84 protein-coding genes (2 of these 84 cut by a window edge) are annotated in these 115,343 nt (G+C 33.4%); 60 read left to right on the forward strand and 24 right to left on the reverse strand.

Annotated features, from left to right (window positions below; genetic code table 11):
* The 5 genes from ACNFIH_RS11420 to ACNFIH_RS11440 all read left to right on the forward strand — a co-directional run.
* Positions 1-268 carry the 3' end of a hypothetical protein gene (locus ACNFIH_RS11420; protein WP_426483245.1) on the forward strand. Its footprint begins 722 nt before the window's first position, so only the last 268 of its 990 coding nucleotides appear in the window; its start codon lies beyond the left edge, outside the window; the stop codon is at positions 266-268.
* Between the two features lie 111 nt (positions 269-379).
* Positions 380-2,332: a PKD domain-containing protein gene (locus ACNFIH_RS11425; protein WP_426483246.1), complete on the forward strand. Its 1,953-nt coding sequence runs from the start codon at positions 380-382 to the stop codon at positions 2,330-2,332.
* A gap of 32 nt (positions 2,333-2,364) precedes the next feature.
* Positions 2,365-5,028 carry a CHAT domain-containing protein gene (locus ACNFIH_RS11430; protein WP_426483247.1) on the forward strand — a complete coding sequence of 888 codons (2,664 nt, stop codon included), beginning with the start codon at positions 2,365-2,367 and terminating at the stop codon, positions 5,026-5,028.
* Positions 4,980-5,417, forward strand: coding sequence for a retropepsin-like aspartic protease (locus tag ACNFIH_RS11435; RefSeq protein WP_426483248.1), 438 nt, complete (start codon positions 4,980-4,982; stop codon positions 5,415-5,417). Before ACNFIH_RS11430 ends, ACNFIH_RS11435 begins: the two co-directional genes overlap by 49 nt.
* Before the next feature lie 105 nt (positions 5,418-5,522).
* The gene (locus ACNFIH_RS11440) at positions 5,523-12,341 is read left to right on the forward strand and encodes a T9SS type A sorting domain-containing protein (RefSeq protein ID WP_426483249.1); all 6,819 of its coding nucleotides are present in this window, start codon (positions 5,523-5,525) and stop codon (positions 12,339-12,341) included.
* 54 nt (positions 12,342-12,395) lie between these two features.
* On the opposite strand, the gene ACNFIH_RS11445 is transcribed toward ACNFIH_RS11440, so the two are convergent.
* The 6 genes from ACNFIH_RS11445 to ACNFIH_RS11470 form a co-directional block, all read right to left on the reverse strand.
* Positions 12,396-13,646 carry a TCR/Tet family MFS transporter gene (locus ACNFIH_RS11445; RefSeq protein ID WP_426483250.1) on the reverse strand — a complete coding sequence of 417 codons (1,251 nt, stop codon included), beginning with the start codon at positions 13,644-13,646 and terminating at the stop codon, positions 12,396-12,398.
* Between the two features lie 108 nt (positions 13,647-13,754).
* Positions 13,755-16,931, reverse strand: coding sequence for an efflux RND transporter permease subunit (locus ACNFIH_RS11450; protein WP_426483251.1), 3,177 nt, complete (start codon positions 16,929-16,931; stop codon positions 13,755-13,757).
* A gap of 93 nt (positions 16,932-17,024) precedes the next feature.
* Positions 17,025-18,092 (reverse strand): efflux RND transporter periplasmic adaptor subunit, encoded by a 1,068-nt coding sequence (locus ACNFIH_RS11455; protein WP_426483252.1) that lies wholly within the window; start codon positions 18,090-18,092, stop codon positions 17,025-17,027.
* A gap of 9 nt (positions 18,093-18,101) precedes the next feature.
* Positions 18,102-19,433 (reverse strand): TolC family protein, encoded by a 1,332-nt coding sequence (locus ACNFIH_RS11460; protein ID WP_426483253.1) that lies wholly within the window; start codon positions 19,431-19,433, stop codon positions 18,102-18,104.
* A 19-nt stretch (positions 19,434-19,452) separates the two neighbouring features.
* Positions 19,453-20,052, reverse strand: a complete 600-nt coding sequence (locus tag ACNFIH_RS11465; RefSeq protein ID WP_035646174.1) for a TetR/AcrR family transcriptional regulator — start codon at positions 20,050-20,052, stop codon at positions 19,453-19,455.
* A 107-nt stretch (positions 20,053-20,159) separates the two neighbouring features.
* Positions 20,160-20,681 (reverse strand): YceI family protein, encoded by a 522-nt coding sequence (locus tag ACNFIH_RS11470; RefSeq protein WP_035646176.1) that lies wholly within the window; start codon positions 20,679-20,681, stop codon positions 20,160-20,162.
* A 265-nt stretch (positions 20,682-20,946) separates the two neighbouring features.
* On the opposite strand from ACNFIH_RS11470, the gene ACNFIH_RS11475 reads away from it, so the two are divergent.
* From ACNFIH_RS11475 to ACNFIH_RS11485, 3 genes are read left to right on the forward strand one after another with little or no spacing between them, the layout of a single operon-like run.
* Positions 20,947-21,921 carry a polyprenyl synthetase family protein gene (locus tag ACNFIH_RS11475; protein ID WP_426483254.1) on the forward strand — a complete coding sequence of 325 codons (975 nt, stop codon included), beginning with the start codon at positions 20,947-20,949 and terminating at the stop codon, positions 21,919-21,921.
* 15 nt (positions 21,922-21,936) lie between these two features.
* Entirely contained in the window at positions 21,937-22,707 is a 771-nt protein-coding gene (locus tag ACNFIH_RS11480) for a hypothetical protein (protein ID WP_426483255.1), read from the forward strand.
* A gap of 11 nt (positions 22,708-22,718) precedes the next feature.
* On the forward strand, positions 22,719-23,072 hold the full coding sequence (locus tag ACNFIH_RS11485; protein WP_035646182.1) for a hypothetical protein: 354 nt from the start codon (positions 22,719-22,721) through the stop codon (positions 23,070-23,072).
* 38 nt (positions 23,073-23,110) lie between these two features.
* Here the strand turns inward: ACNFIH_RS11485 and ACNFIH_RS11490 are convergent, their stop codons facing one another.
* Together ACNFIH_RS11490 and ACNFIH_RS11495 are read right to left on the reverse strand one after the other, a co-directional pair.
* Positions 23,111-23,620, reverse strand: coding sequence for a hypothetical protein (locus tag ACNFIH_RS11490; RefSeq protein ID WP_426483256.1), 510 nt, complete (start codon positions 23,618-23,620; stop codon positions 23,111-23,113).
* Between the two features lie 41 nt (positions 23,621-23,661).
* Positions 23,662-24,213, reverse strand: a complete 552-nt coding sequence (locus ACNFIH_RS11495; RefSeq protein WP_426483257.1) for a hypothetical protein — start codon at positions 24,211-24,213, stop codon at positions 23,662-23,664.
* 116 nt (positions 24,214-24,329) lie between these two features.
* On the opposite strand from ACNFIH_RS11495, the gene ACNFIH_RS11500 reads away from it, so the two are divergent.
* From ACNFIH_RS11500 to ACNFIH_RS11530, 7 genes are all read left to right on the forward strand, one after another.
* Positions 24,330-27,104 (forward strand): 2-oxoglutarate dehydrogenase E1 component, encoded by a 2,775-nt coding sequence (locus ACNFIH_RS11500; protein ID WP_426483258.1) that lies wholly within the window; start codon positions 24,330-24,332, stop codon positions 27,102-27,104.
* A gap of 80 nt (positions 27,105-27,184) precedes the next feature.
* Entirely contained in the window at positions 27,185-28,426 is a 1,242-nt protein-coding gene (gene odhB, locus ACNFIH_RS11505; RefSeq protein WP_155101571.1) for a 2-oxoglutarate dehydrogenase complex dihydrolipoyllysine-residue succinyltransferase, read from the forward strand.
* A gap of 217 nt (positions 28,427-28,643) precedes the next feature.
* The gene (locus tag ACNFIH_RS11510; RefSeq protein WP_426483259.1) at positions 28,644-31,124 is read left to right on the forward strand and encodes a TonB-dependent siderophore receptor; all 2,481 of its coding nucleotides are present in this window, start codon (positions 28,644-28,646) and stop codon (positions 31,122-31,124) included.
* Between the two features lie 55 nt (positions 31,125-31,179).
* Entirely contained in the window at positions 31,180-31,512 is a 333-nt protein-coding gene (locus ACNFIH_RS11515; protein ID WP_426483260.1) for a hypothetical protein, read from the forward strand.
* Positions 31,513-31,523: 11 nt separating this feature from the next.
* Positions 31,524-31,826: a hypothetical protein gene (locus ACNFIH_RS11520; RefSeq protein WP_426483261.1), complete on the forward strand. Its 303-nt coding sequence runs from the start codon at positions 31,524-31,526 to the stop codon at positions 31,824-31,826.
* A gap of 3 nt (positions 31,827-31,829) precedes the next feature.
* Positions 31,830-33,380, forward strand: a complete 1,551-nt coding sequence (locus ACNFIH_RS11525) for a PepSY-associated TM helix domain-containing protein (RefSeq protein WP_426483262.1) — start codon at positions 31,830-31,832, stop codon at positions 33,378-33,380.
* Between the two features lie 64 nt (positions 33,381-33,444).
* The gene (locus ACNFIH_RS11530; RefSeq protein ID WP_426483263.1) at positions 33,445-34,554 is read left to right on the forward strand and encodes a PepSY-associated TM helix domain-containing protein; all 1,110 of its coding nucleotides are present in this window, start codon (positions 33,445-33,447) and stop codon (positions 34,552-34,554) included.
* 53 nt (positions 34,555-34,607) lie between these two features.
* Here the strand turns inward: ACNFIH_RS11530 and ACNFIH_RS11535 are convergent, their stop codons facing one another.
* Positions 34,608-34,955 (reverse strand): toxin-antitoxin system YwqK family antitoxin, encoded by a 348-nt coding sequence (locus ACNFIH_RS11535; RefSeq protein ID WP_035646207.1) that lies wholly within the window; start codon positions 34,953-34,955, stop codon positions 34,608-34,610.
* A gap of 211 nt (positions 34,956-35,166) precedes the next feature.
* The gene (locus ACNFIH_RS11540; protein ID WP_426483264.1) at positions 35,167-36,165 is read right to left on the reverse strand and encodes a TlpA family protein disulfide reductase; all 999 of its coding nucleotides are present in this window, start codon (positions 36,163-36,165) and stop codon (positions 35,167-35,169) included.
* Between the two features lie 159 nt (positions 36,166-36,324).
* On the opposite strand from ACNFIH_RS11540, the gene aspS reads away from it, so the two are divergent.
* The gene (aspS, locus tag ACNFIH_RS11545) at positions 36,325-38,076 is read left to right on the forward strand and encodes an aspartate--tRNA ligase (RefSeq protein ID WP_426483265.1); all 1,752 of its coding nucleotides are present in this window, start codon (positions 36,325-36,327) and stop codon (positions 38,074-38,076) included.
* A gap of 41 nt (positions 38,077-38,117) precedes the next feature.
* Here aspS and ACNFIH_RS11550 read toward each other — a convergent pair whose 3' ends face one another.
* Positions 38,118-38,444, reverse strand: a complete 327-nt coding sequence (locus tag ACNFIH_RS11550; RefSeq protein ID WP_426483266.1) for a helix-turn-helix domain-containing protein — start codon at positions 38,442-38,444, stop codon at positions 38,118-38,120.
* Positions 38,445-38,670: 226 nt separating this feature from the next.
* Here ACNFIH_RS11550 and ACNFIH_RS11555 point away from each other — a divergent pair, with 226 nt between their 5' ends.
* From ACNFIH_RS11555 to ACNFIH_RS11660, 22 genes are all read left to right on the forward strand, one after another.
* Positions 38,671-38,856 (forward strand): hypothetical protein, encoded by a 186-nt coding sequence (locus tag ACNFIH_RS11555; protein WP_426483267.1) that lies wholly within the window; start codon positions 38,671-38,673, stop codon positions 38,854-38,856.
* Between the two features lie 16 nt (positions 38,857-38,872).
* A complete protein-coding gene (locus ACNFIH_RS11560) occupies positions 38,873-39,385 on the forward strand; it encodes a hypothetical protein (RefSeq protein WP_426483268.1) in 513 nt (170 codons plus the stop codon).
* Positions 39,386-39,498: 113 nt separating this feature from the next.
* Entirely contained in the window at positions 39,499-40,302 is an 804-nt protein-coding gene (locus tag ACNFIH_RS11565) for an alpha/beta hydrolase family protein (RefSeq protein ID WP_426483269.1), read from the forward strand.
* 144 nt (positions 40,303-40,446) lie between these two features.
* Positions 40,447-42,639 carry a peptidase domain-containing ABC transporter gene (locus ACNFIH_RS11570; RefSeq protein ID WP_426483270.1) on the forward strand — a complete coding sequence of 731 codons (2,193 nt, stop codon included), beginning with the start codon at positions 40,447-40,449 and terminating at the stop codon, positions 42,637-42,639.
* A 1-nt stretch (position 42,640) separates the two neighbouring features.
* On the forward strand, positions 42,641-43,930 hold the full coding sequence (locus ACNFIH_RS11575; protein ID WP_426483271.1) for an HlyD family secretion protein: 1,290 nt from the start codon (positions 42,641-42,643) through the stop codon (positions 43,928-43,930).
* 232 nt (positions 43,931-44,162) lie between these two features.
* A complete protein-coding gene (locus tag ACNFIH_RS11580; RefSeq protein ID WP_007137066.1) occupies positions 44,163-44,357 on the forward strand; it encodes a cold-shock protein in 195 nt (64 codons plus the stop codon).
* Between the two features lie 243 nt (positions 44,358-44,600).
* The gene (locus ACNFIH_RS11585) at positions 44,601-44,966 is read left to right on the forward strand and encodes an NADH-quinone oxidoreductase subunit A (RefSeq protein WP_035646215.1); all 366 of its coding nucleotides are present in this window, start codon (positions 44,601-44,603) and stop codon (positions 44,964-44,966) included.
* Between the two features lie 148 nt (positions 44,967-45,114).
* Positions 45,115-45,663, forward strand: coding sequence for an NADH-quinone oxidoreductase subunit B (locus ACNFIH_RS11590; RefSeq protein WP_035646217.1), 549 nt, complete (start codon positions 45,115-45,117; stop codon positions 45,661-45,663).
* 1 nt (position 45,664) lies between these two features.
* On the forward strand, positions 45,665-46,186 hold the full coding sequence (locus ACNFIH_RS11595; protein ID WP_035646220.1) for an NADH-quinone oxidoreductase subunit C: 522 nt from the start codon (positions 45,665-45,667) through the stop codon (positions 46,184-46,186).
* Positions 46,187-46,211: 25 nt separating this feature from the next.
* Positions 46,212-47,450: an NADH-quinone oxidoreductase subunit D gene (locus ACNFIH_RS11600; RefSeq protein WP_035646222.1), complete on the forward strand. Its 1,239-nt coding sequence runs from the start codon at positions 46,212-46,214 to the stop codon at positions 47,448-47,450.
* A gap of 42 nt (positions 47,451-47,492) precedes the next feature.
* Entirely contained in the window at positions 47,493-48,023 is a 531-nt protein-coding gene (locus ACNFIH_RS11605; protein ID WP_426483272.1) for a complex I 24 kDa subunit family protein, read from the forward strand.
* A gap of 1 nt (position 48,024) precedes the next feature.
* The gene (gene nuoF / locus ACNFIH_RS11610; protein WP_035646227.1) at positions 48,025-49,395 is read left to right on the forward strand and encodes an NADH-quinone oxidoreductase subunit NuoF; all 1,371 of its coding nucleotides are present in this window, start codon (positions 48,025-48,027) and stop codon (positions 49,393-49,395) included.
* Positions 49,396-49,488: 93 nt separating this feature from the next.
* Positions 49,489-50,520 (forward strand): 2Fe-2S iron-sulfur cluster-binding protein, encoded by a 1,032-nt coding sequence (locus ACNFIH_RS11615; protein WP_035646230.1) that lies wholly within the window; start codon positions 49,489-49,491, stop codon positions 50,518-50,520.
* Complete coding sequence (gene nuoH / locus ACNFIH_RS11620; protein ID WP_193745210.1) at positions 50,520-51,578, forward strand: NADH-quinone oxidoreductase subunit NuoH; 1,059 nt, start codon at positions 50,520-50,522, stop codon at positions 51,576-51,578. The genes ACNFIH_RS11615 and nuoH overlap by 1 nt, the downstream gene beginning before the upstream one ends.
* A gap of 83 nt (positions 51,579-51,661) precedes the next feature.
* Positions 51,662-52,207: a NuoI/complex I 23 kDa subunit family protein gene (locus tag ACNFIH_RS11625; protein WP_035646235.1), complete on the forward strand. Its 546-nt coding sequence runs from the start codon at positions 51,662-51,664 to the stop codon at positions 52,205-52,207.
* On the forward strand, positions 52,207-52,746 hold the full coding sequence (locus ACNFIH_RS11630; protein ID WP_035646238.1) for an NADH-quinone oxidoreductase subunit J family protein: 540 nt from the start codon (positions 52,207-52,209) through the stop codon (positions 52,744-52,746). Before ACNFIH_RS11625 ends, ACNFIH_RS11630 begins: the two co-directional genes overlap by 1 nt.
* The gene (nuoK, locus tag ACNFIH_RS11635) at positions 52,746-53,066 is read left to right on the forward strand and encodes an NADH-quinone oxidoreductase subunit NuoK (protein WP_012023318.1); all 321 of its coding nucleotides are present in this window, start codon (positions 52,746-52,748) and stop codon (positions 53,064-53,066) included. The genes ACNFIH_RS11630 and nuoK overlap by 1 nt, the downstream gene beginning before the upstream one ends.
* Positions 53,067-53,072: 6 nt before the next feature.
* Positions 53,073-54,956, forward strand: coding sequence for an NADH-quinone oxidoreductase subunit L (gene nuoL, locus ACNFIH_RS11640; protein ID WP_426483273.1), 1,884 nt, complete (start codon positions 53,073-53,075; stop codon positions 54,954-54,956).
* A gap of 10 nt (positions 54,957-54,966) precedes the next feature.
* Positions 54,967-56,406 carry a complex I subunit 4 family protein gene (locus ACNFIH_RS11645; protein ID WP_426483274.1) on the forward strand — a complete coding sequence of 480 codons (1,440 nt, stop codon included), beginning with the start codon at positions 54,967-54,969 and terminating at the stop codon, positions 56,404-56,406.
* A 57-nt stretch (positions 56,407-56,463) separates the two neighbouring features.
* A complete protein-coding gene (locus tag ACNFIH_RS11650) occupies positions 56,464-57,855 on the forward strand; it encodes an NADH-quinone oxidoreductase subunit N (protein ID WP_426483275.1) in 1,392 nt (463 codons plus the stop codon).
* A 162-nt stretch (positions 57,856-58,017) separates the two neighbouring features.
* On the forward strand, positions 58,018-58,788 hold the full coding sequence (locus tag ACNFIH_RS11655) for a Bax inhibitor-1/YccA family protein (RefSeq protein WP_035646250.1): 771 nt from the start codon (positions 58,018-58,020) through the stop codon (positions 58,786-58,788).
* A 569-nt stretch (positions 58,789-59,357) separates the two neighbouring features.
* On the forward strand, positions 59,358-62,204 hold the full coding sequence (locus ACNFIH_RS11660) for a T9SS type A sorting domain-containing protein (protein ID WP_426483276.1): 2,847 nt from the start codon (positions 59,358-59,360) through the stop codon (positions 62,202-62,204).
* A 100-nt stretch (positions 62,205-62,304) separates the two neighbouring features.
* Here the strand turns inward: ACNFIH_RS11660 and ACNFIH_RS11665 are convergent, their stop codons facing one another.
* Complete coding sequence (locus ACNFIH_RS11665) at positions 62,305-63,048, reverse strand: hypothetical protein (protein WP_426483277.1); 744 nt, start codon at positions 63,046-63,048, stop codon at positions 62,305-62,307.
* A 112-nt stretch (positions 63,049-63,160) separates the two neighbouring features.
* Entirely contained in the window at positions 63,161-64,714 is a 1,554-nt protein-coding gene (amaB, locus tag ACNFIH_RS11670) for an L-piperidine-6-carboxylate dehydrogenase (RefSeq protein ID WP_426483278.1), read from the reverse strand.
* 182 nt (positions 64,715-64,896) lie between these two features.
* Between amaB and ACNFIH_RS11675 the strand changes: the two genes are divergently transcribed.
* Both ACNFIH_RS11675 and ACNFIH_RS11680 read left to right on the forward strand, forming a co-directional pair.
* On the forward strand, positions 64,897-65,853 hold the full coding sequence (locus ACNFIH_RS11675; RefSeq protein ID WP_426483279.1) for an MBL fold metallo-hydrolase: 957 nt from the start codon (positions 64,897-64,899) through the stop codon (positions 65,851-65,853).
* Between the two features lie 55 nt (positions 65,854-65,908).
* Positions 65,909-66,196, forward strand: coding sequence for a type II toxin-antitoxin system RelE/ParE family toxin (locus ACNFIH_RS11680; protein ID WP_426483280.1), 288 nt, complete (start codon positions 65,909-65,911; stop codon positions 66,194-66,196).
* Here the strand turns inward: ACNFIH_RS11680 and ACNFIH_RS11685 are convergent.
* The 3 genes from ACNFIH_RS11685 to ACNFIH_RS11695 form a co-directional block, all read right to left on the reverse strand.
* Entirely contained in the window at positions 66,189-66,500 is a 312-nt protein-coding gene (locus tag ACNFIH_RS11685; protein WP_426483281.1) for a hypothetical protein, read from the reverse strand. The two genes, ACNFIH_RS11680 and ACNFIH_RS11685, sit on opposite strands and share 8 nt — an antisense overlap.
* A gap of 124 nt (positions 66,501-66,624) precedes the next feature.
* Positions 66,625-67,164, reverse strand: coding sequence for a 3-hydroxyanthranilate 3,4-dioxygenase (locus ACNFIH_RS11690; RefSeq protein ID WP_035646266.1), 540 nt, complete (start codon positions 67,162-67,164; stop codon positions 66,625-66,627).
* A gap of 111 nt (positions 67,165-67,275) precedes the next feature.
* Positions 67,276-68,367, reverse strand: a complete 1,092-nt coding sequence (locus tag ACNFIH_RS11695) for an endonuclease/exonuclease/phosphatase family protein (protein WP_426483282.1) — start codon at positions 68,365-68,367, stop codon at positions 67,276-67,278.
* Between the two features lie 138 nt (positions 68,368-68,505).
* On the opposite strand from ACNFIH_RS11695, the gene ACNFIH_RS11700 reads away from it, so the two are divergent.
* The 12 genes from ACNFIH_RS11700 to ACNFIH_RS11755 all read left to right on the forward strand — a co-directional run bounded on the left by ACNFIH_RS11700 (position 68,506) and on the right by ACNFIH_RS11755 (position 87,668).
* A complete protein-coding gene (locus tag ACNFIH_RS11700; RefSeq protein ID WP_426483283.1) occupies positions 68,506-69,582 on the forward strand; it encodes a serine hydrolase domain-containing protein in 1,077 nt (358 codons plus the stop codon).
* A gap of 138 nt (positions 69,583-69,720) precedes the next feature.
* Positions 69,721-70,620: a S66 peptidase family protein gene (locus tag ACNFIH_RS11705; RefSeq protein WP_426483284.1), complete on the forward strand. Its 900-nt coding sequence runs from the start codon at positions 69,721-69,723 to the stop codon at positions 70,618-70,620.
* Between the two features lie 178 nt (positions 70,621-70,798).
* Entirely contained in the window at positions 70,799-71,170 is a 372-nt protein-coding gene (locus tag ACNFIH_RS11710) for a YraN family protein (protein WP_035646274.1), read from the forward strand.
* 119 nt (positions 71,171-71,289) lie between these two features.
* Positions 71,290-71,946 carry a hypothetical protein gene (locus tag ACNFIH_RS11715; RefSeq protein ID WP_008466087.1) on the forward strand — a complete coding sequence of 219 codons (657 nt, stop codon included), beginning with the start codon at positions 71,290-71,292 and terminating at the stop codon, positions 71,944-71,946.
* 386 nt (positions 71,947-72,332) lie between these two features.
* Entirely contained in the window at positions 72,333-72,896 is a 564-nt protein-coding gene (locus ACNFIH_RS11720; protein WP_426483285.1) for an RNA polymerase sigma factor, read from the forward strand.
* 235 nt (positions 72,897-73,131) lie between these two features.
* Positions 73,132-74,319, forward strand: coding sequence for a FecR family protein (locus tag ACNFIH_RS11725; RefSeq protein WP_426483286.1), 1,188 nt, complete (start codon positions 73,132-73,134; stop codon positions 74,317-74,319).
* Positions 74,320-74,511: 192 nt separating this feature from the next.
* Positions 74,512-77,727 (forward strand): TonB-dependent receptor, encoded by a 3,216-nt coding sequence (locus tag ACNFIH_RS11730; protein WP_426483287.1) that lies wholly within the window; start codon positions 74,512-74,514, stop codon positions 77,725-77,727.
* 8 nt (positions 77,728-77,735) lie between these two features.
* Complete coding sequence (locus ACNFIH_RS11735; RefSeq protein ID WP_426483288.1) at positions 77,736-79,229, forward strand: RagB/SusD family nutrient uptake outer membrane protein; 1,494 nt, start codon at positions 77,736-77,738, stop codon at positions 79,227-79,229.
* Positions 79,230-79,244: 15 nt separating this feature from the next.
* Entirely contained in the window at positions 79,245-80,321 is a 1,077-nt protein-coding gene (locus ACNFIH_RS11740; RefSeq protein WP_426483289.1) for a SusE domain-containing protein, read from the forward strand.
* A 122-nt stretch (positions 80,322-80,443) separates the two neighbouring features.
* Positions 80,444-81,838, forward strand: a complete 1,395-nt coding sequence (locus ACNFIH_RS11745; RefSeq protein WP_426483290.1) for an alpha-amylase family glycosyl hydrolase — start codon at positions 80,444-80,446, stop codon at positions 81,836-81,838.
* 43 nt (positions 81,839-81,881) lie between these two features.
* Positions 81,882-84,062: a glycoside hydrolase family 97 protein gene (locus ACNFIH_RS11750; RefSeq protein WP_426483291.1), complete on the forward strand. Its 2,181-nt coding sequence runs from the start codon at positions 81,882-81,884 to the stop codon at positions 84,060-84,062.
* Positions 84,063-84,296: 234 nt separating this feature from the next.
* The gene (locus ACNFIH_RS11755) at positions 84,297-87,668 is read left to right on the forward strand and encodes an Ig-like domain-containing protein (protein WP_426483292.1); all 3,372 of its coding nucleotides are present in this window, start codon (positions 84,297-84,299) and stop codon (positions 87,666-87,668) included.
* A 121-nt stretch (positions 87,669-87,789) separates the two neighbouring features.
* On the opposite strand, the gene mfd is transcribed toward ACNFIH_RS11755, so the two are convergent.
* Positions 87,790-91,155 (reverse strand): transcription-repair coupling factor, encoded by a 3,366-nt coding sequence (mfd, locus tag ACNFIH_RS11760; protein WP_426483293.1) that lies wholly within the window; start codon positions 91,153-91,155, stop codon positions 87,790-87,792.
* Positions 91,152-91,751, reverse strand: coding sequence for a hypothetical protein (locus ACNFIH_RS11765; protein ID WP_426483294.1), 600 nt, complete (start codon positions 91,749-91,751; stop codon positions 91,152-91,154). Before ACNFIH_RS11765 ends, mfd begins: the two co-directional genes overlap by 4 nt.
* 321 nt (positions 91,752-92,072) lie before the next feature.
* Between ACNFIH_RS11765 and ACNFIH_RS11770 the strand changes: the two genes are divergently transcribed.
* Complete coding sequence (locus tag ACNFIH_RS11770; RefSeq protein ID WP_426483295.1) at positions 92,073-93,011, forward strand: L-threonine 3-dehydrogenase; 939 nt, start codon at positions 92,073-92,075, stop codon at positions 93,009-93,011.
* 75 nt (positions 93,012-93,086) lie between these two features.
* On the opposite strand, the gene ACNFIH_RS11775 is transcribed toward ACNFIH_RS11770, so the two are convergent.
* Together ACNFIH_RS11775 and ACNFIH_RS11780 are read right to left on the reverse strand one after the other, a co-directional pair.
* On the reverse strand, positions 93,087-94,967 hold the full coding sequence (locus ACNFIH_RS11775) for a M1 family metallopeptidase (protein WP_426483296.1): 1,881 nt from the start codon (positions 94,965-94,967) through the stop codon (positions 93,087-93,089).
* Positions 94,968-95,029: 62 nt separating this feature from the next.
* Positions 95,030-96,664, reverse strand: a complete 1,635-nt coding sequence (locus tag ACNFIH_RS11780) for a S8 family peptidase (protein WP_426483297.1) — start codon at positions 96,662-96,664, stop codon at positions 95,030-95,032.
* A gap of 290 nt (positions 96,665-96,954) precedes the next feature.
* On the opposite strand from ACNFIH_RS11780, the gene ACNFIH_RS11785 reads away from it, so the two are divergent.
* The 4 genes from ACNFIH_RS11785 (at position 96,955) to ACNFIH_RS11800 (ending at position 107,888) form a co-directional block, all read left to right on the forward strand.
* A complete protein-coding gene (locus tag ACNFIH_RS11785; protein ID WP_426483298.1) occupies positions 96,955-102,621 on the forward strand; it encodes a leucine-rich repeat domain-containing protein in 5,667 nt (1,888 codons plus the stop codon).
* 164 nt (positions 102,622-102,785) lie between these two features.
* Positions 102,786-106,025, forward strand: coding sequence for a T9SS type A sorting domain-containing protein (locus ACNFIH_RS11790; protein ID WP_426483299.1), 3,240 nt, complete (start codon positions 102,786-102,788; stop codon positions 106,023-106,025).
* Positions 106,026-106,027: 2 nt separating this feature from the next.
* On the forward strand, positions 106,028-106,723 hold the full coding sequence (locus ACNFIH_RS11795) for a hypothetical protein (RefSeq protein WP_426483300.1): 696 nt from the start codon (positions 106,028-106,030) through the stop codon (positions 106,721-106,723).
* Positions 106,724-106,868: 145 nt separating this feature from the next.
* The gene (locus ACNFIH_RS11800; protein WP_426483301.1) at positions 106,869-107,888 is read left to right on the forward strand and encodes a DUF481 domain-containing protein; all 1,020 of its coding nucleotides are present in this window, start codon (positions 106,869-106,871) and stop codon (positions 107,886-107,888) included.
* Positions 107,889-107,958: 70 nt separating this feature from the next.
* On the opposite strand, the gene ACNFIH_RS11805 is transcribed toward ACNFIH_RS11800, so the two are convergent.
* From ACNFIH_RS11805 to ACNFIH_RS11820, 4 genes are all read right to left on the reverse strand, one after another.
* Positions 107,959-109,602, reverse strand: a complete 1,644-nt coding sequence (locus ACNFIH_RS11805; RefSeq protein WP_426483302.1) for a hypothetical protein — start codon at positions 109,600-109,602, stop codon at positions 107,959-107,961.
* A gap of 6 nt (positions 109,603-109,608) precedes the next feature.
* On the reverse strand, positions 109,609-110,763 hold the full coding sequence (locus ACNFIH_RS11810) for a hypothetical protein (protein ID WP_426483303.1): 1,155 nt from the start codon (positions 110,761-110,763) through the stop codon (positions 109,609-109,611).
* Positions 110,764-111,050: 287 nt separating this feature from the next.
* A complete protein-coding gene (locus tag ACNFIH_RS11815) occupies positions 111,051-111,908 on the reverse strand; it encodes an MBL fold metallo-hydrolase (RefSeq protein ID WP_426483304.1) in 858 nt (285 codons plus the stop codon).
* An 82-nt stretch (positions 111,909-111,990) separates the two neighbouring features.
* Complete coding sequence (locus tag ACNFIH_RS11820) at positions 111,991-112,911, reverse strand: hypothetical protein (RefSeq protein WP_426483305.1); 921 nt, start codon at positions 112,909-112,911, stop codon at positions 111,991-111,993.
* 363 nt (positions 112,912-113,274) lie between these two features.
* Here ACNFIH_RS11820 and ACNFIH_RS11825 point away from each other — a divergent pair, with 363 nt between their 5' ends.
* The 3 genes from ACNFIH_RS11825 to ACNFIH_RS11835 all read left to right on the forward strand — a co-directional run.
* The gene (locus ACNFIH_RS11825) at positions 113,275-113,604 is read left to right on the forward strand and encodes a HesB/IscA family protein (protein ID WP_026727150.1); all 330 of its coding nucleotides are present in this window, start codon (positions 113,275-113,277) and stop codon (positions 113,602-113,604) included.
* Between the two features lie 84 nt (positions 113,605-113,688).
* Positions 113,689-115,137 carry a Fe-S cluster assembly protein SufB gene (gene sufB / locus ACNFIH_RS11830; protein WP_426483306.1) on the forward strand — a complete coding sequence of 483 codons (1,449 nt, stop codon included), beginning with the start codon at positions 113,689-113,691 and terminating at the stop codon, positions 115,135-115,137.
* A 7-nt stretch (positions 115,138-115,144) separates the two neighbouring features.
* Positions 115,145-115,343, forward strand: the start of a protein-coding gene (locus ACNFIH_RS11835) for a flavodoxin family protein (RefSeq protein ID WP_426483307.1). 290 nt of this gene lie beyond the right edge of the window; only the first 199 of its 489 coding nucleotides appear in the window; it begins with the start codon at positions 115,145-115,147; its stop codon lies beyond the right edge, outside the window.

Genomic DNA, 115,343 nt, shown 5'->3' on the forward strand with positions numbered 1-115,343 from the left:
AATTTATTTGTCATACGATGGCGAAGGAAACAATGCACTTGCAAAATTAGATACTTATACCGCTGCAGGATTATTCAGCGAACATTATGGCCAAATCCCGATTGGTCTAAAATGCCACGTGATTTTTGTTACCGAAGACAATGGTCAATGGCGATATGCGATCAAAGCTGTAACTGTTGCTGCCAACGATATTTACACCTTTACTCTTGCCGAAACAATAGTCGGTACAGAAGCGCAATTGGTAGCTGCAATTAATGCCATCCAATAACTTAGAAATGCTTTTTTAAGAAAAAGTGGTGATTTGCTCATCACTTTTTTTTACATTTAATCCTGTTTTAAAATTGATTCTGAAGATTTTAAGACCCAAAACTATCTAGTTATGAAACCACAACTGTCTATTTTCTTTATTCTATTCTCTATTCTCTCAATAGGTCAAACCAAAGTAAAAGACACCATAACCCGACGAGCCAATATTGGTTTTATCCAGAACGGAAATGCTGTAAATTTCAAGCCTGAAACACCGCCTTTAATTCCGATTGCCGGCGCTCCAAAACCCAGTTATTCTTATTTATGGGAACTCGGCGACGGCCATTACAGTAAAGAAGCAGAACCCAAACATGTTTATAAAAACAAAGGAACTTACACCACGCGCCTTGCCGTAACCAATAATTACGACAACGGAAAACCTCCGGCAACACGTCCGAAAAAAGTGGCTGTAAATGATATTACCGACACCAATTATAAAGACATCGCATTAATTGCTGATCAAAACGGTTTTGCAATAATTAAGAATTGTGATCCTATTCCAGATCAGGAAATGATAGTTGTAGTAAGTTATCAAAATCTGGAGAATTATGTTGCAAACGGAAAACTGTATTTGTTTTATAATGAGAAACAATTCAAAAACAATAATTTCGAATTAACAGATTTTAGAACTTATGCAAACGAACGTGAAGTGAAAGAAAATCTCGTAGCTTCAGTTGACGATCTTGATGATTCTAAAAATTATTTGGCTTCCGCCGAAAATACAATCAAACGTAAAAAATACCGAGATACAACTGCTGAAGAAGATTTGGACGCATCTTTATTAGACGCCAATAAAACGTATCATAATGTTTCGATTTTAGAATTTGATGATGCTAATCCGGGAGAAACACGCAATGTTTTTTATACATTTAAAACTACTCCGGAAATGATTAAAGATACCAGCGCGACGGTTACGATGCGTGGAATTTTTGTTCCGAATCGAAGTTACAAAAACCATAAAATCAAAAACCTTGAAATGGAAATTGTAACTTCTCACGATCCGAATAAAATGGGATCGAACGGAAGTTTTATGAATTACAGATTAGTGCGTTTTAAACGCGTAAATTTTAAAACCCGTTTTCAGAATAATGGCGAAGGTCCGGCGCGAAAAATTCGTTTAGAAACTGATGTTCCGGATATGTTCGACAAAAGGACTTTTCAGATTGAAAGCATGTATCCTGAATGTCCGATTTGCCCAAAAGGCGAAGAACCAACTGTGAGCTGTCTGGATACCATCATCAAACAAAAACAGATTATTTTTACTTTTAAGAATATCTATTTACCAGGAAGCGAACAGAAAAATGTTCAAGAAAAAGATTCTACAAAAGGTTTTGTAAAATATTCGATGAAGTTTGCCGAAGACTTTCATAAAGTAAAAACCAAAAGCCGAACTGCGATTATTTTTGATAAAAACGAACCCATAATTACCAATTACGCCACTACCCGATTCTTGCCGGGGATTTCGATTGGCGCAAAAGCAGGTTACAATATTTATCCTGATTTGGACAAATCAACAAGTTATTTTGTGGGAGCTACAATTTCTCCGTTTAAATCGTATCGTTTTTACTGGCAGGCTGAATGGTTGAACGCTTTGAATCAGTACAATAGTGAAGTTAAAGTCGAAGAAGAATTTTTGACAAACCCCAACGGAGTACGACAATTACAGCGCACAACAACGTCAACAGAAAACAAAAATATTAATTGGGAAATTCCTGTTTTGATTCGGTATAATATTAATAATTACATTGGAATTGGAGCCGGAGTTCAATTCAATGTAAATGTTTCTTCGGAACAAAATCAGAATATACAAGTGGATCTTTACGAAGGCGACAAAGGAAATTTTTTAATTGATTCTAAAACAACATCAAATACCGTTAAAAACTCTTTTACCGATTTTAAAACCGGATTATTGTTTGATTTAACAGCTGGTTTTGCCAGAATTGGTCCGAGTTTGGGTGCGCGTTATGTGATTAATTTTGAACAGAATTTCAATTATATTCAGCTTTACGGAATTTGGAAGTTTTAAGATTACACTGCAGAGATACAAAGCGCTTTAATATGAACTTACATCGCTTATATAGCTTCATTTTCTTTTTCCTGAGCCTAACTATTTTTGGGCAAAATCAGGAAGATAAAATATATAATGCTGTTGATGTTTTTGTTGCTCATCCTTCCGCGAAAGCGTTGCAAAATATAGAAAATATAGAAAATGATTTTTGGAGAAATCCGAAACCAAAAACCAAAGACGAATTATTGGCAATTGTAGTTTTAAATTGCAATAAAGCCTACTATGAAAACCAATTTGGACAAACACAAAAAGCCATTTCGAGTTATGAAAAAGCCTGGCAGATTTATCAGAAAAACAAATTTTCGAATTACGATATAATTGAATTCTGTTTAAAACCGCTTGGTAATTTATATACGGTTTTGGGCGATTATGACAATGCCGAAAACACCATAAAACAGTATTTTTTTATTGTAAATACTTCTAAAAATTATCCCGATGCGCAAAGGCAAAAGTTTGCAGCAATTTTAAATTTATCAAATGTTTATCAAAATACCGGTAGAGTAATTGAAGCCATTGAACTTCTGGAAAACACTTTAAAAACAGAGAAATTATCAAATTCGGAGAAAGGGATTTTGCTGAATAATTTAGGCAATAATTATCTCTTAGGTTTTAAAGGAGATTTAATGACACAGGAGCTTTATAAAAAAGCTGAAAATACATTTAAGTTAGCCGTTACATATTTGGAAAACGACAAAAATCATATCGAGAACTTGTCAAATTCTTATCGAAATCTTGCAAATGTATGTCGGCAAACACATCGTTTTAAAATCGCCGATTCTTATTTAGAAAAAGCAACCGAGCTCTTTTTGGAAATCCCAAATCAGCAACAGAGAAAAATTGCAAAACTGTATTACGAAAAGGCATTATTGCTTTTTGATGAAAAAAAATATGCTGAAAGTACCAAGCAAACTGCTAAGGCTTTTAAAATTTTAATTCCGAATTATGTAGCAAAAAACATTCTTCCCGCTGAAAATGAATTATATGCCGAAACCGTTTTAATGGATATTTTGGACTTGCAAGCGGCAATCTTTGCAAATCAAAATCAACTTAAAAAAGCACTTGAAGGTTATAAACTTTCTTTTCATATTGAAAACTTATTGATGAGCGGATTAGTCTATGAAAACTCTAAAATCATTTCACAAATCCGTGCCAGAAATCGAACTGAAAAATGTCTGTTGATTTATGATCAATTGTTTAAAAAAGAAAATAAAATTGAATATTTAGAAGAAGCGTTTCAATTGGCAGAAAAAACAAAATCGGGAATTTTGAAGAGCCATCTTTCAAATATTAAAATGGCTTCTGCAGAAGAAAAACAGCTTTTAAAGGAATTTCAAAATGCTAATAATTCCATTTTAAAAGAACAGCAAAAAGGTAATTCGGCTAATATTTCGGCAATAAATTCGGCAATAAAAAAGCAAAATAAATTGATGCTTTCGCTAAAGAAAATTCAATCTGAAAATCCAAATTCGATTCCGGAGAATTTAGATTTAAAGGCATTATTTTCGAAATTAGAAAAAGACAACGCAACAATGGTTTATTATTTTATGGGTGCTGAACATCTATATTATTTTACAGTGCAAAATAACCAAATTAGCTTAAATCATTTTGACGTTACTGATAATGCAATTCCAAGAATTTTAAAATTTATCGATTATTTCAGAACTGCAGATGCCATTACAAATGACATTGCCGGATATAATTATTATGGAAAAAGTGCGTACGATTTATTAAAATTACCTTCAAAAGTAAACTATAAAAACCTCATCATTGTTCCAGATGGGATTTTGAATTTTATGCCTTTTGAAGCTTTGATTACACAAATATCCAACACAACAAATTTTTCCAAAATGCATTATTTGCTGAATGATTTTAAGATTGCCTACAATACTTCGGCGAATATTTATCTGAATTCAAAACTCGTTTCAAAATCAGAAAAAACAGTCTTAGGCATTTTTCCTGTTTTCGAAAAAACTGCTTTTGAGTTGAGTTATTCTAAGAAAGAATTAGAAGCAATCAGAAGTAATTTCAAAGGAAAATATTTAGAAAATTCGGATGCAACATTTTCTAATTTCAAAAATAATGCGCCAAATTATTCTATTTTACATTTGAGTACACACGCTTCTTCTGGCGATATTGAAACTCCGGCAAACATTAAATTTTATGATCAGGAAATTTTGTATTCTGAATTGTATAATCTGCACATTAATCCGGATTTAGTGGTTTTAAGCGCCTGCGAAACCGGAATTGGAAAACTGTATAAAGCAGAAGGCGCAATGAGTGTGGCGCGAGGTTTTCAGTTTGCCGGCGCGCAAAATTTGTTGTTTTCTTTATGGAAAGTAAATGATTTTACGACTTCGGTTTTTATGACTGATTTTTATAAAAACATTAAAAATGATGTTTCTTATTTTGAAGCCAATTCAAATGCAAAACTGGAATATTTAAAAGACAAATCAATTCCGAATGCCAAGAAATCGCCTTATTATTGGAGTTCTTTTGTGTATTATGGTTCGCTTTCGGCAGAAGAAAAATCTGAAAATTATATCTATTATATTGTTAGTTTATTGGCCGTAATTGGTTTATTTTTGATATTCAATCGGACTAAAAAATGGAAAATCTTCACGAATACCTCAAAAAAGAGAATTACAAGAAAATAAAATTCAAACTTACCAAAACCCAGCATCTTGGCATAAAAGCCAAAATCAACGGCATTTCGGGAAATTTTATTTTAGACACCGGAGCTTCAAATTCCTGCGTTGGTTTTGAAAGTATAGAACGTTTTGAATTAACGGCAAAAAAATCAAAAACCAAGGCTTCGGGCGCGGGCGGAACGGGAATGAAAACTCAAATTTCATCTGAAAATAAATTGCAATTGGGAAGTTGGAAAAGTAAAGATTTTAGTATCGTAATTTTTGATCTTTCGCATGTAAATGAAGCGTTAGAATCACACAAAGCAAGACCGGTTCATGGCATTATTGGCGCTGATGTTTTATTGGAAGGAAAAGCAATAATTGATTATTTTAACCATTATTTGTATTTAAAATAAAAGTTTCACTTTAGGTTCAAATTTTTTACGCCTTTACGGGAAACCGCAATTTTAACAATATTTATTGTATTATATTTGGTGAGCCATTTTAACAAATCTAATACTATGAAAAAAACTCTACTCTGTTTTCTTTTATTATTTTCCAACTTTTTCTATGCCCAAGTAACTTCAATTACGATTTGTCCAAGCGAGTCTTTTGATTTAAATACACTAAAAGCAGATTTTATAGGCAATCTGGATCCAGCCGAAACCACTGTAACTTATTTTTTAAGTGAGGCTGATGCATTAAATAATACAAATGCAATTGCTAATCCAGCAACTTATCATGGACCTGCAGGAACAATAAAAATTTATGGAAGAATTGATAATAATGGTACTATTACTTCCAATTATTTTAATCTGACTACGTTTCCATCTACAAATGTTAGCGCTTCGAATAAACCAATTTTATGTAAAGGTGACACTGGAACACTATCAATAAATGCTTCTGGCGGGAGTAGTTCGTATTCCTATTCAATAAATGGCGGTCCGTTTACAAGTCAGGACTATTATCCTATTATGCCTGCTGGCTCTTATAGTATAAGTGTTCTAGACAACGTATATGGCTGTAAAACTTCAATTAATTATGCGATTACTGAGCCTTCAACTTTAGTGGCAACAGCTATGGTTGATCGTCAAAATGTTATTGTTACTGCCACTGGCGGTACTGCACCATATCAATATTCTTTGGATGGAATCAGTTTTCAATCCGCTAGTTTTTTCGCAAATGTATCTCCTGGATCTTATAATATTAGAGTAAGAGATGCTAATGGCTGCATAGCGTTAGTAAGCACAACTGTAAACTATGCATTAACTTCAAATTTGACAATTGTAAAAATGATAGATTGCATGAGTAATGGTATTCTAACCGCTTTTGCCATTGGAGGTCAGCCACCTTATGTCTATTCTATAAATGGAGGTGCTTATTCTCCAACAAATGTTTATAATGATGTAACTCCTGGAACTTACGTTGTAACAGTAAAAGATGTAACAAATACGATTTCATATTCAAACACAGTAACACTTGTTGCACCTGTTCCTGTTGATTTTGTAGCCACTAATACACCTGTATTATGTTATGGAGGAACAGCTTCTTTAACAATTAATGTGTTAGCAGGACAAGCTCCTTATCAATATGCTATAAATGGAGGAGCAAACACAAATAGCAATGTATTTACAGGTCTTGCGTCTGGAAATTACACTATTAAAGTTACTGACGCTGCAGGTTGCGTAAAAATACTTCCGTACACAATTACAGAACCAATTGCCTTAACCGCTACTTCAAGTACGTTTGGCCAAAATATAGTAATGACTACTAATGGTGGTATGGCACCTTATCTATATTCTTTAGATGGAATTAATTTTCAGGAAAGTAATGTTTTCTTGGATGTTGTTGATGGCACATATCCAGTAGTAATAAAAGACGCTCAAGGATGCAGTTTTACACTTTCGGTGAAACTTGTAGCTGAAGAACAACCTTTAAGTTCGGGAGCAATGATTGTTAAACAAGTAGATTGTAGAGGTAATGGTGCACTTCGTGTTATTGGTTACGGAGGACAACCTCCATACTTATATTCAGTTGATGGAGCGCAGACGTTTCAAACAAGTGATACTTTTAATGATTTAATTGCCGGAACTTATCCTGTAGCTGTAAAAGATGCTCAGAACACTATTGTTAATAATCTTTCAATGGGATTGAAAGCATTTGTTCCGGTAACTGGCAGTGCTATAGTAACAAATTCTGCAAGTTGTCTAAACAATGGTACGATAGAAGTTTCTGGAAATGGAGGCCAAATACCACTTTACTATTCTATTGATGGAGGAGTAACCTATAGCGTAAACCATACTTTTACTAATTTACCTGCCGGTAACTATACTATTCTTGTAAAAGATAGTGGGGATTGTATTTCTCCTGTTATATCGGCAACAATACAACAATCTGCTCAGGTTACTGTGACAGCTACAAGTACTTCAATACTTTGTTATGGTGGTACGTCAAACTTAACAATCAGTGCGACTGGAGGACAAGCACCTTATCAATATTCTATAAACAATGGTACTTTTTCTGCTAGTAATACCTTCTATGGTTTAAGTGTTGGAACTTACAATATTAAAGTAAAAGATGCACTTGGCTGTCAATCAGAACTTGCATATGATATTACACAACCAACACCATTAATTGCCAATATTAATGTCGACAAACAAAACATAACTATTGTCGGACAAGGAGGAATTGCTCCCTATCTATATTCTTTAGATATGGCTGTTTTTCAGTCTTCAAATATTTTTTCAAATTTAACTCCAGGTCTTCATACTATATTGCTAAGAGATGCAAATGGATGCGAATCAAACCCATTTAATGTCAATATTGAAAATCCAAATCCATTAAATGCTGTAGCAACAATTACTAAGGAACTTGATTGCATGAGCAATGCAGTAATAGTTGCTAGTGCGACCGGAGGAACAGCTCCATATACTTATTCTATAAATGGAGTAAGTTTTCAGTCGGCTAATGTTTTCAGTAATTTAACTGAAGGAACTTATTCTATTACTGTAAAAGATGCCAATGGTGCTCTATCGACCACAAACAGTATAACTATCGCACCTATAAGTTTTCCAATACTAGCTTTTACTCAAACTAACGTAAGCTGTTCTCATGGCACTGACGGAACTATAATTGTAAGTGCAGCCGGTGGAAAAGCACCTTTTCTTTACGCATTAGACAATTCTCCTTTTTTTCCAACAAATGTTTTCACAAATTTAGTTGCTGGTTATTATAATGTAACTGTAAAAGATGCGAATGGCTGTTTGAGTTCTTCTTATGTAGTTATAACTGAGCCTACTCCTATAACACCAACTGTAAACGTTAAAAATTCATCCACTGTTGGTGTTAATGATGGTCAAATAACTGTTATTGCAAATGGTGGATTTGCCCCTTACACATACGCATTGACAATCGACGGAACACCTTCTAGCATTTTCCAGCCTTCAAACATTTTTGATGGCTTACAAGCAGGATCATATAGTGTTCAGGTTAAAGACGCCAATGGATGTATCGTAATGCAAGCGGTTTCAATTATTGATGGACCACCTGCACTTATAGCTACCGCTGCAGCAACACAAATTACATGCACTAATCCTAACGGAATAATATCTGTTACGGCAACAGGCGGAACACCTCCTTATACCTATTCTTTTGATAACGGAGTTACTTATAGTGCTTCGAATACGTATAACGGATTCCCAGGAACTTATTTGATTAAAGTTAAGGATGCTGAAAATTCTCAAGCATCTACAACAATTTCTTTAATTGCTCCAACTCCAGTATTTGCAACAGCAATACTTGCAAAAGCAGTAGATTGTCTTAGTAATGGTATTATAACCGTTTCTGCAACGGGAGGACAAGGTCCGTATTTGTATTCTTTTGATAATGGAAATACTTACTCCAGCAATAATACTTTTTCTAATGCTGTAGCAGGAGTTTATTCAATAATTGTAAAAGACAATTATGGATGTATTTCTAATCTGCAAAATATAACTGTTGATCCTCTTGTACCACTTGTTGCAACAGCTACTATTACCAAAGAAGTGGATTGCATCAATGGATCTTTCAGAGTCGATGTTACAGGGGGGAAAAGTCCATATCTATATTCAATTAACAATGAACCTTATACCGCAAGCGTACCTCTTTTCTATAAACAAGCAGGCACTTATACAATAAATGTTAAAGATAACCTCAATTGTATTGCCTCTACAGTAATAACCTTAAAACCATATACTCCGGTTAGTGCTACTACAATAGTTACAAATGCAACTTGTTTCGGGACTGCAAATGGTAAAGTAACAGTTCTTGCACATGGAGGTGTTCCACCATATACGTACTCATTAGATGGTACTAATTATCAAACCAGCAATATTTTTAATAATGTTCTCGCCAAAACTTATACAATCAGAATCAAAGATGATAAAAGATGCATCTCAAACGTTACAGCAATTGTTACACAACCAACTAGTGTAGTTGTTTCTTCAACAATCAAAAGTGTTACTTGTAAAGATTTTAATAATGGATCGGTTACTTTAAGTGTTACTGGAGGCAAGTCTCCATACAGCTATTCAAAAGATGGAGCAACATATTCATCTAACCCTAATTTTACTTCTCTAACAGCAGGAACTTATACTTTTTCTGTCAGAGATGCTAATGGCTGTATTGTAACTAAAAACACTACAATAACTGAACCGAATGCTTTAGAATTAATCACAGATATTAAAACTCTAAATAATGATGGAGCAGTTGGAGCATTAATACAATTGGATGCCACAGGTGGGACTGCACCCTATTTATATTCTGTAAAAAATCAAATTACAGGAGTTGAGTATGGCAAAAACGTACCTTACAAAAGATATAGTGGTATGCTTGCCGGTTTGTACACAATTAGTGTTGTTGATGCAAATGGATGTCAAGTAACAAAAAGTAATATAAACATTACACTTGATAATCCAATACTATTAAGTGCTGTTAAAACGCCAATATCTTGTATCGGAAATGCTTCATTATCTGTAACCGCTTCAGGAGGTGTCGCTCCATATCTTTATTCTTATGATGGTGGCAATACTTATACAAGCAACAATCCGGGACGAACTAATTTGACAACTGGTACTTATTCTATATTATTAAAAGATGCTATTGGAAACGAAGCACAAACACATTACATTGTAAAAGCATATACTCCTGTAAAAACAACTGCTACCGTTACATACGAAACGTCTAATGGTCACCTTGACGGAGTAATAACTATGAGTTCAAGTAATGGTGTTGCTCCTTATACTTATAAAGTTAAAAATGCTACTACAAATCAACTAATATTTGATTATTCTGCTTCAGTAGGTTATGTAGGATTACCTGAAGGAACTTATTCTATAACTGCTAAAGATGCTAACGGTTGCGAGTCTGCTAGCGTAGATGCTACAATTGTGCTTCCTGCACCTATTTTAATAACTATAAGCAATGTTACTCCTATTACTTGTGAAAATCCTGGAGAGAGTTTATACATTAACGCATCTGGAGGAGTAGCACCTTATCTTTATTCGTTTAATTTAGGCCAGACTTATACAACAATCAATGGCGTTGCAAATTTGAAATCGGGTCTTAATTATGTTTTTTATGTAAAAGATGCTATTGGCAATACAAGTTGGATTTCTTATAAGGTAAAAACATATGTTCCACTAGCAATCAATTTGACTAAAACAAACATTTTTTGCAACGGATCTCAAGATGGTACAATAACCGCAACTGCAAGCGGCGGAACTGCACCTTATACTTATTCTTTAGGAACCGTATTTACTTCATCTAATGTTTTTAATAATTTATCCCCAGGACAATATAATGTAACTGCTAAAGATGCTGCAGGATGTACTACTGTTTCTAGCATAACAATATTACAACCTGCTCGTTTATCAGCATCAATCAGCATTGTAAATCCTTCATCTTTAAATTATAGCGACGGAAGAATTGCTGTTAATGCTTCTGGTGGAGTTCAGCCTTATACTTATTCTCTTAGAAAGAGTAATGGAATAGTATTAGTTCCGTCACAAACTGCTAACATTTTTGCAAATTTAGCATCAGGATCTTATGTTGTGGAAGTAAGAGATGCCTTAGGGTGTACATTTTTACAACAAGGAATTAGTATTATAGCACCACCAGCACTTGTTGCTACTGCTATTGTAAATCCATTGACATGTAACACTAATGGAGTTATAACCGTAACTGCAACGGGAGGAACTGCACCTTATTCTTATTCATTTAATAATGGTACAACTTATATGGCTTCGAATGTGTTTACTACCGCTATCCCTGGAAGTTATAATATAATAGTACGTGATGCTCAAAATAATATTACTTCGCTTTTTGCTACAATAGACCCTGTAACCCCTGTTCAATTAATAGCAACTATTACATCACCTTTAACTTGTTCACAAAACGGTACAATAACAGCAAATACTAGTGGAGGTCGTGCCCCTTTTGTTTATTCATTAAATGGAGGTCCGTTTCAAAGTAGTAACTCATTTGTCGTAAATGCAGGCACTCATATTATAACTGTCAGAGATAGTAATGATTGTACAGCAGTTGTGGCTGTACAATTAGAACAGCCTCAACCTATAATTGCAGATTTAAATGTTGAGGATCAAACTGCAACAATTACGGCTTCTGGTGGTACAGGTAATTTTCAATATGCAATTTCTCCTAATTTGAATGTATTTTCATCTAATAATACATTTACAAATTTAGAAGCTGGAGAATATGCAGCGATTGTTCAGGATGCAAATGGATGCTATGTAATGCTAAATTTTGTTATTAATCCGCCGGCTCCTTTAGCTGAAGGCAAACAAGAAGCCCTAGTTGTTGATGTCAAACCAGGATCGACTTTGGCAGATCTTGTTGTTGAAGGTCAAAACATTAAATGGTATAGCACTCCTGGAAGTTCTTCAAGTGGAAAAACAAGCAAATCAACAGCTGAAACTCCTTTGCCTCTAACAACTGTTTTGGTCGACGGAACTACTTATTATGCTTCGCAAACCATAAACGGAGTTGAGAGTAAAGAACGTCTTGCTGTAACGGCTAAAGTAAATGGTTCACTTTCGGCACCTGATTTTAATTTGACTTCGTTTCAATTTTATCCTAATCCGGTAATTGATATTTTAAATATTGAAAACAATTCAGTTATTGATGATGTAGAAATTATTGATGTCTCTGGAAAATCTGTTGTCTTTAAGAAAATCAATGATCTTCATTCGGAAATTGATTTATCAAACCTTTCTAGCGGAGTTTATATCTTAAAAGTAAAATCTGAAAATAAGCAGAAGACCGTAAAATTCATTAAAAAATAATTTTTCAAAGCAATAAAAAAGCCTTCATTCTAAACGATGAAGGCTTTTTTATTTTTATTCTATTTCCTGAGGATGAATTTCTGCTTTTGGAACGGAATGTTTTTTCAATGAAAAATAAGCGACAAGAGTACTCAATAACATTAAAAAACCACCTAAAATAAACGGCGCTCCTGCAAATTTAAAAGGAGCATCACTATGAGTAAAAAAGTAAAATGTATTAGCCATCATTGGCGGACCAATGATAGAAGATGCACTCATCAAACTCGTCAAAGTTCCTTGAATTTCTCCTTGTTCACTTGGCGATACTTTACTTGCTACTACAGATTGCAAAGCAGGTCCGGCAATTCCGCCAAGACAATATGGAATTAAAAATACAAACATCATCCAGCTTTCTGTTGCAAAAGCAAACAGTAACATTCCAATTGTGTATAAGGCTAATCCAACATAAATACTTTTTTCGTTCCCTAATTTTGGATTAATAAAGCGAATTAATCCGCCTTGTACAACTCCAACTAAGAGACCTATTATTCCTAAAGAAATTCCGATCATTCTTTCATCCCAATTGAATTGATAAATAGTGAAAAAACTCCAATTGCTCTGAACGGCATGCGAACCTACATACAAAAGAAATATAGCTGAAATCAATCCAATTAATTCCGGATGCTTTTTTAGACCTAAAATTGCTCCAACAGGATTCGCACGTTTCCAGTCGAAAGGTCTGCGGTTTTCTTTTTTCAGAGATTCAGGTAAAATGAAAAATCCGTAAAGGAAATTCACCATACACAAAACGGCTGCAGCATAAAAAGGAACTCTCGATCCGTATTGACCTAACAAACCGCCAATAACAGGTCCGATGATAAATCCTAATCCGAAAGCCGCTCCAATTAAACCAAAGTTTTTAGCTCTGTTTTCGGCTGTACTTACATCGGCAATATAAGCAGAAGCTGTTGTAATACTTGCTCCAGTTACTCCGGCAATTATTCTTCCAATAAAAAGCCATAGAATTGTTGGAGAAAAAGCCAATAAAATATAATCCAATGAAAATCCGAAAAGGGAAATCAGGATAATGGGTCTTCTTCCGAATTTATCACTCAAATTTCCAATAACTGGTGCAAACACAAATTGCGTTATCGCATAGGCAAAAGTCAGCCAACCGCCAATTTTAGCAGCTTCACTGATGTCTCCGTGAATCAATTCTTCAATTAATTTTGGAATCACAGGAATAATAATTCCCCATCCGGTAATGTCAATTAACATGGTTATGAAAATGAAACCAATCGCCGCAGATTTATCTTTTTGTAGCATAATAATTTTAGTAAGGTCATGCAAATAAACATATTTTTCAATTAACAATAAAAAAATCCCAAATTCCAATTAAGGAACCTGGGATTTACAAATCAAAAATTAAATCTATTAATGCGTATGTTTCGGATTAAAACCGTCTTCGCTTAATTCAGTTGGCGTATAATCAGCCACCATTTCAGCTTCGTAATCGATTTTTTCTCCTTTAGAGAATTTCTGAATTAATTTCTCCATGATATTATAAATTACAGGAACTACAATCAAGGTTAGGAATAAAGAAGAAATCAAACCTCCAATAATTACCCAAGCCAAACCGTTTTTCCACTCAGCTCCTGCTCCTTTTGCCAATGCAATTGGGAACATACCAAATACCATCGCAATTGTTGTCATCAAGATCGGACGCAAACGTGCGTGGTTTGCCTGAATTAACGCATTTCTGATAGACTCTCCTGCTGCTCTTCTTTGGTTCGTATAATCGACAAGCATAATCGCATTCTTACACACAAGACCAATCAACATGATGATACCTAAAATCGTAAAGATATTTAATGAGTTGTTTGTTAATGCCAGCGCTAACATCGCTCCAATAAATGAAAGCGGAATTGCAAACAATACTACGAATGGATGCGCGAAACTGTCATACAAACTCACCATTACAAGGTAAACTAAAATAATAGCGGCTAATAAAGCGATTCCTAAAGTCCCAAATCCTTCAGATTGGTTCTCCTGGTCACCACCCCAGATGTAGTTTACTCCAGCTGGTTTTTTCAATTTATCCAATTTAACCTGCCATTGCTGAACGATTGTTCCAGAAGGCACACCAACGTTTTGTCCTTTTACAGTTACAGACGCCGATTTATCTCTACGCTCTAACTGGCTAGGTCCAGAACCTTCAGTAATATCTGCAAATTGAGACAATTTAATTTGCTGACCTGCATTGTTGATGAAAATCAAATTACTAACGTCAGTGATGCTTTTTCTGTCAAAAGCATTATATCTGATATTGATATCGTACTCGTATTCTCCAGCTCTGTATTTACCGTCTGTATTTCCACTGAAAGCTGTTTGCATTGTTAAACCAACTGTTTGTAATGTCAAACCTAAAGCAGCCATTTTATCACGATCTACTTTTACGTTGATTTCAGGGTTTCCGTCTTCAACCGTTAACTTAATCTCTGTTGTTCCAGGAATTGTACGTAATTCTGCTTCAGCTTGTTTAGCAAATGCCATAGCCGCTTCTGTTGAAGGCCCCGTTACAATTAATCCTAAAGTTGCATCTTCAGCAGTACCCAAGATACCAACCGGAACTGTTTTTACTTTTGCTCCAACTAATACTTTTTCAAGTTTACGTTTGATTTTTGCAGCATAAACATTCGCATCGTCTGTACGATCTTTTTGCTCGATCATTTTTACGTCGATCTCTGCTTTGTATGCTGTCGCTTGAGATGCTCCAAAACCTTCAGAAGTTTGTCCAACAGTTGTAATTTGGCTGTGAACATATTCTTGTGCTTTTAAGAAAGCTTCTGCTTTTTGTGTCATGAAGTTCGTTTGTTCTAACGAAGCATCTTTTGGCATTTCGATTTGTACCAAGAACTCTCCACTATCAGAAGAAGCAAAGAACTCTCCTCCAATGAAACCTCCGCCCATTAATCCAATGGTTGAAGCGAAAAACAATACAATTACAACAACAAAAGTCTTAATATAATGATCCAAACACCAAGTCAATAAATGAGAAACCCAGTCAGTGAAACGTGTTAAATAGCTTTCGAAACCAAGAATAATTCTTCCAAATAAATTCTTTCCTTCAATATGCTCTAATTTTCCGAAACGAGAAGACAACCATGGAATAATAGTAAATGAAGCCAACAATGATAGCATCGTTGAGATAATTACCGTAACACAGAACTGCGTAATGATATTAGAAACCAATCCAGAACTCATCGCAATTGGCAAGAATACCACGACAATTACCAATGTAATCGAAGTTACGGTTCCACCAATTTCAGCTGTTCCGTCATAAGACGCTCGGATTCGGCTTTTACCCATTTCCATGTGCCTGTAAATATTCTCCAAAACCACAATCGCGTCATCCACAAGAATACCAACAACAAGAGATAATCCAAGTAAACTCATCAAGTTCAAAGTATATCCCATTAAATAAATTCCGATGAAAGTTGCAATTAACGATGCAGGAATCGAAACCATTACAATTAATGAGTTTCTAATACTGTGCAAGAAGAATAACATTACAAATGCTACCAGAATTACAGCAATCAATAAATCGTGAACAACAGAATCTGCTGCTTCAAGAGTAAAGATTGTACTGTCTTTTGCAACTTCTAATTTAAGTTGATTTACTTTATAATCTTTTTCAAGTGTTGCGATTGTTTTTAATAATTGCTCACTTACCGCAACCGCATTTGCATCAGATTGTTTGATAATTTGCAGTACGATTGCACTTTTTTGATCTACACGAGAGATTTTTTCAGCAATTTTCTGCGTATCCTGAACATCGGCAATATCACTTAAACGAATCTGGATTCCGTTTTGAGAAGAAACCACTAAGTTTCTTAATTCTTCAACACTTTTATATTTACCCGCTAAACGAATTAATATTTTTTGATTACGAGTCTGGATATTTCCAGTTGGGAAATCCAAGTTCGAAGTCAAAATGTTTTGCTGTACCTGAGGAATCGAAAGTCCGTAACCCTGCATTTTTACAGCGTCAAGATTCACCTGAATTTCACGCTCAGAACCACCAATAATGTTTACCTGCGCCACACCTTGTACACGAGATAAAATAGGCGCCACTTTTTTGTCAATTAAGTCATAAAAGGCAGCTTCGTCCATTTTTCCGTTGGCACCAAGCGTCATGATTGGTAAATCACTCAGCGAGAATTTGGTCAATGCCGGCGTTTTAACGTCATCAGGCAAATCGCTGATGATCGCGTTAATTTTTCGCTGTGCATCATTCAAAGAAAAATCGACTTTAGCATTTGATGTTAATGTAATCGAAACGATAGATAAACTTTCGTACGATTTAGAGTCAATCTTTTTTACGTTCTCTAAAGACGCAATCGCATCTTCTATTTTTTTGGTTACAGTATTTTCTACCTCACTTGGAGAAGCTCCAGGATAAATAGTAGAAATTGTAATAACATTTTGTTCAAATTTTGGGATCAGCTCGTAGCCTAATTGGCTGTAACTGAACAATCCACCAAGAGTCAGAATTGTAAACAATACAATTACCAGCGACGGACGTTTTATGGATATTTCGGCTAATTTCATATGTTTTGTTTTAGGCTGTAGGCTATACGCTGTAGGCTTTAGGCTTTTTATTAAAGGCTTAAAGCTTATTGCTTACGGCTTAAAGCGGTAAAATTATTTAATAATTTCTACTGTATTTCCGTCTTGTAAGTTGATTTGACCTGTAGTAATAACCTTTTCTCCATCAGATAATCCGCTTAAAATTTCTACTTGATCTCCTAAAATTCTTCCAGCAACAACTTTTTTCAATTTTGCAACACCATTTTCAGCTACAAAAATTTCGTTACTGCTTACACTTCCAACAAATGCATTTCTAGGAACAACTGTTAAGCTTTGTTTTTGCTGTTTAGATGCAAAATTTGCTGTTCCGTACATACCTGCTTTTAAGTCGTTGTTAATATTGTTTGCAATTTCAATTTCAACTGGAAAGTTCAAACTTGCATCAGCTTTTGCAGCGATAAAAGTGATTTTTCCTGGGAAAGTTTTATCAGGATAAACACTTGCTGTTACATTGATATTATCATGTAATTTCAAGCTTGCTACTTGATTTTCGTTTACAGTAACTGTCAATTTTAATTTTGCAGTATTTACAATATCAAATAATGCAGTTGCAGGCATTCCTGTTAAGATAGAACCTGGTTCAATATATTTTTTATTGATAAATCCGTTGATTGGTGCTTTTACTTTTGTATCACCAACATTAATATTTGCCTGAGTTAAGTTTGACTGAGCATTTGTCAAAGCCAATTTTGCCTGATCTAATTGTTGTTTTGTAACACCACCCGTTTTAAAAGCATTCTCGTATCTTGCATAATCAGATTTTGCATTATTATAAACTGCTTGTGCTTGTTGCGCATTTACATTAATGATATCACCTCTCATTGTCAATAAAGTCTGACCTACTCTTACGTAATCTCCTTCTTTAGCCAAAACACTAATTACTTTTCCAGATTTTTCAGCAGAGAAAGTCAATTCCTGAGTTGGAGCAAAGTTTCCGTTAGCAACGAAATCTAATGAAACAACTTCCGTTTTAACTGGAGTAACCTTAACTGAAACTGCAGCATTTTTCTCCGCAACGATATCTGTTTTCGCCTTATTTTCTTTCTTATTGTTATTTAAAACATATCCAATCACACCCAAAGCTGCGATTATGATTACGATTGTTATAATAGTTTTCTTCATTGTAATTAGTTATTTAATAAGAGTTTTTAGTTCGCCTTTTGATTTGATTAATGCCACTTCGGCAATTTTATAATTTAAAACAGCTCTTGTGTAATTATTTTGAGCTTCCTGATGTGCATTTTCAGCATCCAATAAATCGGTTAAAGATGCTAAACCTTGCAGATAATTATTTTTTGTATTGCTCAAAATTTCACGAGCCAAACGCATATTTTCTTGTTGGTTTTGGATGGTTACCATGTTATTATCGATTTGCGCCATTGCATTTCTATAATCCAAGTCAAGAGAAAGTTTAGTGTCTTTGATATCTTCCTGAAGTGATCTGATTTCAACATCGGCTTGTCTTACTTTAGCACGAGTTCCAAATCCTGTAAAAATTGGTACGTGTAAATTTAATCCAATAGCAGCATAATCTGACCAATACACACCATCTGAAGGTTTTGCAAACCAAGGCAATTGTGGTCCCTGACCAATATAATTGTAACCAGCAGTTAAAGAAAGTGTTGGATAATATCCAGCTTCGACAGCTTTTTTATTGAATACTAAAAGCTCTTCTTGTTTTTTCAAAAGCAGATATTCTGTTCTGTTTTCTACATTTGGAACTTCAGTTAAAGATGCCGGAACAGCTTCAAATTCTTCTTTTGGGATAATAATTTGAGTTTCAATTGGCATACCCATATAAAACTTCAAAGCATTTTCTTGTAATTCAATTTGATTTTTAACTTGCTGACGATCTGTATCAATGTTTGATAATTTTACGATAATACGGTCTAAATCAATTTTCTTAGCTAAACCATTATCAAATTGTCCTTTTACAACATCATGAACTTTTGTAGTATTAAAATAAGTACTGTCTAGCAATTTTAATCTTTCACGTTGTACATATACAGAATAGTAGTTATTTGCTACTCTTTCAATAACTTGCTCTTCTGTCAATTGATCGTTGATTTGATAAAATTCACGAGTAGATTTTGCTGCTCTTAAACCTGTAAAAACAGATTGATCGAATATCGCCTGAGTTAATGAAAGTCCTGCGTTTGAAGTCCATTTTTGACCAAATGCTGCCTGAATCGTAGTTCCTGGCTGACCAAAACCAGCTCCATCAATAACGGTTGTCTGAATTATCGGATTATGAGTTAAGTTTCCGTTTGCAGAAATCTGAGGTAACGCTCTAGAACGTATTTCCTGAATTTTGTACTCACTATTCTCAACCTCTAATTTTGCCTTTTTAGCATCGGCTTTATTTTGAAGCGCATAAACAAGCGCGTCTTTCAAGGTTAAAGTGACTTGTGCATTGGCAGACAAACCAAGAGTGCACAGCAGTATTACAATTATTTTTTTCATAAATTATATATATTGACGATTAAGCAGTGATTTTTTTAAGTTGTTTTTCCAATTCCTGTATTCCTTTTTCTGTTGCCATAGCTCTGGTATGATATTCCAAAGCTTCCAACTCTATTTTTTGAGCTTCTCTTTCTGAAACTGTCGTTTCATTAATATGAAAGATCAAAGTGTAGTAAAATTTCACATAAATATCGATATTCAGGTCTGCACGATATAATCCTTCACGAATTCCTTTATCGATATTATCTCTAAAACACTGAGTGCACTGATCTATTTCAATAGAAAGAATATTTTGGTAAATCTCTGGATAATGCTTTTTAAGCTGATAAATTGGCGAAGTATCAATACTATTTTTAAACATGTCACGAAACATTTCTCTAATCTCAAAATTTTCATGAATAGCATTATAATTCTTAGCAATGATGGTATCCATGATTTCGTGTACCTGCTTATGAACCATTGAAGTGCTTTCTTCAATTAAAACTTCTTTATTGCAGAAATATTTGTAAATCGTTTTTTTTGAAATACACATTTCTCCGGCAATATCATCCATGGTCACGCTTTTAAAACCGAGTTTCAAAAACAGTTCACTAGCTTTTGATATAATTTTCTCTTTCATTTTAACTTTCAAGTTGCATTACAAATATACTTAGGAAACTAAAATCAGAAAAATAGTTTCCATTATATTTGTAATAATTTTACATTAATTTATTCATTATGTAAGATTTATATGCTGAATTCTAAATTGGCAATAAGTTTAATATCTCTTCCAAGCGCTAATCCTCCGTTATGATTAAATGAATTGTAATCCAATCCAAAATCCTGACGCTTGATATCTCCTTTAATTTCAAAAGCAACTTTTTTCTCGCCGTTGTAATTATTAACACCAATAAATTCCGCATCAAGTTCTACAACTTTTGTCACATCTTTTATCGTTAAATCACCTTTAAAAAAATTAATATTATTATTTACTTTCTGAAAAGAAGTCGACTTAAAACTGATAATCGGATGCTCATCTACATCAAAAAAATCCTGAAGCTGCAAGTTGGTGTCAATTTGCTGAAAGCTTTCATTTTTGTTATTAATATCAAATGAAAATTCTACTGATGCATCTTCAATCTCATTATCTTCAATATTCACATAACCGCCAAATTTATTTGTAGTTCCTCCTAAATAAGCAATTATAGAATGTCTCATTTTAATTAAAACATCTGATTGTGTAGAATCTAAAGTCCATGTTGTTTTCATAATTATCTGATTTAATTGAGTTTATAACTTACTCAAAATATTCAGGAAACTTTTTTAGTATTCTTAGTTTCCAAATTCGGATGCAAATATAGACAGGAAACTCAGAATACCAAAAAAGTTTCCAAGTTTTTTTATAATTATTTTAAGGAAACATTTTATACTCTTTAAAAGCAATCATTAAATGTTTCTTAGCATTTCGCATTTACAAAGCAATAATTCATAATTGAATTGTATCTTTGAGCCTCGTAAATCAGAATTTCATTTTATGCACGATATAAGTCAGTACCAAGATTTTTTTATTAGTTATCTAAAAAAACAAAGCATACAAAAAGAACCTAAAAATCTTTATGAGCCTATCGAATACATTTTAGGACTTGGCGGAAAAAGAATGCGTCCGGTGCTTACCTTAATGGCTGCAGAAGTTTTTGATGCCGATTATACAACAGCGCTTCCGGCTGCAATGGCGGTTGAAGTTTTTCATAATTTTTCACTTGTTCATGACGATATTATGGATGACGCTCCACTGCGAAGAGGAGAAGAAACCGTTCATGAAAAATGGAATATCAATACCGGAATTTTATCTGGAGATGCGATGCTGATTCTGGCTTATCAATATTTTGAACAATACGAACCAGCGGTTTTTAGAGACTTGGCAAAATTATTCAGCAAAACAGCGCTTGAAGTTTGCGAAGGCCAGCAATGGGATGTTGATTTTGAAGAAAGAACAGATGTTACTATTCCGGAATATCTAAAAATGATTGAATATAAAACAGCCGTTTTAGTTGCTGCAGCAATGAAAATGGGCGCAATTGTAGCTAAAACTTCAGAAAAAGAAGGCGATTTGATTTATGATTTCGGATTGAATTTAGGATTAGCTTTTCAATTGCAGGATGATTATTTAGACGCTTTTGGAGATCCAGAAACTTTTGGAAAACAAGTTGGCGGCGACATCATTGAGAACAAAAAGACTTACTTATATTTAAAAGCCTTAGAATTTTCAACTCCTGAAAAAGCAACCGAATTAGAAAAATTATTCCGTTTGCAATTAGATGAAAATTCAGAAAAAATCGAAACTGCAAAAGCCATTTTTAACGAATCTGGCGCTTCAAAAGCAACGCAAGACGCGATAGAAATGTACACTTTTAAGGCTTTTGAGACTTTAGAAAAAATGGATATTAATGCTGAAAAGAAAAATATCCTGAGGACATTTGGCGAAAACTTAATGGGACGTAAAGTTTAAAACATATAAGACTTTATGAATCAATTAATAAATGTTCTTTTCTTTAATGATAAAAATTATAATGCAAAAATGCAGCTGTTTTTTGCAGTCTGTTTTCCTTTTTTTACCATTTTAGCTTTAGGAATTGACAGTGTTTCTTTTACCGAACATTACTTTGATGGACGTCTGATTACAAACATCTTGTCCATACTTTATTTTTGCTTTTTCTTCTGGTCTTCAGATACTTATTTGAGAAAACTAATGTTTGTAATGGTATTTTTATCCTATCTGGGTGAATTTATTTTCTGCACTTTGCTCGAAATGTACGATTACCGAACCGCATTTATTCCAATATATGTTCCTTTTGGACACGCTATAGTTTTTGCTTCAGGTTATGTTTTTGCTCACACACAATTAGCTGTTAAAAATGATGATTTATTTAGAAAATGCTTTACAGCAGCTTTTACTATATTGTTTTTAGCTGTCGGATTCTTTCTAAAAGATATTTTTTCGCTTATTTTTGGGATATTTTTCTTTTTGCTTTTAAAAAGAAAAAAATGGCAAAATTTATATTATTTCATAGCCCTTTGTGTTATATTTATTGAATTGGCCGGAACCTACTTTAAATGCTGGAAATGGGCACCCAAAACCTTCGGATTAATTCCGACATCCAACCCGCCAATGGGAGCTGTTTTTTTCTATGCTGGCGGCGATATTTTGCTGACTAAAATTGTTGATTATTGGAAATCAAAAACAACAAATAAACGCATTGAAATTATTATTGACTCAGAAAATTGCCATTTCTAATTTTTAAAATTATGTATGTTTCGCCATTAAATACAGAATTATTATTTGAAGAAGCCCAAAAGGAATCTTTGTACTTAAAATTAATCGAGCAGATTAATAAAGATTTTAATTTGGCCAATGAAGGAATCGATTTCCCTTTGAGTATTTCGCCGGAAGAATTAAAAATTCAGCTTCACGAAAAAATCTACCGAATGATTCAGTATAAATTTGCTGAATATTTAAATCTCTTATACATTATTGACGTTCCAGAAAACGAAATCAAACAACTCGATGGCTCTGATTTAGTAATTCTGGCTGAACAAGTTTCTTTTTTGATTTTAAAAAGAGAATGGCAGAAGGTTTGGTTTCGGAATTATTACAAGTAAAGGTTCTAAGGTTCTGAGATGCTAAGATTCTAAGTTTTTCACTTTGCAACTTCTACTTTTAATATTTCATTACCTAATTTCGAATAAGTTATTTTAACTGATAAATCATTTTTAAAAACTCCATTATGTGTATTACCAAAATGATTAAATCTACCTAATAGTACATCATTGTATTTAAACTGAACAGAATCAACCGCAAAGCTTTCCCAAGTAATAGTTCCCATTTTCTTAACTTCTTCTTTCCTTTCAAAACCAGTAATTATACCTTCGACTACTAACACGTTTGGAGAGTTAAAAACGTTTTGAATTCTTTTTTCTGTAGTATCTGTTGTGTAAAATTGCAAATAGAAAAACATAGTTATTGATAGACTAAAAACGGCGCCAATTGTCCACAATAATATCAATTTTTCATAATCATCATTTTTCCTTTTGAATTTTTTAATCAAAATCCAAAGAATAAGCGAGACAATTGCAATCCAAAAAAAGACTGCAAAAGATCTTGTATTAGAAGGTAATTCCGATATAGACCAATAAGTATAATACTTCATAAAAAAGCTTAGAATCTTAGCATCTCAGAACCTTAGCAACTTTAAAAATAAACCCTCACAAAAGGCATAAATCCAGATCCGTAAAGACTTTTATTCGGATTATATAAAACATCATAACGTCCACCAATTGTCACATTTCCGGTTCTGTAACCTGCTCCAAGATATAAAGCGGTATTCCAATAAGAATCAGAATAACTCGGCTGATTATAATATTGTTCATATTGAGTATCTACTCTAACCTGTTCTAGTTCTGCAGATAATTGAACTTGCGGAATCGGGTTTACGAGTACAATCGCGCTTCCACCCCAAACAAAAGATTCGTAATAGTTTTTTTGATATAAATAACCGAACTGCAGTCCTGCACCTACTGAAACTATTGGATTGATATTGTAAATAGCACTCGGCATAACCGAAATATTGGTGTAACCTGATCCAAAACCCAATCCAAGTCCACCACCAAACTGAACCTTATCCCAAAAATGATTGCTATTGTCAATGACATAATTTTGTTGTGCATTTCCAACGTTGAAAAATAATACAGCCAAAATCACAAAAAAAGAATTGAAAACGATTGAATTTTGATTTTTACTCATAGTTAACGTTTATTTTAACAAATTTTTACGTAAAAGTACGTAAAAAAAAGATTTAAATAAATGTGATTGTTGTACTTTTGCGTTTCTATTTAACAAAAAGTATATTCACTAATATTATGGATAGGTTTTCATTTTTAAATGCAGCGCATACCGAGTTTTTTGCACAATTATACGATCAATATTTAGTTAACCCAGACAGCGTTGAGCCTAGCTGGAGAAGTTTTTTTCAAGGTTTTGACTTTGGAATGACAACTTATAACGACGAAAATCCAGTGCAAACGATCGTTGAGTACGTGACTAGCGATAACACAGATTACAGTCAGATTTCTGAAAAACTAAAGAAAGAATTTAATGTTCTTAAATTAATTGACGGATACCGTACACGTGGACATTTGTTCACTAAAACAAACCCTGTTCGTGACCGCAGACAATCTTCTCCAACTTTAGACATCGAGAACTTCGGATTATCAGCAGCTGACCTTTCAACTGTTTTTGATGCTGCGCAAACAATCGGAATGGTACCTTCATCTTTGCAAGATATCGTAAATCGCCTAAAAACTATTTACTGTCAGCACATTGGTATTGAGTATATGTACATCAGGAATCCTGGCGTTGTAAAATGGATTCAGGACAAATTAGCTGTAAATACGAATCAGCCTAATTTCTCTACAGAAGAAAAGAAAACAATCTTAAATAAATTAAACGAAGCTGTATCTTTTGAAAACTTCCTTCATACTAAATATGTTGGACAAAAACGTTTCTCATTAGAAGGTGGAGAATCTATCATCCCGGCTTTAGATGCTTTAATCGAGCAAGCTGCTGAAAAAGGTGTTGAACAATTCGTAATGGGAATGGCTCACCGTGGTCGTTTGAACGTTTTGGCAAACATCTTCGGAAAATCAACTCAGGATATTTTTGGTGAGTTTGACGGAAAAGATTACGATCAGGAATATTTTGACGGTGACGTAAAATACCACTTAGGTCTTACTGCCGACAAAAAAACAAGATCAGGAAAAAGCATCAACATCAATTTAGCACCAAACCCTTCTCACTTAGAAACGGTTGGAGCTGTAATTGAAGGAATCACAAGAGCAAAACAAGATAAATATTATGCTGACGATTTCTCTAAAGTATTACCTATCGCCGTTCACGGTGATGCTGCAATCGCAGGTCAGGGTATTCTTTACGAAATCATTCAAATGGCTCAACTTGACGGTTACAAAACTGGAGGAACAATCCACATTGTAATCAATAACCAAGTTGGATTTACAACTAACTATTTAGACGCTCGTTCTTCTACTTATTGTACAGACGTTGCTAAAGTAACTTTATCTCCAGTATTACACGTAAATGCTGATGATGCTGAAGCTGTTGTACACGCTGTATCTTTTGCATTAGATTACAGAATGCAATTTGGACGTGACGTATTTATCGATTTATTAGGATACAGAAAATACGGTCATAACGAAGGTGACGAACCTCGTTTCACGCAACCAGTTTTATACAAAATCATCGCTAAACATAAAAACCCAAGAGACATCTACGCAGAGAAATTACTTTCTGACGGCGTAATCGATGCATCTTATGTTAATGCTTTAGAAAAAGAATACAAATCTGCTTTAGAGGAGAATTTAGAAGCTTCTCGTAAAAAAGATTTAACAATCATTACTCCATTCATGAAAAACGAATGGGAAGGATTTGTTCAGGTAACTGATACACAAATGCTTCAGAAAGTAGATACTACTTTTGACAAAAAAGGATTAGATTCTATCATCAATACAATTTCAACTTTACCAGCTGATAAAAAATTCATCAGTAAAATAACTAAAATTGTTACGGATAGAAAAACAGGTTATGACAACAATACGCTTGATTGGGGAACTGCAGAAGCACTTGCTTACGGTTCGCTTTTAACAGAAGGATTTGATGTTCGTATTTCTGGACAGGATGTTGAAAGAGGAACTTTCTCTCACCGTCACGCGGTAGTTAAAGTAGAAGATTCTGAAGAAGAAGTAATTCTTTTGAACGGAATTGAAAACAAAAAAGGAAAATTCGGCGTATTCAACTCTTTATTATCTGAATATGGAGTTCTAGGTTTTGATTATGGATATGCATTAGCAAATCCAAAAGCCTTAACAATTTGGGAAGCACAATTTGGAGATTTCTCTAACGGAGCTCAAATTATGATTGACCAATATATTTCATGTGGTGAAGACAAATGGAACAACCAAAATGGTATTGTTTTATTATTGCCTCACGGATACGAAGGTCAAGGTGCGGAACACTCTTCTGCAAGAATGGAACGTTACTTACAACTTTGTGCAAGACAAAATATGTATGTTGCTGACTGTACAACGCCAGCCAACTTCTTCCACTTGTTGAGAAGACAAATGAAAACGAATTTCCGTAAACCTTTAGTAGTTTTCTCTCCAAAAAGTTTATTACGTGATCCAAGATGCGTTTCAACTGTTGATGAATTAGCAACCGGGGGTTTCCAGGAAACAATTGACGATAATACAGTAGATAAAAAGAAAGTAAAAACTTTGGTTTTTGTTACTGGTAAATTCTATTATGACATCGTTGCTGAAAGAGAAAACAACGGAAGAAATGATGTTGCAGTTGTTCGTATTGAGCAATTATTCCCTTTTCCAGTTGAGCAAATCAAAGAAATCATTGCAAAATATCCAAATGCTGATGATTATGTTTGGGCTCAGGAAGAACCTAAAAACATGGGAGCTTATAGCTTTATGTTAATGAACTTTGATCTTGTAAAATGGAGATTGGCTTCATTAAAAGCTTATGCTGCGCCTGCATCTGGAAGTTACACACGTGCAAAACGCCGTCATGCAGATGCAATTAGAATGGTATTCGATAAAAATTTATTCAGATAAAAAAAATGTTTCAAGTTTAAAGTTTCAGGTTTATCATTGACATGAAACTTTAAACGCTACAACCTTAAACAAAAACAAAGATGATTTTAGAAATGAAAGTCCCATCACCAGGGGAATCAATAAAAGAAGTTGAAATTGCAACTTGGTTAGTAAAAGACGGAGATTATGTAGAGAAAGATCAGGCTATTGCTGAAGTTGATTCAGACAAAGCTACTCTTGAGTTACCTGCTGAAATGAGTGGTGTAATTACACTAAAAGCTGAAGAAGGTGATACAGTAGCAGTTGGTGCTGTAGTTTGTTTAATTGATACAGATGCTGCAAAACCAGCAGGAAGCGCTCCAGCTGCACCAGCAGCAGAAGCTCCAAAAGCTGAGGCACCGAAAGCAGAAGTAAAAGCTGAGGCTCCAAAAGCAGCTCCGGCTCCGGCAGCAGCTCCAAGTTATGCAGCTGGAACTCCATCTCCTGCAGCAAGAAAAATATTAGATGAAAAAAATATTGCTCCAGCAACAGTTTCAGGAACTGGAAAAGGAGGAAGAATCACTAAAGATGATGCTGTAAACGCAGTACCTTCTATGGGAACTCCAACTGGTGGTAGCCGTGGAACTGAGCGTACAAAATTATCTATGTTACGTCGTAAAGTAGCAGAAAGACTAGTTTCGGCTAAAAACGAGACAGCTATGCTTACTACTTTCAACGAAGTAAACATGACGCCAATTAACCAAATTCGTAACGAATACAAAGATGCTTTCAAAGCTAAACATGGTGGTTTAGGTTTAGGTTTCATGTCATTCTTTACAAAAGCAGTTACAAGAGCTTTACAATTATATCCAGATGTTAACTCAATGATGGATGGTGATTACAAAATCGCTTACGATTTTGCTGATATCTCAATCGCCGTTTCTGGACCAAAAGGATTAATGGTTCCTGTTGTTCGCAATGCTGAATTATTAACTTTCCGTGGAATTGAAGCAGAAATCAAAAGATTAGCTTTAAGAGCTCGTGATGGTCAAATTACAGTTGACGATATGACTGGAGGAACTTTCACAATCACTAACGGTGGAGTTTTTGGAAGTATGTTATCTACTCCAATCATCAACCCTCCTCAATCAGGAATTTTAGGAATGCACAACATCATCGAGCGTCCAATTGCTGTAAATGGAAAAGTGGAAATTCACCCAATGATGTACGTTGCACTTTCTTACGATCACAGAATTATCGACGGACGTGAGTCAGTTGGTTTCTTGGTTGCTGTTAAAGAAGCTTTAGAAAACCCATTAGAATTATTGATGAATGGCGACGCTAAACGTGCTTTAGAGTTGTAATTTTAAATAATTTTCAATCATAATAAAAAGCCTGTTCATTAATTTGAACAGGCTTTTTCGCTTAAGATTAACTTAATTTTAGCTTAAGATGTTAATTTTTTGAAGAAATGTAAATTTTACCCTTTAAAAAAAATTTAATTTAGAATAAATAAAAATAGCTTGTATAGTTGACTTTCAACAATTAAATTTGCACTATTAAAATCAATTCTAAATAAAAATGAAATATAAATTTACAATTTCACTTTTGGCTTTGTGTTTTGTTTTGCTTTCAGGCACATCAACTTGGGCGCAACAAAAAGCAACTATTAAAGGTCAAATCAGCTTAGCAAATAATCAAGCGGCAGATAATGTTTCGATCGTATTAAAAGGTACAAAAATTGGAACCAACACAGACAGCAATGGTAACTACGAAATCAAAAACGTTAAACCAGGAAATTATGTTCTTCGCGTTTCTGCTGTAGGTTTCACCTCTAAAGAAAAAAGCATTACACTTAATAGTGGAGATGAAATTATAGAGAATTTCACGATTACTTCAAATTCAGAGCAATTAGACGAAATTGTAATTAACGGAGGAAACAAAAAAAATCCTTTAGCTCGTAAAGAAACACAACAAGTATCAAGATTACCACTTAAAAATCTTGAAAACCCACAAGTTTACACTACAATTACAAGCGAACTTTTAAAAGAGCAAGTTGTTACAAATATTGACGATGCACTTAAAAATGCACCAGGATTAACACCGCTTTGGGCTTCAACTGGACGTGGTGGTGATGGTGCAGGATATTTCTCTTTAAGAGGATTTGCTGTTCAACCAACAATGATCAACGGATTGCCAGGATTAACAAACGGAAGTTTAGATCCAGCAAACATTGACAAAATTGAAGTTATTAAAGGACCATCAGGAACTTTATTTGGAAGTAGTTTAATCTCTTACGGAGGTTTAATCAACATGACTACTAAAAAACCTTATGATCACTTTGGTGGCGAAGTAAACTATACTGCTGGAAGCTATGGATTAAACAGAGTTACTGTAGATGTCAACACGCCATTAGATGAAGAACACAAAATAAACTTCCGCTTAAACACAGCTTACCATACTGAGAACAGTTTTCAAGATGCCGGATTCAGAAAATCATTTTTCTTTGCTCCATCTTTATCGTACCAAGTAAGCGACAAACTTTCGTTTTTCATTAATACAGAATTCATGAGCAATGAAGCAACTAACCCAACTATGCTGTTTTTAGACAGAGGTGCTCCTCTTAGAGTTCATAATATTGACGAATTAGGTTACGACAACAAACGTTCTTATACTAGCAACGAATTATCTATCAAAACTCCGTCATATAACCTTCAAGGGCAAATGATGTATAAATTCAATGATCAATGGACTTCACAAACTGTTGTGTCTAGAGGTTCATCAAAATCAGACGGTTATTATTCATACTTATATGAAGGAACTCAATACTATCCAGGAATTACAGAAGGAATTGTTTTAGGTCGTTATATGAACTACCAAAACTCTACTACGCTTACAACTGATATTCAACAAAACTTCATTGGTGATTTCGTAATCGGAAGTATGAGAAACAGAATTGTTGCTGGTCTTGACTACTTCAACAGAGGCGGTATCGATAATGGTTCAAGTTATGTTTCAAATGGAGGTATTTACATTGGAAACCTTGACACAAAAACAATAAACGAAGAATTTTTCGGAATTACTGATCCTGCTAAATACGTTACAAACGGTGATAGCGGAAAATTAACAAAAGCTGGATCTGATGCGCTTTTAGCTGATGCTACTATGACAAATGCTAAAACAAAACAGGAAGTTTACAGTGCTTATTTTTCTGACGTGATCAACTTTACTCCTGCTTTATCTGCGATGGCAAGTTTACGTGTTGACCGTTTTATGACTGCTGGTGATCTTTCAACAAAAGATGATGATTTTAACCAAACTGCATTTTCTCCTAAATTCGGATTAGTTTACCAACCAATTATCGACAAAGTATCGATTTTTGCCAATTATATGGATGGTTTTGCAAACTCTGCTCCTGTAACAGAAATTTTATCTGATGGAAGCAGACGTCCAAGAACTTTTAAACCAGAACACGCTAATCAATTTGAAGTTGGAACTAAATTAAACATCTTTAAAGACAAACTTTACGCTACATTCAGCTACTATGATATTCAGGTAAAAGATCAGGTTTATATCGTTTACACTGCAACAACTCAAACAGCGTTTCAAGATGGAGCACAAAGAAACAAAGGTTTCGAAGCTGAATTCATTGCAAATCCTATTGATGGCTTAAACATTGTTGCAGGATACAGCTATGTTGATGCTGTATTAAATGCTGGAGATCCTTCTTTTGTAGGACATAGACCTGAAAGCTCTGGACCAAGAAACTTAGTAAACTTTTGGGCTAGCTATAAATTTCCAGAAGGAGACTTAAACGGTTTTGGTTTAGGTTTTGGAGGAAATTATGCTGACAAAAACTTAATTATGAACAGAAATGTTGTTGGTCAATTTACAATTCCATCTTACACTGTTTTAAATTCATCTATTTTCTACGGAACAGAAAAATATGTTTTGACTCTTAAACTTGACAATATCGCTAACGTTGATACTTATGACGGATGGTCTACAATCCACCCAAGTAACATGAGAAGCGTAGCAGCAAGTTTCTCTTATAGATTCTAATAAACAAAAAACACCTTTCTGCTAAACCAGAAAGGTGTTTTAAATTCTCTAAATCATGATAACATTAGCCAGCCTTATCGTTTTTTTAGCTTTTTACACACTTTATTACACTTCAAAAAGAGCTGTTTTATCGTATGATTTTGGATTTGAAAAATGGATGCAACAAAATCCAAAACAAACTAAAATCACTGGTTTATTTTTATTGGCAACAGCATACGCAATGTGGCTTTTTACAAAGTCATTGTGCTGTGGCACTTTGATGTTTTTTATTCAGTTGATGACTGTTGGAAGCTTAATCATTATTCTGACTCCATTAAAAAAAGTAAACAGTAAAGCGCTTTTAGCAATCTTGCTCTTTGTTGCGATTTTGGAATTTTACTACAACTAAACCTTAATTACATGCCAGCAAATCCAAAATATTTAACTCCGGCTTTTTTGCCTCGTTTTCTCAAAATTACAGCGGCGATTTTAGGAGGTTACTTTGTATCTGTCACTTTTCATTTGGCTTTAGCTGCCTGGTTCAATCGCGCAGATGTATTGATTACAATGGCTTTCAGCGGATTCATTCTTTGGGTAGCATTAATGGTAATTGCTTTTTTAGCCAAAAGTGGCTGGAAAATCTGGCTCATTTATATTCTTTTAAGTCTTCTTTTTTGTCTTTTTATCTACTTGGGTCAAACCTATAATCAAACGGCGCATTAATCTATGAACAACCGTCATTATAATATCTATTTTCATACACATACTGTCAGCGGAATTGTAATCAGCGTAGTGCTATTTGTGATTTTCTTCGCTGGATCTTTTTCTTTTTTTAGAGATGAAATTGTCAACTGGGAAAGAAGTGAATCTACAGCACAAACAAAAGAAATTCAGTTAGACTACAACAACGCCCTGCAGCATCTTGACAAAAAATATGTTTTGCACGCAAGAAATATTACTATTTCTAAACCTTCATTAGAAAATCGAGTTGCTGTTTCACTTGAAGGAACAAAAGACTCATTGGCTCCAAAAAAACAACGTCTTGGAGATTTCTTTTATCTGGACAACAAAAGCTATAAATCCTATACTTACGAAGAAGCTTATTCTTTGGGAGAATTATTGTATCGTCTGCATTTTCTGGCTCAAATCCCTTATCCGGCCGGATATTATCTTTCTGGATTTACGGCTTTATTTTTCCTGTTTGCCATTATAACGGGAGTTTTATTGCATTGGAAAAAAATTGTATCGAACTTTTATATTTTCCGTCCAAAAGAAAAATTAAAAACACTGTGGACAGATGCGCATACAGCTTTAGGAATGATTGGTCTGCCTTTTCAGTTTGTTTATGCTGTAACGGGAGCATTTTTCATGATTAAACTCTTAATTGTTGCGCCAGCTGTAAAGGTTCTATATAATGGCGATCAAAATAAATTATATAAAGAACTGGAATATACAGATGCTGATTATAAGTTTGAAAAAAAGAAATTAGCAAATCCATTTAACATAAATCAGCTGGTAGCAAAAGCAAAAAGCAATTGGCCCGATTTTGAAGTTACACGCGTATATATCCAAAATTATGGCGATGTTAATATGCATGTTTTGGTTGAAGGTGAAATGCTGAATCACAAAAAATTTACAGGAATAGGAAAAATTGATTATCGTGTTTCTGACGGAAAAATAATTGCCAAAAAAGATCCTATAGCACAAACAAGCTATCTTGACATAGTGAAAAATGTTTTGTACCGAATTCACTTTGGCGATTATGGCGGTTATGCATTAAAAATTATCAGCTTTATTTTAGGAATTATAACTTGCTTCGTAATTATTTCGGGAGTGATGATTTGGTTGGTTGCAAGACAAAAAAATAATCTTCCAGAAAAGAAAAGACGTTTCAATGCAGCAGTTGTCCGAATTTATCTGGCAATTTGTTTGAGTATGTATCCAATTACCGCTTTGGCTTTTATTGGAAGCAAAATCTTTTATCCATTAAGCCAATTTGATTTATTTACACTTTATTTTGGCGGATGGCTTGTCTTGACAATTTTCTTTATCATCAAAAAGAACGATTCTTTTACCAATAAATTCTGCCTGATTTCAGGAAGCATTTTAGGATTCTTAATTCCAATTACGAACGGAATTGTTTCTGGAGATTGGTTTTGGACTTCATTCATGCGTAACAAAGTTCAGATTTTCTTTATCGATGTTTTCTGGATTTTCCTGGCTTCAATTTCACTATATGTAGCCTATCATTTAAAGCCTAAAAAAGTCGTTTCATAAAAATTAGCTTAAATAATTTGTCCTCTATTGATTTTGGGTATAATTTTACGCTTTTAATCAAAAAATGGGATTTAAAACGAAAATACGTTTTCTACATAAATGGCTCGGATTAATTTCCGGGCTTATTGTTTTTATAGTTTGCATCACGGGTTGTATTTTCTGTTTTCATGATGAAATAAAAGATATTACTCGCAAAGAATGGCGTTTGGTTGAACCTCAAAAAAAACCTTTCCTTCCACCTTCTGTTTTAAAAGAAAAAGCAAACGAAATTGTTCCTAAGAATAAAACAAGCATGATTGCCTATTACGGAAAAAACCGTTCGGCTATTGTTTATACCTATTCAGATACAGAGAACTTATATCTTTATTTTAATCCCTACACTGGCCAATATTTAAAAACCGAAAATCCTAAAACTGATTTTTTCATTATTGTCGAATATATTCACTTGTATTTGCTTTTGCCCGATTATATAGGAAAACATATTATTGGAGGAGCAACCATTATTTTTATTCTATTATTAATTTCAGGAATAATTCAATGGTGGCCAAAACGAAAAAGCGACATCAAAAGAAGTTTCACCATTAAATGGAATGCAAGATGGCGCCGCGTAAATTACGACTGGCACAATACTTCAGGGTTTTATATTGCTCTAATTGCTTTGATCCTTGCCATTACCGGATTAACTTTTACCTACGAATGGGTTGGCGACGGAATTTACAAAACATTCAATTTTGGCGGAGACAAGGCAGTTGAAACAAAATTACCTGTAATTGATACCACAAAATTCAAAACCGCTTCAGTTACTGCAATTGATAAAGCTTTTATTGAAACAATGAAATTGCAACCAAAAGCTGAAATGTTTTTTGTTATGGTTCCACAACAAAAGGGTGATATTGTGAGTACAGGCGCATACCCGCATACGTTGCGATACGATCAGCAAAGCAATTATTATTTTCATCCTTCTGACGGAAAATTAATTCAAAGTCAAACTTTTGATAAAAAAACACTCGGATTGCAGGTTGTCGAAATGAATTATGGTATTCACACTGGCCAAATTTTAGATCTTCCGGGAAAAATAATAGCTTTTACAGTCAGTTTGCTTGCGTCAGCACTTCCTGTTACTGGCTTTATAATTTGGTTTGGACGCCGCAAAAAATCTAAAAAAAGAGCATAAAAAAACCGTCTCGTTTTTAACAAGACGGTTTTTTTATAATTTGTCGAAATCAATTAATTTCTGTTTGCTAAAGCATTTTTCTGTAAATTTTTCACTGAGCTAACTTTACTGTCAACATAAGCTACTTCTTTTAGACTGTCTTCATTAAAGAAAATCCATTTTCCAGTTTTTACTCCGTTTGTGTATTCTCCAACGGCTTTTTTATTTCCTTTTTCGTCATAAGATACCCAAACACCATCCAACTTACCATCCTTAAAAAAACCTTCTTGTTGTACTTTACCATTTTCATAGTAATAAGTAGCTTTTACTGTATTTCCAACGGCTTCTAATTCAGGTTTAGTTTCCTGCGCAATTAACATTCCAGAGAACAACAACGCAGCTAAAATTACACTCTTTTTCATATCTGTAGGTATTTAATGTTAAGAAATCTTTATCAAATATAATCAAATGTTTACATTAAAAAAACTTTTGCTTAACAATTTGGTAACATTGAGTAAAAACTTAACATTGGGAATTTCTATAAAACAATAAAACCAGCGCTTAGGCACTGGTTTTATTGGTATTTCATGAAAATCAGAATGTTACGATAACGTTATCGATTTCGTAAATAAATTAGTTCAATAATGAATCTAACTGCGTTTGAAGCGTTTGATCAGATGGTCTTGTAGCATTTGAATTGACAACTTTACCTTGTGGATCGATTAAAATAAATCGTGGAATTGAAATCACATTATAACTTTTTGCAAAATCGGATTTCCACTCATTATCAGCCAAAAGCTGAATTCCTCCAAGTTGTTTGTCAGTCACAAATTTCTGCCATTTATCATGATCTTTTGGCGCATCTATTGAAATACTAACAAACTCAATATTTTTGCCATGATATTTTTCTTCTACTTTTTGAAGAAAAGGAATTTCAGCTCGGCAAGGACCACACCAAGTTGCCCACATATCGATATAAACATATTTACCTTTTAAATCTGAAAGCTTTGTTTTTCCTCCTTTATGATTTTCAAATTCGAAATCTGGCGATGCTGTATTATTCAATTTAGCCATTTCCAACACATGGTCACGATGTTCTGTAATTTCAGCAATTGCTTGCTGTCCATTTTCAGTTTCAATTTTTACAAAATCAGGATCTAATTTCTTATTACTTAATCGAGCTGCATCGGCTGCTTTTTTGGCATCAATTAATTTATTAAAAGCGGCATCATCTAAATTTACAACACTATTATCATAAAGTTTTTCATCAGCCAGAATACGTTGTGCCAAAATATTGTTTTCTAAACTTCCTTTACCTTTATAAACAATCGTTTCATCAAATTGTTTTGCATCCATTTTAAGCTTAATATCATAACCGTTTTTCAAAAACAATTCAGTCGATTCAACACCGTCATACATTTGGCCTCTTCCTCCATTCAGCACTAAAGTATCTTTAAAAATGCCTTTTGCATTGACATTAATCTTTTTGATAATCTTTCCGTCATTAATAATGGTAATAACATCGCTATTTCTATTGGCAATATTTGCTTCAAAAGTGACATATTTTTTAGATTGTCCAACGGCATTGAAGATGCTCAAAAGGACTATTCCAGCAATAAAAAGTTGTTTCATAGTTTATTAAGGTTTGTTTTTAGTATCTCAAATCTAAAGAAATAAGTACTTCAAAATTTCAGAATTAACAAAAAATTTAAAAATTAATACACATCAGCTTATCACTTTGCTATTTTAATTTGAATTTTGTGTTTACTTTTGCAGTCTAAAATTGAGATCATGTATAGAAGTCATAATTGCGGCGAATTAAACGCTTCAAATATCAATACCGAAGTTACCCTTGCGGGCTGGGTTCAAAAATCACGCGATAAAGGATTTATGAATTGGGTCGATCTACGCGACCGTTATGGAATTACACAACTTATTTTCGACGAAAGTCGTACCAATAAAACCGTTTTTGAATTGGCCAAAACTCTTGGACGTGAATTTGTAATTCAGGTAAAAGGAACTGTTATTGAGCGTGAAGCCAAAAACAAAAATATTCCAACTGGTGAAATCGAAATTTTAGTTTCTGAATTGACTATTCTGAATTCAGCATTAACTCCTCCATTTACAATTGAAGATGAAACAGACGGTGGTGAGGATATCAGAATGAAATATCGTTATTTAGATATCAGAAGAAATCCGGTAAAAAACAGTTTGTTATTCCGTCATAAAGTAGCGATGGAAGTTCGTAAATATCTATCTGATTTAGATTTCTGCGAAGTTGAAACACCATACTTAATCAAATCGACTCCGGAAGGAGCGAGAGATTTCGTTGTACCAAGCCGTATGAACGAAGGACAGTTTTATGCATTGCCACAATCTCCACAAACTTTCAAACAACTTTTGATGGTGGGTGGAATGGATAAATATTTCCAAATCGTGAAATGTTTCCGTGACGAAGATTTACGTGCTGACCGTCAGCCAGAGTTTACTCAGATTGACTGCGAAATGGCATTTGTTGAACAAGAAGACATTTTGAATGTTTTTGAAGGTTTGACAAGACATTTATTGAAAGAAATTAAAGGCGTTGAAGTAGAAAAATTCCCAAGAATTACCTACGATTATGCTATGAAAACATACGGAAATGACAAACCAGACATTCGCTTCGGGATGAAATTTGGTGAGTTAAACGAATTTGCACAGCACAAAGAATTCCCAGTTTTCAATTCGGCTGAATTAGTTGTGGGAATTGCAGTTCCGGGAGCAGGAAATTACACTCGTAAAGAAATTGACGGGTTAATTGACTGGGTAAAACGTCCTCAAGTTGGAGCGTCTGGAATGGTTTATGTAAAATGCAACGAAGATGGAACATACAAATCATCTGTAGATAAATTCTACGATAATGATGATTTAGCAAACTGGGCAAAAGCAACAGAAGCAAATCCTGGAGATATGATTTTTGTACTTTCTGGTCCGGCTAACAAAACTCGCGCTCAACTTTCAGCACTTCGTATGGAATTAGCAACTCGTTTAGGATTACGTAATCCGGAAGAATTTGCTCCATTATGGGTTGTAGATTTCCCATTATTAGAACTTGACGAAGAAAGTGGTCGTTATCACGCAATGCACCATCCATTTACATCTCCAAAACCAGAAGATATGGCTTTGTTGGAAACAGAACCAGGAAAAGTTCGTGCAAATGCTTACGATATGGTTTTAAACGGAAATGAAATTGGTGGTGGATCAATTCGTATTCACGATAAAGCTACGCAGCAATTAATGTTCAAATATTTAGGATTTACCGAAGAAGAAGCAAAAGCGCAATTCGGATTCTTAATGGATGCCTTCCAGTTTGGAGCACCGCCACACGGAGGTTTAGCTTTTGGATTGGATAGATTGGTTGCAATTTTAGGAGGTCAGGAAACTATTAGAGATTTCATTGCTTTCCCAAAAAACAATTCTGGACGTGATGTAATGATCGATGCTCCAGCAGCAATTGATGATGCGCAATTAAAAGAATTGCACATTAAAATTGATGCTATTTAAGCTTTGATAAACTAAATTATAATTAAAGGCGGCTGAAATTTTCAGCCGCTTTTTTTGTTTTTAAGTATTTGTATTTCTTCTTTCAGTAACAAATTTTGCTCTTTTAGTAGTGCTATTTTATCTTCTAAAGTATTTATTAAGGCATCAAATTCACTGTATTGTGATTTCTTCTTCTCAAAGCTGAGCAATTGTACAACATCAACATCAAGTACTAAAGCAATCTTTCCCAAAATATCAATATCAATTTTACACCTATTATTTTCGATTTTCGAATAGGTTGATTGACTAACTCCTATTTGCTCAAAAACCTGTTCTGCTTTAAGATCTTTCTCTCTTCTAAACCTTCTAATATTTTCTCCGATATTCATAATTTCAACGTTAAATAATTATAAATATACAAGAATATTCCTATAATTTGTAAAATGTTTAAAATTGGAATTTTTTATTCCAAAAACAACAACTGAATTTTAAAACTTCATTGGTAGTTTTGAATTATAGGATTAATCTTTCTTTTTTTTGTTTTGATCACTGCAGGAATCAACAAATAATTTAAGAGGTAATTCCTACTTGCATTATTAATATAAAATATAAAAAATGGAATTAAAGGAAAAGTTAATCAATGAATTGGTTGAACAAAGAAAGGAAGAACTTTCTAAGATTGTTGGAGGAATTGGATGTACTGCTGGCTGTTCAGGAAAATGGATTGGATGTGGTCCAGGATATTGTGCTGGACCCTGTCCTGCAAATTGTCTAAGCCACTGCATGGCAATGCCCGAATAAAAAACCAAAAAGCTGTTTGAAAAATCAAACAGCTTTAAAAAAAATAATCATGAGAAAACATTGTACATTAGAAAATGCTCTTAATTATAAAAATGAAGATGTCATTTTTAGATTCTTAAAAATCTATAATATAACTGAAAAAGAATCTCTTTTACTTTTTGAAGAAACTAAAAAATGGCTATGGTTATGCTATAAAGCTACGGAGCCTGGAACAAAAATTCCAGTTTTAATAGATGATTCGATGTTGATAATTGATGAAATGTGGCACAATTTTATTTTATTCACTAATGATTATAAGAATTATTGCATAGATAAATTTGGATTTTATATTCATCATCAACCCACTACTAAAAAAGAATCTTTATTATGGAAAAATGATCCTGAAAAAAACACTAATCTTTATTTAAAAACAATAGAAACCCAATATTCAATTATTTTTGACTTGTTAGGCGAGGAAACGCTTTTATTATGGTATAAAGATCTTGCTAAAAATTACTCAAAAGAAAAAATAAAAGAGCTTACAATATGAGATATCCTACATATCTCTTAACTTTATTATTTGTCATATTTGCAAATGCACAGTCTGAAAAACAAAATCAATATGAAATCGCATACAAATATTCCTTTGACAATTTTGAAAAAATGAAGACAATTCATAAACATCTAAATAATATAAATATTTATGATTTAAAATATAATTCTTTTGACAACACTAAAGTAAAAGGATTTCTTATTGTACCAAATAACCCTCAAAAAAAATGTCCTGTCCTTATTTTTAATAGAGGCGGAAATGGAAGTTATGGAATGGTAAGCGAACCATTTATAATAAAGTTTTTGTCAAGATTTGCTAACAAAGGGTTTATAGTTATTGGATCACAACTACGTGGCTCTGAAGGAAGCGAAGGAATTGACGACTTCGGAGGAAAGAGCAGTGATGACGTATTAGCATTGTTCAAGATTATTAATGATCTAAAAATCGCAGATACAACCAAAATTGCCCAAATGGGTTGGAGTCGTGGTGGAATAACAAATTTTCAACTTTTAAAAAAAACAAACAAAATCAAAACCACAATAAATATTGCGGGACCAAGTGATATTTTAAAAACTGACAGAAAAGAAATGTTCACAGTCTATCGAAATAGAATCAAAAACTATACTATTGACTCAGTATTTTATTCTAAAAGAGTTTCTCCAATATTTCAAATTGATTCAATTAAAAATAAAACCGAAAGTTTCTTATTCCTTCATGGCAAAAAAGATGATAAAGTAAATGTATCTAATAGTTATGAGCTTTTTGAAAAAACAAAAAAAGAAAAGTACAAATCTAAACTTGTTATTATAGAAGACTCTGATCATAGTTTATTTGATCAAATAGAAAAAGTTATTCAAGAAATAAAAAACTGGCTAAATAGTGAATTATCAATCACAAATCAAAATACTGAATAAGGTTTTATCAAGACTAAAATTCAGTTACAAAAACATTGTTTAAAAAAATAAGGATTTGATGATAGATTGGCAATACTATAATTGATGAAGATTCTATGAATTGTATTCAATATTAAAAAACGGCAACAGTAATTAAGAATTTACGTGATAAAAAATAAATTTCTTCATTTCAGACAATTAGACCTTAAAGACTGTGGCCCAACCTGCTTAAGAATGATAGCCAAATATTATGGTAAAACATTTTCGAGAGAATTTTTAAGAGACAAAGCAAATATTACAAAACTTGGCGTAACGATGGCCGGAATTGCTGAAGCAGCCGAAGCTATTGAAATGCGTACGCTTGGTATGAGAATATCTTTTGAAAGCCTGCTTAACGAAGCTCCTGTTCCATTCATAATTCCTTGGCGTCAAAAACATTTTGTTGTTGTTTATAAAACTTCAAAGACAAAAATCTATATTGCCGATCCTGCACAAGGTCTGCTAACATATACTTATAATGATTTTAAAACCGCATGGACAAATACAGCTGATGAAACGGGTTTTGTTTTGATTCTGGAACCAAATGCAAAATTTCATGAGCAAACAGAAGACAAGGAACAAAATAAGGGCTTCTCATTTTTATATCCGTATTTTAAACCCTACAGAAAACTAATCAATCAAATATTCATTGGTTTGCTTGTAGCAACTATTATTCAATTTATACTGCCTTTTTTAATGCAGTCTGTTGTAGATGTAGGTGTTAACAATCAAGACATTCCATTTATTTATCTAATACTGATTTCTCAATTTGTTTTAATACTCTCGCAAACCCTTGTCAGTGTTTTTAGGGAATGGATTTTGATTCACATAACAAGTCGGTTTAATATTAAAATGATTTCTGATTTCTTATACAAAATGCTCAAATTGCCAGTCAATTATTTTGAAACCAGAAATACTGGCGAGCATTTACAAAGAATTACCGACCACACCCGAATTCAAAATTTCATTTCTTCTTCAAGCTTAAATATGGTATTCTCAATGATTACATTTATCATATTTAACGGCATTTTAGCCTATTATAATTTGACGATATTTATAGTTTTCATAGTCGCCGCCATATTATATGTATGCTGGACTTTCTTTTTCTTGAAAAAAAGAGCCGAATTAGATTTCAAAAGATTTGACCAGCAATCGCAGAGTCAGACATCACTTATTCAAATAATAAATGGAGTTAAGGAAATTAAAGTAAATAATTCGCAACGGAAAAACAGATGGAAATGGGAATTTAATCAAATTAGCCTTTTTAAAACTTCATTAAGCACATTAAAACTAGCGCAATACCAAACTATTGGAGCTAATTTTATAAATGAATTCAAAAATATTGTCATCACTTTTCTTTCTGCCAAAGCCGTGGTTGATGGCAATTTAACATTAGGAATGATGACTTCTATACAATTTATAGTGGGTCAGCTCAATGTGCCTTTGGGCAACTTTGTATTGTTTATACAATCCTGGCAAGATGCAAAAATAAGTTTAGAAAGATTATCTCAGGTACACATGCGGGATGATGAAGATAATGTTTCATTAAATAAAAGCAAAGAACTTCCAAAAGAGAAATCCATAATTATAAAAAATTTATCGTATCGCTATGGTGGCAAATCTTCGCCTATTATTTTAAAAAACATCAATTGCACAATTCCAGAAGGAAAAACAACAGCTATTGTTGGAGCAAGTGGCAGCGGGAAAACAACATTGCTAAAATTACTCTTAAAATTTTATGAGCCAACAAAAGGGAACATAAATATAGGTGCAATAAATCTAAATGATATTAATACTGATTTTTGGCGCTTAAACTGCGGTGCAGTAATGCAAGACACCTTTATATTTAATGATACAATTGCCGGCAATATCTCAGAATCTGAGCAAAATGAAATAATAGATCGAGGAAAATTAAACAACGCAGCTTTTATTGCTAACATTGAAGATTTTATTGAAAAACTTCCCAACAAATATAATACTGAATTAGGAACTTCAGGCATTCGACTTAGTGGGGGACAAGAACAGAGAATAATGATTTCAAGAGCTATTTATAAAAACCCTAATTATTTATTATTTGATGAGGCTACAAGTGCACTCGACGCAAATAATGAAATGGTAATTATGCAAAACTTAAATAAATTTATTTATGGAAAAACAGCTATCATTATTGCTCATAGGTTAAGTACTGTAAAAAATGCAGACAATATTATAGTTTTAGAAAATGGAGAAATTGTTGAACAAGGCAATCATTATGACTTAACAAATCTGAAGGGAAAATACTTTGAACTAGTTAAGAATCAATTAGAATTAGGCAATTAATATGGACGAGTTAAAAGATGGCTTAAAAATTTATAGCGAAGAGGTAAGAGATGTTCTTTCCGATCCGCCCAAAAGTATTCAAAAATGGGGCAATACAATTTTACTTACATTTATCATTGTATTACTTCTAATTTCATGGTTCATTAAATATCCTGATATTATATCTTCTCAAATTATAGTAACAACAAGCATCCCTCCTCAAAAAGTATTAGCAAAAACAACCGGAAAAATCGAAGCTATCTTAGCAAGTGATAAATCAAAGATTGAGTCGGGTACTCCAATTGCAATTCTAGAAAATTCAGCTAATTATAAAGACATTTTTAAATTAAGAAAAATATTAGATACTATAAATATAGGTAGAACAGAGTTTCCGTTTGAAAAATTAAGATATACCCAATTAGGAGATGTTGAAATTCCTTTTGCAAATTTTCAAAAAGAAAGTATTGCTGAGAAGCTTAATAATGAACTCCATCCTTATAAAATAGAAACAGATGCACAAAATTATGAAGCAATTCAACTAAAGGAACGTTTAAGTATATTAGAATCTCAAAAAAAGATAAATCAAAATGAGCTTATTTTACAAAAAAACGATCTTGATCGATATGAAATTTTATTCAAAAAAGGTATTTATGCATCACAAGAAGTAGAGAAGCAACGATTGCTCTATTTACAAGCGCAAAAAGGATATAAAACTTCACTGAGCAACATCTCACAATTAAAATCTTCATTGAATGAATTAAAAAGAAACAACAAAACGACACACAATAACGAGCGTAAAGAAAATATTAATATAGAGAGAAATAAAACTCAAGCCTTCTATCAGTTAAAAAATGCTATAAAAGAGTGGGAGCTAAAATATGTTTTATCCTCCTCTACAAATGGAGTTATTAGTTTTTTACAAATATGGTCAAAAAACCAAACAATTGAAGCCGGAGAGGCCATATGCGCTGTGGTCCCTAATAACAAAAATATCTTTATTGGTAAAATAAAAGCCCGGCCTTTAAACTCTGGCAAGATAAAAATTGGCCAAAAAGTAAATATCAAATTAATTAACTATCCAGATAGAGAATTTGGCGTTATAAAAGGAATTGTAACAAAAATATCATTAACCCCTGATAGAGAAGGCAATTCACTTATTGATATAGCCTTCCCAAATGGATTGAATACATCTTATAAAAAAAACATAAAATTTCAGCAGGAAATGCAAGGAAATGCAGATATAATTACCGATGATTTAAGACTGATAGAGCGTTTACTATATCAATTCAGAGATCTCTTTACGAGAAATTAGATTTAATTGCAAATTTCACACTTCTAAATATAAAAATTCCTACAATTCCGTTTTTCGTATATTCTTACAATAAACGATTCTCAAATTATGGTATTTCATATAAAAATAGATGCAATAAACCACGTAAAAACACTGTAAATCAATAATTTTTACAAAAAATTAACACGTACATGTCTTTTGTATTAGTTAATATGTTACATTTGCTTTATTATAAATTATTATTACAATTACAATGCGTACAGGTACAGTAAAATTTTTCAATGAATCTAAAGGTTATGGATTCATTACAGACGAAGAAACAGGAAAGGACATCTTCGTTCACGCTTCAGGAATTAACGCGGAAGAATTACGCGAAGGTGACCGTGTAAGCTATGAAGAAGAAGAAGGAAGAAAAGGGAAAGTTGCTGCTAAAGTAGCAGTAATCTAAGAAAAATATAGCAATTTATTTTTTTTGCCTCTGAATGGTTTTAAAAACGTTTCGATTAATTTCGAAACGTTTTTTTTTGTCCATTTCTTAAAAAAATATTAAAAAAAGACCTTCTTATTTATAATCAATAAAAATTAGATACAAACCTCGTTTCACAACATACTTATATCCCTCTTTAGTTTGTGATTTACATAGTTGAAAGTTATCTTTGTGGCTTATTCTTTAAGTAAAAACCCTAAGTTTATGCAATCTGATCAATACAGTTACATTCCAATTTTAATGCAGTTCATTCTGGCTGTTGGTTTTGTAGTAGGAACAATTATTATTTCTGGAAAATTAGGTCCAAAAAGAACCTCTGAAGTTAAAGACAAAAACTTTGAGTGTGGGATTGAATCTGTTGGAAATGCACGTATTCCTTTTTCGGTAAAATACTTTCTTGTTGCTATTTTATTTGTTTTGTTTGACGTAGAAGTAATCTTCCTTTATCCTTGGGCAGTAAACTTTAAAGATTTAGGCATCGAAGGAATGCTTAAAATGATTGTTTTCATGGCTTTGCTTTTAGTTGGTTTCTTTTACATCATCAAAAAGAAAGCTTTAGAGTGGGAATAAATTAGAGATTTTAGATTTAGACTTCTAATCTTTAAAATGAATTAGAATTTAAAATCTAATCCTCGAATAAAAAATTGATTTAAAAAATTGATTTTACTTTTCAAGATTTCAAAAATCTAAAATTTAAAATCAGAAATCTAAAATAAAAATGAGCGATTCAAAAGTAAATATGGTTGCACCGCCAGAGGGAGTTGTAGGAGAAGGTTTCTTCGCTACAAAACTTAACGATGTTGTTGGTTTAGCAAGAGCTAACTCATTATGGCCGCTTCCTTTCGCGACTTCATGCTGTGGTATCGAATTCATGGCAACAATGGCTTCACATTACGATTTGGCACGATTTGGTTCTGAACGTGTGAGTTTCTCTCCTCGTCAGGCAGATATGTTATTAGTAATGGGAACTATTTCAAAGAAAATGGCTCCAATTTTAAGACAAGTTTACGAACAAATGTCTGAACCACGCTGGGTAATTGCTGTTGGAGCTTGTGCTTCTTCAGGAGGTATTTTCGACACTTACTCGGTTTTACAAGGAATTGATAAAGTAATCCCGGTTGATGTTTACGTTCCAGGATGTCCACCAAGACCAGAACAAATCGTAGACGGTGTAATGAGATTACAAGAATTGGTAAAAAGCGAATCTGTTAGACGCAGAAGCTCTCCAGAATACCAAGAATTATTAGCTTCCTATAACATTTCATAAGATGGCTTTAGAAAATACCCTGATTCAAGATAAACTTATTGAAACATTTGATACGAATGTTTTCAACTTTCAACAAGAAAGAGATATTTTTTCAATAGAAACAACTGCTGACAAAATCACAGCGTTAATTCTGTTTTTAAAAAATGATGCTGATCTGCAATTTAACTTTTTAACAGATTTATGCGGAGTTCACTATCCAGATAACGAACTAGATCGTCAATTTGCAGTAGTGTACCACATGCACAACTGGATCGAAAACAAACGCATCAGAATTAAAGTTTATTTAGACGGCGAAAAGCCAGAAATTAAAACTGTTTCAAATATTTTCTTGAGTTCAAACTGGATGGAAAGAGAAACATACGATTTCTTCGGAATCAATTTTATTGGTCACCCGCAATTGAAACGTATTTTAAATATGGATGAAATGGTGTCTTTCCCAATGAGAAAAGAATTCCCAATGGAAGACAGCGGAAGAACTGATAAAGACGACAGATTCTTTGGAAGAACAACAACAAATTGCTAAAAAATAAATAATTCAACATTATAAAATGTCAGAACTATTATTACCACCAGAGCATCGTTATGCTAAAATAATTAAGGAGAAACTAAACGAAGACGGAAGCGAACTTTCGGTACTGAATTTAGGTCCAACTCACCCTGCGACTCACGGTATTTTTCAAAATATCCTATTAATGGATGGTGAAAGAATTCTAGAAGCTGAACCAACTATTGGTTACATCCACAGAGCTTTCGAAAAAATCGCCGAAAATCGTCCTTTCTATCAAATCACGCCTCTTACAGATCGTATGAACTATTGCTCCTCTCCTATTAATAATATGGGATGGTGGATGACATTGGAGAAATTACTAGGTGTTGAAGTTCCAAAAAGAGCACAATATTTAAGAGTTATTGTAATGGAGCTGGCTCGTATTACAGATCACTTAATCTGTAACTCGATTCTTGGTGTTGATACTGGTGCGTATACAGGTTTCTTATACGTTTTTCAATTCAGAGAAAAAGTTTACGAGATTTATGAAGAAATTTGTGGAGCTCGTTTAACAACCAATATGGGAAGAATTGGTGGTTTCGAAAGAGACTGGTCACCAGAAGCTTTCAAAAAACTAGATACTTTCCTTGAAGAATTTCCTGTTGCTTGGCAAGAGTTCGTAAACTTATTCGAAAGAAACAGAATTTTCCTTGACAGAACTGTAAACGTAGGTGCAATCACAGCTGAACAAGCAATGGCTTACGGATTTACAGGTCCTAACTTACGTGCTGCAGGAGTTGATTATGATGTACGTGTAGCACAGCCTTACTCTTCTTACGAAGATTTTGATTTTAATATTCCTGTTGGAAAGTCAGGTGATACTTACGATCGTTTCTGTGTTCGTAATGCTGAAGTTTGGGAAAGTTTAAGCATTATTCGTCAGGCTTTAGAAAAAATGCCAGCCGGAAACGAATATCACGCTGAAGTTCCTGATTATTACCTTCCTCCAAAAGAAGATGTTTATAATAATATGGAATCTCTAATTTATCATTTTAAAATCGTAATGGGAGAAGTTCCTGTACCAGTTGCAGAAATTTATCACCCTGTTGAAGGTGGAAATGGAGAGTTAGGTTTCTATTTAGTTACTGACGGAAGCAGAACTCCATATAGATTACATTTCAGAAGACCTTGCTTTATTTATTATCAAGCATATCCGGATATGATTAAAGGATCGTTGCTTTCTGATGCAATTGTTATTTTATCAAGTTTAAATGTAATTGCAGGAGAATTAGACGCCTAAAAAATTTGTGCCTTTGCGCCTTTGTGGCAAAACAAGAATAAAATGGAAAAAAAACATTACAAACAAGAAATAAATATGACTGAGGCATTGATCGCTCGTATCAATGAATTGATTAGTCATTATCCTGAAGGCAAACAAAAATCGGCTTTATTGCCTGTTTTGCATGAAGTTCAGGATGCTCACAACAACTGGCTTAGTATTGAACTACAAGATAAAGTTGCTGAAATCCTTCAGATCAAACCAATTGAAGTTTATGAAGTGGTTACTTTTTATACCATGTTCAACCAAAAGCCAATTGGAAAATACATGTTTGAATTTTGCCAGACTTCTTGTTGTTGTTTAAGCGGTGCCGAAAATTTAATGGATTATACTTCTGAAAAATTAGGCATTAAAATGGGCGAAACAACTCCAGACGGAATGTTTACCATTGCTGGTGTAGAATGTTTAGGTGCCTGCGGATACGCTCCAATGATGCAGTTAGGCGATTTCTACAAAGAAAAATTGACAGAAGAAAAAATCGATCAGTTAATCGCTGATTGTAAAGATGATAAAATAATATTACACGATAAATAAGATGTCACAAAAAATATTATTAGATAAAATCAATATTCCTGGAATTAAAACCTACGAAGTTTATCGTCAAAATGGCGGTTATGCTTCTGTAGAAAAAGCCTTAAAAACACTTACTCCGGATGAAGTTACTGAAGAAGTAAAAAAATCAGGTCTTCGTGGTCGTGGTGGTGCGGGTTTCCCTGCCGGAATGAAATGGAGCTTTATTGACAAAAAATCAGGAAAACCAAGACACTTAGTTTGTAACGCCGACGAATCTGAACCGGGAACTTTCAAAGATCGTTATTTGATGGAATTTATTCCTCACTTGTTGATTGAGGGAATGATCACTTCTAGTTACGCTTTAGGAGCTAACCTTTCGTATATCTACATTCGTGGAGAATATATGTGGGTTTTCAAAATTTTAGAAAGAGCAATCGCCGAGGCTAAAGCTGCAGGCTGGTTAGGAAAAAATATATTAGGTTCAGGTTACGATCTTGAACTTCACGTTCACTGTGGAGCTGGAGCTTATATCTGTGGAGAAGAAACTGCACTTATTGAGTCTTTGGAAGGTAAAAGAGGAAACCCTCGTATTAAACCACCTTTCCCAGCGGTTTCAGGACTTTGGGCAAATCCAACAGTGGTAAACAACGTTGAAACTATCGCAACGGTGCCATGGATTGTAAACAATTCTGGAGACGATTATGCTAAAATTGGAATTGGTCGTTCTACTGGAACTAAATTAATTTCTGCTTCTGGACACATCAAAAATCCTGGTGTTTACGAAATTGAATTAGGTTTAAGTGTAGACGAATTCATGAATTCTGATGAATATTTAGGAGGAATGTCTTCAAGCCGACCATTAAAAGCTTTTGTACCAGGAGGTTCATCTGTGCCGATTTTACCAGCTGAATTGATTTTCAAAACAGCAAATGGAGAAGATCGTTTAATGACTTACGAATCTTTAAGTGATGGTGGTTTTGCTACCGGATCTATGTTAGGTTCTGGAGGATTTATTGTTTACAATGACACTGCTTGTGTTGTTAGAAACACTTGGAACTTTGCTCGTTTCTACCATCACGAATCTTGCGGACAATGTACGCCTTGTCGTGAAGGAACAGGATGGTTGGAAAAAATCTTATGGAGAATCGAAAACGGTCAAGGCCGTGAAGAAGATATCGAATTATTGTGGAGCATTCAGAGTAAAATCGAAGGAAACACAATTTGTCCACTTGGTGACGCCGCTTCTTGGCCAGTAGCAGCTGCGATTCGTCACTTTAGAGATGAATTTGAATATCACGTTCGTTTCCCGGAAAAAATTAAAAATAGAGATCACTTTGTAGCTGAACCGTTTTCACAAGTAAAACATTTAGTAGGCGGTAAGGTAATCGTATAAAAATAAAAAGCAGAAAGTTATAAAGTTCATGATGTTAAAAAGGACAGCAATTCTTTTCAATATTCCGACTTTCAACATTCAAATCATAAAGAGATGAAAGTAACCATAGACGGTCAAAGTATAGACGTAGAGCCAGGAACAACGATCCTGCAGGCTGCACGTATGATTGGTGGAGATTTGGTTCCGCCAGCCATGTGCTATTACTCAAAATTAAAAGGTAGCGGCGGAAAATGTCGTTGTTGTTTAGTTGAAGTTTCTAAAGGTAGTGAGGCTGATCCAAGACCAATGCCAAAATTAATGGCATCTTGTGTAACAGGATGTATGGACGGAATGGAAGTAAATAGTAAATCTTCTGCCAGAGTAACGGAAGCCCGTAAATCTGTAACAGAATTTTTATTGATCAACCACCCATTAGACTGCCCAATTTGTGATCAGGCTGGTGAATGTGATCTTCAAAATTTAAGTTTTGAGCACGGAAATCCGAAGTCACGTTTTATTGAAGAAAAAAGAACATTTGAACCAGAAGATATTGGTCCAAATATTCAACTGCATATGAACCGTTGTATTTTATGCCAAAGATGTGTACAAGTTGCAGATCAATTGACAGACAACAGAGTTCACGGAGTATTAGATCGTGGTGATCATGCTAATATTTCAACTGGAATTTCTAAAGCAATCGACAATGAGTTTTCTGGAAACATGATTGACGTTTGTCCGGTTGGAGCTTTAACAGACAAAACTTTCCGTTTTAAATCAAGAGTTTGGTTTAACAAACCTTATAACGCACACAGAGAATGTACGACTCCAGGATGTTGTGGTAAAACAACTGTTTGGATGTTTGGTGGAGAAATTCAACGTGTAACGGGTCGTAAAGATGAATATCATGAAGTTGAAGAGTTCATTTGTAACTCTTGTCGTTTTGATCACAAAGATGTGAATGACTGGGTTATTGAAGGACCAAGAGAATTTGAAAAAGATTCTGTTATCAACCAAAATAACTACACTCAAAAATTAGAGAAAGTACAAATCGATACTGAAAAGAATATTCTTATGGGTAGAGATATTGACCGTAAAAAAATTAGTATGGCTGAAATTCCATTAAACACTAACAACAAAATTTCTTAATGATGGTAGATGGTGCGTTTATTATAGAAAAAAGTGTTGTAATTGTTGTAGTTTTTGCTGTAACAATGATTATGGCGATGTATTCTACATGGGCTGAACGTAAAGTTGCAGCTTTCCTTCAGGATCGTGTTGGACCAAACCGCGCTGGATGGGGAGGTTTATTACAACCTCTTGCTGATGGTATGAAATTATTTTCTAAAGAAGAATTTTTTCCAAATACTCCTAATAGATTTTTATTTGTTGTAGGTCCGGCGATTGCTATGAGTACTGCTTTAATGACAAGTGCTGTAATTCCGTGGGGAGATCATTTAGTGATCTTTGGAAGAGAAGTTATTCTTCAGGCAACCGATGTAAATATTGCTTTATTATACATTTTTGGAGTTCTTTCTGTTGGAGTTTACGGTATCATGATTGGTGGATGGGCTTCTAACAATAAATTCTCATTAATGGGAGCTGTTCGTGCTGCTTCTCAAATGGTTTCTTATGAGGTTGCAATGGGATTATCAATGATTGCATTATTGATGATGACCGGAACAATGAGTTTAAAAGAAATGTCATTACAGCAACAAGGGATGAACTGGAATGTTTTCTATCAGCCATTATCATTTTTAATTTTCCTGATTTGTTCATTTGCTGAAACGAACAGAACGCCTTTTGACTTAGCAGAATGCGAAAGCGAATTAATTGGAGGTTATCATACAGAGTATTCTTCTATGAAAATGGGATTCTATTTATTTGCTGAATATGCAAGTATGTTTACTTCTGCTACTATTATTTCTGTATTATTCTTTGGTGGTTACAACTACCCTGGAATGCAATGGATGGTAGAAAATGTTGGTGTAAATACGGCTAACTTATTAGGAATTGCTGTATTATTTGTAAAAATATGTTTCTTCATATTCTTTTACATGTGGGTACGTTGGACAATTCCAAGATTTAGATATGACCAATTAATGAACTTAGGCTGGAGAATTTTGATTCCGCTTTCGATTATTAATATTATGATTACGGGTGCTGTTATTTTAAGACACGATATTGCAGCAGCTTTAGGGTTCTAAAAACCATAATTAGCTTCAAATAAAAACAAAATAGATTTGAGTTTGAATGATCAAATTTTGAATCATAAATTATAATAGTAAAAATGTCAATAGAAACTATATCATTATCGGGTAGAAAAAAAGTGGTGTCAAATAAGGACATGACTTTTTTGGAACGATTGTATCTTGTGGCGATTGTAAAAGGTTTGGCGATTACGCTTAAACACCTTTTTAGAAAAAAAGTTACGATTCATTATCCTGAACAGGTACGTACAATGAGTCCTGTTTATCGTGGTCAACATATGTTGAAACGCGATGAGCAAGGCCGTGAGAACTGTACTGCTTGTGGATTATGTGCATTATCTTGTCCTGCTGAAGCCATTACAATGAAAGCTGCAGAACGTAAAGCGGATGAAAAACATTTATACAGAGAAGAAAAATATGCTGAGATCTATGAAATCAACATGCTTCGTTGTATTTTCTGCGGTTTATGTGAAGAAGCTTGTCCGAAAGATGCAATTTACTTGACAGAATCTAAAGTATTAGTTCCTGCCAGTTATGAAAGAGAAGATTTCATTTTTGGTAAAGACAAATTAGTGATGCCTTTAGAAATGGCTATCAAAAATTCACAACTTAACAACGCTAACTAATGATACACATTCCTGATCTTGCAAACGCAACTCCTGTGGGAGTGATATTTTGTATCTTAGCGTTTATTACAGTAATCACTGCTTTCTTGACTATTTTTAGCAGAAACCCAATTCACTCAGCTATTTACTTAGTGATTTGTTTCTTCTCTATCGCTGGTCATTATTTATTATTAAACTCTCAATTCTTAGCAATTGTTCACATAATAGTTTACGCTGGAGCCATTATGATTTTGTTCCTGTTTACGATTATGTTAATGAACTTAAACGAACAAAAAGATGTACACCGACCAAGAATTACACGCTTGGGTGCCATTGTTTCTTTTTGTTTGATTGTTATTGTTTTAATTACAATTTTCATCAACTCTAAGCCAATTGTGGGTGAATACGATTCAACTGGTGAAGATTTCCAATCGATTAAAGTTTTGGGTAAAATATTATTGAACGAATATATGGTACCATTTGAATTTGCTTCAATTTTACTTTTGGTTGCGATGATTGGAACTGTATTATTGTCTAAAAAAGAAAAATTAAATAAATAATGGGTAATATATTAAATCAAATAGGTATTGAAAATTACATCTTTTTAAGTGTTGTACTTTTTTGTATTGGTGTTTTTGGTGTGTTATACAGACGAAATTCTATTATCGTTTTTATGTCGATCGAAATCATGCTGAATGCTGTAAACCTTTTATTTGTGGCTTTTTCAACATATCATCAGGATGCGCAGGGCCAAGTATTTGTTTTCTTTTCGATGGCCGTTGCTGCCGCGGAAGTCGCAGTTGGGTTAGCTATTCTGGTTTCTATTTTCAGAAACATTGGCTCAATTAGTATCGATAACTTAAAAAATTTAAAAGGATAAAAAGAAATGGATATTAATTTAGCTTTACTTTTAGTATTAACTCCTTTTTTAGGATTTCTAATCAATGTTTTCTTCGGAAAAAGCTTAGGAAAAACAGTCTCTGGAGCAATCGGAACTGTTGCAGTTGCAATTTCTTTCATCGTTACTCTTGTACTTTTTAATCAAATTACTTCAACTGGAAAAGCAATTGAAGTTACTTTATTTGATTGGATTCAAATTAGCAACTTAAAAATCAATCTTGGATTTTTATTAGATCAATTATCTGTTCTTTGGCTGCTTTTCGTAACCGGAATTGGATCTTTGATTCATTTATACTCTATCAGTTATATGCATGATGATGAGAATATGCATAAGTTTTTTGCGTATTTGAATCTGTTCGTATTCTTTATGATTACGCTTGTAATTGGAAGCAACTTATTAGTTCTTTTCATCGGATGGGAAGGAGTTGGACTTTGTTCTTACCTATTAATTGGATTCTGGCATAAAAACCAGGATTACAATGATGCTGCGAAAAAAGCTTTCATCATGAACAGAATTGGAGATTTAGGTCTTTTGATTGGAATGTTCATCATTAGTTCAATGTTCTCAACATTAGATTATGCAACTTTAAAAACTGCAATTGCTGGAGCTTCAAACTTAGATTCATCAATGCTTTCGTTAGCTGCTTTATGTTTATTTATCGGAGCTTGTGGTAAATCTGCTCAAATTCCGTTGTACACTTGGTTACCTGATGCAATGGCTGGACCAACTCCAGTTTCTGCATTAATCCACGCAGCTACGATGGTTACGGCTGGTATCTTTATGGTTACAAGATTAAACTTTGTTTTTGATTTAGCTGTTGATGTACAAACTGTCATTGCAATTATTGGAGCAATAACTTCATTAGTTGCTGCTACGATTGGATTAGTACAAAACGATATTAAAAAAGTATTGGCTTACTCTACAGTTTCACAATTAGGTTTAATGTTTTTAGCTTTAGGATTTGGAGCTTATGAAGTAGCTGTTTTCCACGTAATCACACACGCTTTCTTTAAAGCTTGTTTATTCTTAGGATCTGGATCTGTTATTCACGGTTTACACGGAGAACAAGATATGCGTAAAATGGGTGGGTTACGTAAAGCGATGCCAATCACTTTCTGGACAATGTTAATTTCTTCATTAGCTATCTCAGGAGTTCCTTTTTTCTCAGGTTTCTTCTCTAAAGATGAAATTTTAATGACCGCTTTCCACCATAGTATTCCATTATATGTTGTTGGTTCTATTGCTTCAATCATGACAGCTTTCTATATGTTTAGATTAATGTTCCTGACTTTCTTTAAAGAATTTAGAGGAACTGAAGAGCAAAAACATCATTTACATGAAAGTGGTGCTTTAATTACTATTCCACTTATCATCTTGGCTATTTTAGCAACTTTTGGTGGATTGATTAGTTTACCTGGAAACAGCTGGTTAAACGAATATCTTGCTCCTCTTTTCACAAAAACAGCTGGCGAAGAACATCATTTAGGAACAACAGAATATACTTTAATGGGTGTTGCTGTTTTAGGTGGTTTATTAGGAATTTTAATTGCTTACATCAAATATTTCAAACAAGACAGTGTTCCTGAAAGCGATGAAAACATTACAGGTGTAGCAAAAGTTTTATATAACAAATATTATGTTGACGAAGCTTATGATGCAATATTTGTACGTTCTGTAAACGGATTGTCGAAATTCTTTAGAGACTATATCGAAACAGGAATATCTTCATTTGTTTTTGGATTAGGCAAAGCTGCAAATGAATTATCATTTCAAGGAAAAAAATTACAAACAGGAAGTATCGGATTATATCTATTTGCTTTCGTGTTAGGTCTTTGTGCCATTGTATCTTATATATTTTTAGCTCAATAATTTTATAACTATGAACGTTTCTCTTATATTAATTATTCTTTTAGTTGGTGCATTTGTCACTTATTTTGTTGGTGACAAACTCGCTTCAAAAGTAGCTTTGTTCTTTAGTTTGGCGGCTTTGGGCTGTTCGGTTGTATTGTTGAATCATTTTTCTGCTGGTGAAAATATCAGTTTGATTAATGCCTGGATTACACAACCTAAAATTTCATTTGCTTTAAATGCTGATGGATTAGCACTTGCAATGCTTTTATTGACTACAGCTTTGACTCCAATTATTATATTCTCTTCTTTTGGAAACGAATATAAAAATGCTAAAGCTTTTTACGCACTAATCTTATTTATGGCATTTGCAATGACAGGAACATTCCTTGCTGCAGATGGTCTTTTATATTATATTTTCTGGGAATTAGCACTTATTCCAATCTACTTTATTGCTTTGATCTGGGGTAACGGAGATGCTGAAGAAAGAAGAAAAGCAGTTGTTAAATTCTTTATTTATACACTTGCAGGCTCTTTATTCATGTTAACTGCTTTTATCTATTTATACACAAAAGCACACAGTTTCTTAATCGAAGATTTATACAAATTAAATCTGTCTGCTGATGAACAGCTTTGGATATTCCTGGCTTTCTTCTTGGCTTATGCAATTAAAATTCCAATTATTCCTTTTCATACATGGCAGGCTAATGTTTACCAAAAAGCACCAACTGTTGGAACAATGCTTTTATCTGGTATCATGTTAAAAATGGGATTGTACAGTGTTATTCGTTGGCAATTGCCAATTGCACCTCTTGCTGCAAAAGAATACATGAACATTTTTATAGCTTTAGGAATTGCTGGTGTAATTTATGGCTCAATTGTAGCATTAAGACAAAAAGATTTAAAGAAATTATTAGCTTATTCTTCCCTTGCTCACGTTGGATTAATTGCTGCAGGAACTTATACTTTAACCGTTGACGGTTTCCGTGGAGCAGTTTTACAAATGATCGCTCACGGTTTTGTTGTAGTTGGATTATTTTATGCTGCAGAAATTATCTACAGAAGATTTGAAACAAGAAATATTGCAGAATTGGGCGGAATTCGTACACAATCTCCAAAATTCACTTCAATGTTTTTAATTTTGGTTTTAGCTTCTGTTGCTTTACCAACTACGTTTAATTTTGTTGGAGAATTTACAGTTTTGTATAGCCTTTCTCAAATTAATATCGGGTTCGCTCTTTTAGGCGGAACAACAATTATTTTAGGAGCTTATTATATGTTAAAAATGTTTCAAAATGTAATGTTAGGCGAAACAAATTCTAAAACTTTTGCAGATGTTTCTGTAAATGAAGGGATTTCTATGGTAGCAATTATTGCTGTATTGATTTTCTTCGGATTTTATCCAAAACCAATTACAGATTTGATCACACCAAGTTTAGAAACTATTTTAAACGTTATCAATAAAAATTAATATTTTAAATAAAAATAAATTAGGGCGTTTTAGATTTCCTAAATCAAAAAAACAAAAATGAATACATTAATAGCTATAACAGGATTGGGTATTTTTTGCCTATTGTTTGAAATTCTAAATTTTAGAAAAGCCATTGTTCCATTTACCATTGTTGGTTTATTAGGAGTTTTGGCACTTAACTATTATGAGTTTGGATCAACAGCAAGTTATTACAATAACATGATTGTAGTGAGTAAATTCTCGACTGCATTTTCATCATTGTTTATTATTTTGACTATTTTCCTTGTAGCATTAAGCCATAATTTCTACGAAAACCATCAGACAAAAATCTCCGATTTTATTGCAATAAAAATATTTTTATTAGCTGGTGCAGTTGCTATGGTATCTTTTGGAAATTTAGCAATGTTTTTTCTTGGAATCGAAATCTTGTCAATTGCACTATATGTACTTGCAGCGAGTGATCGTTTGAACATAAAAAGTAATGAAGCTGGTATGAAATATTTCCTGATGGGATCTTTTGCATCTGGAATTATTTTATTTGGTATTTGTTTAATTTACGGAGCAATGGGAACTTTTGATGTTACTGAAATTTTCGAAAGCTCTTTATCTGCTGAATTGCCTATCTGGTTTCCAATCGGAATGATTTTAATGACTATTGGAATGTTTTTCAAAATTGCTGCAGTTCCATTCCATTTCTGGGCTCCGGATGTTTACGAAGGTTCTCCTGCATTGACAACAGCATTAATGAGTACTTTAGCTAAAGTTGTAGCAGTTGCAACACTTTATAAATTAGTAGCTGGATTAAACTTAATTCCATCATTAGAAAATCAAGATCTTTTAGGAACATTTGAAAACATTGTCGTTATCATTTCTATTGCTTCAATGACAGTGGGTAATATTATGGCTCTTCGTCAGACAAATGTAAAACGTATGCTGGCATTTTCAGGAATCTCGCATGCAGGTTTTATGTTAATGACATTTTTAACTATTGCAACTTCTGCGGGCGTTTTATTATATTATGCTGCGGCTTATGCATTGGCGGGAATTGCTGCATTTAGTGTTATTTTATATGTATGCAAAAATCAGGATAATGAAGATGTTACAAATTTTCATGGCTTAGGAAAAACGAATCCTTTATTGGCTGCAATCTTAACAGGTTCATTGTTATCAATGGCCGGAATTCCAATTTTTTCTGGTTTTTTTGCTAAATTATTCTTGTTCAGCCAAACTATCCAATCTGGTTATATTGCTTTAGTTATTGTTGCTGTTATCAACTCTATTATTAGTGTTGGCTATTATTTCAAATTAATTTTGGCAATGTATTCAAAAGAACCTAACGAAGAGCGTACTGGGAAACCATTCCTTATCTATGCAGTTGCAATTGTTTCAATTAGTTTGAACATTATTTTAGGTTTATTCCCTTCTTTGGTTTTAGATTTATTGAGCTAAAAAGCTTATCCAAAATATGTAAAGCCCATCAAATATTCTTTTGATGGGCTTTTTATTTACAGTCTATTTTATCAAGAAAAATTCATGTTAAAAATTTAACTCTAATCAATAGACTTAAAAAAAACTTCCTATATTTGATTTCACCTAAATGTATTTTAAACTATGGCTTTCAATTCAAAAAATCCATTTTTAAACAGCAAACGTTTTTCATCAAATGCTGTTTCTAGAGCTGAAGAAGTGCACGAAGCGCAAATTATTGATTATGATCAGGAAATGACCGTTTCAGGTACAATTAATAAAACAGCTATTTTATTTTTAATTCTATGTGGAGCTGCCATGGTAACCTGGTGGATGGCTTTTAATGGAATAAACATCATGCTTCCTGCAATGGGAGGAGCAATCGTTGGATTAATTTTAGTATTAATTTCTGCGTTTAAACCACAATATTCACCTTATCTGGCACCTGGTTATGCCTTATTTGAAGGTTTGTTTATTGGAGGAATATCTGCAATTTTTGAAGCAATGTACCCTGGAATTGTAATTAATGCTGTTGCTGCTACGTTAGTAACATTTTTAGTTTGTCTGGGTTTATATAAATTTGGAATCGTAAAAGTTACTGAAACATTCAAATCAGTAGTAGTTGCTGCTACATTAGCGATTGCAACTTATTATTTATTTTCTTGGTTAGCCTCTCTGATATTCAATTTCACTCCTGTTCATTACGGAAACGGAATGATGAGTATTGGAATTAGTGTTTTTGTAATTATTATTGCAGCTTTGAACTTATTCTTAGATTTCGATCAAATTGAAAAAGGTGCGCAGCAAAGGATGCCAAAATATATGGAATGGTTTGGCGCTATGGGATTAGTAATCACATTAGTTTGGTTATATATTGAATTCCTAAGATTGTTATCTAAATTATCGAAAAAATAATTTTTTTCTACTTAATAATGAAAAGCCTTTTTGAAATTCAAAAAGGCTTTTTTTTATGCTTATTACCTAGCTTTAAAAATCTCTCCTTCCTCTTTTCTTTCTCTTCCAAAAACTTCATTAAAAAATAGTTCTGTTGATTTTAATTCCTCTTTTTATACTTCTAAAATAAAAAAATCACATCCAAAACTATTTATTCAAAGCAGAATTTTAAATTAAGAAACAACAAAAAGTAATCTATTTCTTATTTTATTAGAATTGGCCTTAATTTTAATAAATCTGCAAAAATTTAGCGCATATTGAATTACTCTTCAATCTCTAAAAATAAAAAACATAGTAAAAATAGGACTTCACGAAAAGCCTATTGATTATGTAATAAATTACAATTAATGCAATTTATTACATATTAACTAAATTATATTTTAATTTTTTAAGTAATATGTTTTTTATAAATGAAATAATTACGAATATCAAAAATTTATATATTTTTGTGTAATCGATTACAATTAACCAATGTAAAAGATAATCAAAACCACAAATAACTATTACTAACTTTATTAACCTAAACAATTATGAAAAAAAACCTACTTTTTATTTTCGTTTTACTTGCGAGCGCACAAATATGGGCGCAACAAGTTTCAATTACAGAAGCATCAGGCTGGCTTGAATCTGCTTTTGTAAAATGGCAGCCTGTAAGTGGCGCACAAACTTACAATGTCTATTATTCTGGAAATGGAATAACAGACCAAAAAATTGATGACCAACTTATCAGAAGCTACGGAAGTTATTTTCGTGCTGACATTCCCGGATTAAAAGCTGGATCTTATACGATCAAAGTAAAACCAGTTATTTCTGGAACTGAAGGATCTGGATCTACAACAAGCGCATTAACAGTTGTAGCACAAGACCGAAACGGATTTGCTTTTGAAAGCGGGAGAGTTCCCGGCGGTTATAAAGCAGATGGAACCCCAAAAGACAATGCCGTAATTCTTTACATTACGCAGAATACAAAAAACACGATTTCAATGAATATAACTGGAGCAAGTGCAAACCCGTGCGTTGGTCTTCAGAATATTTTATACGCCATTAAAAAAGGAAAAGATACTCGCCCTTTTATCATTAGATTAATTGGAAATATTACTGATATGACTGTAATGGAAGGTGGAGATGTTGTAATCGAAAACGCAAATAATGCGGCAAGTTATGTAACGATAGAAGGAATTGGAAACGATGCTGTTGCAAATGGTTGGGGCGTTCGTCTTAAATCAGCTTCAAATATTGAAGTAAGCAATCTTGGATTTATGAACTGCAACAGTACAGCAGGCGATAATGTTGGAATGCAACAAGACAACGATCACATCTGGGTTCACAATTGCGATTTATTTTACGGAAATGCCGGAAGTGATGCGGATCAAATTAAAGGAGATGGCGCTTTGGACAACAAATCTTCAACTTATATCACTTTGTCTTACAATCACTTTTGGGACAATGGAAAAGCAAGTCTTTTAGGACTAAGCGAAGGAACTACAACGGGTTTATATATTACTTATCATCATAATTGGTTTGATCATTCCGATTCTCGCCATCCACGTGTTCGTTATTATTCTGCACATATTTATAATAATTATTACGATGGAAATGCCAAATATGGCGCTGGTTCAACTATGGGATCATCTCTTTTTGTAGAAGGCAATTATTTCCGCAATGCGAAACATCCAATGTTAACTTCATTGCAAGGAACTGATATTTGGGATGAAACCAATCAAGTTAATAATGCTGGAACTATGGGAACATTTTCTGGTGAAGCTGGCGGATTTATTAAAGCTTTTAATAATACTTTTGATGCTTCAAACGGAACAAACAATATGCGTTTTGTGGCTTATAATGATCCAAATCCATTATATAATATTTCAGGAAAAATAAGTTCTGCAACAGATTTTGACGCTTATGTAGCAACAACGAGAGGAGAAACTGTAAGCAGTTCTATTAAATCGAAGTCAGGCGCAAATTCATATAATAACTTTGATACTGATGCGTCATTATATGTAAAAAATCTTGTAATTGATCAGCCTGCAACAGCAAAAACTAAAGTAACTCAATATGCAGGACGTATTTCTGGAGGAGATTTGAAATGGACATTTGACAATAGCGTCGACGATACATCTTCGCTTGTTATTTCGGCACTTAAATCGACTTTGACAAACTACACTGGAACATTAGTTGCTGTACAAGGAGAAGGAAATCCTCCGGCGAGTTCGCAAACATTGACTTCGACAGGTAATCAAAATCAAACCGTTTCAAGCGGAACTGCAATTGCATCAATTGTATTTACTTGGGGGGGAGATGCTACTGATGCAACCGTAACTGGTTTGCCAGCATCAGGCCTTAGTTTTGTAAAAAATACAACTGCAAAAACAATCACGATTACAGGAACTCCAACCGCAACAGTTTCTTATTCTATCGCTACAAGTGGAACAGGAACTCCTGCAACTGCTTCAGGAACAATAACAGTTACAGCAGCCGGAGCTCAAACTTTGACTTCTCCAACAAACAACAATCAAACTGTTGCCAGCGGGACAGCGATAACTTCAATTGTCTTCACTTGGGGAGGAACAGCTACAGATGCGACAGTAACAGGTTTGCCATCTTCTGGAATTAGTTTTGTAAAAAATACAACTGCAAAAACAATTACAATTACTGGAACACCAACAGCAACTGTATCGTATTCAATTGCAACTACAGGAACAGGAACACCGGCAACAGGTTCTGGAACAATTACGATTACTACCGGAACACCAAGTGGAGATGAAATTCATAATTTTACTACTTCTGGAAAAACAAGTTCTTTCTATACAATTACAGGAAATATGAACTCTACAGATGGTTCTGTGACATACAATGGACTAACCTTAACTAAACGTTTAAAAATTGAAACGAGTACGACTATAACTTATACAACAACGAGCGCTTCAACATTAACTTTAGTTTTTGATTCTAATTTTACCGGAACTATTAAAGTTGATAATGTTTCCTATACAGCATCTGCTGGAATTGTAACGGCTTCAATTGCCTCAGGTTCTCATACAATTACTAAAGGATCAGTTGCAAATCTTTTCTATATCAACACAGTTTATACGAGCGGAAGTACTTTACGAATGACGAAAACTGCTGAAGTCACTGCAGAACCAGAAACATCAAAAGTTGTTTTATATCCAAATCCAGTTTCTGATATATTATATATTTCTAAATCAACTCAAACTATAGAGCAAGTTTTGATTTATAATATGTCTGGAACATTAGTAAAAAGTGCAGGAAAAGATACTGAAAGCATAGATTTGAGTGCCTTGATTTCTGGAACTTATTTAGTAAAAGTTAATACTAACGATGGCTCATTCAATCAGACAATTTTAAAAAAATAAAACTACAGCCTTAACTTAACTAACTTAATTTTAAAGTAAAAGGCTTCCAAATTAGGAAGCCTTTTTATCTTTTAAAGTCTCAAATATATACTTTAAGAGTTTACCAATTAGCATGCGGAAGTGTTTCTACAATTGTATCCGGATTATCATTTGCAAATAACATTTGTCGTTTCAATTTAAATTCTCCTATTTGATGTTCGCTAGGCAAACTATCGTGCAATGTATTTGTCACTTCATGATCATATTTACCAGAAATTAGATCATATTCACTTGATAGCCAAGAACCCGCACCAGTATGAAAAGTCCCTATATTAATAAGAACGAATTTATCATTTATAAATTTATATGTAGCTTCTCTATTCCCAACAGGTCCTGATCCCTCAAGCAAAATATGCAATTTCCTTTCAGTATCTATAGAAATCTCACTGAGTATATAGTTGTCCGGATACTCCGGACCTACTGCTTCCCATGAAAGTTCCTGCAATTTATATCCCCCTCCTTCTTGCTGGAAAAGAATTAAAGTTGCTCGTGAATCTTCCCTATTATCTCTATTCTGCAAAACAATTACAATGTCTTTAAGGTTGTCATCATTTAAAAATCCTTCTGCTTTCATTTTTATTTCGCAAGGATCTAAAACAAAAGCCTCAACATTTTTTCCTGTTTTTGGAAATTGAAGTTCTTTTAAACTCACCCCAAATCCCTCTCCTTCAGATTCTTCATATTCTTCCTGAAAAGCGTTTTTATTCAACGTATCTTTAACTGATACTGTCGCTTTTACATCTGATTTTTTATTACAACTCAGTATAGAAATTGTAATAAGTAACAAAAATATTTTTCGATTCATCTGATACAGGTTTTTCAATCAAAAATAAGTAAACTACTATAAATTCAACATAAAAAAACCGCCTATTTCAAATAAATGAAATAGGCGGTTTTCAATAAAATTATTTTAAATATTACAAATCAAATTTAATTCCTTGAGCCAAAGGAAGATTTGTAGTATAATTGATTGTATTTGTTTGACGCCTCATATAAATTTTCCATGCATCAGATCCAGATTCACGTCCGCCTCCGGTTTCTTTTTCACCACCAAAAGCACCTCCAATTTCAGCTCCAGACGTTCCGATATTTACGTTTGCAATTCCACAATCAGAACCTGTAACCGATAAAAATCTTTCAGCTTCACGTAAATTATTCGTCATAATTGCAGAAGATAATCCTTGAGCAACTCCATTTTGAATTTCGATAGCATTATCAACATCACCAGAATATTTTATCAAATACAAAACAGGAGCAAAAGTTTCGTGCTGAACAATCGCAAATGAATTTTCAGCTTCAGCAATTGCCGGTTTTACATAACAGCCACTTTCATAACCTTCACCTGAAAGTACTCCACCTTCAACCAAAATTTTTCCACCTTCAGCAACAACTTTATTCAAAGCTACAGCATATTGTTCAACAGCATGTGTGTCAATAAGCGGACCAACGTGATTGTTTTCGTCAAGCGGATTTCCAATTCGTAATTGCTTGTATGCTGCAACCAGCGCATCTTTTACTTTATCATAAATACTTTCGTGAATAATCAATCTTCTAGTTGAAGTACATCTTTGTCCTGCCGTTCCAACTGCGCCAAAAACAGCTCCAATAACCGTCATTTTAATATCTGCATCCGGAGTAACAATAATGGCATTATTCCCTCCTAGTTCTAATAAAGATTTACCCAATCTTCCTGCAACTGTCTGAGCAACAATTTTCCCCATTCTTGTAGAACCTGTCGCAGAAATTAATGGAATACGAGTATCTTTTGTCAACAATTCTCCTATTTGATAATCTCCATTTATTAAACAAGAAATTCCTTCTGGTAAATTATTTTCCTTAATCACCTGAGCAATTATATTTTGACAAGCGATACCACAAAGAGGTGTTTTTTCAGATGGTTTCCAAACGCATACATCACCCGAAATCCAAGCTAAAGCAGTATTCCAAGACCAAACCGCAACTGGGAAATTAAAAGCTGAAATAATGCCGACAACTCCCAACGGATGGTATTGTTCATACATACGATGTCCTGGTCTTTCAGAATGCATCGTCAATCCATGCAATTGACGCGATAATCCAACGGCAAAATCACAGATATCGATCATTTCCTGAACTTCTCCATAACCTTCCTGAAGTGATTTTCCCATTTCATAAGAAACTAATTTACCCAAAGCTTCTTTGTTTTGACGCAATTTTTCTCCAAACTGACGCACAATTTCTCCACGTTGTGGCGCAGGAATTAATCTAAAAGTTTTGAAAGCCTCAGTCGCCGAACGCATTACTTTTTCATAATCTTCAAGACTTGAAGTTTTTACTGATGCAATTAATTTTCCATCTACAGGTGAAAAACTATCTAAAATTTCTCCCGACGAAAAGTTCTCTACCCCTGTTGAAGTTCCTTCATTGACTAGTTTGATTCCTAATTTTTCCAGCGCTTCATTCATGCCAAATTGTGATGCTATTGTTGTCATTGTAACTTTTTTAGTTAAAATTGTTATATTTTTAATGTAAAGATATTCTTTTAGAATTAATTTCAAATTGAAGTGTCTTTATAAATAAAAGTAAATTTAAGATTATTTAATAGTATTAACAGAAATGAAGCCTTATTTATTGGATTTATTTAGTGAAATTTGCATTACTCAAAACAACAATTATGACCATTTTCAGTAGGCTTTTACTTTGTTTGCTTTTAATTTCAACGAATGTTTTTTCTCAAAAAGAAAAATCTTCTTTTCAAGTGGTTCCTTTAGGAATAAAAGGCGGAATTGATGAAAAAAATCTTTCAGCCTATTTAATAGCGCCTTCAAATACAAAAGATTTTATTTGTCTGGATGCCGGAACTGTAAATGCCGGAATTGAGAAAGCAATTGAAAATAAAGTTTTTAAAGTTTCAACTAGTGAAGTTTTACGCAAATACATCAAAGGATATTTAATTTCACATGCGCACTTAGATCACGTTTCTGGTTTAATTATCAACTCTCCTGCCGATTCTTCAAAAACCGTTTATGCTACTGAAAAATGTATGGAAATGATGGAAAACCATTATTTTAATGACCAGACTTGGGCAAACTTTGGAGATAAAGGCGTGGGATTTCCACTAAAAAAATATCATTTTCAAACCTTGAATCTAGGTGAAGAAACTCCTATTTCAAATACAAAAATGACAGTAAAAGCTTTTCCTTTAAGTCATGTTAATCCGTTTGAAAGTACTGCATTTTTAATTAAATCCGATGATTCTTATGCTTTATATTTAGGTGATACTGGCCCAGATTCTGTTGAAAAAAGTGATAAGCTAAAAAACCTATGGACTGCTGTTGCGCCTTTAATTCAAAACAAAAAATTAAAAGGGATTTTTATTGAAGTTTCCTTCCCGAATGAACAGCCTGACCAATTTTTATTCGGACACTTAACTCCAAATCACTTAATGACTGAGCTTCATGTCTTGGAAGATTTAGCTGGAAAAGGTTCTTTGAATAATTTCAAAATTATTATTACACATTTAAAGCCACCAACTAAAAATATTGCAAAACTTAAAGAACAAATTAAGAATCAAAATGACTTAGGTTTGAAGATTATTTATCCTGAACAAGGGAAAAAATTTGAGTTGTAAGAATTTAATTACTTGTAAGTTTATTTTTATAAATTTGTAAATATTCAAATTTACAATGAAGATTATTTGGTCTAAAAAAGCAGAGTATAACCTTGATACTATTGAGAATTATCTTAAACATTTTTGGTCACCGCTCATAGCTCAAAAATTTATCAAGGACGTTTTACATATTATAACTTTGTTGGAAAATAATCCTTCGCTTGGAAAATATAATCCAAAATTAAAATGTCGAAGTATTGTCATTTCGAGAAACGTTACATTATATTATGAAACGACACAAGATTATATTGAATTAATTGCTTTTTATAACAATCGACAAAAACCAATGGATATTTTTATATAAGATTTCTTTCCTTTAATTTAGTTAACATCTCTTCATGTGTTATAAAATCTCCATTTTTTATATCCAACTTTCCTTGCTCAATATCTGCCTTCAATTCTAACATATAATTTTCTTCTGGGGAAAGAATTTTTGCAATTGAAAGCATTTCATCAGGAGTAAAAGTCTGAGTCTTTAATTTTCGATAAAATGTAGGACTCGGAATACCAATTTGTTCAATGATATAATTTTTTTTAAAAGGAGATTTAGTCATTAATTCCTCAATATCATTAACAATATTTTTATAAGCAATAATTTCCTGTATCATGATTGATGTATTTTTATATCATTTATAATACAAATATACATTAAAAACAATATAAATATATATTTTTGAATGAAAATACACTAAAAAAACCCGATAGTTTTTCAAAAATCTACGGGGGTTGTATTTATTTCTTAGCTGTAAATCTCGGATCTGTTTCCATCACAGTTCCACATTTATCACAAGTTCTTAATTCTTCTGAATTGTAAAAATGCTCAAAATGAGGAAGGAAATCTTTTTCGATATTATGAAGTTCAAAATACACTTCATAAAGTTTATGATTGCAATTATCACAATGCCAAAGCAATCCATCTGTATAGCCAAGTCCAGCTCGTTTTCTTTCAATCACCAAACCTATCGAACCTTCAGAACGAACTGGAGAATGCGGTACTTTAGCAGGATGAAGATACATATCTCCTGCGTTTAATTCCATTTCCTTACGTTCGCCATCTTCCTGAATTACCACTTTTATACTTCCTTCTAATTGGTAAAAAAGTTCTTCCGTTTCATTGTAATGATAATCTTTTCGGGCATTTGGTCCGGCAACAATCATCACAATATAATCACCTGAATCAACATAAAGATTTTTATTTCCAACTGGCGGTTTCAGTAATTGTCGGTTTTCTTCAATCCATTTAGTGAGGTTGAAAGGTTTTGCTATAGCCATTTTTTTGAGTGCTTTATTTATGAAATGCTAAGTTAGCGAATTTGTAGAGATGCACCGCAGTGCAGCTTATAGGTTTTGATTATAGAAATGTAGACACACTGCAGTGTGCCTCTACAATTTCTCTCGTATCAAATAAATATAAACCGGAAAATGATCACTAAAACCTACCTCGTTCAAGGAATTTCTTAACGGATATCCTTTATATTTTCCAGAAGTCTGAATTAAATAAGGCCGATTAAAAATTCCGGCTTTCCAAAATTTAAAACTTGAAAAATCTGGCTGTATTATTGTTTGAGTCATTATAATTTGGTCAAAAATATCCCAGGAATCCCTAAAAGCTAAAGTTCCCATTCCTTTTTCGGCCATTTCTTCAAATGGATTAAAAGTGCCAAATTCTAAAGTTTCTGATTTTTTAGACTTTGCTCCCAAAGCCATTTTTAAACTTTTATTAAATGGTCCGTCATTTAAATCGCCCATTGTAATCACTTTGGCTAGCGGGTTTATTTGTTGTAATGAATCGATAATTTTTCTGTTTAATTTTCCTGCAGCTTCACGATACGGACTGCTTGTTTTTTCTCCACCCGATCGCGAAGGCCAATGGTTAACGATTATATAAATCTCTTCATTATCAAGAAATCCCGTTACCAAAAGCTGATCTCTTGTAAATATCCGATTTTTATCAACTTTGATTTCAACATCCCCTAAATCTTCATTTCCATTTTCCTGAACAGCAGTTTTATTTTTATAAATTAGTAAAGGAATATTTGAAAAAGAAGTGGGTCTGAAATATTTTTTCTGATACAAAAGCGCCACATCAATTCCGCGTTGATCTGGTGAATCAAAATGAATAATTCCATAATCGAAATCGATAATTTTTTCTTGTTTAATCAAATCTTCGAGAACACCTCTATTTTCAACTTCAGAGCAGCCTAGTAAAGTTGGTGCATTTAAATTTTCGGGAGTTCCAATTTCAGAAATTACTCTTGAAAGATTTTTTAATTTTTGCTCGTATTTTTCTTTTGTCCAATTCTGTGCACCTGTAGGCGTCCATTCATCATCATTTGTACTTGGATCATTAATGGTATCAAAAAGATTTTCAAAATTGTAAAAAGCTACCGTATGAATATTGTACTTTTTGGATTGAGCAAATAAGGAAGAAATCGAAAAAAATAATAAAAAGTAAAACTTGATAAACCGGCACATAAATTTCAATTAAATATTTAAAATCAAATTTAAAACAATTATTATTTTGTAAGAAATTTACTTGTTTTATTTTTGATTTATATCTTTGTTTCTCAATAAATCTCTTGTACCTTGCTACAGAAATTAACATTCTCACAAATGAAAAAGAAACTTGTTTTTTTGATTTACTTCAGCATACTGACTACTTTTTACGGACAAAAAAACAGCGCTTTAGCAGAGAATATCAGAATAAACTATAAAATTCCAGCACTAGCATATGCTGTGATTTCTTCAGATTCAATATTTGAAATTCAAACTTTAGGATATCAACGTATTAATACTTCTTATAAAGCAAAAATTGATGACAGATTTCGATTAGGATCTTTAACTAAAACTATCACAAGTTACATTGCAATGATTTTGGTAAAAGAAGGAAAAATAAAATTAGAGACGAAATTCTTTGATTTATATCCAGAGTTAAAAGCAAACAGCAATCCAGTTCTTTACAATGTTACATTGAAAGATTTTTTGACATTTAGGGCTCCGATTCCTACTTGGTCATATGGAAATGAAACTCCTACTCAAAAAGAAATAAAAGGCAATGATCAAAAACAGCGTTATGAATTTATTTCTTGGTTTTTTAAGCAAAATCAAATTGTTTCTGAGAAACAGGAAGTATATTGGTCAAATCCAAGTTATGTTGCTGCTGGCCTGATGCTTGAAAAAGCAAGTGGGAAAAGTTATGAAACATTAGTAAACGAATTAGGCAAAAATCTAAGTATCAATTTTGGTTTTGGACAGCCAAATCTAATTAACGAAAATGAGCCTTGGGGACATGACGAAAATTTAAATCCTGAAAAACCAGCATTAAATTATAAGTTAAACTGGCTTTCATCTGCAGGAAATATAAATTGTAGTTTACCAGATTATTGTAAATTTACACAAATGCAACTGCAGGGTTTATTAGGAAAATCAAAAATAGTATCTGCTGAAGAATTTGATATGATACATAATGGTTTACCTGAGTTTTCGTTTGGGTGGTCATCTGAAATAAATGAAAAATCTGGTTTAAAATATTCTTTTCATAATGGAAATCCAGGAACATTTTTAACTAAAGTTTATATTTGTCCAGCGATTAATAAAGCTTTTATAATCTTTGCAAATGTTCAGTCTGAAGAAGCAGATAAAGGATTAATGCTTCTGCTAGATGAATTACAAAAACAATATAAGGGCTGATTTTTAAGCCAAACTTTAAAATTTTAAGCAAAAGAAACCATGAACAACCCTTTTAATATCAAGAAACGTTTTTCCTTTTGTAAAATAGCATTTCTTACTTTTGCTTTACATACATTCACTTGTCAATCTCAACAAATCATGATAACACCGCCTTATTTACAAAAAGGAGATACTGTAGCTCTTTTGGCAACAGCCAGAAAAAATATCGACGACAATTTAAAACCAACTATTGATTTATTGCACAGCTGGGGATTAGAAGCTGTTGTGGGAAGCACCATTGGTCTGGATTATAATCAATTGGCTGGTACAGACGAACAACGTGCTGCCGATTTTCAAAAGCAATTAGACAACCCAAATATTAAAGCAATTTGGTGCGTTAAAGGCGGATACGGAACTGTTAGAATGTTAGATTTATTGGATTTTACCAAATTTAAACAGCACCCAAAATGGATTATTGGTTTTAGTGATGTTACCGTTTTGCATAATCATTTAAACACAATGGGCTATAAATCAATTCATGGTGTAATGCCGATAACAATTCCGCGCGCAACTCCAGAGGCGATAAGTTCTTTAAAAGCAGGTTTATTTGGCGAATCATTATCTTATACAGTTGCTCCATCTCCCATGAATCGTTTTGGAAAAGCTACAGGGGAATTAGTTGGTGGAAATTTATCTATTTTATATAGTTTATTAGGTTCACCATCAGCAATTGACTGCAAGGACAAAATTTTATTTATTGAAGATTTAGACGAATACCTTTATCATATTGATCGTATGATGATGAATTTGAGACGAAACGGCTGTATCGAAAATCTTAAAGGAATCGTCATTGGAGGAATGACCAAAATGAAAGACAATGAAGTTCCTTGGGGCAAAAACGCTCTTGAAATTATTGATGATGTAACCAAAAAATATAATATTCCTGTAATTTTCAACTTTCCCGCAGGTCACATTAGAGACAATAGAACTCTGATTATGGGAAATACAGTTACAATTGATGTAAATGCTTCTGGAAGCACTTTAAGTTTCCAAAAATAATATCGAATTAATTCCTTTTAGGAAAACTCAAAATACCACATAAAATCTCGCAATCCTGATAACTATCGGGATCAAAGTCGCAAAGTGTTTCTAACCTTTGCGACTTTGTGTTTTTATATGCAAAAAAACTTCAAACTTGAAACCTCAAACTTGAAACTTTAAACTTTAAACAAAAACTATGGCAGAACACAATGAACTAGGAAAACTCGGAGAAGATCTTGCTGTCTCTTATCTCGAAGAAAATGGTTATGAAATTTTAGAAAGAAACTTTATTATTCAAAAAGCCGAAATAGATATTATTGCACAAAAAGATTCTATTTTGGCCATCGTAGAAGTCAAGACAAGATCGAGTTTGGATTTTGGTTCTCCACAAGATTTTGTCAAGCAAAAAAAAATTCAGCTGCTCATAAAAGCAGTAAATGCCTACATAAACGATAGGGAAATGGATTTTAATGATGATTTAAATATTCGTTTTGACATAATTGCAGTCCACAAAACCGAGGAAACATTTGCAATTGAGCATCTTACTGACGCTTTTTATCATTTTTAACATATTTTTTTATTGTTATAATTGTAACAATTTGTTTTTTTATTTATCTTTGTCAAGATTTATAACATCAAATTAACTAAACCAACACAATTAAGTTACAAAAAAAAAGAAAAAAAATTATGAAAACCGTTTCATCAATCGTCGAAAATTACATCAAAACAAAACCTTTTTTATTGAATGCATTATCGCTCGGAATTATCAATTTGACTTCCCTTTCTCGAAACATTATGACGGAGCTGGAAAGTGAATTTGGAAAAGAGGTAAAACAAGGTGCTGTTGTAATGTCTCTTAAAAGACTGACTGAAGAATTAGATTTTAAATTAAACCACAAAATCAATAAAGTAATTAAGAATATTGGAGAAATTACAGTTCGTTCTGAATTGACAGATTACACTTTTGCTGCATCTGAAACTGTTTTGAACAAACAAGCCGATTTAATTTCTGATATTAATGCTTTATCTGACATTTTTTATACCTCATCTCGGGGTGTAAATGAAACTAATATTGTTGTGAGTAGCAGTGTTAATCACTTAGTTGAAAAACACTTTATGAGAGAAAAACTAATTCAGAAATTAGACAATTTAGCTTCAATTACAGTAAAACTTCCAAAAGAAAATATCGTCGTTCCTGGAATTTACTATTTCATTTTCCAACGTTTAGCTTGGGAAGGAATTATTATCAACGAGGTAATTTCGACTTCAAATGAATTTACAATTTTAGTCGGCGAAGATCAGGTTGACGTTGCTTTCAAAGTAATAAAAGACCTGAAAAACTAAGTTTAATTTTAGAATTATTAATATTTCAATTTCTACAATCCTTTTGTCTTTTTTAATTAAAAGATGAAAGGATTTTTTTATTTATTTCAATTGAAAAATTAGCCCTTTATCTTTCCTGCAATAAGAATATTCTCAAAAATAAAAATCCAGAATAGTTAATTTTTAATATTTCAGCCAAAAAGTTATCAACTTGATAAAAAGCATTTTAACCACGTATTTACTGAGATTTAAACAATCATGAAGTTAGAAAAATACAAATAAGTGTAATTTTTGACTTTTTAATGCGAATTATATTTTTATATATTTGCTAACCACTCAACACATTAGAGTATCGATTTTGATAGTATCGTAATATAATTAGATTTAAATACAAACTAATTAATTTAATGTTGGAAGCCAAAGATCATAACGACAAATTATTGGTAAGCGAACTAAAAAATGACAACGAAAAAGCATTTCGTTCCCTTTTTGATTTGTATTACCAAGATATTTATGGCTACAGCATAAGTCTTTTGAAATCAAAAGAGGCTGCCGAAGAAAATGTTCAGGATGTTTTTTTGAAGGTATGGCAGCATCGGGAAAACCTAAATTTGGAGCAGTCTTTTAAAGCTTATATTTTTACAATTGCCAGAAATCAGGCTTTTAACACGCTGAACAAAGCTGCAAATGACAAGGTTTTAAAAGAAGCTGTTTTTTATGAAAGTCAAAAATCTCATGAATACGGCGATTATTCGATTCGCGAAGAAGATTGCAAAAAACTTCGCAAACAAGCTATAAAACAATTACCACCGAAGCGAAAGCAAATTTTTAAAATGTCCCGAAAGAAAGGCATGAGTTACGAAGAAATAAGTCAGGAACTCGGCATCTCTATAAATACTGTCAGGAACCAAATGAGCAAAGCACTGGAATCCATGCGAGTCTTTTTTCAGGTTCATGATGAAATTATCTAACCAAACCACATGTTAACCAATTAAATCACTTCTTCCGAAGTGATTTTTTTTTGCTTTCTTTTGGAAAAAATATTTTCTAAAAAAAAAAACCTAGTAAAATCAATGCTTCACGTCGTTTTTGAACAAATTTAAAATTGCTTTAAATGTTAAAATTGAAAAAATTATAACGTTTGAGTAGTACTCAACTTTAGTTCAGCTGTATTATATCAGAACCCCGACCTAAAAACAATTCGTAATGAATTCAAATTCTGAAATAAAAAGTCTTTTACAAAAGTTTGTTTTGAACCAATGTACGCTCGAAGAAACAAACGAGGTAATTGCTTATTACAAAAAAAATCAGCTTACAGACGATTTTCCTACCGTAGAAGACATTCAAAATCTATTATCGGAAATGCCGAAAATGGATAAACAAACTGCGGACGATATTTTCATGAACATTTTATCTGCTTCAAAAGAGGAAGAAAAAGAGGGAACTGTAATTGAAATGCCGGCAAGAAAATCGAATTACAGAAAATACATTTCAATTGCAGCTTCAGTAGTTATTTTATTGGGAATTGGATTTTTCTACAAACAAAATCTTTCAAATAAATCTGCCGAAAAAGAATTCGATTTCAAAAGTACTGATATCGTTCTCCAATTAGAAAACGGCGATATTCAGATAATTTCTGAAAACAATTCTTCTCAGGTAAAAGATGCAAACGGAAATATTGTTGGAAATCAAACTGGCGATAAATTAGTTTATGAAAACAGTTCAGATCCTGAAAAATTGGTTTACAACACCATCAAAATTCCATACGGCAAAAAATTCCGTCTTCAGTTATCTGATGGAACATTTGTTCATTTAAACTCGGGAACAACTTTAAAATATCCGATAAAATTTATCAATGGAGAAAACCGACAAGTGTTTCTTGACGGAGAAGCTTTTTTTGATGTTGCCAAAGACAAAGAACATCCGTTTATCGTAAATGCCGACAACTTAAATGTTCGTGTTTTAGGAACGCATTTCAACGTTTCAAATTATCCTGAAGATGCTTTAACCGATGTTGTTTTAGTAGAAGGTTCTGTTGGAATGTACAACTCAAATGAAGAATTTGATGCATCAAAAAATACTATTCTGAAACCTGGTTTTAAAGGAAGTTTCAATAGAGAAAATGCTAGAATTTCGACTAAACCTGTTCTTACAGATATTTATACTTCATGGATAAATGGCGGTTTAACTTTCCGAAATATGACTTTCAAAAACATTATCACAAAACTGGAAAGACGCTATAATGTTACAATTGTAAACAAAAATGAAAAATTAGCCAACGAAAAATTCAATGCCAGCTTTAAGGAAGAATCTATTGAAAATGTTATGAGCTATTTCAATGATATTCATGGTATTAATTACACCATAAAAGACAATCAAATACTAATTAAATAACCACTTAAAACCAATTACAAATTATGAGGAACTAATATTACAGGAATAAAAAAATCGGAAAGAGCTGCGAACAATTTCCGATTAACTAAGTGATTGAATATAACGAATTAACTACAATCAATTAACAAAATTATGAAAAAAAAATCAAAGAATACTGGGTTTCTATACCGAGTGTTCCAAAATGACCTAAAATTGAAACTAACTACACTACTTATTTTGGTCGCCATGTTTAATATTAGAGCGAATTCTTATGCCCAAAAGACAAAAGTAACGCTGGAATTAAACAATTCAACCATCGAAAAGGTTATTGAGACCATAGAACAAAAAACCGATTTCAGGTTTATTTATAAACTGAATGATATTGATTTAGATCGAACAGTTTCAATTTCTGTAAAAGACCAATCAATCTATGTGGTTTTAGATAAGCTTTTTAAAGGAACTCCAACCGAATTTAAAATTAGAGATACACAAATTATCTTAAAAAAGCCGGAGCTTAAAACACAAGTTATTGAGTTTGAAAAACAAACCGTTTCAGGAGTTGTTACCGATGAAAATGGGAGTCCGCTTCCGGGCGCATCAGTAAATGAAGAAGGAACAAAAAACGGTGTTGCGACTGATTTTGATGGAAAATTTACTATTACTGTTGCAAGTAATCAATCTGTAATTGTGGTGTCATTTGTTGGTTACAAAGACAAAAAAGTAACGGCAAACCAAAAAACAATCAACATTAAGCTTGAACCAGACGCAACAAACTTACAGGAAGTAGTTTTGGTTGGTTATGGGTCTGTTACTAAAAAAGATGTAACGGGTGCAGTTTCAACTATTACTGCAAAAGAGATGAATCAAGGTGCAATTGTAAATCCGCTGCAATTAATTTCTGGAAAAGCGGCAGGTGTAAATATTAACCAAATTGGTAGCGAACCGGGTGGTGCGCCAAGTGTGCGTATTCGCGGAGTAAGTTCTTTAATTGGAGGAAGCGATCCTTTAGTTGTTGTAGATGGAATTCAGGGAAATTTAGATTTATTAAATTCGATTCCTCCAACAGAAATAACATCTATCGATATTCTAAAAGATGCTTCTGCTACAGCCGTTTATGGATCTAGAGGAGCTGCCGGAGTTATCATTGTAACCACTAAAACCAATAAATCAGGAAAAACAACTTTTGAATATGTAGGTTCTTCTGCTATCGATTTTATTCCAAAAAAATTGGATTTTCTAAATGCTGATCAATGGTGGACTGCAGCTCAAAGTGTTGGAGTTCCTGCTTCTGCAAATCATGGTGCAAACACAGATTGGTACGGAATTTTAACACAAACAGGATTTACGCAAACACATACACTTTCGTTTGGTGGAGGCAGTGAAAAATTTAGTTACCACGGTTCTTTGAGTGCTATTTTACAAGATGGTGTTGTAATTAACTCTAATAATAAAAAATATATTGCCAGATTACAAGCGACTCAAAAAGCATTGGATGACAAATTAACTTTGACTTATAGTTTAACTAACGGAATTAGTAATACTTCAACTAGCACACAAAGTATTGGTAGAGTAAATCAGGTGTCAAACTTAATTTCTCAAGCTTATCAAATGCGTCCTACTGATCCTGTTTTTCAGGCAGACGGAACAACGTATTACACAGATCCTAATTTATTTCAATATTTGAATCCTTATGCGGCTCAACAAGAAATTGTACAAGAAGGAAAATATGATAATTTATTTGGAAGCCTTAAAGCTGATTTGGATATAGTTAATGGTTTGCAGGCAGGTTGGTTTGGAAGCTGGAGAAAAGCAAATAATTCAGTAGGTTTTTATAATCCAGCATCCTCTACAGATGCAAATGCAATTAACCAAAAAGGTTTTGGAAACATCACTAATGATCGTACAGAAGAGAAATTGATGGATATTAGTTTGACTTACAAAAAAACATTTGGTGTTCACTCGATTAATGCTTTGGCATTGTACGAATGGCAAAATCAAACTTATCAAGGTAACTACTCTCAAACAAGAGGCTTTATTAATGATTTAGCAACTTACAACGGTTTACAATTAGGTGATATAACGAAAGCTTTACCAGGAGACATTAAATCTTATAAAAATGATAGAACCCTAGCTTCTTTTTTAGCAAGAGTAAATTACGCTTTATTAGATCGTTATTTGGTTACAGCAAGTATCAGACGTGATGGATCTTCTGTATTTGGAGAAAACAACAAATGGGGGAATTTCCCATCTGCTTCGGTAGCTTGGCAAATTGCAAAAGAATCATTTATGGCTAATCAATCTGTAGTTAATGATTTGAAACTGCGTGTAGGTTATGGAGTTACTGGAAACCAGCAAGGTTTATTGCCTCAAAGTTCTCTTTCTTTGGTTGGTGCTGCAGGGACTACTTATTTTGGAGGTTCACAAATTCCAAATTACAACATCATTCAAAATGCCAATCCTGATTTGAAATGGGAAACAAAAAAACAAACCAATATTGGTCTTGATTTTGGTTTATTCGACAGCCGTTTGAGAGGTGCTGTTGATGTATATTCTGCAACTACAGATAATTTATTATTTGATTATACAGTTCCACAGCCTCCATATCCGTATGATAAAATCAAAGCCAATGTTGGTAGTATTAAAAATGAAGGATTAGAGGTTGCTTTAGCATATGATGTAATCCGTAATGAAAATACGACTTTTACTTTAGCAGGAAACGTTTCTTTCATGCGTAATGAAGTTCTTAACTTAAGCGGAAGCATTAATGGCGTAGCATTAAATACAGACTATGTGGGTTGGGGTGCACCAAATTCTTACTTGATAAAAGGACAACCAATAGGCACATTTAATATTTTGCAACACCAAGGTAAAGATGCTGCAAATGCTGAAACAGTAGTAGATCAAAATGGTGATGGTGTTATTGACCAAGGTAGTATGAGTCCGGATCGTGTAATGCAGGGTTCTGCTTTGCCAACTTATTCTTTCGCTTTCAATCCAAGTGTGAGATATAAAAAGTTTGATGCTTCTTTATTATTAAGAGGATCTGGAGGAAACAAAATTTACAACACAGTAAATCAACGTTCAAGCTATATGGAAAACATTGGAAAAAGCAATGTTTTACAAAGTGCTGTTGACTTAGGCATTTACACCTCACAATATTCTTCAAATTTATGGTTAGAAGATGGTTCTTTTGTTCGTTTAGAAAACGTTACTGCCGGATATAATTTTAGTTTTAAAGATCGATTCATAGATTCTATTAGACTTTCTCTTACTGGAAACAACCTATTCCTTATCACAAATTATTCAGGTATTGATCCTGAAATCAACTTAAGTGGAAGTGGAGATCCAAATGTTTATTTTGGAGGAGATAAAGGAATTTATCCTCGTACCAGAAGCATCTCGTTTGGTGTAAATGTTAAATTTAAATAGTAAAAGAAATGAAAATCAAAAATATATTTATAGCAGGAAGCATTTGTTTCTTGGCTTTGACAGGTTGTACCAATGTTGACGAAAATGTGTATGACAAATACCCTGCAGAAGATTTTTATGGATCGCCTCAAGGAGCTGATATAGCTTTAGCAAGTGTGTATGCACAAATCGCTGGTAACTGGGGTGGCGTTGGTTATGCTGGTGCTGACATGGGTTGGTATGACTTAAACTCCATGTGTGCTGATGACCAAGTTATACCACATAGAAACACTGGTGACTGGTCAACTGGATTTGCAATTTTGTACAAACACCAATGGCTGCCAACAGACGAAATCGTTGGGAATACATGGAACTGGCTTTATAAATCAATTTTCAATGCTAACCTTGCAATACAGCAATTGGAAGACTCTAAAGCGGATGCATCAAAAATTGCTGAAGCAAAAGTTTTAAGAGCCTTTTTCTATTATTTATTGATTGATGATTTTGGAAGTGTTCCATTTTATACAGATAACAATATTACTGTCGACAAAATTCCACAAGCAAGTCGTCAGGTAGTATTCGATTTTGTAGTATCAGAATTAAAGGCAAATGTTGATTTACTACCAGGTACTAAAGGTGGCGAATTTTATGGCAGATTCAACAAATGGGCTGGATATACTTTGCTAGCTAAAGTATACTTGAATGCAGGTGTTTTAACCGGAACTCCAAAATGGGCCGAATGTTTAGCAGCTTGTAATGTTGTAAATGGCGGAGGATTTTCATTACATCCTGCGCTTTCAGATGCTTCAAGTCCGTTAGGAAATAAATACTACGAATTGTTTGGCGATACAAGCCCTCAAGATGAGACAATTTTATCTATTTACACTACTGTTGATGTTGTAGGTCGTAATATTTTTACGGTACGAAGCTTGATCGGGCCACATGCTAATGCCTTATTTGGTTACAGCGGTTGGAACGGATCTATTGTTCCTAAAGATTTTTATGCAAAATATGATGATAAAGATATTCGTAAAAAACAATTTTTAATAGGACCACAACCAGGCAACGTAAATTATACGTTAGATGTAGCTTCATTAGATAATCCAGGAGCGGGTGCCCAAGAAGGTGTTCGAAATGTTAAATTTTATCCTGCAGGTTCAATGAACGGCGGTGGAGCTTCAAATGATTTCCCAATTTATAGATATGCTGATGTTATGTTGATGACAGCTGAATGTAATGTTCGTTTGGGTAATGCTGCTGCCGCTAAACCTTTAGTTGATGCTATTAGAACTCGTGCTGGTCTTACCGCTTTAGCTTCAAACCCTACTCTTGATGATATTTTTGATGAAAGAGGACGCGAATTAAATTGGGAAGGACATCGTAGAGAAGACATGATTCGTTTTGATAAATTCTTGTTGCCAAATGAATTCAGAGGTGCTTCACAAGAATTTAGAAAAATATTCCCTATTCCAACTTCAGCTTTAAATGCAAATCCGGGACTTAAACAAAATCCAGGTTACTAAAAACAGCTAAATACTATGAAAAAATATATAAATAAATTAGTAGCATTACTTGCATTAGTAATCGTGGCTACTTCTTGTGACTCTGATGCGGAATTAACCGTTTTAAAATCGGTTAATTTTCCTGCTGCAATTACCTCTTCTGCAAGTAAAATTGTGCTTAAAGAAGACGCAGCCGACGCTAATGCAACAACTATTTCTTGGCAAGCTGTTGTTTTCCCTATTGAAGCTCCCGTTTTATATACGGTTCAATTTGATCTTCCAGCAAATACTTCTGGTGCTAAGGCATGGTTAAATGCTAAAACATTCGAAGCAGGAAATGATGTTTTGACTAAATCTTTTACTGTTCGTGATTTGAATAAAATTGCAACTGATTTAGGATTACAACCAAATGCAGAAGGAAAATTAGCTGTAAGAGTCGTTGCTGCAATGGATAGAAATATTTATTCTGATCCAATTGAGATAACAGTAACACCTTATGAAAAAGCAATTGTTTTTGGTGAAATTTATATGCCTGGAGATTATCAAGGTTGGGCAGTTGAAACTGCTGCAGCTTTAACAGCAATCGAAAAAGGAGTTTATCAAGGATACATGACTGCCGAAGGTACTGCATTAGCATTCAAATTAAATACCGCTAGAACATGGGCTGAATTTTATGGTGCAGGTGCAACTAATGAAGATTTAGTTAGAATGGATGATGATAATTTATTTCTTCCAAATGCAGGTTCATACCAAATAAAAGCAAACTTAAATACTTTAAAATGGTCTGCAACTCCTTATGCATGGGGAATTGTTGGTACGGCTCAATCTGGAGGTTGGGACAATAGTACTCCAATGAAATACGACCATAAAACAAAAACTTGGAAAGTTACTGCTGATTTAGTTGCGGGAGCATTAAAATTCAGATTAAACAACAAATGGGACGTTAATTACGGACCAAAAGATGCATCAACAAATACAATCAATCGTGACGATCAAGGCGCTTATACAATCACCGAAGCGGGAACTTATGACGTTACGTTCACTATAGACGAAACTGATCCGGCAACAAAAGGTTATCCGGCAACAGCAACTTGCACTATAGTTAAAAAATAATCTAACATATTTGATATAAGCTAGATTAGTTTGAGTGATACCTGCCTTTTTTGAGCGAAAGGCAGGTTATCTAAAAAAACAAAATTGCAATTCTAGTCTTGTATAATTTAATTTCTAAAATCATGAAGTCTAAAACCAACATCGTTTTTATTTTGCTGTTTGCGTTGGCATTTATTTCCTGCAGTTCATCAGACGATAGTCCTAAAACAGATCCGAAACCAGATCCAGGAACGGGATATCAACAATATGGAACTGCTTTTGACAAAGTACCTGCAAATGAAGATGCGGTAATTTATCAAGTAAATATTCGTTCTTTTAGTCCAGAAGGGAATCTGAAAGGAGTCCAAAAACGTCTTGATTCTATTCAAAAACTAGGTGCAAACGTGGTTTATTTAATGCCTATTTATCCTGTTGGTGTAGTAAAAGCTGCCGGAAAATATGGTTCGCCTTATTGCATAAAAGACTACAAGGCAATTAATTCTGATTTTGGAAATCTTGAAGATCTTCGTTCATTAGTTACTGAAGCACATAGTAAAAACATTGCTGTTATTTTAGACTGGGTTGCAAATCATACTTCATGGGACAATCAATGGATTACAGCTCATTCTGATTGGTACCAAAAAGATGCAAACGGAAATATTATAATTCCGCCAGGAACCAACTGGCAAGATGTAGCGCAATTAAACTACATCAATAATGATATGAAAAATGCCATGATTGACGCTATGTCCTACTGGGTTTATAATGCCAATATTGACGGTTTTAGATGCGATGCTGCCGATTTTGTTCCACAGGCATTTTGGACGCAAGCTATCACTGCAATCCGTAAAATCAAAAATCAAAAAATGATCATGATGGCAGAGGGAACGAGAGCTAATCATTATGATGCAGGTTTCGATTATACTTTTGGATTTGCTTACTTTGATGCGTTAAAAAAAGTGTTTTCTGAAACACAGCCAGCTTCTTATTTACAAACAGAAAGCTCTAAAGAATATGGTCAATTGGACAGTTCAAAACGAATTGTTCGCTACATAACAAATCATGATGTAAATCTTTCTGACGGAACTCCGTTAGAACTTTTTGGAGGTAAAAAAGGATCTTTAACTGCTTTTGTAATTGCTTCAAGCATGAAATCTGTACCAATGATTTATGGCGGACAAGAAATTGGTTATGCAAAACGAATCGATTATTTTGATAAGATTGCCATTGATTGGTCAACTACTGATTTTGATATGCTGAAAGAATACAAAAAAATAATCGCTTTCAGAAATACAAGTGAAGCACTTAGAAAAGGAAAATTTACAGGATACAGCAGCAATGAGGCAAGCGTTTTTACAATGGAAACTACAGCTCAAAAAGTTTTAATTGTAGCAAACGTTAAAAATAAAGCTGTTAAATATACCACTTCGACCGCACTAGCAAATACCACTTGGACGGATGCCTTGACAGGAAATCAAGTCACAATTGGTGCCGAAATAAATTTAGCGGCCTATCAATATTTAATACTTAAAAAATAATAAAAGCCTCTAATAGAATTAGATTTGCAAAAAACTAAATAACATGAATTTTCAATCCCAAAAAATGCTGTTCCAAATTCGTTTGGGCAGAAAGACTGCGCTTTTATTTTTTGTATTTGTCGGTACATTATTCGTTCAGGCACAAGAAATAACCTCGCCAGACAAAAATCTTTCTTTAAAATTTGAATTGAAAGAAGGCGGAATTCCGTCTTACCAATTGTCATATAAACAAAAAGCAGTTATAAAGCCAAGTTCTTTGGGATTAGAACTGCAAAATTTGCTTTCGTTTTTGGATGGTTTTACCATTACAAAAACAGCACAATCTTCTGTTGATGAAAATTGGAATCCGGTTTTAGGTGAAGAAAAAACGATTCGTAATCATTATAACGAATTGGTTGTCACTTTAGCGCAAGCGAAACAAAACAACAGATACATTAGAATTCGTTTCCGTTTATTTAACGACGGATTAGGTTTTAGATATGAATTTCCAAAGCAAAATGACCTGAGTTATTTTGTAATTAAAGAAGAGCGTTCTGAATTTAATCTGGCTGGAAATCATAAAATTTTCTGGATTCCGGGAGATTATGATACCAACGAATATGCTTACACGACTTCGAAAATTTCTGAAATCCCTTCGTTGATGAAAAAAGCAACGATCGATATCAATTCGCAATGGCCAATAAAAGAACTTGCTGTTCAAACGCCATCAATGATGAAATCTGATGACGGTTTATACATTAATATTCATGAAGCGGGATTAATTAATTATCCGGCAATGTACCTTGAAGTTGATGCTGTAAACAACAAAATGATCAGTCATTTAGCACCAGATGCTGTTGGCGCAAAAGGTTATATGCAAACTGATGCACAATCGCCTTGGAGAACAATTGTGGTAAGTGATAAAGCAACAGATATTTTGGCTTCAAAATTAATTCTGAACCTAAATGAACCAACAAGTTACAAAGATGTTTCCTGGATCAAACCGGTAAAATTTATCGGAATTTGGTGGGAATATTTCGTAGCCGGAAGAAGTACGTGGGCTTTTGGAAAAGAGAACAATGTGAAATTAACTGATGATTTTACCAAGCTTACGCCGAATGGAAAACACGGAGCTACAACTGAAAGAGCAAAAGAATATATTGATTTTGCTTCTAAAAATGGTTTCGATGCAATCCTAATCGAAGGCTGGAACATTGGCTGGGAAGACTGGATCAACAACTGGAAAGAGGAAGTTTTTGATTACGTAACCGCTTACCCTGATTTTGATGTAAAAGCAGTTCATGAATATGCAGCTTCAAAAGGAGTTAAAATTATCATGCACCACGAAACTTCAGGATCTGCAACCAATTATGAGCGTCGTTTAGATCGTGCTTTTCAATTTATGAACGACAACGGTTATGACGCTGTAAAAACTGGTTATGTAGGGAAAATTATTCCGCGTGGCGAACACCATGACGGACAATGGATGGTGAATCATTACATTAATGTAGCCAAACGTGCAGCCGATTATAAAATTATGATTGACAGTCACGAAGCCGTTCGACCAACAGGTTTAAACAGAACTTTCCCAAACTGGATTGCACAAGAATCTGCACGCGGAACGGAGTTTGAATCAATGGGAGGATTAGCGCCGGATCACACTACCATTTTGCCTTTTACCAGATTAATGGGAGGACCAATGGATTACACGCCGGGAATTTTCCAAACCGATCTTTCATATTACGGAACCGGAAGTACACAACGTGTCAATACGACTTTGGTAAAACAATTGGCTTATTATGTTACGATGTACAGTCCGTTGCAAATGGCCGCTGATATTCCGGGGAATTATGAGCGTTTTCCAGATGCTTTTCAATTCATCAAAGATGTTGCAGTCGATTGGGATAACAGTTATATTTTAGAAGCTGAACCTGGAGATTACATCACCATTGCACGTAAAGCTAAAGGAAAAGACGAATGGTTTATTGGAGGAATTACAGATGAAAACTCAAGAATTGCCAACATTACTTTTGATTATTTACCTGCCGGAAAAAAATTCATCGCCACTATTTATGCTGATGCCAAAGAAGCGAATTGGAAAGAAAATCCACAAAAATATACTGTAACTAAAGTTGTTGTAACCTCAAAAACAATTTTAAAACAGTATTTAGCTCCAGGCGGAGGTGTTGCCATTAGCATTAAGGAAGGAAATGCTTCAGAATTAAAAGGATTGAAAAAATTATAGATTGACTAAGTTTTTTTGCTACGAATTCACGAATTTTTCAAATTAAGATTTTAAAACAAATACTTAATTCGTGAATTCGTGGCAGAAACTTATGTCCCTTTTTTGGACAAAAAATTAAAAATTTTACTACTTGAAAACTATTAACCACAAAATGTTTGTCGAATTTAAAAAAACAATGCGAGTGAGAATGAATTTTAGTTAAAAATGCTGACAAGCATGCAAAAAACCGAAATTATGAAAATCAAAATTACTACACGATTATTTCATTTCACGAAAACGCTTATCTGTTTTCTATTATTATTTGCAAGTTCCGTTTATGCACAAGATCCGCCTCAGTACGGCACTCCATTCGCTGGTGTTCCCGATACCCGAGATGTAAACATGTATCAGGTACATATTCGCCCGTTTAGTGCCAACGGAGATTTAGCCGGAGTAACCGCCCGATTAGACAATATAAAAGCACTCGGTACCAACGTTATTTATTTAATGCCCATTTACCCTCACGGTACCGATTCCCGAAGTTCTGCTTCACCCTATTGTATTAAAGATTTTAAAGCTGTTGGATCAGAATATGGATCTCTTTCAGATTTAAGAACTTTAGTTGATGGTGCACACAGCCGCGGAATGGCCGTTATTTTGGACATCGCCATCAACGGAACATCTTGGGATAATGTCTGGACAGTTTCGCATCCGGAATATTATAAGCGAACCGGAACAACCATTCAGCAATTAGGAAACTTCTCTGATATTGCAGCACTTGATCTTAATAGTTCAGCTACACGAGCAGCTATAAAAGATGCAATGCGTTATTGGATTTTTGCCGCAAACGTTGACGGATACCGTTGCGATTATGCTAATAATCCACCTTTAGATTTTTGGTCTGAAGTGAATTCAAACCTTAGAGGAATTTCTTCTCATAATTTATTAATGTTAGCCGAAGGAGACCGACAAGAAAATTTTCAGGTTGGTTTCGATATGAATTATGGTGACAGATGGTTTCACAGTGGTTTATATGATATTGCGGGAGGCGGACCAGTTTCTCAAAGAATCCAAGATCAGACTACTTATGAATATGCAAAAGCAACAGGAAATCAGCAAATCGTTAGATATACCGGGAACCATGATACTTATACAAATGATGATGGGGTGAGAAGACCTTTCGTCGTATTCAAAAACCATAACGGAATCGTTGCTAATTTCTTAGTTTCAGCTTATATGAAAGGTGTTCCTTTTTTAATGAGCGGACAAGAAATCGACTACGAGCCAAAAACAGACTGGCCTTGGACAAACTTCAAATTCAATTGGTCACAAAATCCAACTGCAGCAGCAGATTTCGCCAAAATCTTAAATTTTAGAACTTCAAGCGCAGCAATCAGACGTGGTGATTTAACGACTTATGCAAATGACGACATTTGTATTTTCACCAAAACATTAGGTACTGAAAAAGTTATTGTAATGTCGAATTTGAGAAATGCTTCTAAGTCGTACGTAATTCCGGCAGCTTTAGCAGGAACTTATGTAAATCCGTACAATAATAATGCTTCTGTTACTTTAACAACAGGCGCTACAAGAACATTTGCAGCTTACGAATATTTGGTTTTAACCAATACAAATGCTCCGGTTGTAGCCGTTACAGGAGTTTCGGTTAGTCCAACCTCAGTAACTGTTGGTTTAGGTTCTACGCAACAACTTAACGCAACAATTACGCCTTTTAATGCTACAAATCAAAATGCAAGCTGGACATCGAGCAATACTGCCGTAGCCACAGTAAACGCATCTGGATTAGTAACTGCTGTCGCTGCAGGAACAACAACAATCACAGTCACAACTGCAGACGGCAATAAAACGGCAACTTCTGCGATAACTGTTGCGGCAATTCCGGTTGCTTCAGTAGCGGTTTCGCCAACAACTGCAAGTTTATATGCTGGCAATACACAACAGCTTACAGCAACAATTTCGCCTGCAAATGCGACTAACAAAAATGTAACCTGGAGTTCAAGCAATACAGCCATTGCAACCGTAAATTCAAGCGGACTTGTAACAGCTGTTGCTGCAGGAACAGCTACAATTACGGCAACGACACAAGACGGAAATAAAACGAATTCGGCAACTATTACAGTAAATCCGAATACTAATTTTACGGTATATTTCTACAAACCATCAAATTGGGGAACTGGAATTAAAATCTATTATTGGAATGCTTTACCAACTGGAGTTTTAGCAACTGTAAACTGGCCGGGAGTAAACATGACCGATGCTGGAAATGGTTGGTACAGCTACACATTTACAAATGTAACCTCAACTAATTTAATTTTTAACGATGGAACCAATCAAACTGCCGATTTAAGCAGAGATAAAAATGGCTGGTTTATGAATAATACTTGGTATGATTCAAATCCTGGAACTGTTGTAGTAGTGACAGGGGTTACTTTATCTCCAACAACAGCAACTTTATTAGTTAGTGCAACGCAACAATTAACTCCAACTGTTAATCCTTCAAATGCAACTAATAAAACGGTAACTTATAGTTCAAGCAATACGGCTGTAGCAACTGTAAATTCATCAGGATTAATAAATGCTGTCGCTGCTGGTTCTGCAACAATTACAGTTACAACTCAGGATGGAGCAAAAACGGCAACTTGTGCCGTAACCGTAAATGCAGCAAATGTTGCAGTTACAAGTGTAACATTAAGTCCAACAACAGCTTCATTAAATGTTGGTGGAACACAACAATTAACTCCAACAGTTAATCCTGCAAACGCAACAAACAAAGCAGTAAACTACAGTTCAAGCAATACAGCTATAGCAACAGTAAACAGCTCTGGACTGATAACTGCTGTTGCCAATGGAACTGCAACAATCACCGTGACAACAGTTGACGGAAGCAAAACAGCTACTTGCTCTGTAACGGTTTCAGCTTCAACTGGTGGAAATTATTACACTATTAAAAACAGATGGACTGGCGCTTATTTATCTGATGCTGGAACAAACACTGGTTATGGAACAACCATTTCTGGAAACAATTACAAATGGCAGAAAATCGCTATTGATGCCACTTATTTTGTGCTTAAAAATGTAGCAACGGGAGAGCTGATGAATATCGAAAGCCAAACCGGAACTGTACAATGCAACATAACTGATACAACTTTCTGGAGTGCACAATGGTCTAGCGATTACATCGACGGAACTTGGGTAAGATTAAGAAACAGATGGCAAACTGGAAACATCATCCATATCGAAAACCAAACGGGTTCTGCTCAATACGGAAATTCTCAAGATGGTTGGTACAGTGCACAATGGCAATTGGAACCTACGACTGTTGGAACAGGAAAATCTGCTTTAACAATTAATGATGCATCAGAAACTGAAAAAGTAATTGGAATTTATCCTAATCCTGCAACTGGAAATGAATTTCATGTTTTAATGCCAGAATTAGAAGCTGGAGATTCTGCAGAAATAGTTGTTTCTGACATGACCGGAAGAACTGTTTTGACCGAAAGACTTTCAACTTCAGGACAAATTAATCATAATTTATCATCAGGAGTTTATATTGTAAATATTGCTTCTAAAGATTTTAAAGTGACTAAAAAATTAATTATTAAGTAATTTCAATTCACTTTAAAATAAAATGGCGTATGAGATTTTCATACGCCATTTTTTATTTTGCCACGAATTCACAAATTATTTTAAAACTTGAGTCTAATTAATTTGTGAATCTGTGGATATTTTACTCCTCAAACAATTCCATCAACTCCAAAGCACGTTTTATTGACTTCACATTTTCAAAAGTCAACAGCAAACGTAATCCATTTACGGTTTGTTTTTCTTTCATTTTGCAAAGTGAATTTTGTTTTTGAACAAAATTCAAGACATTTCTAAACTTCACCGATTGATAATAATCTGATTGTTGGTCTGAAACAAAATAACCAATCATTTTACCTTGTTTCAAGACTAATTTCTCAATTCCAACTTTCGTTGCAATCCATTTTATTCGGATGCTGTTTAATAACGAAACTGCTTGTTTTGGCAACGGTCCGAAACGATCGATAAGTTTCTTTTCAAATTCCTGTAAACCGGCTTCGTCTTTTATCGCGCCTAATTCATTGTATAAAACCAAACGTTCCGAAACATTATTGATATATTCATCTGGGAATAAAAGCTCGAAATCAGCATCGATCTGAATGTCTTTTACATATTCTTTGGTATCAATATCATTTTCTTCCGGATACAAATCTTTGAATTCGTTTTCCTTCAATTCTTCAATCGCTTCGTTCATGATTTTTTGGTACGTATCAAAACCAATTTCATTAATGAAACCGCTTTGTTCTCCTCCTAATAAATCTCCCGCACCACGAATTTCAAGATCTTTCATCGCAATATTGAAACCGCTTCCCAATTCGCTGAATTGTTCCAATGCCTGAATACGTTTTCTGGCATCTTCAGTCATAGAAGAATACGGCGGACAGATGAAATAACAGAATGCTTTTTTGTTGCTTCGCCCTACTCGACCACGCATTTGATGCAAATCTGATAATCCGAAATTATTGGCGTTGTTGATGAAAATCGTGTTGGCATTTGGAACGTCTAAACCACTTTCGATAATTGTGGTTGCCACCAAAACATCAAAATCTCCGTTCATGAAACCTAACATCAATTCCTCAAGTTTGGCGCCGTCCATTTGTCCGTGACCAATTCCGACTCTTGCATTTGGAACCAAACGCTGAATCATTCCGGCCACTTCTTTTATATTTTCAATTCGGTTATTGATGAAGAAAACCTGTCCGTTTCGCTGAATTTCATATGAAATTGCATCACGAATTATTTCTTCATTAAAACCAACAACATTCGTTTCAATCGGATAACGATTTGGTGGAGGAGTTGTAATTACAGATAAATCTCGCGCCGCCATTAACGAAAACTGAAGCGTTCTCGGAATTGGCGTTGCTGTTAAAGTCAGCGTATCAACATTTGCAGCAATCGTTTTTAATTTATCTTTTACGTTCACTCCAAACTTTTGTTCCTCATCAACAATCAATAAACCTAAGTCTTTAAAAACTACATTTTTGTTTACCAACTGATGTGTTCCAATTACGATATCAAGTTTTCCTTCGGCTAAATCTTTTAAAGTTTGTGTTTTTTGTTTTGCGGTTCTGAATCGGTTTAAATAACCAATTGTAACCGGCATATCTTTCAAACGCTCCGAAAAAGTTCTGTAATGCTGATACGCCAAAATAGTCGTCGGAACTAAAACGGCAACTTGTTTGCTATTATCAACCGCTTTAAAAGCCGCTCGAATGGCAACTTCCGTTTTTCCAAAACCAACGTCACCACAAACTAAACGATCCATTGGGCGATCGCTTTCCATATCAGCTTTTACTTCTGCTGTTGATTTAGTTTGATCTGGTGTATCTTCATAGATAAACGAACTTTCTAATTCGTTTTGAAGGTAACTATCCGGCGCAAATTGGAAACCTTTTTCTAAACGGCGTTTTGCATACAGCTGAATCAAATTGAACGCAATATGTTTGACGCGCGCTTTGGTTTTCTGTTTTAAAACTTTCCAAGCGTTCGATCCTAATTTATAGATTTTCGGAGGCGTTCCGTCTTTTCCGTTGTATTTCGAAATTTTATGAAGCGAGTGAATGCTCACATACACAATATCATTATCGGCATAAACCAATTTAATGGCTTCCTGCGTTTTGCCTTCCACCTGAATTTTCTGCAATCCACCAAATTTCCCAATTCCATGATCGATATGCGTTACATAATCGCCTACAGAAAGTGCAGTTAATTCTTTTAAAGTGATATTCTGCTTTTTCGAATATCCGTTTTTAATATTGAATTTATGATAACGCTCAAAAATCTGATGATCGGTATACGCCGTAATCTGATTTTCTTCATCAATAAAGCCTTGGTATAAAGGCAATACAATCGTATGATATTGTTTTCGGATATTCTCGGAATTGGCTTCATCTAAAGATTCGAAAATATCATGAAAACGTTTTGCCTGAGTGTCATTCGAACAAAACAAATAATTGACATATCCGTTAAAATGATTTTCGCTCAGATTATTCAACAATAAATCAAATTGTTTATTGAAAGATGGTTGAGGCTGAATGTGAAATTCAAATTTCTTAGTTGTTTTATAAACTGGTCTTGAAGCCAATTCTACAACTGAAAAATCCAAAGATCTTTTTATAAATGAAGCCTGGTTTAAAAACAATTGCTCTGGCGTTGCATGTTTTATTTCTTTCGACAATTTCTCAAAAGCTTCTTCTGCTCTTGCGAATTGTTTGTCTAATTGACTAAAAAGCCCTTCGGTATTTTGAATAAAAAGAACGGTTCTTTCAGCAATATAATCTAAAAAGCTTTCGCGATTTTCCTGAAAAAGCTTGTTTTCGACATTCGGAATAATCGTGATTTTTTTATGTGTCTGAACTGATAATTGTGTTTCAACATCAAAAGTTCGGATGCTGTCTACTTCGTTTCCGAAAAACTCAATTCTGTAAGGATGATCATTTGAAAACGAGAAAACATCGACAATTCCACCACGAACCGAAAATTCGCCAGGTTCTGTAATAAAATCGACTCTTTTGAATTCATATTCGAACAAAACTTCGTTGATAAAATCGATCGAAATTTTATCGTTTAAAGCTACTTTTAAAGTGTTTTTGTCGAGCTCTCTTCGCGTTACTACTTTTTCAAAAAGTGCTTCGGGATACGTTACAATTACAGCAGGTTTTTTTCGCGAATTGATTCGGTTTAAAACCTCAGCGCGCAACAAAACGTTGGCATTGTCAGTTTCATCAATTTGGTAGGGACGACGAAATGAAGCTGGATAAAACAAAACATCCTGCTCGCCGATCATTTGTTCCAAATCGTTCAAATAATACGCTGCTTCTTCTTTATTGTCTAAAACAACCAAAAAAGGCAATTCGGTTTTCTTAAAAACTGAACGAATTATAAACGAAACCGAAGATCCAAGCAATCCGCTAAGATTCATTTTTATCTGATTTCCTTCTAGCAAACTTGCAGCAATCTGCTCTGCTTTCGGCAAATTATCGTAGGTAGTATATAAGGCGTTTTTACTCAATTTATTGATAAATTTGGATCTACTTTAGCATTCGGAATTGCTCTTGTTGTATCTAACATTCTTAGGAAATCTTCTTCTCCCTGCTCTTTCGGAATTTTGGCTTTCTCAACAATTTTATCCATTTGTCTTTCCAATGAAATAATTTCTTTGTTGATTTCACCAATTAAAAAAGTCACTTTATCATCTGGAACTGTGCTCAGATTGATAAACAATTCCATCATTTTGACTTTGGTAATCAAAATTGAAATTCGGCTTTTGATTGCAGGCTGATTAAGTTCGGCTGGAATATTATTGTTTAAAGCCAATGCTTTTTTTGAAATCGCTTTTGACTTTTTTTGAAATGCTCCGATTGTTCTTCGTGGTTTTTCTCCAATTTCTTTTAAAAATTCGCGCCATTCATTCCATGTGCTCGCATTTTTCTCTGCAGCTTCATTAATTGGCTCATCAATAAAAGTCCACGCTTTATTTATATTATTGAAGATTTTCTCATTCTTTTTGGCTACTTTTTGTTGTTCTGCAAGTCGTTTTGCATTTTCATCCTGACAGGATTGCAACACAAAAACCAAAAGTAAAAAAAGAGATATTTTAAATTTCATCTGATAAAACATTAAGCCACAAAGTTACAAAGTAAATTTACAATTACGAAGGCTGTTTTTTGCCAAAGATTCTATAATTCTATTAACTCTGAGAATCACAAATTAAGATACTTTTTTTAACGCTTATCATCAATAAAAATGATTTTTAGGAACAATTTTTCAAAGGCACATGAGCACACTCTTATAGACACAAAGACACACCCTTGAAAAAGAGAATTATCCAACAAAAAAACTTTTTCGTTATTGAATTTATAATTTATGATTCTAAAAAACATACGTAATTGCGAAAACGTTATATTTGTATCTCTAAAAAACTACAAAATGAATCCAAAAATTTTGATCATTGGTGCTTGCGGTCAAATTGGGACAGAATTAACCCAGAAATTGCGTAAGTTATACGGAACAGAAAATGTAATTGCTTCTGATATTCGAAAATTAAATACTGACGTTGTTAATTCGGGACCTTTTGAAGTCGTCAATGCTTTAGATTTTAACCAAATCGAACATTTGGTTGAAGTGCATCAAATTACAGATATTTATTTGATGGCTGCGCTTTTATCGGCAACGGCAGAAAAAAATCCAGCTTTTGCATGGGATTTGAATATGAATTCTCTTTTTCATGTTTTGAATTTAGCGAAAGCAAAAAAAATTAAAAAGATTTTCTGGCCTTCAAGTATCGCTGTTTTTGGCCCAACAACTCCAAAAGAAAATACACCTCAATATACGGTAATGGAACCTTCAACTGTTTACGGAATTAGTAAACAAGCTGGAGAAAGATGGTGCGAATACTATCATAATATTTATGGTGTTGATGTTCGCAGTATTCGTTATCCTGGCTTGATCAGCTGGTCTACGCCTCCGGGTGGTGGAACTACAGATTATGCTGTTGATATTTTTTATAAAGCAATTGCTGATAAAAAATACGAATGCTTTTTATCATCTGAAACCAAAATGCCTATGATGTATATGGATGATGCAATCGATGCAACAATTAATATTATGAAAGCTCCGGTTGAAGAAATCAAAATTCATTCGTCATACAATTTAGCGGCAATGAGTTTTACACCAACTGAAATTGCAGCCGAAATCAAAAAACATATTCCGGAATTTGAAATTACTTATAATCCAGATTTCCGTCAGAAAATTGCAGATAGTTGGCCAGCAAGTATCGATGACAGTTCTGCCAGAGAAGACTGGAACTGGAAACATACTTTTGATTTGGAAACAATGACAAAAGATATGATTGAGCATTTGAGTTAAGCTTCAATTATTCTAAAATAAAAAAGTCCCGTTTATTAATTTAAACGGGACTTTCTTTTTATTCACTTTTGAAAATTATTTCACTTCAAAAACATTATTTGCAGCTTTAATATCAGCCATTAATCCGCTTGGATCGATAGTGATTTTTTTGATTGCCGTTTTGTTTTTGTCAATTGAAAAACTATAGTTTGACTGCGCCCAAGCCCAATCTTCTAGAACTGTTCTTTTCTCGTTTGGATTTGGATTCGGTTTAATGAAATTCATCATTCTTAAAGGAATGTAGAACGTTTCAGAAGTTCCGTCAGTATAATCTACTTTCAAATCGATTGGCATTGGCATTCTTCCAATTCTTTCTAAAGTAACAGTTGTTTTTCCTGCATTATCAGCAACATCTTTAATTCCGTAATCAATTGTGTTTGCTGTTTGTGCCCAATCTACTAAATACCAATCTAATTCAGCACCAGAAACTCTTTCTGCCGTTCTTTTGATATCGTTTGGCGTTGGATGTTTGAATTTGAAATCATTGAAATATCTTTTTAAAGTTGCATCAACATTTTCTTTTCCAATTACATATTCTAGTTGAGAAAGGAAAATACTTCCTTTTACATAAGATGAAATACTGTATGGTTTATTTTCATCATAACGATCTCCATGTGTAGTTTGTGGTTGCTCTTTTCCAGAATTTACTAAACTGTAATAAGCCGTATAATTTCCTTTAAACGGATTTACTTCTTTTTTGTCTCCTTTTAATTCGTTCAAAGCACTGTCTTCGATGTAAGTTGTAAAACCTTCGTCCATCCAAGGATGTTTTGATTCGTTTGAAGCCAAAATGTGCTGGAACCAAGAGTGTCCTAATTCGTGCGTTGCAGTTCCAAGAATTCCTTCTAAAGTTCCGCTACCAAGCATTAAAGTACACATTGCATATTCCATTCCGCCGTCGCCACCTTGAATAAATGAATATTGTTTGTACGGATATTGTCCAACTCTGTGGTTGTAATAATCCATAACTTTTACCATTAAAGGCTCTAACTGTTTCCAGTTTCCAGTAGTTTTTTCATCATTTTTGTAGAAGAAATGCAAATCAACATCGTTTGGTCCTTTTACAATATCGTGCGTGTATGCTTTATCAGCTGCCCATGTAAAATCGTGAACATTTGGTGCGATAAAATGCCAAGTCAACGTTTTTGCTTTTTTCGGATAAACAACTGTTACACCAGCATCTTCATAACCGTGTCCAATTGAATTTTTATCTTGTAAATATCCTGAACCTCCGATTGTGTAGTCTTTATCGATTGTGATTTTTACATCAAAATCTCCCCAAACACCGTGAAATTCTCTTGCTACATAAGGATCTGCATGCCATCCTTCAAAATCGAATTCAGCTAATTTTGGATACCATTGTGACATTGAAAGTTCAACACCTTCTTTATTATTTCGTCCTGAACGACGAATTTGAACAGGGACCTGACCGTCAAAATCTAATGTGAAAGTAGTTTTTGAACCTGGCAAAATTGGTTTAGCCAAAGTTACTTCCAAAATCGTTGAAGACAATCTTGTTTGAGCTGCAACACCATCTTGCTTAAAATTGCTAACTTTTAAGAAACCAATTTCATTCGGTTTTAAAGTTTCAATTCGGCTTTGTTTGATTTCTTTTCCTTCAGCATCTTTTACTTTATTCACCATTCTTGCGTCTGGATCTTTTATAGAATGCAGACGAGTGTCCATTTCGCTTCCTGGCTGAAATGCATTTGGATACAAATGATAGAAAACTTTTCGTAGAGTATCAGGAGAATTATTAGTATAAACTAATTCTTGTTTTCCTTTGTATTGATAGCTTTTTACATCCATCGATACTTCCATTTTGTAATCTACGTGTTGTTGCCAGTAAGGAGCACTTTGCGCAAAAGCTGAATTTAAACCCAAACTCAGAAAGGATAATAGTATTATTTTTCGCATGGTTATTTCAATAAAAATGGAAGGGCTGCCACCCTTCCACCGGATTAGTATATTTTACTTGATTATTTTTTTGACATTTTTTCAGCCATTAGCAAAGCATTATAAGCATTTACCATTTTTGCTGTTTTTGAAGATTCTGCCGAAGAAACCGCAGCTGGATTTTCACCTGGATTTTCACCTTCACCCAAAACTACCTTTGAAGGAAGCGCTACTCCAGAATCCATTAAAATTTGTTTTACCTGAACCGCTTTAAGATTTGGATAATACGAACGGATCAAAGCCGCAACTCCAGCTACATTTGGAGCCGCCATTGAAGTTCCTTGCAAATATTTATATTTATTATTAGGAACTGTTGCATAAATTTCTTCACCCGGAGCAAAAACATCGACATTTATTTTTCCGAAATTCGAGAATCCTGCCACTACATTTTCACCGTATTGTTTATTAATTGCGCCAATTGTAATAACGTTGTTTGTAAACTCTTTTACGTTGTCTTTAGAATCATTTGGATAATTGATGTTTTTAGTTTCATCAATATTATAACCGTCATTACCTGCTGCGTGCACAATTAAAACATCTTTTTTTGCTGCATAGCTTAATGCATCGTAAACCCAGTCTTTGTGCGGAGAATAGCTTTTTCCAAAACTTCCGTTGATTACTTTTGCTCCGTTATCAACTGCATAACGAATTGCCAATGCAATATCTTTATCGTATTCATCTCCATCAGGAACTGCTCTTACAGTTAAGATTTCAACATTATTTGCTACACCGTCTCCGCCTAAATTATTCCCGCGAACTTGTGCAATAATTCCGGCAACGTGAGTTCCGTGAAGTGCTTTTTCTTTATCTGGGCCAAAAACAACATTATTTCCGTAATGATTGTTTTTAATATCATCTGGGTTATCGCCTACAACTTTTCTTCCGTCGTATTCTTTGTTTAAATTATAATCCAATTCATCATAAACTTGCTCTCTATATTCTTCAAAATCAACCTCTGGATCAAAAGTTGGGCCTGCATTTGAAAAAATCTGAGTCATAACCATTTTAGATCGCGCTACTTTTGGATCTGTAGAAGTTAAAGTGCTTAAATCCTCAATTTTATATGTTTTTTTATTAAGCTCTTTTTGAATGGTTTTATGAACCTCCAATAAGAAATCTACTTGTTGCTTATTCTTTAAAGCTTCTTCATATTTCTCATTATATTGAGCCAAAGCCGCTTTATATTGTGCAGAACCATCATCACCTTTTTTGACAATACGCGTCAGTTCAAGATTTTCGTGAACAGCATTTCCTAGGAAATTCCAACCGTGAACATCATCGATAAATCCGTTTTTATCATCGTCGATTCCATTTCCTGGAATTTCTTTTGGATTTGTCCAGATCATTCCTTTCAAATCTTCGTGCTCGATATCGATACCAGAATCTACAATCCCTACAATCACTTTTTGACCTGTTCTACCTTGCAATAACTCGGCATAAGCTCTGTCAACACTCATTCCCGGAATAGAATCTTTTACCAAATCAAGATGACTCCATCTTTTCAGTTCATTTTCAGTAACCGGTGCTTTTTTAACAACAGCCAAAGGTGCTTTTATAAACTCTTTAGAAGCAGAAGATTGTGCTTGCAAAGTTGTTCCGCAACCTGCCAAAACCATTAAAGCAAAAGCAGATAATTTAAGTGGTATTATGTGACTCATGTAATCTTAATTTAATGTCAAAGTTAAAAGTTGGGCCTAAATTAGGACTTTTTGTTACAAAAAACTAACGATTAACACTGTCTTATGATTATTTAAATTTACTTTAAGGAAACAGAAAGCTAACAAAAGGCTCTTTAAATCAAATACTTAAAAATATTCTTATAAAAATCTAAGACTTTTATTCTTTAATTTTTTTTAAAATTTGAGCAAACAGTATCGTTACGGTTTTCCGTAAGGAATCTCCGCTAGAATTAGTTATTATTGCGCGACCTTATGTCTAAATCTATTCTATGAAAACAAAACTACTTTTGTTGCTTTTATTGGCTAACTTTTCTATTTATGCACAGTATACTGCAATTCCTGATGTTAATTTCGAAAACAAACTGATAAGTCTTGGAATCGATTCCGGTACTCCAGATGGTCAGATTCTGACGTCTAAAGTGTCTTCTTTGACATCTCTGAATGTCGGAAACAGTTCGATTACTGATCTTACAGGAATTGAAGATTTTATTGCCTTAGATTATTTGTATTGTGCCAACAATCGACTAACTCAATTAAATGTATCTAAAAGCCCTAAATTAACCGTTTTAGACTGCAGCAATAATTTGCTAACAACATTGAATCTGTCTAATAATCCATTTTTAATTACTCTTCAATGTCAAAATAATAAATTAGTAGCGCTTGATCTTTCTAATAATACAGCACTTAAGTCTATCGATTGTAACCACAATCAGCTTACAGGTATAGATGTTTCTAAACAGTTACTGCTGGACGGCCTGAATTGTTCTTATAATAGTCTTAAAAGTCTAGATGTATCCTCTAATGTAAAGCTAGATCGTTTATGGGCTAGTAACAATTTGATAAAAAGTCTGGATCTAAGTAAAAACAATAAACTTAGTGTGATGACTGCGAACACAAATTTGTTAACCTATCTGAATATAAAAAACGGGGCAAACTATTTATTTAATCCGAATGCTTCCTATGCAACCTTTTATGGCAACTATATGGAATGCATCCTGGTAGATAATGTAGAAGATGCTAATAGAATGTGGTCTCAGGTAAAAGATCCGGAGGCGAGTTTTAGCACAGACTGTAATGCATTTACTTTAATTCCAGACGTTAATTTTGAGAAAAAACTATATGCACTTGGAATTGACAGAGATGGTATCAATGGAAAAGTGCTGACTTCAAATATTTCCTCATTGACTACCCTAGATATATATAGTAGTTCAATTGCTGATTTGACAGGAATTCAGGATTTTATTTCTTTAAAGAGTTTAGATTGTTCTGATAATCAGCTTACTTCTTTAAATCTTTCAAAGAATACAAAATTAACTAATTTGAGAGCTGGTCAGAATAAAATAACCTCTCTTGATATATCCAATAATTTAGATTTAACAGATTTGTATTTTTCATACAATGAATTGACAACTTTTGATATCTCTAAAAATTTAGCACTAACTACTTTATGGCTTTACAACAATAAATTGACGAATTTGAATGTATCAAGTAATTTAGCATTAAAAAACTTGTATTTAAATGGAAATCAAATAACAACAATTGATGTATCTAAAAATATAGCCTTAAATTCTTTATGGATTTCTACCAATAAATTCACAAATTTAAATTTGTCTGCTAATGTAAATTTAACTTCATTGGCTTGCGATCGCAATGAGTTAACTAGTTTAGATCTTACCAAAAATAATGCATTAAAGACTTTAAATTGTATTTACAATAAACTGACATGCATTCTGGTTACCGATGTAGATTATGCTACCAAAAACTGGAGTATTACAAAAGACAACACAGCAAGTCTTACAACAGATTGTAATGCTGTTACATTGATTCCTGACATTAATTTCGAAAATAAATTAATTAGTTTGGGAATCGATTCGGGAGCTCCGGACGGAAAAGTTTTAACCACAAGTATTTCTTCTTTAACCAGCTTAAGCATTACCAGTTCTTCCATCACTGACTTAACAGGAATTGAAGAATTTAGAGATTTATCAGTACTAAACGCAAGTAAGAATCAATTAACAACAGTGAATCTTTCTTCGAATAAAAAGTTGACTTCGATAAACTTACGCGAAAACAAACTGCAGAATCTAAATCTTCAGACAAACGTCTTATTAACTGGTATAAACGTGGGTAAAAATGAATTAACTACCTTAGATGTCAGTCAAAATATTAATTTAACTGATCTATATGTTGATTATAATCAATTAACTTCATTAGATCTATCTAAAAATCTTAAGGTAATTAATTTAGCGGTTTACAATAACCTGTTAACTTCTTTAGATTTATCTAAACAGACTGCACTGGCTTCACTTCAATGCGCTTCTAATAAATTAACAAGTTTAGACATAAAAAACTCCCCAAGCATAAATATTTTAAGTTGTCAGGATAACTTATTGACTTCATTAGATGTTTCAAATAATATTAATTTATCAGATTTTTATTGTTTCAGAAACAATTTAACAAGCCTTGATGTTACAAAGAATATCAATTTAGGGTCAATGGATTGTTCTTTTAACAAAATCGCTACTCTTGATATTTCTAAAAATACAAAATTGTATACCTTTTATGCTGATACAAATAAATTGGCAGCATTAGATGTTTCCAAAAACACATCGCTTGTAAACTTAAGTGTTGCTGATAATTCTTTGACAAGTATTGATGTTTCAAAAAATACCGAATTGAGTATTTTCTATTGTTATTCTAATTTGTTAACAAGCGTTGATATTTCTAAAAACACAAAAATAACTCGTTTACAGGTCGATCTAAATAAATTAATTTCATTGAATCTAAAAAACGGAAACAATACTATTTTAGATCGTAAGTATACAAATTTCAACAAGAACCCAAATTTAACTTGTATTCTTGTTGATGACATGACTTATTCAAACACAAATTGGTCAAACTTAAAAGATGCAACAGCAAAATATAGCCTTGATTGCACTCCTGAATTTGTTAAAATTCCAGATTCAAATTTTGAAAAGAAACTAATTGATTTAGGAATTGATACAGGAAATCCTGATGGCCAAGTTTTAAAATCAAAAATTTCAACTTTAACATTTCTTAATGTTGAAAAAAGTGATATTACAGATTTGACAGGAATTGAAGATTTTACAGAATTACAATACCTTATATTCAGCTCTAATAAAGTAAGCTCTGTTGATTTGAGCAAAAATCTCATGCTTGAAACTTTGTGGCTTGATGATAATAATATAACAACTCTGGATATTTCTAAGAATATTAAACTTCGCATGCTTATCAGCCAAAAAAATCAAATAAGTTCAATTGATTTATCTCAAAACATAAGTCTTTCAGATTTGGGGATTAGCAATAACAAACTCACAGAATTAAATCTTACTAATAATAAGCAACTAAAATATTTAAACGCTTCTGCAAATCAATTAACAAACCTGGATTTATCTCAAAACAATAAATTAGAAGTTGTATACATAAATGATAATCAACTCGAAAGTGTTAATTTAAAAAATGGAAATAACACTTTAATTCCCGGCCAAAGATCAAGTTTAGATTTAACTAATAATTTAAACCTAAAATGTATACTTGTAGACGATATTAAGTATGCTGACAACAATTGGTCAAGTTCAAAAGATGCTACAGCCTCATTTTCGACAGACTGTTTACCTACATACACCTTAATTCCTGATGTTAATTTTGAACAAAAATTAATTTCTCTTGGCTTAGATTCAGGCGCAACAGATGGAAAAGTTTTAACATCGAATATTTCTACTGTAAAAGATATGAATCTTTACTTTAGCAATATTTCTGATCTTACAGGAATCGAGAATTTTAAGGCTTTAGATTCATTAAATGTAATGTCAAATAAATTGACACGTTTAGATGTTTCAAAAAATTTGGCATTAAAATATCTTGTTGCCAATTATAATAATTTAACAACTATCGATCTTTCCAAAAATGTCGCTCTTGAATACGTAATCATATCGAATAATAGCTTAAAAGCCATAGATGTTTCAAAGAATCTTAATTTGCAATATTTTACTTGTTCATCAAATCAAATAACAGATATTGATGTTTCAAAAAATAAATCATTAATCTTGTTTAACTGTGAAGCAAACCAAATAACAAAAATAGATGTTTCTAAAAACACATCTCTTACTAATTTTCGTTGTTCAGATAATCCGTTGTTGACCAATGTAAATTTAAAAAATGGAAACAATGGCTCAATACAATTGGAACCTTATGTCATTAACTTCACAAAAACCCCTTTACTAACGTGTATTGTGGTTGACAATGCCATTTATTCTAATGAAAAATGGTCTGGTTTCAAGGATGCTACAGCATCATACTCAACTGTAGACTGCGCTGCCGTAACTGCAATACCAGATCCAGCTTTTGAAGACAAATTAATTGCTTTAAAAATAGACAACGATGGTAAAAACGGAACTGTTTTAAATAGTAGTATTTCAAGTGTAACTTCTTTAAATGTCTTGGCTAGCAACATCAAAGACTTAACAGGAATTAAAGGTTTCACAAGTTTACAAACTCTTAATTGCAGCGCAAACCAATTATCAGCGCTGGATATTTCGCAAAACAAAAGTTTGACTTCTCTTGATTGTAGTAGCAATAAATTAGTTTCTCTTAACCTTAAAAATGGGAACAATAAAAACTTTACGAACAATTCTAACTTTACTAAAAATTTAGATTTAAGTTGTATCCAAGTTGATGATCAAACTTATTCAAACCAAAACTGGACAAGTTTCAAAGACAATACGGCAAATTACAACGTAGATTGTACATCTTACACAACACTTGTTGACACTAATTTTGAACAAAAATTAATTGATTTAGGAATTGACAAAGATGGTCTTAACGGAAAAATTGCCACAGCCGATATTAGCAAGATTACATCTTTGGATTTATCAAATTCTAATATTACCGATTTATCTGGTCTGGAATATTTTACAGCCTTGACTTATTTAGATTGCGATAATAACAATTTGACTTCAATTGATGTCAGCAAAAATACGTTGCTAACAAAACTTTCGCTGAACAATAATAAATTGACGAGTTTAGATATTTCTGCAAATACTGAATTGTTCAATCTTGCATTCAGTAACAATCAAATTTCATCAATTGATTTATCTCAGAATAAAAAAGTTCATTACGTAATTGCTGATCAAAATTTATTGACAAGCATTGATTTTTCTGCAAATCCTGAATTAGAAATAATTTATTGCGGTCAAAATAATCTGACATCATTAAACGTATCAAACTTGCCAAATTTAAAAGATTTGAATTGTATTTATACCAATATTTCACAACTTGATGTTACATCAAATCCTAAACTGGAAAATCTATATTTCAATAACGCTAAATTGACAACATTGGATTTAAGTGGAAATCCATTATTGAAAAGATTGAACGTGAGCAATAATCAGTTAACAACTTTAGATATTTCTCATAATCCTCTACTAGAGCTTATTTTTGTTGAGTTTAATCCTTTAGTATCGCTGAACGTTAAAAACGGAAATAATAAAAACTTTGTTTTACCAACTAAAACAGGCAAAAAAACAGCAACTCCTATCTATACAAGTTTCCTAAACAATTTAAAACTTAGCTGTATTCAGGTAGATGATGTTGAATTTTCAAACGCTAATTGGGCTGGAATCAAAGATCAAACGGCAACTTATTCTTCAACATGTAAATCTTTAGGCCTTGAAGATTCAGTTTTTGACAAAGCTGCAATTTATCCAAACCCAACTAAAGGCGAAGTTAACATTCTAAATGTTGCTGTAGAAAAAGTAACGGTTTATAATTCAGCCGGTCAATTAGTAAGATCGTTTACTTTAAATGTGTCAGATCTTAATAATCAAATCGATTTATCTGGATTGCCAAAAGGTATTTACTATTTATACTTGATTAATCAAGATGCTGCTTCGGCAAAGAAAATTGTAGTTGAATAATAAATTCAAAACAATAATTAAAATGTCCCATTTTCTTAAAATTGAAAATGGGACATTTTTTTTATCGCAATTTTTTCCATTAAAAAATGATGCCATTACGCTTTCCCGTAAGGAATCCCGGCTTAATTAAACTATTCTTGCACGACCAAATTTAAATTTACTCTATGAAAACAAAACTACTCTTGTTGCTGTTTTTAGCAAATTTTTCAATTTATGCCCAAACCAACTTAGTTCCAAACGGGAATTTTGAAACCTGGACTTCGTCATCGCAGCCAGACAATTGGTATCGTTATTTTAGCGGATTTGTTTCGCAAAGTTCAGTTGCCCAAAATGGCTCGTCAAGTACCAACATGATGGTTGCCAGTGGAACATTCAACTACATCAATAGTGAATATTTCCCTGTAGTGGCTGGAAAAACCTACAAGGTGACTTTATATCATAAACTGGCAAAAGGAACTTTCTCTTCTATTGATTTCAGTTTATATCATAAACCCGGAACTTTCAAAGAAGAAATAATCAAAAAATCAGATGTTACTTTTTCGACTACAGAATGGAGAAAAATTGAATTTGATTATACTCCAACTGTTTCTGAAAATGTTGAAGTTGATATCTGGACTACTGGTTCTCTTAATTCTGAGATTTTGGTAGACAATATCTCTATGGTAGATATTAATGAAGTTCCTGTACAATATACATTAATTCCGGATGTAAATTTTGAGAAAAAACTTATTGCTTTAGGAATTGACTCTGGCGCAACTGATGGAAAAGTATTAACCTCTAAAGTTGCTACTCTTGCTACATTATCAATTACCAATAGTTCAATTACTGATCTAACAGGTATTCAGGATTTTAAAGCTTTAACTTATTTAGATGTTACAAACAACAAACTTGGCTCTATAGATGTGTCTAAAAACACAGCTTTAAAACAATTGAGAACCTCATGGAACCCAATAAAAACCCTTGATGTTTCTAAAAACGTTTTGTTGTACGAATTAGGTTGTTATTCAAACGATCTGACCGTTTTGGATCTTTCTGCAAACATCAATCTTACAAACTTACAATGTAGCCAAAATGCACTGACAACGCTAGATGTTTCAAAAAATACAAAACTTACTGTCTTAGTTTGTTCATCTAATAAACTTCAAACTGTCGATACATCAAAAAATCCTGATTTGCTTTCTTTTGAATGTTTTCAAAATCAGATTACAAGTCTTGATGTTTCTAAAAACACAAACCTTAATACTTTTAGATGTTTTTCAAACAAGTTGACAAGTTTAGATTTATCAGGAAATCCAAAATTAAGAATACTTGAATGTGAATACAACAACCTGAGCGCTTTAGACGTATCTAAAAACCCAGAATTGACAAGACTTGAAGCAAATAACAATAGCAATCTTAGCCAGGTAAATCTAAAAAATGGAAAAAACACACTTATAAAAGCAAGTGATTTAATTCTGACACCAAACCCATCTCTAACCTGTATACTTGTTGATGATGTTGCGTATTCGAATACTAACTGGTCTGCTAGTAAAGAATCTTCTGCTGATTTTTCGACTACAGAATGTGCTGCTCCTGCTTACACACTTATTCCTGATATAAACTTTGAAAGAACTTTAATCAAAAAAGGAATTGACGCTGTTGAAGATGGAAAAGTGTTAACTAAAAGAATCGCTTCAATTACAATTTTGAATCTAAGCGACTACTATACTAATTTAAAAATTGAGGATTTAACCGGACTTCAGGATTTTGCTGCTCTTGAAGAATTAACGTTACCGAATAACGGAAATGGTGTCTTAACTAGCATTGATGTTTCTAAAAATTTAAAATTGAAAAAATTAAATTGTAATTCTAACAAACTTGCCAGTTTAGATGTTTCTAAAAATTTAGCTTTAACAGACTTAAATGTTTATTACAATAATTTAACGACATTAGATGTATCAAAAAATCTAGAACTAAAAAGCCTTACTTGCTCTCTTAATAGATTAACGACATTAGATGTATCAAAAAATCTAGCTCTTACAGAATTATATGCTGAAGGATCAAACAAAGAAGGCTCCTATTCATCACAACAAGGTTTGCTGACAACTATAGATCTTTCTAAAAATCTGGAATTAGAAAGACTGAGCTTGGCCTCGAATGAAAAAATAGTTAATCTTGATGTTTCTAAAAACATAAAATTAAAACATATTTCGGTAAATGGAAATGGATTAACTAAAGTGGATTTCTCTGCAAATCCACTTTTAGAAAGTCTGTATTGCAACACAAACAAGCTAACTAGTTTAGATCTTTCTAAATACCCGGCTTTGACGACATTAGACTGTTCTTATAATCAAATCAAAACTATTGACGTATCTCAAAAAACAAATTTGAAATTTCTAAATGTTTGGTCTAATGAACTAACCTCTTTAGATGTTTCTAAAAACACTGCGTTAGAACGTATTTATTGTCCTTATAATAAGCTTACTACATTAGATTTGTCTAATAATCCTAATTTGCTTCAGGTTCTTTGTACTGGTAACAATTTGATGAAGTTAAATTTAAAAAACGGTGGAAACACAAAAATGACAAATCAGAGTTCCAGTTTATTTGGAGGCAATCCTAATTTGACTTGCATATTAGTTGATGATGTTGCCTATTCTAATGCAAACTGGTCTAATTTTAAGGATCAATTTGCAAATTATAATACAGAATGTGAATTTAGCTTAGGTCCAAAAAATTTCGCTATCGAATCTAAAGGAGAAACTTGTACTGGAGAAAACAATGGACAAATCACTGTTACTGCAACTGCCCAATTACCATATACAGCAACCGTAAACGGAACTTCAAAAACATTTGTAAATAACAGTTTACAAATCACAAACCTTGCTCCGGGAACTTATACTGTAATTATTGCCGTTACAGGAGAAACTTATGAGCAGACTTTTAATATTGTAATTCCAAAAGCGGCAACTATAGCAGGAAAATCAACTATCGCTTCTAAAAAAGTAGAAGTTGAAATTACTGAAGGAACAGCTCCATTTACTGTATTTGTTAATGGTGAAGCTCAATTTCAAACAACTGATTCTAATTTCAGTTTAGAATTAGATCAGGCTGGATTAGTCGAAGTTGCAACTTCAAAAGCCTGCGAAGGTATTTTTGCCAAAAAAGTTTCTTCTTCAGAATTAGGAACAATGCTTTCTGCGTATCCAAACCCAACTTCTGGTGATGTTGAAATTGAAATCCCAAACAGCAAATCAGAAACTGTAATCGAAATTTTCAACTTTGGAGGACAAGTAGTTTCTAGAGGAACTTATAATACAGAAAACGGAAGCGCATATCTAAATCTTGCTAATCTTCCATCTGGAATTTATGCGGCAAAAATCCATCTTGAAACTCCGGAATACGTTAAAATTATAAAAAAATAAAAATGAAGAATTTTATATATCTATCAATAATCAGTGCTTTATTTATTTCTTGTGGAGGAGGTTCAGATGATCCAAATCCAACACCTACAGAAAACGTAGCGCCAAGTGTACCTGTATTAACTTCTCCGGTTGACAATAAATTATGTTTAGAAAACACGGTTTCGTTTTCATGGAATAACTCTACGGATGAGAATAAAGATGCAATAACTTATCAAATTCAAGTTGCAAAAGACAATGCTTTTACACAAATCGTTAAAACATTTGATGGAGCAGATAATACTGCCTCAATTGCATTAGACAAAAACACAGCATTTTACTGGAGAATAAAAGCAATAGACAGCAAAGGCCTGACAAGTGCTTATTCGTCTGTTTTTAAGTTTTATACTGCTGGCGATGCGGTTGTAAATCATCTTCCATTTGCTCCAGAATTGGTTGCTCCAGTTTTAAATTCTGCTTTAAATGCAGGAACTGTTTCTTTAAAATGGAATGCTTCTGACGTTGATACCGCAGATGCTTTAACTTATGATGTTTATTTTGGAACAGCAAATCCGCCAACAGCTAAAATTGCTGAAAACAAATCTGAAAAGACATTTGATACCACAATTGAATCTGGAAAACAATATTTCTGGAAAGTTGTTGTAAAAGACAATAAAGGAGGCGAAACTGTTGGTCAGGTTTGGAAATTTAAAGCCAATTAACATTTTTTAACCACAATTTAATTAACCTAAAAGATCCCGTTTTCATTCAGTTGAAAATGGGATTTTTTTATAATAGCGCATCACATTGCATTTTTATTTCTAACTTTAATCTTACAAGCTGACAACCAAAGAAATAAAAACCGATATGAAGAAAATCATACTTTTATTTTTTCTTTTATTTTTCTTCAAAACCAGTGCGCAGACCTCTGATACATTAGTATTAAAAAACAATGATATTCTTGTTGGCGAAATAAAAATAATGAACAAAGGCGTTGTTCAAATTGAAACCGATTATAGCAAAGATGATTTTAAACTGGAGTGGAAACATGTAAAAAGCATTGGCTCAGAAAGAATTCATATTATCAATTTGATCAATGGAGTTCTCTTAAATGGAAAAATTACAAAAACCAATGCTCCTTATAAATGCGAAATTACAAATGTCGAAACACAGACTAAATCCATAATCGACCTTGCCGATATTGTATATATAAAACCCGTTGACGAAAGTTTCTGGGACAGACTTGACGCCAGTTTTGATGTAGGAATAAAATTGACTAAAGCGCAAAACTTACAGCAATTAACGGCAAACGTAAACTTAGGCTACACGTCCAAAAGATGGTACGGCACGGCAATGTACAAACATCTGCAATCGATTCAAGATGACAGCGACCCAATTCGAAGAATTGATTCTGAATTAAGCTATGTTCATTTGCTCCCGAAAGATTATTTCATTCCATTATCGATTACTACTTTATCTAATACCGAACAGGACATCGATTTGCGTGTCATATCTAAAGCAGGATATGGAAAATTTCTTATACACAGCAATAAAAAATATTGGGGAGTTGCCTCAGGATTATCCTTTAACCATGAAAAATTTAAAGATACAAGCGAACCCAATAAAAGTTTAGAGCTTTTCATTGGAACCGATTTTAATCTGTACGATATTGGCGATTTCAGCATTCAGACAAAAGCAACTGTTTTTCCAAGCATTACCGAAAGCAAAAGGGTCCGTACCGATTTTTCTTTAGACACAAAATATGATCTGCCATTGGATTTTTTCATCAAGCTTTCGTTTGTTTATAACTACGACAATAAACCAAAACCAGGAGCATCAAAAGATGATTATGTTTTCCAGACCACCTTTGGATGGAAATTAAACTAAAACTTAAACACAAAAAGAAAGAGCTGTCAAAAACTGACAGCTCTTTCTTCAATTGTAATTAAAAAGTAAATTATGAGTTACCGCACAATGCAGTATAATCATCAAACATTTTGATGTAAGTCTCTTTGTTTTCGTGATCGTAAACTCCTTTTTCGATGTTCTCGATCATTTTTGGACAATCAGAGAAATATTCTTTTAATGCTTTTCTTCTTCCTAAGAAAACTGGCGGAATAAAAAATTCTTCCTGAACATGTTTTTTCAAAACATAAGCATCTTGTGGGAAGAACTCATGATATAAAGAAACTTTTCCTCCTTTTTTAACTTCTTCAAACATTGAATATCTTTTTGAGCTTGTTTCTTGCTTGTTCATGTCAAATGAAACCAAAGAAACTCCTCTTCCTGTTTTACCTACAATGTACATTCTTCCTTCTTCATCTTTGATATTAACTACTTTCTTCAAGTTAGTTCTTTCTGGTTTTTTCTGTCCTTCAACATAGATATAAACACTACTTTTTTCAGAACCAATACCATCCATCATCGATCTCAAGCCAGATACTGTTTGTTCTGTTCTCAAATCTACCAACTCTGGGTAATCACTGATAATTCTAACTTTACCTTTCCAAACTTTAGAATCTGTATCTAAAACTTCACCTGGAAATTCTGCATATCTAAACGCTGTTGGCGCTTTTTTGTATGATGCCAAAACTGGTTCTTGAGGAATTGCCTCGATAGTAAATGTCTTTTCAGTAAGTTTTTTGTATTTTTCAATATCCTCAACTAAAGTTGACATGTATGGATAATCATTTCTCATACCCAAAAAGCTTTTTTCATTTTCTTTTACTCCAGGTAAATATTTTGAAGCTTCTTCAACATTTCCTAAAAGAATATAAGTTGCCGCCAAGTTGTAGTTAGCACTAAATCTAATTTGTTTTGCTAAATCTTCATCATCTTTATCTTGAAAATTCACAAGGTCTTTCCAGAATTTTTGAGCTTCTCCAAACAAATCTGCCCAGTTTTCTCTGTCTACATCAACTAGAGTTGGCATTACTTGAAGTGACTGATTGTATTCTTCAATATTAAATGTTGATTTTGATTTTTTCTTTTTCTCAATATCAGAATATCTCAGCTTTGTAATTTTTGGTCCATACAAATAGAAACCTTCAAATTCTTCAATCATACTGTAGAAATTGTCAGTCAAGATTTTATACGTCAAATTCTCATAAGTCTCTGTTGGGTTTGTAACATACATACAAACTTTAGGAGTTGTATATCTTTTATAGATTACTTTTCCAGCTTTATCTGTAATTTCCAAATTAGACTCTAAACCAATATAATAAGCCGGTGCTTTTTGGTAGTAAGTCTGTACATATTCTTCATCGTTTACAAGTTCAAAACGAGTCAAATTATATTTTACTTTAAACTCACCTTCTTTTTGTTTTTTCAAACCCGAAATCGAAAAAGCTTCATAAAACTTCTCTGAAGAGTATGGCGCTTTTTTGTTATTCATACTACTTTCCAAACCTGGTGCAAGATTCAAAATCATTTCATATGATTTGTAATTTCCGTATTCAGGATTTGTTGGAGGTACAGGACCTCTTAAATTTAATGGGTTACTTATAGTAGCTTTACCAAACCAGCCAGTAGATTGACCACTAACAATTTGATTGATACCTGTAAGCATTAACAACAAAACAACTTGTGTAATTTTTTTCATAGTATTTTATTTAAGAACTGGATTATGCGTAGTATTTGTTTTTGCAGCTTTAAAACTTGCAATTAATTTGTTCGCTTTTTCAATTATTGCTTTTCCATCACTTTTGTCATAATCATTCTCGATTAATTTTTCAGATTCAGTAATAGCTTTTTCTGGCTGATCTAACATTAAGTAAATAACAGCTAAATTAAAGTAAGCTGAATATCTCATTTTTCGAGATGGTTTATTGTCCTCAGTATATTTTGTTTTCAATGAATCAAAATACTCAATTAAAGGTTGCATATTAGATTTCAAGTCATCTATTGGCTCATCAGCTTTCATGGTAGCAAATAAAGCTTTTACAGCCTGAATTGCTTCAATTTGTGTTTTTCCTTCATCACTTTTAGCATCCAAAATCCAAAGAATTTCATTGTCGCTTTTAGCTCTATAACCATAAGTTGAATTAACATTATAACTGAAAGTGCTCAATGAATTATCTGAAAAACTTCTCAGCATTTGATCACGAATAGCACCTTTATTGATATAAAAATCTTTTAATGCAGCTGATGAAGTTTCATATTCTGAAGATTTATACTCCAATTCTCCGTTAAAACTTAAGTTAAAACCTTCTGTTGCTGCCGCAACTACTGATGCTGAAGTTGTATCTTTTTTGATTACTGCATTTTTCAAAAACCTGTTTGTTGTTGGTGGCGCTTCTGCTGGTTTTGCCTGCTCAACTGGTTTTGCAACTACAGCTACTGGAGTAACTGGACCCTTTACCTTAGCATAACCTCTGGTTGCATATTTTGCTGAAACAAAATGGTAATCTTTTCTGCTGATTACTTTACCATCTTTATCTCTTTTCTCGTCAGTTCTTATTCCTGGAGTAGCTCCTTTTTCAACAAAATCTTCTAAGTTAAGTTCAATTTGTACGGTACCGCCAGTCTCTACTTTTTTCCAGCCAGCGATACGAATTTTATCATTAAGAGTAGCCGGATCAACGTAAGATTGTATCGCCCCTCCACATTTTACTGTTGAAGAATAAGTTCTTTTTTCATAAGGAACACCTTCTTTTGGAAGAATTTGATAATTCACATTAAAATAAAAACGATCCAAATCTACTTTTTGTGCTTTTACACCAAAAAAAGACATGAACAAAACGAAAAGTATTGCTTTTTTCATAGGTTAAGTATTAATAAATTTTGATGCACAAACCTATTTATAATATTTCTAAAAAACAACTTTATATGACTATCAATTGAAGAAGATTGTGTTAAATTTCACACATTCTAAAACTTTGGGGGAATGACAGTTGTAAGAATTTACTTCAACCAAAACACGTAGTGAAATTAACCAAAAATAACTTACTCCGTAGTTATATGACTACAGACTTTTCTTAATTAAATATAATAAAAAAAACTCCTGCTCTTTCTGTTCAAAAAGCAGAAGTTTTATTTTTTATAAAAAATCTAAAGAATATCTTCACAAGTAAATACTTCTTTTAGACGAACACCTTTTTCAGTGTGTTCAACCGTTATAATTTGGTTATGAGCATCGTGCTCTAAGAAGAGATAATAATTTTGATCAGCGGCTGCATTTAACAATTTGGCTTTTTCAGGCATCGTAAGTAATGGCCTTGTGTCATATCCCATTACATACGGAAGCGGAATATGTCCGGCTGTCGCCAATAAATCAGCACAAAAGACAATTGTTTTATCTTGATATTTTATATGCGGAATCATTTGCTTTTCAGTATGCCCGTCAACGTAAAAAATATCAAAATCTAATTCTTTTGAAAAACCAAAATCACTTTTCGGTCTTTCAACAAAATTCAATTGTCCGCTTTCCTGCATCGGCAAAATATTTTCTGCTAAAAATGAAGCTTTTTCACGAGCATTTGGTTTTGTGGCCCATCCCCAATGATTTTCATTCGTCCAGAATTTTGCATTTTTAAAAGCCGGTTCATAACCTGTTTTATCAGAATTCCACTGAACACTTCCGCCACAATGGTCAAAATGCAAGTGCGTCATAAAAACATCGGTAATATCATCTCGGTGAAAACCGTATTTTGCAAGTGATTTATCTATGGAATGTGAACCCCAAAGCGAGTAATATCCAAAAAATTTCTCTGATTGCTTGTCGCCCATTCCGGTATCAATCAAAATCAGGCGATTTCCATCTTCAATAAGTAAACAACGCGCTGCAATATCAATTAAATTATTGGCATCAGCAGGGTTGGTTTTGTTCCAGATTGTTTTAGGAACAACACCAAACATGGCGCCTCCGTCTAATTTAAAATTTCCAGATTCGATTGGATAAAGTTTCATAAAAATAATTTCTAGTAAGCAAACAAAGCTAGGAAATCCTGTCTCTTTAAACTAAAAATTCGTTGTAAAACTTTTTGAAGCGCTATTCTAAAGTAATCGAAGAACTGCCCATTATTTCTTGTTTGTCAAAGAAATTGACAAAATAAGTTCCTTTTTTAAACTTGGCTAAATCATCATTTAAAACACCATAAACATTGGCCATTTTCCCTTGGTAATCAACACCAACTAAAAAACTATAAACCAAGGCTTTATCATTACTAAATTCAATTAATTTATTTTCGCCTAAAACAGTATTTTTTTGATCTAAAACCTGAATATAGTAAACTCTTTTTCCTGTTTTTGCAACCGAATTTCCGTTAACAGAAAAACTAATTTTAAGCTTATCCGTGTTTTTAGCTTTAGTAGTTTCCTGCTCTTTTCCCGAACTTTTTTCATTAAAAGCAGTCACTTTAAAATTACCTAAAGAAAGTCTTGAAGCATCTTTTAAAGTAGATTCCAGCTTTTTTTGTTTTGAAATAAGCGTATCATTTTCTGCTTTTTGCTTGTACATTACTACATTCTGACTTTCAATTTCAGTAAGCAGGTTTTTATTTTGAGATTTCAATTTTTTAATTTCTGCAACTTTTTGATCCAATGAAACTTTTAAATCCGATAGTTGTTTACGGTAAATTTTAATCTGTTCTCCCGAAGGATTCTTAGAAGCTTTTATGATTTCCATCAAATTCTCAATATTCTTTTTTTGGAGTTCCAATTCTTCAGAAAGTGCAGTTTTTTCAAAAATGGCAACATCATAAGCTAATTTCAAATTATTCAAAGAATCCAATATATTTTCCCGATCGAGAGTTTCTGGGCTCGATCCCGTTATCTCTAATCTACTGGTAGAAGGTTGTTCTATGATATCATTTGGTTCGTTGCTAAAGATCAAATATGTGGCACCTATCCCAAAAATAAAAATTATTGCAAAAAGGGCTTTAATCCAGCTATCTTTGTGGTTTTTCTTCATGATAACTCATAATTTTCTGCAAAAGTACCAAAAATTTAAAACTAAGCACAGGTAAAAATACGGTATTTTAACGCTTTAATACAACAATTAATAATTTAGAAACATACAAACTATGTTTTTGTAAGTTTCTTTTTATTTACTTAAGAATTTGGCATTTTTAAAAGAATTTTTGAACACAAAATAACTTCTATCTATTTTAACATTTGTTATAATAATGTGAACCGTTATGGAAAAAGGTTTTTAAGTCGTATCTTTGCAGACAATTTCATTTGAACATTGATAGACAGCTGTTTAAATTGTAATAATTTGATTACTTTTTTAAACATTTCTAACAATAAAAGAAAATTAAAAACCATAAACACAATGATAAAAGTTTCTGATACAGCCAAAAAGAAAATCATCGATTTGATGACCGATGATGGTTTTGACGCCGCACATGACTACGTACGTGTGGGAGTGAAAAGTGGCGGATGCTCTGGATTGTCATACGATTTGAAATTTGACAAAACCAAAGGCGATGATGACAAGATATTCGTAGATAATGACATACAAATAGCAGTTGAAAAAAAATCATTTTTGTATTTAGCCGGAACAATTCTTGAATTTTCAGGCGGATTAAACGGAAAAGGATTTGTTTTTAACAACCCAAATGCCAGCAGAACTTGCGGATGCGGAGAATCATTTTCTCTTTAGTCAAAAGCTGAAAGTCGTAAAGTCATAAAGACTAAATTGACTTCAAACTTTGGACTTTAAAACTACTTAGACAATAACAAAATAATGAGCAAATACACAGAAGACGATTTAAAAATCGAACTCGAAACTAAAGAATACGAATACGGATTTTATACCAATATAGAATCTGAGACGTTTCCTATTGGCTTAAACGAAGACATCGTGAGAGCTATTTCTCTTAAAAAAGAAGAACCTGAATGGATGACCGAATGGCGCATCGAGGCTTTCCGTGCCTGGAAAGAAATGATCGAGCCAGAATGGGCAAATGTTCATTACGAAAAACCAGATTTTCAGGCGATTTCTTATTATTCGGCTCCAAAACAAGTAGATCCTAACAAAACTTTGGACGATGTTGATCCGGAATTATTAGAGATGTACAAAAAACTTGGAATTTCTGTTGACGAACAAAAAATGATGAACAATGTCGCTATGGATATTGTAGTCGATTCTGTTTCTGTAGCAACGACTTTCAAGAAAACTTTGGCAGAAAAAGGAATTATTTTCTGTCCAATTTCTGAAGCGATCAAAGAACATCCTGAATTAGTAAAAAAATATTTAGGAACTGTTGTACCTCAAAAAGACAACTTCTACGCAGCGTTAAACTCAGCAGTTTTCTCTGACGGAAGTTTCTGTTATATTCCAAAAGGCGTTAAATGTCCAATGGAACTATCAACTTATTTCAGAATCAATCAGGCAGGAACTGGACAATTCGAAAGAACTTTGGTTATTGCTGACGAAGGAAGCTACGTTTCTTACCTTGAAGGATGTACTGCTCCAAGCCGTGATGAAAATCAATTACACGCTGCTGTGGTTGAATTAATTGCTTTGGATGATGCTGAAATTAAATATTCTACTGTTCAAAACTGGTTCCCTGGAAACAAAGAAGGAAAAGGTGGAGTTTACAACTTCGTAACCAAAAGAGGTTTATGCGAAACAAACGCTAAAATTTCTTGGACACAGGTTGAAACAGGTTCTGCTGTAACTTGGAAATATCCTTCTTGTGTATTAAAAGGAGATAATTCAGTAGGAGAATTTTATTCTATCGCCGTTACTAATAATTATCAACAAGCTGATACCGGAACTAAAATGATCCATTTAGGAAAAAACACTAAATCGACTATTATTTCTAAAGGTATCTCGGCTGGAAAATCGCAAAACAGTTACCGTGGTTTAGTGCAGATTTCGCCAAGAGCGGAGAATGCAAGAAACTTTTCGCAATGTGATTCTCTTTTAATGGGAAATAATTGTGGAGCGCATACTTTCCCTTACATCGAAAGTAAAAATCCATCTGCAAAAATCGAGCACGAAGCAACGACAAGTAAAATTGGAGAAGATCAAGTTTTTTATTGCAACCAAAGAGGTATTCCAACTGAAAAAGCGATTGCCTTAATTGTAAACGGTTTCAGTAAAGATGTATTGAATAAATTGCCAATGGAATTTGCAGTTGAAGCTCAAAAATTATTAGAGATTTCTTTAGAAGGTTCTGTAGGATAATTTAAAGATGGAAAATAAAAAAGTCATCATTTTAGGTTCTTCCAGAAAAAACGGAAACACAACCAAAATTGTGGATGAAATTTCTAAGGAGCATCACATCGATGTCGTGAATCTAAGTGATTACAATATTTCGTATTACGATTACGAAAGCAAAAATATAGACGATGATTTTCTTCCTTTAATAAGAAGAATACTGGAAGAGTACG

This window comes from Flavobacterium sp. 2 (genome assembly GCF_049949195.1).
Lineage (GTDB): Bacteria > Bacteroidota > Bacteroidia > Flavobacteriales > Flavobacteriaceae > Flavobacterium.

Coding starts and splice junctions, on each gene's coding strand:
- ACNFIH_RS11460 (WP_426483253.1), bottom strand. CDS start 19,433: ATGAAAAAAATAATTGTAATACTGCTGTGCACTCTTGGTTTGTCTGCC.
- ACNFIH_RS11530 (WP_426483263.1), top strand. CDS start 33,445: ATGGGATTTAAAACGAAAATACGTTTTCTACATAAATGGCTCGGATTA.
- ACNFIH_RS11765 (WP_426483294.1), bottom strand. CDS start 91,751: ATGAAATTTAAAATATCTCTTTTTTTACTTTTGGTTTTTGTGTTGCAA.
- ACNFIH_RS11630 (WP_035646238.1), top strand. CDS start 52,207: ATGATACACATTCCTGATCTTGCAAACGCAACTCCTGTGGGAGTGATA.
- ACNFIH_RS11580 (WP_007137066.1), top strand. CDS start 44,163: ATGCGTACAGGTACAGTAAAATTTTTCAATGAATCTAAAGGTTATGGA.
- ACNFIH_RS11665 (WP_426483277.1), bottom strand. CDS start 63,048: ATGAATCGAAAAATATTTTTGTTACTTATTACAATTTCTATACTGAGT.
- ACNFIH_RS11440 (WP_426483249.1), top strand. CDS start 5,523: ATGAAAAAAACTCTACTCTGTTTTCTTTTATTATTTTCCAACTTTTTC.
- ACNFIH_RS11720 (WP_426483285.1), top strand. CDS start 72,333: ATGTTGGAAGCCAAAGATCATAACGACAAATTATTGGTAAGCGAACTA.
- ACNFIH_RS11495 (WP_426483257.1), bottom strand. CDS start 24,213: ATGAGTAAAAATCAAAATTCAATCGTTTTCAATTCTTTTTTTGTGATT.
- nuoL (WP_426483273.1), top strand. CDS start 53,073: ATGGATATTAATTTAGCTTTACTTTTAGTATTAACTCCTTTTTTAGGA.
- sufB (WP_426483306.1), top strand. CDS start 113,689: ATGAGCAAATACACAGAAGACGATTTAAAAATCGAACTCGAAACTAAA.
- ACNFIH_RS11695 (WP_426483282.1), bottom strand. CDS start 68,367: ATGTGCCGGTTTATCAAGTTTTACTTTTTATTATTTTTTTCGATTTCT.
- ACNFIH_RS11450 (WP_426483251.1), bottom strand. CDS start 16,931: ATGAAATTAGCCGAAATATCCATAAAACGTCCGTCGCTGGTAATTGTA.
- ACNFIH_RS11475 (WP_426483254.1), top strand. CDS start 20,947: ATGCACGATATAAGTCAGTACCAAGATTTTTTTATTAGTTATCTAAAA.
- ACNFIH_RS11490 (WP_426483256.1), bottom strand. CDS start 23,620: ATGAAGTATTATACTTATTGGTCTATATCGGAATTACCTTCTAATACA.
- ACNFIH_RS11680 (WP_426483280.1), top strand. CDS start 65,909: ATGAAGATTATTTGGTCTAAAAAAGCAGAGTATAACCTTGATACTATT.
- ACNFIH_RS11780 (WP_426483297.1), bottom strand. CDS start 96,664: ATGAGTCACATAATACCACTTAAATTATCTGCTTTTGCTTTAATGGTT.
- ACNFIH_RS11685 (WP_426483281.1), bottom strand. CDS start 66,500: ATGATACAGGAAATTATTGCTTATAAAAATATTGTTAATGATATTGAG.
- ACNFIH_RS11705 (WP_426483284.1), top strand. CDS start 69,721: ATGATAACACCGCCTTATTTACAAAAAGGAGATACTGTAGCTCTTTTG.
- ACNFIH_RS11605 (WP_426483272.1), top strand. CDS start 47,493: ATGGAAAAAAAACATTACAAACAAGAAATAAATATGACTGAGGCATTG.
- ACNFIH_RS11550 (WP_426483266.1), bottom strand. CDS start 38,444: ATGAATATCGGAGAAAATATTAGAAGGTTTAGAAGAGAGAAAGATCTT.
- ACNFIH_RS11470 (WP_035646176.1), bottom strand. CDS start 20,681: ATGAAAACAACATGGACTTTAGATTCTACACAATCAGATGTTTTAATT.
- ACNFIH_RS11800 (WP_426483301.1), top strand. CDS start 106,869: ATGAAGAAAATCATACTTTTATTTTTTCTTTTATTTTTCTTCAAAACC.
- ACNFIH_RS11825 (WP_026727150.1), top strand. CDS start 113,275: ATGATAAAAGTTTCTGATACAGCCAAAAAGAAAATCATCGATTTGATG.
- ACNFIH_RS11745 (WP_426483290.1), top strand. CDS start 80,444: ATGAAGTCTAAAACCAACATCGTTTTTATTTTGCTGTTTGCGTTGGCA.
- nuoK (WP_012023318.1), top strand. CDS start 52,746: ATGGGTAATATATTAAATCAAATAGGTATTGAAAATTACATCTTTTTA.
- ACNFIH_RS11455 (WP_426483252.1), bottom strand. CDS start 18,092: ATGAAGAAAACTATTATAACAATCGTAATCATAATCGCAGCTTTGGGT.
- nuoH (WP_193745210.1), top strand. CDS start 50,520: ATGATGGTAGATGGTGCGTTTATTATAGAAAAAAGTGTTGTAATTGTT.
- ACNFIH_RS11735 (WP_426483288.1), top strand. CDS start 77,736: ATGAAAATCAAAAATATATTTATAGCAGGAAGCATTTGTTTCTTGGCT.
- ACNFIH_RS11555 (WP_426483267.1), top strand. CDS start 38,671: ATGGAATTAAAGGAAAAGTTAATCAATGAATTGGTTGAACAAAGAAAG.
- ACNFIH_RS11715 (WP_008466087.1), top strand. CDS start 71,290: ATGAAAACCGTTTCATCAATCGTCGAAAATTACATCAAAACAAAACCT.
- ACNFIH_RS11590 (WP_035646217.1), top strand. CDS start 45,115: ATGAGCGATTCAAAAGTAAATATGGTTGCACCGCCAGAGGGAGTTGTA.
- ACNFIH_RS11655 (WP_035646250.1), top strand. CDS start 58,018: ATGGCTTTCAATTCAAAAAATCCATTTTTAAACAGCAAACGTTTTTCA.
- ACNFIH_RS11425 (WP_426483246.1), top strand. CDS start 380: ATGAAACCACAACTGTCTATTTTCTTTATTCTATTCTCTATTCTCTCA.
- ACNFIH_RS11710 (WP_035646274.1), top strand. CDS start 70,799: ATGGCAGAACACAATGAACTAGGAAAACTCGGAGAAGATCTTGCTGTC.
- ACNFIH_RS11435 (WP_426483248.1), top strand. CDS start 4,980: ATGGAAAATCTTCACGAATACCTCAAAAAAGAGAATTACAAGAAAATA.
- ACNFIH_RS11485 (WP_035646182.1), top strand. CDS start 22,719: ATGTATGTTTCGCCATTAAATACAGAATTATTATTTGAAGAAGCCCAA.
- ACNFIH_RS11690 (WP_035646266.1), bottom strand. CDS start 67,164: ATGGCTATAGCAAAACCTTTCAACCTCACTAAATGGATTGAAGAAAAC.
- ACNFIH_RS11540 (WP_426483264.1), bottom strand. CDS start 36,165: ATGAAACAACTTTTTATTGCTGGAATAGTCCTTTTGAGCATCTTCAAT.
- ACNFIH_RS11725 (WP_426483286.1), top strand. CDS start 73,132: ATGAATTCAAATTCTGAAATAAAAAGTCTTTTACAAAAGTTTGTTTTG.
- ACNFIH_RS11625 (WP_035646235.1), top strand. CDS start 51,662: ATGTCAATAGAAACTATATCATTATCGGGTAGAAAAAAAGTGGTGTCA.
- ACNFIH_RS11795 (WP_426483300.1), top strand. CDS start 106,028: ATGAAGAATTTTATATATCTATCAATAATCAGTGCTTTATTTATTTCT.
- aspS (WP_426483265.1), top strand. CDS start 36,325: ATGTATAGAAGTCATAATTGCGGCGAATTAAACGCTTCAAATATCAAT.
- ACNFIH_RS11595 (WP_035646220.1), top strand. CDS start 45,665: ATGGCTTTAGAAAATACCCTGATTCAAGATAAACTTATTGAAACATTT.
- ACNFIH_RS11700 (WP_426483283.1), top strand. CDS start 68,506: ATGAAAAAGAAACTTGTTTTTTTGATTTACTTCAGCATACTGACTACT.
- ACNFIH_RS11775 (WP_426483296.1), bottom strand. CDS start 94,967: ATGCGAAAAATAATACTATTATCCTTTCTGAGTTTGGGTTTAAATTCA.
- ACNFIH_RS11740 (WP_426483289.1), top strand. CDS start 79,245: ATGAAAAAATATATAAATAAATTAGTAGCATTACTTGCATTAGTAATC.
- ACNFIH_RS11520 (WP_426483261.1), top strand. CDS start 31,524: ATGCCAGCAAATCCAAAATATTTAACTCCGGCTTTTTTGCCTCGTTTT.
- amaB (WP_426483278.1), bottom strand. CDS start 64,714: ATGACAACAATAGCATCACAATTTGGCATGAATGAAGCGCTGGAAAAA.
- ACNFIH_RS11565 (WP_426483269.1), top strand. CDS start 39,499: ATGAAGACAATTCATAAACATCTAAATAATATAAATATTTATGATTTA.
- ACNFIH_RS11645 (WP_426483274.1), top strand. CDS start 54,967: ATGAACGTTTCTCTTATATTAATTATTCTTTTAGTTGGTGCATTTGTC.
- ACNFIH_RS11500 (WP_426483258.1), top strand. CDS start 24,330: ATGGATAGGTTTTCATTTTTAAATGCAGCGCATACCGAGTTTTTTGCA.
- ACNFIH_RS11785 (WP_426483298.1), top strand. CDS start 96,955: ATGAAAACAAAACTACTTTTGTTGCTTTTATTGGCTAACTTTTCTATT.
- ACNFIH_RS11790 (WP_426483299.1), top strand. CDS start 102,786: ATGAAAACAAAACTACTCTTGTTGCTGTTTTTAGCAAATTTTTCAATT.
- odhB (WP_155101571.1), top strand. CDS start 27,185: ATGATTTTAGAAATGAAAGTCCCATCACCAGGGGAATCAATAAAAGAA.
- ACNFIH_RS11810 (WP_426483303.1), bottom strand. CDS start 110,763: ATGAAAAAAGCAATACTTTTCGTTTTGTTCATGTCTTTTTTTGGTGTA.
- ACNFIH_RS11525 (WP_426483262.1), top strand. CDS start 31,830: ATGAACAACCGTCATTATAATATCTATTTTCATACACATACTGTCAGC.
- ACNFIH_RS11750 (WP_426483291.1), top strand. CDS start 81,882: ATGAATTTTCAATCCCAAAAAATGCTGTTCCAAATTCGTTTGGGCAGA.
- ACNFIH_RS11465 (WP_035646174.1), bottom strand. CDS start 20,052: ATGAAAGAGAAAATTATATCAAAAGCTAGTGAACTGTTTTTGAAACTC.
- ACNFIH_RS11675 (WP_426483279.1), top strand. CDS start 64,897: ATGACCATTTTCAGTAGGCTTTTACTTTGTTTGCTTTTAATTTCAACG.
- ACNFIH_RS11820 (WP_426483305.1), bottom strand. CDS start 112,911: ATGAAGAAAAACCACAAAGATAGCTGGATTAAAGCCCTTTTTGCAATA.
- ACNFIH_RS11755 (WP_426483292.1), top strand. CDS start 84,297: ATGAAAATCAAAATTACTACACGATTATTTCATTTCACGAAAACGCTT.
- ACNFIH_RS11575 (WP_426483271.1), top strand. CDS start 42,641: ATGGACGAGTTAAAAGATGGCTTAAAAATTTATAGCGAAGAGGTAAGA.
- ACNFIH_RS11510 (WP_426483259.1), top strand. CDS start 28,644: ATGAAATATAAATTTACAATTTCACTTTTGGCTTTGTGTTTTGTTTTG.
- ACNFIH_RS11815 (WP_426483304.1), bottom strand. CDS start 111,908: ATGAAACTTTATCCAATCGAATCTGGAAATTTTAAATTAGACGGAGGC.
- ACNFIH_RS11585 (WP_035646215.1), top strand. CDS start 44,601: ATGCAATCTGATCAATACAGTTACATTCCAATTTTAATGCAGTTCATT.
- ACNFIH_RS11650 (WP_426483275.1), top strand. CDS start 56,464: ATGAATACATTAATAGCTATAACAGGATTGGGTATTTTTTGCCTATTG.
- ACNFIH_RS11430 (WP_426483247.1), top strand. CDS start 2,365: ATGAACTTACATCGCTTATATAGCTTCATTTTCTTTTTCCTGAGCCTA.
- ACNFIH_RS11480 (WP_426483255.1), top strand. CDS start 21,937: ATGAATCAATTAATAAATGTTCTTTTCTTTAATGATAAAAATTATAAT.
- ACNFIH_RS11770 (WP_426483295.1), top strand. CDS start 92,073: ATGAATCCAAAAATTTTGATCATTGGTGCTTGCGGTCAAATTGGGACA.
- ACNFIH_RS11600 (WP_035646222.1), top strand. CDS start 46,212: ATGTCAGAACTATTATTACCACCAGAGCATCGTTATGCTAAAATAATT.
- ACNFIH_RS11515 (WP_426483260.1), top strand. CDS start 31,180: ATGATAACATTAGCCAGCCTTATCGTTTTTTTAGCTTTTTACACACTT.
- ACNFIH_RS11535 (WP_035646207.1), bottom strand. CDS start 34,955: ATGAAAAAGAGTGTAATTTTAGCTGCGTTGTTGTTCTCTGGAATGTTA.
- ACNFIH_RS11805 (WP_426483302.1), bottom strand. CDS start 109,602: ATGAAAAAAATTACACAAGTTGTTTTGTTGTTAATGCTTACAGGTATC.
- ACNFIH_RS11660 (WP_426483276.1), top strand. CDS start 59,358: ATGAAAAAAAACCTACTTTTTATTTTCGTTTTACTTGCGAGCGCACAA.
- ACNFIH_RS11615 (WP_035646230.1), top strand. CDS start 49,489: ATGAAAGTAACCATAGACGGTCAAAGTATAGACGTAGAGCCAGGAACA.
- nuoF (WP_035646227.1), top strand. CDS start 48,025: ATGTCACAAAAAATATTATTAGATAAAATCAATATTCCTGGAATTAAA.
- ACNFIH_RS11445 (WP_426483250.1), bottom strand. CDS start 13,646: ATGCTACAAAAAGATAAATCTGCGGCGATTGGTTTCATTTTCATAACC.